Source organism: Dactylosporangium cerinum (assembly GCF_042653625.1).
Taxonomy (GTDB): Bacteria; Actinomycetota; Actinomycetes; order Mycobacteriales; family Micromonosporaceae; genus Dactylosporangium; species Dactylosporangium cerinum.
Genome location: NZ_JBHSIU010000054.1, coordinates 387,397 through 497,199 on the forward strand (window position 1 = coordinate 387,397; position 109,803 = coordinate 497,199).

At 73.0% G+C, this 109,803-nt stretch carries 113 protein-coding genes and 1 pseudogene (2 of these 114 cut by a window edge); 56 read left to right on the forward strand and 58 right to left on the reverse strand.

All coding sequences use genetic code 11. The features are described 5' to 3' along the window. Window positions 1-568 carry the 3' portion of a class I SAM-dependent methyltransferase gene (locus tag ACFPIJ_RS39850; RefSeq protein ID WP_380123391.1) on the forward strand. The gene continues 212 nt to the left of window position 1, outside the view, so 568 of the gene's 780 nt are visible here — the last part of the coding sequence; its start codon lies off the left edge, out of view; the stop codon is at window positions 566-568. Between the two features lie 61 nt (window positions 569-629). Here the strand turns inward: ACFPIJ_RS39850 and ACFPIJ_RS39855 are convergent, their stop codons facing one another. The 9 genes from ACFPIJ_RS39855 to ACFPIJ_RS39895 all read right to left on the reverse strand — a co-directional run bounded on the left by ACFPIJ_RS39855 (window position 630) and on the right by ACFPIJ_RS39895 (window position 11,036). Then, the gene (locus ACFPIJ_RS39855; RefSeq protein ID WP_380123393.1) at window positions 630-1,277 is read right to left on the reverse strand and encodes an SIMPL domain-containing protein; all 648 of its coding nucleotides are present in this window, start codon (window positions 1,275-1,277) and stop codon (window positions 630-632) included. Window positions 1,278-1,360: 83 nt separating this feature from the next. After that, window positions 1,361-3,445, reverse strand: a complete 2,085-nt coding sequence (locus tag ACFPIJ_RS39860) for a glycoside hydrolase family 2 protein (protein ID WP_380123394.1) — start codon at window positions 3,443-3,445, stop codon at window positions 1,361-1,363. A gap of 70 nt (window positions 3,446-3,515) precedes the next feature. After that, window positions 3,516-4,841: a mannitol dehydrogenase family protein gene (locus tag ACFPIJ_RS39865; protein WP_380123727.1), complete on the reverse strand. Its 1,326-nt coding sequence runs from the start codon at window positions 4,839-4,841 to the stop codon at window positions 3,516-3,518. Continuing rightward, window positions 4,838-6,046 carry a D-mannonate dehydratase ManD gene (gene manD / locus ACFPIJ_RS39870; protein ID WP_380123396.1) on the reverse strand — a complete coding sequence of 403 codons (1,209 nt, stop codon included), beginning with the start codon at window positions 6,044-6,046 and terminating at the stop codon, window positions 4,838-4,840. The genes ACFPIJ_RS39865 and manD overlap by 4 nt, the downstream gene beginning before the upstream one ends. After that, window positions 6,043-6,864: an ABC transporter permease gene (locus ACFPIJ_RS39875; protein WP_380123398.1), complete on the reverse strand. Its 822-nt coding sequence runs from the start codon at window positions 6,862-6,864 to the stop codon at window positions 6,043-6,045. Before ACFPIJ_RS39875 ends, manD begins: the two co-directional genes overlap by 4 nt. Next, the gene (locus ACFPIJ_RS39880) at window positions 6,861-7,754 is read right to left on the reverse strand and encodes an ABC transporter permease (RefSeq protein WP_380123400.1); all 894 of its coding nucleotides are present in this window, start codon (window positions 7,752-7,754) and stop codon (window positions 6,861-6,863) included. The genes ACFPIJ_RS39875 and ACFPIJ_RS39880 overlap by 4 nt, the downstream gene beginning before the upstream one ends. After that, window positions 7,754-8,809: an ABC transporter ATP-binding protein gene (locus tag ACFPIJ_RS39885; protein ID WP_380123402.1), complete on the reverse strand. Its 1,056-nt coding sequence runs from the start codon at window positions 8,807-8,809 to the stop codon at window positions 7,754-7,756. The genes ACFPIJ_RS39880 and ACFPIJ_RS39885 overlap by 1 nt, the downstream gene beginning before the upstream one ends. Beyond that, on the reverse strand, window positions 8,806-10,020 hold the full coding sequence (locus tag ACFPIJ_RS39890; protein ID WP_380123404.1) for an extracellular solute-binding protein: 1,215 nt from the start codon (window positions 10,018-10,020) through the stop codon (window positions 8,806-8,808). Before ACFPIJ_RS39890 ends, ACFPIJ_RS39885 begins: the two co-directional genes overlap by 4 nt. 26 nt (window positions 10,021-10,046) lie before the next feature. Then, window positions 10,047-11,036, reverse strand: coding sequence for a LacI family DNA-binding transcriptional regulator (locus ACFPIJ_RS39895; protein WP_380123406.1), 990 nt, complete (start codon window positions 11,034-11,036; stop codon window positions 10,047-10,049). 154 nt (window positions 11,037-11,190) lie between these two features. Between ACFPIJ_RS39895 and uxaC the strand changes: the two genes are divergently transcribed. Together uxaC and ACFPIJ_RS39905 are read left to right on the forward strand one after the other, a co-directional pair. After that, entirely contained in the window at window positions 11,191-12,597 is a 1,407-nt protein-coding gene (uxaC, locus tag ACFPIJ_RS39900; RefSeq protein ID WP_380123408.1) for a glucuronate isomerase, read from the forward strand. Between the two features lie 60 nt (window positions 12,598-12,657). Continuing rightward, on the forward strand, window positions 12,658-13,245 hold the full coding sequence (locus tag ACFPIJ_RS39905) for a GIY-YIG nuclease family protein (RefSeq protein ID WP_380123410.1): 588 nt from the start codon (window positions 12,658-12,660) through the stop codon (window positions 13,243-13,245). A gap of 3 nt (window positions 13,246-13,248) precedes the next feature. On the opposite strand, the gene ACFPIJ_RS39910 is transcribed toward ACFPIJ_RS39905, so the two are convergent. Continuing rightward, the gene (locus ACFPIJ_RS39910; protein ID WP_380123412.1) at window positions 13,249-13,707 is read right to left on the reverse strand and encodes a GNAT family N-acetyltransferase; all 459 of its coding nucleotides are present in this window, start codon (window positions 13,705-13,707) and stop codon (window positions 13,249-13,251) included. Between the two features lie 190 nt (window positions 13,708-13,897). On the opposite strand from ACFPIJ_RS39910, the gene ACFPIJ_RS39915 reads away from it, so the two are divergent. After that, entirely contained in the window at window positions 13,898-15,331 is a 1,434-nt protein-coding gene (locus ACFPIJ_RS39915; RefSeq protein ID WP_380123414.1) for a hypothetical protein, read from the forward strand. 7 nt (window positions 15,332-15,338) lie between these two features. Here ACFPIJ_RS39915 and ACFPIJ_RS39920 read toward each other — a convergent pair whose 3' ends face one another. Beyond that, window positions 15,339-15,743 (reverse strand): hypothetical protein, encoded by a 405-nt coding sequence (locus tag ACFPIJ_RS39920; RefSeq protein WP_380123416.1) that lies wholly within the window; start codon window positions 15,741-15,743, stop codon window positions 15,339-15,341. 76 nt (window positions 15,744-15,819) lie between these two features. Between ACFPIJ_RS39920 and ACFPIJ_RS39925 the strand changes: the two genes are divergently transcribed. After that, the gene (locus ACFPIJ_RS39925) at window positions 15,820-16,425 is read left to right on the forward strand and encodes a TetR family transcriptional regulator (RefSeq protein ID WP_380123418.1); all 606 of its coding nucleotides are present in this window, start codon (window positions 15,820-15,822) and stop codon (window positions 16,423-16,425) included. 27 nt (window positions 16,426-16,452) lie between these two features. Here ACFPIJ_RS39925 and ACFPIJ_RS39930 read toward each other — a convergent pair whose 3' ends face one another. Genes ACFPIJ_RS39930 through ACFPIJ_RS39955 form a run of 6 tightly spaced genes read right to left on the reverse strand, consistent with a single transcriptional unit; the run spans window position 16,453 to window position 22,300 of the window. After that, on the reverse strand, window positions 16,453-17,436 hold the full coding sequence (locus tag ACFPIJ_RS39930) for an SMP-30/gluconolactonase/LRE family protein (protein WP_380123419.1): 984 nt from the start codon (window positions 17,434-17,436) through the stop codon (window positions 16,453-16,455). Window positions 17,437-17,453: 17 nt separating this feature from the next. Then, window positions 17,454-18,527, reverse strand: a complete 1,074-nt coding sequence (locus tag ACFPIJ_RS39935; RefSeq protein ID WP_380123421.1) for a vWA domain-containing protein — start codon at window positions 18,525-18,527, stop codon at window positions 17,454-17,456. Next, entirely contained in the window at window positions 18,527-19,486 is a 960-nt protein-coding gene (locus tag ACFPIJ_RS39940) for a VWA domain-containing protein (RefSeq protein ID WP_380123423.1), read from the reverse strand. Before ACFPIJ_RS39940 ends, ACFPIJ_RS39935 begins: the two co-directional genes overlap by 1 nt. Then, complete coding sequence (locus tag ACFPIJ_RS39945) at window positions 19,483-20,379, reverse strand: DUF58 domain-containing protein (RefSeq protein ID WP_380123425.1); 897 nt, start codon at window positions 20,377-20,379, stop codon at window positions 19,483-19,485. The genes ACFPIJ_RS39940 and ACFPIJ_RS39945 overlap by 4 nt, the downstream gene beginning before the upstream one ends. Window positions 20,380-20,381: 2 nt before the next feature. Then, window positions 20,382-21,374: an AAA family ATPase gene (locus ACFPIJ_RS39950; protein WP_380123427.1), complete on the reverse strand. Its 993-nt coding sequence runs from the start codon at window positions 21,372-21,374 to the stop codon at window positions 20,382-20,384. A 29-nt stretch (window positions 21,375-21,403) separates the two neighbouring features. Continuing rightward, entirely contained in the window at window positions 21,404-22,300 is an 897-nt protein-coding gene (locus tag ACFPIJ_RS39955) for a S1C family serine protease (RefSeq protein ID WP_380123429.1), read from the reverse strand. A gap of 172 nt (window positions 22,301-22,472) precedes the next feature. Between ACFPIJ_RS39955 and ACFPIJ_RS39960 the strand changes: the two genes are divergently transcribed. From ACFPIJ_RS39960 to ACFPIJ_RS39990, 7 genes are all read left to right on the forward strand, one after another. After that, a complete protein-coding gene (locus ACFPIJ_RS39960) occupies window positions 22,473-23,390 on the forward strand; it encodes an ABC transporter ATP-binding protein (RefSeq protein WP_380123431.1) in 918 nt (305 codons plus the stop codon). Beyond that, window positions 23,387-24,223 (forward strand): ABC-2 transporter permease, encoded by an 837-nt coding sequence (locus ACFPIJ_RS39965; RefSeq protein WP_380123432.1) that lies wholly within the window; start codon window positions 23,387-23,389, stop codon window positions 24,221-24,223. The genes ACFPIJ_RS39960 and ACFPIJ_RS39965 overlap by 4 nt, the downstream gene beginning before the upstream one ends. A gap of 44 nt (window positions 24,224-24,267) precedes the next feature. Then, entirely contained in the window at window positions 24,268-25,512 is a 1,245-nt protein-coding gene (locus ACFPIJ_RS39970) for a sensor histidine kinase (RefSeq protein WP_380123434.1), read from the forward strand. After that, entirely contained in the window at window positions 25,509-26,165 is a 657-nt protein-coding gene (locus tag ACFPIJ_RS39975) for a response regulator (protein WP_380123436.1), read from the forward strand. The genes ACFPIJ_RS39970 and ACFPIJ_RS39975 overlap by 4 nt, the downstream gene beginning before the upstream one ends. A gap of 88 nt (window positions 26,166-26,253) precedes the next feature. Continuing rightward, entirely contained in the window at window positions 26,254-26,601 is a 348-nt protein-coding gene (locus ACFPIJ_RS39980; protein ID WP_203853420.1) for a YciI family protein, read from the forward strand. Beyond that, window positions 26,598-27,821, forward strand: a complete 1,224-nt coding sequence (locus ACFPIJ_RS39985) for an RNA polymerase sigma factor (RefSeq protein WP_380123438.1) — start codon at window positions 26,598-26,600, stop codon at window positions 27,819-27,821. The genes ACFPIJ_RS39980 and ACFPIJ_RS39985 overlap by 4 nt, the downstream gene beginning before the upstream one ends. Window position 27,822: 1 nt before the next feature. Further along, on the forward strand, window positions 27,823-28,107 hold the full coding sequence (locus tag ACFPIJ_RS39990) for a hypothetical protein (RefSeq protein WP_380123440.1): 285 nt from the start codon (window positions 27,823-27,825) through the stop codon (window positions 28,105-28,107). A 117-nt stretch (window positions 28,108-28,224) separates the two neighbouring features. On the opposite strand, the gene ACFPIJ_RS39995 is transcribed toward ACFPIJ_RS39990, so the two are convergent. Together ACFPIJ_RS39995 and ACFPIJ_RS40000 are read right to left on the reverse strand one after the other, a co-directional pair. After that, on the reverse strand, window positions 28,225-28,866 hold the full coding sequence (locus tag ACFPIJ_RS39995) for a glycerophosphodiester phosphodiesterase (RefSeq protein WP_380123441.1): 642 nt from the start codon (window positions 28,864-28,866) through the stop codon (window positions 28,225-28,227). 39 nt (window positions 28,867-28,905) lie between these two features. Further along, entirely contained in the window at window positions 28,906-30,390 is a 1,485-nt protein-coding gene (locus ACFPIJ_RS40000) for an MFS transporter (RefSeq protein WP_380123443.1), read from the reverse strand. A gap of 157 nt (window positions 30,391-30,547) precedes the next feature. Between ACFPIJ_RS40000 and ACFPIJ_RS40005 the strand changes: the two genes are divergently transcribed. Together ACFPIJ_RS40005 and ACFPIJ_RS40010 are read left to right on the forward strand one after the other, a co-directional pair. Next, complete coding sequence (locus ACFPIJ_RS40005; RefSeq protein WP_380123445.1) at window positions 30,548-30,913, forward strand: hypothetical protein; 366 nt, start codon at window positions 30,548-30,550, stop codon at window positions 30,911-30,913. Between the two features lie 84 nt (window positions 30,914-30,997). Continuing rightward, window positions 30,998-32,152: a hypothetical protein gene (locus ACFPIJ_RS40010; protein ID WP_380123447.1), complete on the forward strand. Its 1,155-nt coding sequence runs from the start codon at window positions 30,998-31,000 to the stop codon at window positions 32,150-32,152. On the opposite strand, the gene ACFPIJ_RS40015 is transcribed toward ACFPIJ_RS40010, so the two are convergent. The 5 genes from ACFPIJ_RS40015 to ACFPIJ_RS40035 all read right to left on the reverse strand — a co-directional run bounded on the left by ACFPIJ_RS40015 (window position 32,100) and on the right by ACFPIJ_RS40035 (window position 36,938). Continuing rightward, window positions 32,100-33,254, reverse strand: coding sequence for a hypothetical protein (locus ACFPIJ_RS40015; protein WP_380123449.1), 1,155 nt, complete (start codon window positions 33,252-33,254; stop codon window positions 32,100-32,102). The genes ACFPIJ_RS40010 and ACFPIJ_RS40015 overlap by 53 nt on opposite strands. Window position 33,255: 1 nt before the next feature. Then, window positions 33,256-33,783 carry a SigE family RNA polymerase sigma factor gene (locus ACFPIJ_RS40020; RefSeq protein ID WP_380123450.1) on the reverse strand — a complete coding sequence of 176 codons (528 nt, stop codon included), beginning with the start codon at window positions 33,781-33,783 and terminating at the stop codon, window positions 33,256-33,258. 68 nt (window positions 33,784-33,851) lie between these two features. Further along, the gene (locus ACFPIJ_RS40025; RefSeq protein WP_380123452.1) at window positions 33,852-34,619 is read right to left on the reverse strand and encodes a SanA/YdcF family protein; all 768 of its coding nucleotides are present in this window, start codon (window positions 34,617-34,619) and stop codon (window positions 33,852-33,854) included. Between the two features lie 36 nt (window positions 34,620-34,655). Continuing rightward, window positions 34,656-35,483: a hypothetical protein gene (locus tag ACFPIJ_RS40030; RefSeq protein ID WP_380123454.1), complete on the reverse strand. Its 828-nt coding sequence runs from the start codon at window positions 35,481-35,483 to the stop codon at window positions 34,656-34,658. Between the two features lie 66 nt (window positions 35,484-35,549). Further along, window positions 35,550-36,938, reverse strand: coding sequence for an MFS transporter (locus ACFPIJ_RS40035; RefSeq protein ID WP_380123456.1), 1,389 nt, complete (start codon window positions 36,936-36,938; stop codon window positions 35,550-35,552). A gap of 76 nt (window positions 36,939-37,014) precedes the next feature. Here ACFPIJ_RS40035 and ACFPIJ_RS40040 point away from each other — a divergent pair, with 76 nt between their 5' ends. Beyond that, on the forward strand, window positions 37,015-37,512 hold the full coding sequence (locus ACFPIJ_RS40040) for a YcxB family protein (protein WP_380123458.1): 498 nt from the start codon (window positions 37,015-37,017) through the stop codon (window positions 37,510-37,512). Window positions 37,513-37,516: 4 nt separating this feature from the next. Here ACFPIJ_RS40040 and ACFPIJ_RS40045 read toward each other — a convergent pair whose 3' ends face one another. After that, window positions 37,517-38,527, reverse strand: coding sequence for a hypothetical protein (locus tag ACFPIJ_RS40045; protein WP_380123459.1), 1,011 nt, complete (start codon window positions 38,525-38,527; stop codon window positions 37,517-37,519). Window positions 38,528-38,611: 84 nt separating this feature from the next. After that, window positions 38,612-39,472 carry a phosphotransferase gene (locus ACFPIJ_RS40050; RefSeq protein WP_380123461.1) on the reverse strand — a complete coding sequence of 287 codons (861 nt, stop codon included), beginning with the start codon at window positions 39,470-39,472 and terminating at the stop codon, window positions 38,612-38,614. Window positions 39,473-39,593: 121 nt separating this feature from the next. Between ACFPIJ_RS40050 and ACFPIJ_RS40055 the strand changes: the two genes are divergently transcribed. Beyond that, a complete protein-coding gene (locus ACFPIJ_RS40055) occupies window positions 39,594-40,028 on the forward strand; it encodes a MarR family winged helix-turn-helix transcriptional regulator (RefSeq protein WP_380123463.1) in 435 nt (144 codons plus the stop codon). Further along, window positions 40,025-40,387 carry a VOC family protein gene (locus ACFPIJ_RS40060; RefSeq protein ID WP_380123465.1) on the forward strand — a complete coding sequence of 121 codons (363 nt, stop codon included), beginning with the start codon at window positions 40,025-40,027 and terminating at the stop codon, window positions 40,385-40,387. Before ACFPIJ_RS40055 ends, ACFPIJ_RS40060 begins: the two co-directional genes overlap by 4 nt. Before the next feature lie 311 nt (window positions 40,388-40,698). On the opposite strand, the gene ACFPIJ_RS40065 is transcribed toward ACFPIJ_RS40060, so the two are convergent. Beyond that, a complete protein-coding gene (locus ACFPIJ_RS40065) occupies window positions 40,699-41,358 on the reverse strand; it encodes a response regulator (protein WP_380123467.1) in 660 nt (219 codons plus the stop codon). A 55-nt stretch (window positions 41,359-41,413) separates the two neighbouring features. Next, on the reverse strand, window positions 41,414-42,580 hold the full coding sequence (locus ACFPIJ_RS40070; protein ID WP_380123469.1) for a sensor histidine kinase: 1,167 nt from the start codon (window positions 42,578-42,580) through the stop codon (window positions 41,414-41,416). Window positions 42,581-42,759: 179 nt separating this feature from the next. Here ACFPIJ_RS40070 and ACFPIJ_RS40075 point away from each other — a divergent pair, with 179 nt between their 5' ends. Together ACFPIJ_RS40075 and ACFPIJ_RS40080 are read left to right on the forward strand one after the other, a co-directional pair. Further along, complete coding sequence (locus ACFPIJ_RS40075) at window positions 42,760-43,512, forward strand: ABC transporter ATP-binding protein (RefSeq protein WP_380123471.1); 753 nt, start codon at window positions 42,760-42,762, stop codon at window positions 43,510-43,512. Window positions 43,513-43,559: 47 nt separating this feature from the next. Beyond that, complete coding sequence (locus ACFPIJ_RS40080; RefSeq protein WP_380123472.1) at window positions 43,560-46,148, forward strand: ABC transporter permease; 2,589 nt, start codon at window positions 43,560-43,562, stop codon at window positions 46,146-46,148. 186 nt (window positions 46,149-46,334) lie between these two features. Here ACFPIJ_RS40080 and ACFPIJ_RS40085 read toward each other — a convergent pair whose 3' ends face one another. Then, window positions 46,335-46,943, reverse strand: a complete 609-nt coding sequence (locus tag ACFPIJ_RS40085; RefSeq protein ID WP_380123474.1) for an HAD-IA family hydrolase — start codon at window positions 46,941-46,943, stop codon at window positions 46,335-46,337. After that, on the reverse strand, window positions 46,940-47,206 hold the full coding sequence (locus tag ACFPIJ_RS40090) for a SemiSWEET family sugar transporter (RefSeq protein ID WP_380123476.1): 267 nt from the start codon (window positions 47,204-47,206) through the stop codon (window positions 46,940-46,942). The genes ACFPIJ_RS40085 and ACFPIJ_RS40090 overlap by 4 nt, the downstream gene beginning before the upstream one ends. Before the next feature lie 44 nt (window positions 47,207-47,250). Here ACFPIJ_RS40090 and ACFPIJ_RS40095 point away from each other — a divergent pair, with 44 nt between their 5' ends. From ACFPIJ_RS40095 to ACFPIJ_RS40130, 8 genes are all read left to right on the forward strand, one after another. Further along, entirely contained in the window at window positions 47,251-48,390 is a 1,140-nt protein-coding gene (locus tag ACFPIJ_RS40095; protein WP_380123478.1) for an ROK family protein, read from the forward strand. A gap of 166 nt (window positions 48,391-48,556) precedes the next feature. Continuing rightward, a complete protein-coding gene (locus ACFPIJ_RS40100) occupies window positions 48,557-48,901 on the forward strand; it encodes an ArsR/SmtB family transcription factor (RefSeq protein ID WP_380123480.1) in 345 nt (114 codons plus the stop codon). Continuing rightward, window positions 48,901-49,185 (forward strand): hypothetical protein, encoded by a 285-nt coding sequence (locus tag ACFPIJ_RS40105; RefSeq protein ID WP_380123481.1) that lies wholly within the window; start codon window positions 48,901-48,903, stop codon window positions 49,183-49,185. The genes ACFPIJ_RS40100 and ACFPIJ_RS40105 overlap by 1 nt, the downstream gene beginning before the upstream one ends. Then, the gene (locus ACFPIJ_RS40110; RefSeq protein ID WP_380123483.1) at window positions 49,182-51,218 is read left to right on the forward strand and encodes an MMPL family transporter; all 2,037 of its coding nucleotides are present in this window, start codon (window positions 49,182-49,184) and stop codon (window positions 51,216-51,218) included. Before ACFPIJ_RS40105 ends, ACFPIJ_RS40110 begins: the two co-directional genes overlap by 4 nt. A gap of 212 nt (window positions 51,219-51,430) precedes the next feature. Next, window positions 51,431-51,919, forward strand: coding sequence for a hypothetical protein (locus tag ACFPIJ_RS40115; RefSeq protein ID WP_380123485.1), 489 nt, complete (start codon window positions 51,431-51,433; stop codon window positions 51,917-51,919). A gap of 78 nt (window positions 51,920-51,997) precedes the next feature. Further along, on the forward strand, window positions 51,998-52,822 hold the full coding sequence (locus ACFPIJ_RS40120; protein ID WP_380123487.1) for an alpha/beta fold hydrolase: 825 nt from the start codon (window positions 51,998-52,000) through the stop codon (window positions 52,820-52,822). Window positions 52,823-52,828: 6 nt separating this feature from the next. After that, on the forward strand, window positions 52,829-53,788 hold the full coding sequence (locus ACFPIJ_RS40125; protein WP_380123489.1) for a hypothetical protein: 960 nt from the start codon (window positions 52,829-52,831) through the stop codon (window positions 53,786-53,788). After that, on the forward strand, window positions 53,785-54,171 hold the full coding sequence (locus ACFPIJ_RS40130; protein ID WP_380123491.1) for a PPOX class F420-dependent oxidoreductase: 387 nt from the start codon (window positions 53,785-53,787) through the stop codon (window positions 54,169-54,171). The genes ACFPIJ_RS40125 and ACFPIJ_RS40130 overlap by 4 nt, the downstream gene beginning before the upstream one ends. An 8-nt stretch (window positions 54,172-54,179) precedes the next feature. Here the strand turns inward: ACFPIJ_RS40130 and ACFPIJ_RS40135 are convergent, their stop codons facing one another. Genes ACFPIJ_RS40135 through ACFPIJ_RS40145 form a run of 3 tightly spaced genes read right to left on the reverse strand, consistent with a single transcriptional unit; the run spans window position 54,180 to window position 56,818 of the window. Continuing rightward, window positions 54,180-54,914, reverse strand: coding sequence for a YqjF family protein (locus tag ACFPIJ_RS40135; RefSeq protein WP_380123493.1), 735 nt, complete (start codon window positions 54,912-54,914; stop codon window positions 54,180-54,182). Window positions 54,915-54,971: 57 nt separating this feature from the next. Further along, entirely contained in the window at window positions 54,972-56,288 is a 1,317-nt protein-coding gene (locus ACFPIJ_RS40140) for a hypothetical protein (RefSeq protein WP_380123495.1), read from the reverse strand. Next, window positions 56,285-56,818 (reverse strand): SigE family RNA polymerase sigma factor, encoded by a 534-nt coding sequence (locus ACFPIJ_RS40145; protein ID WP_380123497.1) that lies wholly within the window; start codon window positions 56,816-56,818, stop codon window positions 56,285-56,287. The genes ACFPIJ_RS40140 and ACFPIJ_RS40145 overlap by 4 nt, the downstream gene beginning before the upstream one ends. 93 nt (window positions 56,819-56,911) lie before the next feature. On the opposite strand from ACFPIJ_RS40145, the gene ACFPIJ_RS40150 reads away from it, so the two are divergent. Beyond that, window positions 56,912-57,040, forward strand: a complete 129-nt coding sequence (locus ACFPIJ_RS40150; RefSeq protein WP_380123499.1) for a hypothetical protein — start codon at window positions 56,912-56,914, stop codon at window positions 57,038-57,040. On the opposite strand, the gene ACFPIJ_RS40155 is transcribed toward ACFPIJ_RS40150, so the two are convergent. Further along, window positions 57,033-57,215 (reverse strand): hypothetical protein, encoded by a 183-nt coding sequence (locus tag ACFPIJ_RS40155; RefSeq protein ID WP_380123501.1) that lies wholly within the window; start codon window positions 57,213-57,215, stop codon window positions 57,033-57,035. The genes ACFPIJ_RS40150 and ACFPIJ_RS40155 overlap by 8 nt on opposite strands. Window positions 57,216-57,297: 82 nt before the next feature. On the opposite strand from ACFPIJ_RS40155, the gene ACFPIJ_RS40160 reads away from it, so the two are divergent. Then, window positions 57,298-57,654, forward strand: coding sequence for a hypothetical protein (locus ACFPIJ_RS40160; RefSeq protein ID WP_380123503.1), 357 nt, complete (start codon window positions 57,298-57,300; stop codon window positions 57,652-57,654). Here the strand turns inward: ACFPIJ_RS40160 and ACFPIJ_RS40165 are convergent. After that, a complete protein-coding gene (locus tag ACFPIJ_RS40165) occupies window positions 57,641-59,098 on the reverse strand; it encodes a tetratricopeptide repeat protein (RefSeq protein WP_380123504.1) in 1,458 nt (485 codons plus the stop codon). The genes ACFPIJ_RS40160 and ACFPIJ_RS40165 overlap by 14 nt on opposite strands. A 77-nt stretch (window positions 59,099-59,175) precedes the next feature. Between ACFPIJ_RS40165 and ACFPIJ_RS40170 the strand changes: the two genes are divergently transcribed. After that, window positions 59,176-59,622 carry a GntR family transcriptional regulator gene (locus tag ACFPIJ_RS40170; protein WP_380123506.1) on the forward strand — a complete coding sequence of 149 codons (447 nt, stop codon included), beginning with the start codon at window positions 59,176-59,178 and terminating at the stop codon, window positions 59,620-59,622. 67 nt (window positions 59,623-59,689) lie between these two features. On the opposite strand, the gene ACFPIJ_RS40175 is transcribed toward ACFPIJ_RS40170, so the two are convergent. Both ACFPIJ_RS40175 and ACFPIJ_RS40180 read right to left on the reverse strand, forming a co-directional pair. Then, a complete protein-coding gene (locus ACFPIJ_RS40175) occupies window positions 59,690-60,829 on the reverse strand; it encodes an epoxide hydrolase family protein (RefSeq protein WP_380123729.1) in 1,140 nt (379 codons plus the stop codon). A gap of 10 nt (window positions 60,830-60,839) precedes the next feature. Continuing rightward, window positions 60,840-61,175: a hypothetical protein gene (locus ACFPIJ_RS40180; RefSeq protein ID WP_380123508.1), complete on the reverse strand. Its 336-nt coding sequence runs from the start codon at window positions 61,173-61,175 to the stop codon at window positions 60,840-60,842. A 261-nt stretch (window positions 61,176-61,436) separates the two neighbouring features. On the opposite strand from ACFPIJ_RS40180, the gene ACFPIJ_RS40185 reads away from it, so the two are divergent. Further along, complete coding sequence (locus ACFPIJ_RS40185) at window positions 61,437-64,565, forward strand: GH92 family glycosyl hydrolase (protein ID WP_380123510.1); 3,129 nt, start codon at window positions 61,437-61,439, stop codon at window positions 64,563-64,565. A 55-nt stretch (window positions 64,566-64,620) separates the two neighbouring features. Here ACFPIJ_RS40185 and ACFPIJ_RS40190 read toward each other — a convergent pair whose 3' ends face one another. After that, complete coding sequence (locus tag ACFPIJ_RS40190; protein ID WP_380123512.1) at window positions 64,621-65,172, reverse strand: TetR/AcrR family transcriptional regulator; 552 nt, start codon at window positions 65,170-65,172, stop codon at window positions 64,621-64,623. An 85-nt stretch (window positions 65,173-65,257) separates the two neighbouring features. On the opposite strand from ACFPIJ_RS40190, the gene ACFPIJ_RS40195 reads away from it, so the two are divergent. The 3 genes and pseudogenes from ACFPIJ_RS40195 (at window position 65,258) to ACFPIJ_RS40205 (ending at window position 67,424) form a co-directional block, all read left to right on the forward strand. Continuing rightward, on the forward strand, window positions 65,258-66,133 hold the full coding sequence (locus ACFPIJ_RS40195) for an NmrA/HSCARG family protein (protein WP_380123513.1): 876 nt from the start codon (window positions 65,258-65,260) through the stop codon (window positions 66,131-66,133). Between the two features lie 219 nt (window positions 66,134-66,352). After that, window positions 66,353-66,889, forward strand: a pseudogene (locus ACFPIJ_RS40200) (GAF domain-containing protein); the annotation flags it as partial. A 199-nt stretch (window positions 66,890-67,088) separates the two neighbouring features. Continuing rightward, complete coding sequence (locus tag ACFPIJ_RS40205; RefSeq protein WP_380123515.1) at window positions 67,089-67,424, forward strand: sensor histidine kinase; 336 nt, start codon at window positions 67,089-67,091, stop codon at window positions 67,422-67,424. Here ACFPIJ_RS40205 and ACFPIJ_RS40210 read toward each other — a convergent pair. The 7 genes from ACFPIJ_RS40210 to ACFPIJ_RS40240 form a co-directional block, all read right to left on the reverse strand. After that, window positions 67,421-68,059: a response regulator transcription factor gene (locus ACFPIJ_RS40210; RefSeq protein ID WP_380123517.1), complete on the reverse strand. Its 639-nt coding sequence runs from the start codon at window positions 68,057-68,059 to the stop codon at window positions 67,421-67,423. The two genes, ACFPIJ_RS40205 and ACFPIJ_RS40210, sit on opposite strands and share 4 nt — an antisense overlap. Continuing rightward, window positions 68,044-70,389 (reverse strand): sensor histidine kinase, encoded by a 2,346-nt coding sequence (locus ACFPIJ_RS40215; RefSeq protein ID WP_380123519.1) that lies wholly within the window; start codon window positions 70,387-70,389, stop codon window positions 68,044-68,046. Before ACFPIJ_RS40215 ends, ACFPIJ_RS40210 begins: the two co-directional genes overlap by 16 nt. Before the next feature lie 151 nt (window positions 70,390-70,540). After that, on the reverse strand, window positions 70,541-70,939 hold the full coding sequence (locus tag ACFPIJ_RS40220) for a hypothetical protein (RefSeq protein WP_380123521.1): 399 nt from the start codon (window positions 70,937-70,939) through the stop codon (window positions 70,541-70,543). Between the two features lie 10 nt (window positions 70,940-70,949). Continuing rightward, entirely contained in the window at window positions 70,950-71,666 is a 717-nt protein-coding gene (locus tag ACFPIJ_RS40225) for a response regulator (RefSeq protein ID WP_380123522.1), read from the reverse strand. Further along, the gene (locus tag ACFPIJ_RS40230; RefSeq protein WP_380123524.1) at window positions 71,663-74,200 is read right to left on the reverse strand and encodes a sensor histidine kinase; all 2,538 of its coding nucleotides are present in this window, start codon (window positions 74,198-74,200) and stop codon (window positions 71,663-71,665) included. Before ACFPIJ_RS40230 ends, ACFPIJ_RS40225 begins: the two co-directional genes overlap by 4 nt. Before the next feature lie 56 nt (window positions 74,201-74,256). Further along, window positions 74,257-74,745: a hypothetical protein gene (locus tag ACFPIJ_RS40235; RefSeq protein WP_380123526.1), complete on the reverse strand. Its 489-nt coding sequence runs from the start codon at window positions 74,743-74,745 to the stop codon at window positions 74,257-74,259. Window positions 74,746-74,968: 223 nt separating this feature from the next. Next, window positions 74,969-75,442: a MarR family winged helix-turn-helix transcriptional regulator gene (locus ACFPIJ_RS40240; RefSeq protein ID WP_380123528.1), complete on the reverse strand. Its 474-nt coding sequence runs from the start codon at window positions 75,440-75,442 to the stop codon at window positions 74,969-74,971. A gap of 80 nt (window positions 75,443-75,522) precedes the next feature. Between ACFPIJ_RS40240 and ACFPIJ_RS40245 the strand changes: the two genes are divergently transcribed. Then, window positions 75,523-75,957, forward strand: a complete 435-nt coding sequence (locus ACFPIJ_RS40245; protein ID WP_380123529.1) for a redoxin domain-containing protein — start codon at window positions 75,523-75,525, stop codon at window positions 75,955-75,957. Between the two features lie 5 nt (window positions 75,958-75,962). On the opposite strand, the gene ACFPIJ_RS40250 is transcribed toward ACFPIJ_RS40245, so the two are convergent. Together ACFPIJ_RS40250 and ACFPIJ_RS40255 are read right to left on the reverse strand one after the other, a co-directional pair. After that, window positions 75,963-77,120 carry a cytochrome P450 gene (locus ACFPIJ_RS40250; RefSeq protein ID WP_380123732.1) on the reverse strand — a complete coding sequence of 386 codons (1,158 nt, stop codon included), beginning with the start codon at window positions 77,118-77,120 and terminating at the stop codon, window positions 75,963-75,965. Window positions 77,121-77,333: 213 nt separating this feature from the next. Then, window positions 77,334-80,861, reverse strand: a complete 3,528-nt coding sequence (locus ACFPIJ_RS40255) for an AfsR/SARP family transcriptional regulator (protein WP_380123531.1) — start codon at window positions 80,859-80,861, stop codon at window positions 77,334-77,336. Window positions 80,862-80,958: 97 nt separating this feature from the next. Between ACFPIJ_RS40255 and ACFPIJ_RS40260 the strand changes: the two genes are divergently transcribed. The 3 genes from ACFPIJ_RS40260 (at window position 80,959) to ACFPIJ_RS40270 (ending at window position 84,917) form a co-directional block, all read left to right on the forward strand. After that, window positions 80,959-82,497 (forward strand): AMP-binding protein, encoded by a 1,539-nt coding sequence (locus ACFPIJ_RS40260; protein ID WP_380123533.1) that lies wholly within the window; start codon window positions 80,959-80,961, stop codon window positions 82,495-82,497. Next, window positions 82,494-83,753, forward strand: a complete 1,260-nt coding sequence (gene gntF, locus ACFPIJ_RS40265) for a guanitoxin biosynthesis pre-guanitoxin forming N-methyltransferase GntF (RefSeq protein ID WP_380123534.1) — start codon at window positions 82,494-82,496, stop codon at window positions 83,751-83,753. Before ACFPIJ_RS40260 ends, gntF begins: the two co-directional genes overlap by 4 nt. A gap of 69 nt (window positions 83,754-83,822) precedes the next feature. After that, window positions 83,823-84,917: a ricin-type beta-trefoil lectin domain protein gene (locus ACFPIJ_RS40270; protein ID WP_380123536.1), complete on the forward strand. Its 1,095-nt coding sequence runs from the start codon at window positions 83,823-83,825 to the stop codon at window positions 84,915-84,917. A 70-nt stretch (window positions 84,918-84,987) separates the two neighbouring features. On the opposite strand, the gene ACFPIJ_RS40275 is transcribed toward ACFPIJ_RS40270, so the two are convergent. Both ACFPIJ_RS40275 and ACFPIJ_RS40280 read right to left on the reverse strand, forming a co-directional pair. Then, the gene (locus ACFPIJ_RS40275) at window positions 84,988-85,377 is read right to left on the reverse strand and encodes a hypothetical protein (protein WP_380123538.1); all 390 of its coding nucleotides are present in this window, start codon (window positions 85,375-85,377) and stop codon (window positions 84,988-84,990) included. Between the two features lie 136 nt (window positions 85,378-85,513). Then, window positions 85,514-86,065, reverse strand: coding sequence for a TetR/AcrR family transcriptional regulator (locus ACFPIJ_RS40280; RefSeq protein WP_380123539.1), 552 nt, complete (start codon window positions 86,063-86,065; stop codon window positions 85,514-85,516). A gap of 52 nt (window positions 86,066-86,117) precedes the next feature. Here ACFPIJ_RS40280 and ACFPIJ_RS40285 point away from each other — a divergent pair, with 52 nt between their 5' ends. Together ACFPIJ_RS40285 and ACFPIJ_RS40290 are read left to right on the forward strand one after the other, a co-directional pair. Then, a complete protein-coding gene (locus ACFPIJ_RS40285; RefSeq protein WP_380123541.1) occupies window positions 86,118-87,758 on the forward strand; it encodes an FAD-binding protein in 1,641 nt (546 codons plus the stop codon). Between the two features lie 138 nt (window positions 87,759-87,896). Beyond that, entirely contained in the window at window positions 87,897-89,426 is a 1,530-nt protein-coding gene (locus ACFPIJ_RS40290) for a DHA2 family efflux MFS transporter permease subunit (RefSeq protein WP_380123543.1), read from the forward strand. Between the two features lie 184 nt (window positions 89,427-89,610). Here ACFPIJ_RS40290 and ACFPIJ_RS40295 read toward each other — a convergent pair whose 3' ends face one another. Further along, complete coding sequence (locus ACFPIJ_RS40295; protein ID WP_380123545.1) at window positions 89,611-90,372, reverse strand: SDR family NAD(P)-dependent oxidoreductase; 762 nt, start codon at window positions 90,370-90,372, stop codon at window positions 89,611-89,613. A gap of 71 nt (window positions 90,373-90,443) precedes the next feature. On the opposite strand from ACFPIJ_RS40295, the gene ACFPIJ_RS40300 reads away from it, so the two are divergent. Next, window positions 90,444-91,004 carry a hypothetical protein gene (locus ACFPIJ_RS40300; protein ID WP_380123547.1) on the forward strand — a complete coding sequence of 187 codons (561 nt, stop codon included), beginning with the start codon at window positions 90,444-90,446 and terminating at the stop codon, window positions 91,002-91,004. A gap of 276 nt (window positions 91,005-91,280) precedes the next feature. Here the strand turns inward: ACFPIJ_RS40300 and ACFPIJ_RS40305 are convergent, their stop codons facing one another. Together ACFPIJ_RS40305 and ACFPIJ_RS40310 are read right to left on the reverse strand one after the other, a co-directional pair. Beyond that, window positions 91,281-92,189 carry an NAD(P)-dependent oxidoreductase gene (locus ACFPIJ_RS40305; protein WP_380123549.1) on the reverse strand — a complete coding sequence of 303 codons (909 nt, stop codon included), beginning with the start codon at window positions 92,187-92,189 and terminating at the stop codon, window positions 91,281-91,283. After that, on the reverse strand, window positions 92,186-93,055 hold the full coding sequence (locus ACFPIJ_RS40310) for an NAD(P)-dependent oxidoreductase (RefSeq protein ID WP_380123551.1): 870 nt from the start codon (window positions 93,053-93,055) through the stop codon (window positions 92,186-92,188). The genes ACFPIJ_RS40305 and ACFPIJ_RS40310 overlap by 4 nt, the downstream gene beginning before the upstream one ends. Before the next feature lie 138 nt (window positions 93,056-93,193). Between ACFPIJ_RS40310 and ACFPIJ_RS40315 the strand changes: the two genes are divergently transcribed. Beyond that, complete coding sequence (locus ACFPIJ_RS40315; RefSeq protein ID WP_380123553.1) at window positions 93,194-93,553, forward strand: winged helix-turn-helix transcriptional regulator; 360 nt, start codon at window positions 93,194-93,196, stop codon at window positions 93,551-93,553. A gap of 63 nt (window positions 93,554-93,616) precedes the next feature. Here ACFPIJ_RS40315 and ACFPIJ_RS40320 read toward each other — a convergent pair whose 3' ends face one another. Beyond that, window positions 93,617-94,102 (reverse strand): MarR family winged helix-turn-helix transcriptional regulator, encoded by a 486-nt coding sequence (locus ACFPIJ_RS40320; RefSeq protein WP_380123554.1) that lies wholly within the window; start codon window positions 94,100-94,102, stop codon window positions 93,617-93,619. A 135-nt stretch (window positions 94,103-94,237) separates the two neighbouring features. Here ACFPIJ_RS40320 and ACFPIJ_RS40325 point away from each other — a divergent pair, with 135 nt between their 5' ends. From ACFPIJ_RS40325 to ACFPIJ_RS40355, 7 genes are all read left to right on the forward strand, one after another. Then, window positions 94,238-94,885, forward strand: coding sequence for a nitroreductase family protein (locus tag ACFPIJ_RS40325; RefSeq protein WP_380123556.1), 648 nt, complete (start codon window positions 94,238-94,240; stop codon window positions 94,883-94,885). A 111-nt stretch (window positions 94,886-94,996) separates the two neighbouring features. Then, complete coding sequence (locus ACFPIJ_RS40330) at window positions 94,997-95,650, forward strand: cupin domain-containing protein (RefSeq protein ID WP_380123558.1); 654 nt, start codon at window positions 94,997-94,999, stop codon at window positions 95,648-95,650. After that, on the forward strand, window positions 95,647-96,663 hold the full coding sequence (locus ACFPIJ_RS40335; protein WP_380123560.1) for a hypothetical protein: 1,017 nt from the start codon (window positions 95,647-95,649) through the stop codon (window positions 96,661-96,663). Before ACFPIJ_RS40330 ends, ACFPIJ_RS40335 begins: the two co-directional genes overlap by 4 nt. After that, a complete protein-coding gene (locus ACFPIJ_RS40340) occupies window positions 96,660-97,499 on the forward strand; it encodes a hypothetical protein (RefSeq protein ID WP_380123563.1) in 840 nt (279 codons plus the stop codon). Before ACFPIJ_RS40335 ends, ACFPIJ_RS40340 begins: the two co-directional genes overlap by 4 nt. A 10-nt stretch (window positions 97,500-97,509) precedes the next feature. Further along, window positions 97,510-98,019 carry a hypothetical protein gene (locus ACFPIJ_RS40345; RefSeq protein WP_380123565.1) on the forward strand — a complete coding sequence of 170 codons (510 nt, stop codon included), beginning with the start codon at window positions 97,510-97,512 and terminating at the stop codon, window positions 98,017-98,019. A 27-nt stretch (window positions 98,020-98,046) separates the two neighbouring features. Then, the gene (locus tag ACFPIJ_RS40350; protein ID WP_380123567.1) at window positions 98,047-99,765 is read left to right on the forward strand and encodes an asparagine synthetase B family protein; all 1,719 of its coding nucleotides are present in this window, start codon (window positions 98,047-98,049) and stop codon (window positions 99,763-99,765) included. Beyond that, window positions 99,762-101,108, forward strand: coding sequence for an aldehyde dehydrogenase family protein (locus ACFPIJ_RS40355; protein ID WP_380123569.1), 1,347 nt, complete (start codon window positions 99,762-99,764; stop codon window positions 101,106-101,108). The genes ACFPIJ_RS40350 and ACFPIJ_RS40355 overlap by 4 nt, the downstream gene beginning before the upstream one ends. Here ACFPIJ_RS40355 and ACFPIJ_RS40360 read toward each other — a convergent pair. Beyond that, window positions 101,105-101,827 carry a class I SAM-dependent methyltransferase gene (locus tag ACFPIJ_RS40360; RefSeq protein ID WP_380123572.1) on the reverse strand — a complete coding sequence of 241 codons (723 nt, stop codon included), beginning with the start codon at window positions 101,825-101,827 and terminating at the stop codon, window positions 101,105-101,107. The two genes, ACFPIJ_RS40355 and ACFPIJ_RS40360, sit on opposite strands and share 4 nt — an antisense overlap. A gap of 94 nt (window positions 101,828-101,921) precedes the next feature. On the opposite strand from ACFPIJ_RS40360, the gene ACFPIJ_RS40365 reads away from it, so the two are divergent. The 4 genes from ACFPIJ_RS40365 (at window position 101,922) to ACFPIJ_RS40380 (ending at window position 104,758) form a co-directional block, all read left to right on the forward strand. Continuing rightward, window positions 101,922-102,365 (forward strand): helix-turn-helix transcriptional regulator, encoded by a 444-nt coding sequence (locus tag ACFPIJ_RS40365; protein ID WP_380123574.1) that lies wholly within the window; start codon window positions 101,922-101,924, stop codon window positions 102,363-102,365. A gap of 5 nt (window positions 102,366-102,370) precedes the next feature. Then, entirely contained in the window at window positions 102,371-102,784 is a 414-nt protein-coding gene (locus tag ACFPIJ_RS40370) for a VOC family protein (RefSeq protein WP_380123576.1), read from the forward strand. A 77-nt stretch (window positions 102,785-102,861) separates the two neighbouring features. Further along, a complete protein-coding gene (locus tag ACFPIJ_RS40375) occupies window positions 102,862-103,512 on the forward strand; it encodes a class I SAM-dependent methyltransferase (RefSeq protein WP_380123733.1) in 651 nt (216 codons plus the stop codon). A gap of 61 nt (window positions 103,513-103,573) precedes the next feature. Then, window positions 103,574-104,758, forward strand: coding sequence for an MFS transporter (locus tag ACFPIJ_RS40380; RefSeq protein WP_380123578.1), 1,185 nt, complete (start codon window positions 103,574-103,576; stop codon window positions 104,756-104,758). Between the two features lie 89 nt (window positions 104,759-104,847). Here ACFPIJ_RS40380 and ACFPIJ_RS40385 read toward each other — a convergent pair whose 3' ends face one another. Then, window positions 104,848-105,318, reverse strand: a complete 471-nt coding sequence (locus tag ACFPIJ_RS40385) for an ATP-binding protein (protein ID WP_380123580.1) — start codon at window positions 105,316-105,318, stop codon at window positions 104,848-104,850. Window positions 105,319-105,494: 176 nt separating this feature from the next. On the opposite strand from ACFPIJ_RS40385, the gene ACFPIJ_RS40390 reads away from it, so the two are divergent. Together ACFPIJ_RS40390 and ACFPIJ_RS40395 are read left to right on the forward strand one after the other, a co-directional pair. Further along, a complete protein-coding gene (locus ACFPIJ_RS40390) occupies window positions 105,495-106,124 on the forward strand; it encodes a DUF1275 family protein (protein ID WP_380123582.1) in 630 nt (209 codons plus the stop codon). 108 nt (window positions 106,125-106,232) lie between these two features. Further along, on the forward strand, window positions 106,233-107,111 hold the full coding sequence (locus tag ACFPIJ_RS40395) for an NAD(+)/NADH kinase (RefSeq protein WP_380123583.1): 879 nt from the start codon (window positions 106,233-106,235) through the stop codon (window positions 107,109-107,111). Window positions 107,112-107,118: 7 nt separating this feature from the next. Here ACFPIJ_RS40395 and ACFPIJ_RS40400 read toward each other — a convergent pair whose 3' ends face one another. The 3 genes from ACFPIJ_RS40400 to ACFPIJ_RS40410 all read right to left on the reverse strand — a co-directional run bounded on the left by ACFPIJ_RS40400 (window position 107,119) and on the right by ACFPIJ_RS40410 (window position 109,572). Further along, window positions 107,119-107,901, reverse strand: a complete 783-nt coding sequence (locus ACFPIJ_RS40400) for a maleylpyruvate isomerase family mycothiol-dependent enzyme (protein WP_380123585.1) — start codon at window positions 107,899-107,901, stop codon at window positions 107,119-107,121. A 33-nt stretch (window positions 107,902-107,934) separates the two neighbouring features. Further along, window positions 107,935-109,209: a condensation domain-containing protein gene (locus ACFPIJ_RS40405; RefSeq protein WP_380123587.1), complete on the reverse strand. Its 1,275-nt coding sequence runs from the start codon at window positions 109,207-109,209 to the stop codon at window positions 107,935-107,937. 72 nt (window positions 109,210-109,281) lie between these two features. After that, window positions 109,282-109,572, reverse strand: coding sequence for a UBP-type zinc finger domain-containing protein (locus tag ACFPIJ_RS40410; protein WP_380123590.1), 291 nt, complete (start codon window positions 109,570-109,572; stop codon window positions 109,282-109,284). Window positions 109,573-109,663: 91 nt separating this feature from the next. Between ACFPIJ_RS40410 and ACFPIJ_RS40415 the strand changes: the two genes are divergently transcribed. Continuing rightward, window positions 109,664-109,803 carry the 5' portion of an NAD(P)/FAD-dependent oxidoreductase gene (locus ACFPIJ_RS40415; protein WP_380123592.1) on the forward strand. The gene runs 1,513 nt beyond the window's last position, so the window shows 140 of its 1,653 coding nt (coding positions 1-140); it begins with the start codon at window positions 109,664-109,666; the stop codon falls past the right edge of the window.

A 109,803-nucleotide genomic window follows, 5' to 3' on the forward strand; every position in this document is an offset into this window, starting at 1 on the left:
GGCCCGCGGCAACGTGCCCGGCGCCGAGGTCGTCGAGGGCCAGCTGCCGGACCTGCCGTTCCCCGACGGTGCGTTCGACGCGGTGGTCGCGAACTTCGTCGTCAACCACGTCATCGATCCGGCCCGCACCGTCGCCGAACTGCTGCGGCTGACCGCGCCGGGCGGGCGGGTCGCGGTCACCGTCTGGCCGCACCCGGCGCCGCCGCTGCAACAGCTGTGGGCGGACGTCATGGCGGCGGTCGGGCTCACCCCGGCGCCGTCGAGCATCCCGCCGGAGCTGAACTTCGCCCGCACCACCGACGGTGTCACCGGCCTGCTCGCCGGTGCCGGCGTCCGGGACGTCGAGTGCCGCACGATCGCCTGGACGCACCAGACGGACGTCGAGTCCTGGTGGGTCGGGCCGAGCAACGGCATGGGCGCACTCGGCGAGGCCCTCGCCGGCCAGGACCCGGCGACCGTCGCGGCCGCCCGGCGCGAATACGAGCGCCAAGCCGCGGCGTACGTCACCGCCGACGGCGTGCTGGCCCTGCCGACCGCCGCACTGCTGGCCGGCGGCGCACGGCCGTGATCCGGAAGACCTCGTGCACCCCTGGGTACACAAGGTCTTCCGGATCACGGAAGGCGGTGGGTCACTCGTGGCTGATGGCGAAGCCCAGCGTCACGGCTGCGTTGACGATGACGTGGCCGGGGGCGAGGTCCTGATCGGCCGCAGCGTCGGAGGCGTAGGAGTGGCCGCTCTTGTACCGCTCCTGGCCATGCCCGTCGACGTCGACGTCCTCGATGTGCAGCACCGCGCCGAGGCGGACGCCGGCGGCGTCGGCGTACAGTTCCGCCTTGGCACGGGCGGCCGCGACGGCCTTGCGCCGGGCTTCGGCGCGCAGTTCCCGCTTGGTGGTGACGTCGAAGTCGACGCCTTCGATCTCGTTGGCGCCGGCGGCGACGAGATCGACCAGCAGCTGCTGGACGCCGTCGAGGTCGGTCGACTCGACGGAGAACGCGGCCACGCAGCGGTAACCGGCGAACCGGTGGGCGCCGTCGATGTACTCGGTGCTCGTCGCGAGGTTCAGCCGGGAGGCCTTGACCGCCGAGTCGGCGACGCCCTGGCTGCGCAGCGCGGTCCGCACGGCGCTGACCGCGGCGCTCGCGACGTCGAACGCGGCCGAGGGCGTCTGCTCCCGGTTGACGATCTTGAACCGGACGCGAACCAGGTCGGGCAGCGCCTTCACGCTCGCCGTGCCGTATGCGGTGACACCCCATGGTCGTTCGATCATCTGCATGTACGCAATCCAATCCGTAGCGGGACGCGGTCCGAGCGGAACGACGCCGCGGCGACCCCGGAAGGTTGCCGCGGCGTCGAATTTCAGCTCAACGTCCAGGTCACCGTGTCGGTGACCGGGGTGCCGTTGACGGTCGCGGTCACCTGGACCGTGTTGGCGCCCGCTCGCAGGGTCACGCCGGTCCACTTGAAGATGTGGTCGGTGCTGGTCCTGGAGCCGAGCGAGACACCGTTCAGGGTGGCGGTGACGGTGCCCGCGTTGGAGTACACCTTCAGCTCCGTCGCCGCCGTCGTGCGAGAAGCCCAGCGCCGGCTGGTGATGTACAGGGTCGGGGTCGCGGCCCAGTTGGCCTTGTAGAAGTAGAAGGCGTCCTTGCGGGTGACCCGGTCCCGGGTGACGAGCCCCTTGTCGTTGATGCCCGGCTGGCCACCCTCGTTGCGGCCGTCGGAGGCGAAGTCGAACATGTTCCACACGTAGGTGCCCCAGATGTACTGGCGCGCGTCGAGCTGCTTCCACGACGCCTCGTGCAGCAGCGCCTGGTACTCCTCCGGGTGGTTCTGACCGCCGGGGCTCGGCGGCGACGGGTTGAGGGCGTGCTGGACGGTGCTGGCGCCGGCGCCGTACTCGGACAGGGCTATGCGCCGCGACGGGTTCGCCGCGTGCAGGCTGTCGAGATTGCCGCCGAGGTCGTTGTACGAGCCGTTGTACCAGCCGAAGTACTTGTTGTAGCCGCTGGCCTCGGCGTGGTTGTTGACGGCGCCGGTGTCGCTGACGCAGCAGCTGGCGTAGACCGAGACGCGGTCCGGGTCCTCGGTGTCCACCAGTCCGGCGAGGCTGTCCAGCAGCGTGTTCGTGGCGGTGTTGTCGACGCGCTGTTCGTTGCCGATGCCCCAGAACACGATGGACGGGTGGTTGTAGTTCTGCCGGATGAGCTCGATCAGCTGCTGGCGGGCGTTGGCGGTGAAGGCGGCGGAATTGGTGGTGTCGTTGACCAGCGGGATCTCCGCCCACACGACCAGGCCGCGTTCGTCGGCGAGGTTGTAGTCCTTCTGGTCGTGCTGGTAGTGCGCCATGCGGATGGTGGTGGCGCCGATCTCCTGGATGAGGTCGAAGTCAGCAGTGTGCTGCGCGTCGTTGACGGCCCAGCCGACGCCGGCGCGGTCCTGGTGCAGGTTGACGCCGTGCAGGTCATACGGGTGGCCGTTGAGGCTGAAACCGGTGTTCGGGTCCACGCTGAAGGTGCGCAGGCCGAGCGGCTCGGTGACCACGTCGGTGACCACGCCCGAGGACCGGATCTCGACGTTCGCGTTGTACAGGTAGGGATCGGCGAGCCCGTCCCACCGGTGCGGGTTGGCGATCGTCACCGAGGAAACGACGTCGACCCCGGCGTTGGCGGCCACGGTGCGGGCCGGCAGCGACTGGTCCGCGACGACGGTGCCCGTGGCGTCGGTGATGACGGTCCGGACCACCACCGAGCGGCTGGACGCGTTGTTGTTGAACAGTTTCGTCGTCACGTCGACGGTCGCGGACGCGGCGGTGACCGACCGCTGCCGCAGGTAGACGCCGGGACCGGCGGAGTCCAGCATCCGCACCGCCAGGGGGTCGACGACCTGGAGGCTGACGTTGCGGTAGATGCCGCCGTCGAAGCTGTAGTCGGCGGACAGCGGGGCGATGTCGGCGTTGTTCGCGTTGTTCACCTTGACCGCGATGACGTTGTCCTGCCCGACCTTGAGCGCCGACGTGGCGCCGAAGCGGAAGCGGGAGTAACCGCCGGAGTGCTTGCCGAGGTAGGTGCCGTTGACCCACACGTCGGCGACCTGGTTGGCGCCGGCGAACTGCAGGAACAGCATCTTGCCGGCGAACGCGGCCGGGACGGTGTAGTGCCGGCGGTACCAGCCGACGCCGCGGTAGTAGTTGTTCCCGCCGTCCGCCCCGTCAAGAGCGTTCCAGGTGTGCGGGACGGAGAGTTGCTGCCACGCGCTGTCGTTGAAGGTGGTGGCTTCGGCGCCGGCGACGTCACCCTTGTTGAAGCGCCAGCCGCTGTTGAGGTCGACCCGCTGCCGCAGCGCGGGCGGGGTGTACGTGGCCGCGGACGCGCTGGGCGCCGCGACCACGTTGGCCGCCACGACCATGACGGCCGCGGCGAGCCACGTGAGGATCCTGCGCATTGTTCACTCCCGAACGGGACGTATGGCGGTACGCGCCGCCCCGGGGCGGGACAGCGGTGAGGTGCCGGGTTCAGTTGTGCAGCAGGCGTGCGGTGTGTTCGATGAGCAGCCCGCGCCACGACGGGCCGAGGTCCTCGGGGAAGACGGGCAGGAGCGAGTCGACCAGGTCGGCCGGCTTGGACCGTCCGGCGGTCGCGGCGGCGAGGGTCTCGGCAAGCGGGTCGTCGACGGGTTGGTGGGTCGCGACGTACACCATCCACGCGGCGACGGCGAGCGCTGTCCATTGTGGAGTCGCTCCGGCGACGAGCCGGTCGCGGGCGGTGCCGAGCAGGCGGATCGGCAGTTTCAGCGAGCCGTCGGCCGCGACCTGGGTGGTGCGGTGGCCCAGCGCGGGGTCGGCGAACCGGCGCAGGATCGAGTCCTGGTAGCCGGGCAGGTCGAAGCCGTCGGGCAGGGTCAGGGTCGGCGCGGCGTCCTCGGTCATGAGCCGGTGTGCGGCGTCGGCGAGGACCGGGTCGGTCATCGTGTCGGCGATCGTGTCGTGGCCGGCGAGGGCGCCGGTGTAGGCGAGCAGCGAGTGGGTCGCGTTGAGCAGCCGCAGCTTCGCCGCCTCGTAGGGCGCGACGTCGGTGGTGTACGTGGCGTCCCAGGCCGGCCGGCCGGCGGCGAAGGTGTCCTCGATGACCCATTGGCTGAAAGGTTCGGCGACGACCGCGCCCTCGTCGCACACCCCGAGCGCGGCCGTGACGACCGCCCTGTCCGCGGCGGTGGTCGCGGGCACGATCCGGTCCACCACGCAGGACGGGAACGCCACCGACGTGCCGATCCAGTCGAGCAGGCGGTCACCGTCGGGCAGTCCCGCGCAGTGCTCGGCCACGCGGCCGCGCAGGGTCGCGCCGTTGGCGGTCAGGTTGTCGCACGACAGGACGCTGATCGGCCCGGCGTCCGCGCGGCGGCGCAGCTCCAGGCCGGCGACGAGCCGCCCGACCGCCGGGCTGTCGGGCCGGTATCCCTTCTCCGTGACGGTGAGCGTGACCAGGCGGACGCGCGGGTCGGCGATCCGGGCGGCGGGCCCGCCGTCCTCGTCCTGGGTGCGGATCTCGCGCAGCGCGCCGATCACCCGCGGCGGCGCGGCACCGGCGCCGCGCTCCAGGACGGTGTAGAGCCCGTCCTGCGGCGCGAGCTGGTCCCGGACCGTCGCGGAGCGTTGGGTGTAGCCGCTGATGCCCCAGGTCGGGTCGGCGGCGAGCACGGCGTCGGTGTAGACGGCCTGGTGCGCCCGGTGGAACGCGCCGACGCCGAGGTGCACGATGCCGACGGTGACGTCGCGGAGGTCGTAGGACGGCGCGCGGACGCCGGCCGGCAACGACAGGTCGTGGCGGGAGAGCCGGGTCACCAACTGTGCATCGTCCCGTCTTCGAGGCGGTTCACCGGCAGTGACGCCGGCTTGTAGGGGTACTGCGCGGCGAGTTCCTCGTCGATGTCGACGCCCAGGCCCGGCTCCTCGGACGGGTGCAGGTAGCCGCCCTCGAAGTGGTACCCGTGCGGGAAGACCTCGTCGGTGGCCGAGGTGTGCCGCATGTACTCCTGCAGTCCGAAGTTGGGGATGGCGACGTCGACGTGCAGCGCGGCCGCCATGCAGACCGGGGACAGGTCGGTGGCGCCGTGCGAGCCGGACCGCACGTGGTGCAGCGCCGCCAGGTCGAAGATGCGCCGCAGGTGGGTGATGCCGCCGGCGTGCACGACGGTGGCCCGGATGTAGTCGATGAGCTGCTCGCGGATGAGCTGCTCGCAGTCCCAGACCGTGTTGAACACCTCGCCGACGGCGACGGGGGTGGTGGTGTGCTGGCGGATGAGCCGGAACCCCTCCTGCAGTTCGGCCGGGACGGGGTCCTCGATCCACGTCAACGAAAAGGGTTCGAGCGACTTGCCGAGCCGGGCCGCCTCGATCGGGGTGAGCCGGTGGTGTACGTCGTGCAGCAGCTTCACGTCCGGCCCGAACTCGTCGCGGACCCGGTTGAACACCGTCGGCACGTGGTTGAGGTAGCGCGACGTGGACCAGACGTTCTCCGTGGGGATCGCGGCGTCGGCGGGCTCATAGAAGAGCTTGTCCTTGCTCACCCCGTAGGTGCTGGCCATGCCGGGGATACCGGTCTGCACCCGGATCGCGCGGTAGCCCAGGTCGACGTACCGGGCGACCTCGACGAGCGCGTCCTCGACGGTGTCACCGTTGGCGTGGCCGTAGACGGTGACGCCCTCGCGGGAGCGGCCGCCGATGAGCTTGTAGACGGGCAGCCCGGCGAGCTTGCCGAGGATGTCCCACAGGGCGGTGTCCACGGCGGCGATCGCGGACATCGTGACCGGGCCGCGCCGCCAGTACGCGCCCTTGTACAGGTACTGCCAGGTGTCCTCGATGCGGGTCGGGTCCCGGCCGATGAGCTGCGGCACCACGTGGTCGGTGAGGTAGCTGGCGACGGCGAGCTCGCGGCCGTTGAGGGTGGCGTCGCCGACCCCGGTCACGCCATCGTCGGTGATGATCTTCAGGGTGACGAAGTTGCGGTCCGGGCAGGTGACGATCACCCGGGCCTCAGTGATCCTCATGCGGGGTCCTCTTCCTTGACCCTGGCGACGAGCTGGGTCGGGTTCACCAGGCGCAGTGCCAGGACGAGCAGCACGAGCATCGTGCCGGTGTAGATGACGGCCATGGCGTCGACGGCCTGCTGCGCGCGGATCCCGGCGGCCGACATGGAGTTGTAGAGCGCGACGACGAGCGTCGTGGAGTCGGGTCCGGCGGTGAGGAACGTCAGCTCGAACATGCCGACGGTGCGCACCAGCACGAGGATCGACGCGGCGAGCATGCCGGGGACGAGCAGCGGGGCGAGGATCCGCACGAACACCTGGCGGGTGCCGGCGCCGCACATGCGGGCGGCCCGTTCGATCGCCGGGTCGATCTGCTCGATGAACGGGGTCATGGTGAGGATGACGAACGGCACCGACGGCACCAGGTTGGCCAGGACCACGCCGGTCAGGTGCCCGGCGAACCCGTACTTGTAGAGCACGGTCGCCAGGGGGATGCCGTAGGTGATCGGCGGCATCAGGATCGGCAGGAGGAACAGCAGGTACAGCACCCGCCGGCCGGGGAACGAGCGCCGTGCCAGCACGTAGGAGGCGGGCACCCCCACGAGGACGGAGATCCCGACGACGAGCGCGGACACCTCCAGGGTCGTGATGAGCACGGGCAGCAGGCCGAAGTCGCGCCACGCCTCGCCGTACCACTGGCCGGTGAACCCGGACGGCAGCCAGGTGTCGAACCACTGCGTGCCGAACGAGCTCACGACGACGGACAGCACCAGCCCGGCGAGGTTGATGAAGAAGAACGCAACGACGCCCCACACCACCAAAGCGCCTGGTCGCTTCATCCTTTGCCTCCCGTGGATCCGGTGTACAGCAGCGACCGCCAGCCCAGGACGGCGGCGATGACGACCAGCTCGACCAGGCCCATGACGACCGCGATCGCGGACGCCTTCGGGTAGTCGTACTGCTCGTAGCCGGCGTGCCAGGCCGCGATCGAGATGACCCTGGTCTCCCCCGCCGGGTCGCCGACGAGGACGGCGGACGGGAACACGCTGAACGCGAGCACGAACGTCAGGCAGAAGGTGGTCGCGAGGCCGGGCGCGAGCAGCGGCAGGGTGATCCGCCGGAACCGCTGCGCCCAGCCGGCGCCGAGGGTGGCCGCGGCCTTCTCCAGGGTCGGGTCGATCCCCGACAGGTAGGACAGCACCAGCAGGAACGCGAACGGGAACCCGGTGATGACCAGGGAGAAGAACACGCCCCAGTAGTTGTGGGTGAGCCGGACCGGCTCGTCGATCACGTGCAGCGCCATCAGGGTGCGGTTGAACCAGCCGGTCGGGCCGAGGAAGTTCAGCAACCCCTGCGCCGTGAGGACCGTACCGAGGGTGATCGGCACGACCAGCACCGTGGTGAGCAGCCGCTTGCCCCGGAACCTCCCGCGCATCCGGTACGCGATCGGCACGGACGCGCCCACGTTGAGCAGCGCCACCGGCAGCGACAGCCAGAGCGTGGTGGTGAGCGTGCCGCGCTCGTAGGCGTCGGCGAAGAACGACCGGTACGCCTCGAACGGCCCGCCCTGTTCGGGTTGGAACGACAGCCCGATGCCGTAGAAGAACGGGTAGATGAACAGCGTCACCACGAACAGCAGCGCCGGCCCGAGCAGCAGCAGCTGCCGGTCGATGCCGCGTTCGGCGAGCCGGTGCGTCCACGCCGCCCGGGTCTCGGTCACGGCCGCCATCAGTCCGCTCCCCCGGCCGGGAAGATCAGCAGCGCCGCGGGGTCGACGGCGAGCCGGACCTTGTCGCCGGGTGCCGGGCGGTCCGCGGTCCGCACGTGCAGCCGCCGGCCCGCGTCGGTGACCACCTCGACGGCGACCTCACGCCCCTGATACTCCACGACCTCGACGGTGGCGGGGAAGCCGTCCTCGGCGATCCGCAGCGACTCCGGCCGCACCCCGGCGACGACTTCGTCGCCTGGGTGCACGTCGCCGACCGGGGAGCCCTGCAGCGTCAGCCCGCCGCCCTCGACCACTGTGGACACACCGACGGTGACCACCTTCATGGGCAGCAGGTTGCGGAAGCCCATGAAGTCCGCGACGTGCCGGTTCGCCGGCTGGGTGTGCAACTGCTCGGGGGTGCCGACCTGCTGGACCCGCCCGCCGCGCAGCACGACCAGGCGGTCGGCCATCGACAGCGCCTCCTCCTGGTCGTGCGTCACGTAGACGGTGGTGAGGCCGAGCGCCTGGTGCAGCCGCCGGATCTCGGTGCGCATCTCCAGCCGCAGCTTCGCGTCCAGATTGGACAGTGGCTCGTCCATGAGGACCAGCGACGGCTCGAGCACGACCGCGCGGGCGATCGCGACCCGCTGCTGCTGCCCGCCGGACAGCTGGCCCGGCAGCTTGCGGGCCTGCTCCTCCAGGTGCACCAGGGCGATCGCCTCGTCGGTGCGGCGGCGGATCTCCGCCCCGGGCAGCCGGCGCATCTGCAGCCCGAACGCGATGTTCTTCCACACCGTCAGGTGCGGGAACAGCGCGTAGTTCTGGAACACCATGCCGAAGCCGCGCTTCTCCGGCAGGAGCGTGTCGAGGCGGGTGTCGTCCTGCCAGATGCGGCCCGCGGTGAGCGGCAGCAGCCCGGCGAGGCAGTTCAACGCGGTCGACTTGCCGCAGCCGGACGGGCCGAGCAGGGCGATGAACTCGCCCCGCTCGATCGTCAGGTCGAGGTCCACGAGGGCGTCCTGACCGCCGAACCGGCGGGTGACACCCTCGAGACGCAACTGCTGGAACTTGGTCACTTCTTCACCTTCGCGCCGCCCACCTCGCGGTCCCACTTGTCGAACGCGGCCACGAGAGCCTTGGCGTCGAGCGGGACCTCGAGCGGGTTACCGGAGATGAGCGCGTCGTACTCGGTGCGGCCGAAGTCGGTGATCGCCTTCTGGCTGTCGGCGGGCGCCATCGACAGCGGCACGTCCTTGACCGCCGGGCCCGGGTAGAAGTAGCCCTTGTCGTAGGCCTTCGCCTGCTGTTTCGGGGTCAGCATCTCCTGCAGGAGCAGCAGGATCGCGGACTGCTTGTCGGCCGAGACGCCCTTGGGCACGACGGCGTAGTGGGCGTCGGTGACCCAGTGGAAGCCGTTGAGCGAGCCGATCTTCGCCTCCTTCGGCACCTGGCCGAGGACCCGCGGGTTGATGTCCCAGCCCGTCGTCGTCGCGATGATCTTCGCCGAGCCGTTGGCGAGGGACTTCATCGTCTCGCTGGTCGAGGACGGGTAGAACTCGACGTACTTGTTCAGCTCCGTGAGATACGCCCAGGTCTTCTCCCACCCGTTGATCGGGTCCTTCGGGTCCTTGTCACCCAGCAGATAGGGCAGACCCATCAGGAACGTGCGACCCGGCCCCGAGTTCGCGGGCCGCGCGTACTGCACGGTGTTCGGGTTGGCCTTCGCGAAGTCCAGCAGCTCCTGCGCGCTCTTCGGCGGGTTCGCGACCTTGCCGGGCAGGTATTCGATCAGCGGCCCGGACGGGTAGTAGGTGACGGTGACCCCGAAGTCGCCGGCCAGTTTCTGCATCGCGGCGGCGCCGGGCAGGTAGTCCTTCATACCGGGCAGGCGCGAGGCGTACGCCGGGAGCAACGGCTGCCAGAGTCCCTGGTCGACGCCGGCGGCCAGGCCGTCCACGCCGGTGAGCACGAGGTCGATGTCGACCCGGCCGGCGTTCTGCTGCGCCTTGACCTTCGGCGCGAGCTCCGGCGCGGTCGCCTTGGAGTAGGTGACCTTGCTGATCGTGTCGGCGTGCGCGGCCACGAAGTCGTCGATCATGCCCTGGGTGAGCTGCAGGTTGCCGGCGACGTCGAGGATGTTCAGCGTCACCGCCGAGGCCGGCTTCAGCGGCAGGTCGCCACTGCTGGCCGGGGCCGGGGTCGACTTCGTCGGGGCGCCGCAGCCGGCGACCAGACAGAGGGCTAGCAAGGACGCGGTCGCGGTGAAGTGCCTTCGGGTGAGGGACATGGCGGATTCCCTTCTACGCTCAGATCTCAGTTGGACGGCGCGCGTCCGGTGGAGTGGCGCACCATGAGCTGCGAGGGGAGCTCGCGCCGCGCGGCGGCCGCGCGGTCCGGGTCCTCCAGCAGCTGCAACAGCATGTCGACGCCGGCGCGACCGATCTGCTCCTGCGGTTGGGCGACGGTGGTCAGCGAGGGGCTGACCATCTGGGAGAGCACGATGTCGTCGAAGCCCATCACGCTGATCGCCTCGGGCACCTTGACGCCCCGGGTGGCGAACCAGTTGAGCAGGCCGAGCGCGACGAGGTCGTTGTATGCGATGACGGCGGTGACCCCGGCGGCGAGCACCAGGTCCGCGGCCGCGACACCGCCGGCGAACTGCGGTGCGAAGTTGCCGATCTCGACCAGGTCGATGCCGGCGGCGTTGGTGGTGGTGCGCAGCGCCCGCGCCCGTTCCCGGTTGGACCACGACAGCCGCGGTCCGGCGACGTAGCCGATGCGCCGGTGGCCGAGCGCCGCGAGGTGCGCGACCGCCTGCCGGATGCCGTCGATGTTGTCGATGGTGATGGCCGGGATCTGGCCGACCCGGCGGTTGAGCATGACGACCGGCGTCTCGCCGATGACCGAGCGCAGGTCCTCCTCCGTCATACGGGGTGAGCAGAGCACGATGCCGTCGACCTGCTTGCTCAGTGCCCGGACCAGGCCGGCCTCGGCGCTCGGGTCCTCGTCGGTGTCGGCGAGGAAGACCGAGAAGTCCGATTCGCGGGCGCGGCTCTGCACGCCCTTGACGACTCCCGGGAAGAACGGGTTGGTGAGGTCGGGCACGATCAGCCCGATGTTGCCGGTGCGGCCCGTGATCAGGCCGCGGGCCGCCCGGTTGGGCTGGTAGCCCAGCTCGGCGGCGGCCCGCTCGACCCTGGCCCTGGTCTCGGCCTGGACGAGTGCGGGGGTGGTGAGGGCGCGGCTGACCGTCGACGGCGACACGCCGGCCACACGGGCCACGTCCTTGATCGTCACCGGCATCGGGCACGCTCCCTGTTGTGGGGTGGTGCCGGCAAGCATGAAATCGTTTGTAGGTCGATGTCAAGAGATTCCTCGATCTCGCTCTTGACGCCTTGCTGATGTCGGCACACAGTGATGAGAACGTTTGTGGGATCGACGCAAGGGAGTCATCACGGTGCCGCAGCTCCACCTCGACCCCGACCGGGCCCTGCCGCCGGACCCTGCGACCCGGGAGCTCGCCCGCACCGTCTACGCGCAGACCAGAGCGCTGCCGCTGGTCTGCATGCACGGCCACGTCGACGCGGCCCTGCTCGCCGACGACACCCCGTTCGGCGACCCCGCCGGCATGCTGATCACCCCGGACCACTACGTCACCCGGCTGATCCACGCGGCCGGTGTTCCGCTGGAGGCGCTGGGCGTCGGCGCGGACGCGGCGGACTCCCGGTCGGTCTGGCGGACGTTCTGCGCCAACTGGCGGCTCTTCCGCGGCACCCCGTCGCGCTACTGGCTGACCCACGAGCTGGTCGAGGTGTTCGGCGTGGACACCGCGCCGTCCGCGGCCACCGCCGACCAGCTCTACGACGAGCTCGCCGCGCGCCTCGCCGAGCCGGCGTTCCGCCCCCGCGCGCTGTTCGAGCGCTTCGGCATCGAGGTCCTGGCCACCACCGACTCGCCGCTCGACGACCTCGACGCCCATGCCCGGCTGGCCGCCGACGGCTGGGGGTCACGGGTCATCCCCACGTTCCGCCCCGACGCCCTCGTCCACCTCGCCCGGCCGTCGTGGATCGCCGACGTGGCGGCTCTCGCCAAGCGCGCCGACGTCGCCACCGACGACTACGACGGCTACCTGGCGGCGCTGCGGGCCCGCCGGCAGGCGTTCATCGCCGCGGGCGCGCTCGCCACCGACCACGGCCACGAGTCCGCGGACACCACCCCGCTCAGCGACGCCGACGCCCACCGCATCTACGCCGCCGCCCTCGCCGGGCGGGTCACCCCGGCGGAGGCGGCCGCGTTCGCCGGGCACATGCTGTTTCAGATGGCCGCCATGTCCTGCGAGGACGGGCTCGTCATGCAGCTGCACCCCGGCGTCCTGCGCGACCACAGCGACGAGGCGCACCGGCTCTACGGCCCGGACCGCGGCTTCGACATCCCCGTCGCCATCGAGTTCACCCGCTCGCTGCGCCCGCTGCTGCAGTCCTTCGGCCGCCACCCCGCGCTGCGGCTGATCCTGTTCACCGTCGACGAGACCGTCCACACCCGCGAGCTGGCCCCCCTCGCCGGCGTCTACCCCGCCGTGCGCCTCGGCGCGCCGTGGTGGTTCCTGGACAGCCCGGACGGGCTGCGCCGGTTCCGCGCCGCGGTGACCGAGACGGCGGGCTTCTACAACACCGCCGGCTTTGTCGACGACACCAGGGCGTTCGCCTCCATCCCGGCCCGGCACGACCTCGCCCGCCGCATCGACGCCGGCCACCTGGCCGGTCTCGTCGCCGGTGGCCTGCTGGACCTCGACGAGGCCGTGGAGACCGCCGTCGACCTCGCCTACACCATCCCCCGCGAGGTCTACGCCCGCCCGACCGGCTGACGCGCCTTCGGTGTCCTTGCGGCCCGGCCACGCTCGGCCCGGACGCCTACGATGGTCTCGATGACCATTCCCGGAACGCGACCCGACGACGTCCCCACCAACGGAGCACGGGTCGAGGAGGCCCTGCGGCTGCTCTCCGGCGTGCCGCAGGAGCTCGGTGCCGCCGGCAAGCGACTCAGCCGTGGCGGTGGTGTCTACGCCTGGTGGGCCGCTCCTTCGACGTTTCCCGACCTCGCCGGGCCGCCGAACGGCAGCGACCCGTCGGTGCGGATGCTGTATCTGGGCCGGGCGACCAGCCTGCGGGGCCGGATCCTGCGCAACCATCTGCGGCGGTCGGGCAGCTCGACGCTGCGCCGTACGTTGGCCGGGCTGCTCGTGGCCGAGGGATACCGGACGATCTGGACCGATCGCGTCGTCCTGGTTCCTGAGGACGAGACGCGGCTGACCGCGTGGATGCACGCGCACCTGCGCCTGACCTGGGCGGAGGACCCGGAGCCGGCAACCATCGAGGCCGTGCTCGTCCAGCGCCTGCACCCGCCGCTCAACGTGCACGGCGTCGACCCGGAACACCTCCAGGCGGCCGTGGTCGCCGCCAAGCACGCGTACAACACCAGCAGCCGCCCGGACGATCCCTCGCCGGCGCCGTAACCGCTACGCGCCGGTCCAGGCGAACCGGATGTCGGGGGCCTTCTCCTCGTTGCCGGACCCGTCGGTCGTTTCCACGACGGTGAAGCCGTGGCGAAGGTAGAACCGCTGCGCGGCGGTGTTGGTCGCGAACGTCCACAGCTGGAGCCCCGCCGGCCTGCGCGACTTCGCGAGCTGGATGAGGCGGGACCCCAACCCCATGCCGGTGACGTCCGCCTCGACGTAGAGCTGGTCCACCCAGTCCCCGTCCAGGACCAGCACCCCCAGCGCCCGGCCGTCGGCGTCCTCCGCCAGCCACACCTCTCGTCCGGGAATGACGACGGTGCGGACCCACTCCCGTATCTCGGCGTCCGGGTGGACCGCGGCAGGGATGGCGTCGCCGGCGGCGCGACGGGAGCGGATGAGCACGTCGGCGACCGGCCGGGCGTCCGCAATCACGGCGCGCCGGACTACCACTGCATCCATGCGTCCAGTATGCGATCCCCCGCGAGGTGTATTCCCGGCCCGCCCGGCGGACTCTCTGGTCAGGCGATCTCGATGACCGGTTCATCGGCCTGCCGGAGGAAGTTTCCACATCTCCGGAAACGGCGCAACGCGTCAGGCGATCCGCGCGGTCATCACTGCAAGGTCGCGCGCACTGGGTATGGTGCGGCGCATGTCCGAACTGGTGGGGAGTCTGTCGGCGGTCTTCGCCGGGTACGCCGAGTTCTGGCTCGGGGTGTCGCACCCGGTGCCCGCGTTCCGGGCCGAGGTCGACGGCCCGGACCTGGAGCTCACGGTCGAGGTCGGCGGGGTCGAGCGGCGGGTGGTGGGGCGGCCGTCGGCCTACGCGGTGCTGGCCCACCGGTTCTGGGCCGCGGTGCTGCCGCCGCCGGTCGTCATCCCGTCGCTCATCCGTGAGGGCAACGAGGGCCAGGACTGGCTCCGGTTCGACGACGAGCACGCCGCGGCGCCCCTGCGGGTCGTAGCGGCCTGCCTGGAGGAGGCGGGCGAGCCGGCCGAGGCGGCGCTGATCCACCGGCTCCTGGCGGGCACGGACGGCGACTGGGGTGTCCCGCCGTGGACGAGCGCGGAGGACTACACCGGCTACCACGAGGTCCCGGTGTCGTTGCTGGCGCTGGTCCAGCACCGCAGCCCGGTCGTGGCGCGCATCGCCGGCCGGAAGTCCTGGAACGCCACCAGCACGGTGAAGGCGTTGCAGGCCGGCGCCGGGGTGAGCGAGCCGGTCGACCGGCTGGCCCTGGCCCATCTCAGCGCGCACACGATCAACGAGTGGATGTGGTCGGAAGGACTCAAGCACGACGACGCGCTACGGTTCCTGCTGGCGCTGACGACCGACCAGGACGTTGCCGGCATGGTGGCGCTCGGCGGGGCCGAGGACATGGCGATGGCGTTGGTGCGGCAGCGGGCGTACGCCGAGGCGATCCCGTGGCTGACCGCCTGCATCGACGGCGAGGTGCGGGTGGCCGAGCTGGCCGCGGCCCGGCACGAGTGCCGGCTGGCGGTAGGCGACCCCGCCGCCGACGATGACTGGGCCCTGGTCGAGCGGACCATCCACGCGCCGGACGCGAAGCGGAACCGTGCCGAGGCGTTCGCCGGCGGGCCGTACTGGCACGATGTCCGGTTCGCGGGCAGCCTCGACGCCAGGCGTGCGGCGGGCCTTGCCCGGGCCGCGGAGGCCACGGCGCTGCGAGCCGCCGGTGAGGATCTGTGGCTCGTCGAGCAGGTTCGCCGGTACGGCCACGACACCGCCCGCAAAGGGATCGAGCGGCTGCTGAAACGGCGGGCCTTCACGCCCGGCGACACTTCGGCGCTGCGGACCCGGGCGCAGGAACTGTGCGACGAGGCGGTGCGGGTGGCCGGGCCGGACGCCGCGGACACCACCCCCACCACGGCGGAGGACGGCAAAGACCGGGAGCGGTTCTTCCGCGCCAACGCGCTGTTCGGTTCGGTCGGCCGGGCTCGGGAGGCACTCGGCGATCGCGACGGTGCGCTCGCCGCCTACACCACGGCCCGCGACGTCGCGCTCGCCTCCGGGATCTCCGGCGACTGGTGGGCCGGCGACGTCCAGCGGGTCCAGCACGGCTGACGCCCGCTCATCGCGGTGCACCCTGCATCAGCTGGAGCAGGTATGTGAGGTCGTGTTCGAACGTGAACTCACGCAGGATGGTGGTGGGCCGGCCGTCGACCATGCGCCAGACGAAGGCGTAGAGCACGGGCCGGTCCTCCTTGACGCGCCGCATGACGATCGTGCCGAAATCGCCGAAGGTCGTGGTGGCCGGGAAGGTGGCGTCGTCGGCCGGCTCCAGCGCCAGGCCGCGCGCCTTCATGTCGCTGAAGCGCCGCATGAACTGGTCCTTCGTGATGGGCACGACCTGCCCCGCCAGGTCGATGCGCAGGTTCTGGAAGTCGGTGTCGTAGCAGGCGCCCAGCCGGTCGAGGTCCATCGCGGCACCGGCCTCCAGATAGGTCTGCATGGCGTCGACGAGGGGTTGGTACATGACGTCCTCCGGTCTGTAACGGCGTTATAGGAACCTGTGCCAGGTTAGCTGTAACGGCGTTATAGAGTCAACGGCTATGGCATTGGACACCGCGACGATCACGCAGGCCGCCGTGCAGCTGCTGCGCGAGGAGGGACTCGATGGCGTCACCTTCCGCAAGCTGACGGCCCGGTTGAACGTCAAGGCACCGGCCATCTACTGGCGCTTCGCCGGCAAGCAGGAACTGCTCGAGGCGGTGGCCGAGGCGATCCTCACCGAGCAGTTCGCCGAACTCCCGCCGTACGACGGCGCCCGGCCGTGGCCGGAGTGGTTCGCCGACCTGCTGCACCGGCTGCGCGACGCGATGCTCGCCTACCCCGACGGCGCACGCGTGGTCACCGGCGCCCGCCCCCAGCACACCCAGACCCTCGGGCGCCTCGCCGAGACGGCGCTGGCGGGGGCCGTCGCGTCGGGACTGGCCCTGACCGACGCCGCCGGCCGGGTGTTCACCGCGCTGCACTTCACCTACGGCCGGGTCATCGAGGAGCAGGAGTCCACCGGCGCGAGCCGGATGGACCCGGCCACCGCCGCGGCCTTCGCCGCCCGTTTCCCGACCATCGCCCGGGCCCTCACCGAGTTCAACGAACAGGGCCTCACCGCCCGGCACGCCTTCGACGCCGGCATCCGGCTCATCCTGCGCTGAGGCCGCCCGCCACTTCTGGCCGGTCGATCATCTGCGGGCCGGGGGCTCCAGGACGGCGACGTCGTCGCGGGTGAGGCTGCCGACGACCACGGTGCCGTTGTGTTCGGCGACCGAGGTGACGAAACCGTAGGAGCCGTCGCTGGTGCGCAGGTCGTGGACCAGGCGGCCGTCGAGGTCGAACGCCATGACCCAGGCGATCGGGGTCGCCCTGGGGCGCAGCGCGGCGGGCAGGTTCCAGACCAGGAGCCGCAGGAAGCCGGGCAGCGGCAGGAGCCGGTCCAGCAGCGCGTTGCGCGGGGCGGCGATGGCGACCCACAGCAGGCCGTCGCTGCCGAGGCTCATGTTGTCCGGGAAGCCCGGCAGGTTCTCCGCGAACGGCTCGACGCGTCCGTCCGGCCAGTAGCGCGAGATCCGGTACCCGGAGGTCTCGGCGAACAGCAGGTGCGTGCCGTCGGGGGCGAGGACCAGGCCGTTGGCGAACTTCAGGTCGCCCAGCACGGTGGTGACGGTGCCGTCGGGGTCGCGGCGGATCAGGCGGCCGGTGCAGGTGTGCTCGAACATGTCGCCCAGGTGGTGTTCGACGCTCCACCGGGTCGTCGACGTGGTGAACCAGATGGTCCCGTCGGGTGCCTCGACCACGTTGCTGGCGAAGGTGAGCGGCGACCCGTCGACCTCGTCGACGAGCACCTCGACGGTGCCGTCGGGCGCCACCCGCAGCAGGCCGCGGTCGTGGTCGCAGACCAGGACGCTGCCGTCGGCGCACGGCTGCACGCCCAGGGGGCGCCCGCCGGTGTCGCCGGCGACCGTCTGGCTGCCGCCGGGGCCGAGGCGGAGGATCCGCCCGTCGCCGGTCCCGGTGACCACGTACCCGTACGGATCGAACATGACGTCCTCGGGGCCGTGCCCGCCGGTGTGCAGCAGCCGGGCGACCACCAGCGGGGCGGTCGGGCCGGGATCCGGAACCGCGCGCGGCGGCGCCCAGCGGCGGGGCCTGAGGTGACGACGGGGCACGGTCGCGGAGCGTACTCCTATTGCGGGGAAGAGCGAGGGCGGGCGGGGAGCCGGGTCCGGTTCCACCACTGGGCGAGACCGACGGCCAGCAGTACCAACGCCGCTCCTGCCAAGGCGAACCACGAGGTCAGTTCGGTCTTCTTGCGCTGCAGGGTGACCTGGCTGGGCAGGTCGCGCAGCACGTCGCCGAGCGACTCGGCGTCCTCGGCCTTGAAGTACTTGCCGCCGGTGGTCTCGGCGACCTTGGTCAGCGTGCCCTCGTCCATGTCCTGGAACCGGCCACGGCCGCCGAACTGGCCGCCGGGGCCGCCGCGGAACTGGGTGCCGCCGCTGATCTGGTCGCTGGAGCAGACCATCGGGGACGGGTTCGCGGTGCCGAAGCCGATCGTGTAGACCCGCAGGCGGCGGGCCTCGGCGGCGGCCGCGGCCGTCATCGGGTCGACGCCGTCGGTGTTGCGGCCGTCGGTGAGCACGACGATCGTGTCGGGCTCGTAGTCGCCGGTGGCGGTGCCGTCGTCGGGCACCTCGACGCCGGTCGGTGGGACGTCGGGGTTGATCTCGGCGATCGCGTCGATGGAGGCGAGGATGGCCAGGCCGATCGCGGTGCCACGGGACGTCCGCAGGGCGTCGATCGCGTCCAGGAGCTGTTTTGTGTCGGTTGTCGGGGGTACGACCAGGCCCGCGATGCCGGAGAACGCGACCAGACCGATCTTCTGGTTGCCGTCGTGGTCCTTGATGAACTCGCGGGCCGCCTTCTGCGCGGCGGTCAGCCGGTTCGGCGACACGTCGGTGGAGCACATCGAGCCGGACACGTCCATCGCCAGGATGATCGTCGCGGCGCTGTCGGGCACGACCACCGACGCCTCCGGGCGGGCCGCGGCGGTGCCGGTCACGAGCAGCCCGGCGGCGAACAACCACAGCGGGATGCGGCGCTTCCACGAGGTGCGACCCGGCAGGGCCGCCCGGATCAGCGCGACGCTCGGCAGCCGGACCGCGGCGCGGCGCTTGCGGCGGCGCGTCCACCAGCGCACGGCGAGCAGCAACGGAAACGCCAGCAGCGCGACGAGGGCCCACGGCCAGTGCAGTGACATCAGACGATCCGTCCGAACCAGGTGGTCATCAGTATGCCTCCGATGGTCAGCAGCAGCACGGCGATCACGGCGGCGGCACCGGTCAGCTCGACCGGCTTCACCTGGGTGGTGAGCCGCAGGTCCAGCTGCTCGTAGACGTCGTGGAGCGCCTTGGCGTTCTCGGCCCGGTGATACGAGCCGGTCGTGGTCTGCGCGACCTCGGTCAGCAGTTCCTCGTCCAGCGACGTCGCGACCTGGAAGCCGTCGACCTCGACAGTGGCGCCGTCGACGGTGCCGACGCCGACGGTCTCGATGTGCACGCCGGCCTTGGCGGCGAGTTGGGCGGCGGCCACGGCGTCGGGCCCGCCGGTGTCCTCGCCGTCGGACAGGAGCACGATCGTGGCGTTGCCCCAGTACCCGAGGTCCGCGGCCGGCTGCCCCTCTTCCGGCAGTTGCGCCGGTTTGCCGGCGATGACGGTCAGCGAGGCGAGGATCGCCTGGCCGAGGGACGTGCCGCCGTTGATCTGGAGCCGTTTGATCGCGGCGACCGTCGCGGCGTGGTCCTCCGACGGCTGCTGGGTGGTGAGCGCGCCCTGGTCGAACGCGACCACGCCGATGCTGACGCTGTCCGGTTGCGCCTCGGCGAACTCGATCGCGGCCTGCTGGGCCGCGGCGAGCCTGGACGGCGCGACGTCCTCGGCGGCCATGCTGTTGGACACGTCGAAGGCGAGGATGACGGTGCCGGCGGCTCTGGCGACCGGGAGATCGGCCTGGGGCCGGGCGGTGGACAGCAGCAGCAGGGTCAGCGCGGCCAGGAACAGCACCGGCGGCAGGTGCCGCCGGAACCCGTCCCGGTTCGTCGCGAGCCCGGCAGTTTGTAACGCTTGCGCGCGTTGCCGCTGCAGCCACCAATACCCCACCGCCAGGGCGACCGCCACGAGGATGCCAACGACCAGCAGCGCCGGATGCTGAAAGCTCATGCCCGCCGCCGCTTCGACCAGCGCACCATCTCGACGAGGGCGAGCAGCGGGTCCTGGTCGGTGGAGACCAGGTGCGGCGTCACCCTGGCCCGGCGCATCGCGGCGGCCAGCACACCCTCGCGGCCGTCGACCTCCTCGCGCAGCCGCTGCTGGAACATCGGGTCGCTGGTGTCGACGAGGACCTGCTCGCCGGTCTCGGCGTCCTCCACCAGGACCAGGCCCAGGTCGGGCAGGTCCAGCTCCATCGGGTCGACGACCCGGATCGCGACCACCTCGTGCCGGTGGGTGAGCCGCAGCAGTGAGTCCTCCCAGTTCACCTCGTCACCACTCAGGAAGTCCGAGATGACGAAGACCAGGCTGCGCCGGCGGGCCTGGGCGGCGGCCAGCCGCAGCATGCCGTCGACGTCGGTGGCGCTCGTGGTTTTCCGGGACTCGGCGGTCGCCTTGGTGATTTCGTGGGCGAGCCGCAGCACGTGGGTGCGCCCGGTGCGCGGCGGGACGACCCGCTGCAGGTCGTTGTCGTAGAGGACCGCGCCGATCCGGTTGCCGCCCTGGGTGAAGAGCCGGGCCAGGCAGACCGCCAGCTCGGCGAGCACCGAGTCCTTGCCACGCACCGCGCCGCCGAACCGCATCGACGCCGACAGGTCCAGCACCAGCCAGGCGGTGAGCTCGCGGTCCTCGGTGTACTGCCGCACGTACGGCTCGTCCAGCCGCGCCGTCACGTTCCAGTCGATGTGCCGGACATCGTCCTCGTGCGTGTACTCCCGCAGGTCGGCGAAGTCGATGCCGCTGCCGCGGAACACGGTGCGGTAGGCGCCCTGCAGCTGCCCGTCGAGCCGGCGGATCACCTGCCACTCCAGGCGCCGCAGCAGGCGGTCGGGTGCGCTCGCCATTGTCAGCGGCTTCCGCTGCTGACCGGGACCGGCACCGGCAGCGCCGTCAGGACCCGGGTGAGGATCGTGTCGGCGGTGACGTCGTCGGACAGCGCCTCGTAGGACAGCACGAGCCGGTGCCGGAACACGTCGAGGGCCAGCTCGGTGAGGTCGCGCGGGATGACGTAGTCGCGGCCGCGGATGAACGCGAGGGCCCGCGCGGCGAGGACCAGGTTGATCGAGGCGCGGGGGCTGGCGCCGAAGCTGATGTAGCGGGCGAGGTCGCCCTGCCCGACCTCCTCCGGCCGGCGGGTCGCGTTGGCGAGGCGGACGGAGTACTCGATCAGCGACGGATCGACGTAGACCTGCTCGACCTGGCCCTGCATCTCGATCAGCCGGGCCGGGTCGACGATCGCCTGCAGCAGCGGCAGCGGGGAGATGGCCCGCTCGACGATGACGAACTCCTCCGTCGGGCTGGGGTAACCGACGACGACCTTCATCATGAACCGGTCGACCTGCGCCTCGGGCAGCGGATACGTGCCCTCGGACTCGATCGGGTTCTGGGTGGCCATCACCAGGAACGGCCGCGGGATGTGGTGCGTCTCCCGGCCGATGGTCACCTGCTGCTCCTGCATGACCTCCAGCAGCGCGCTCTGCACCTTCGCCGGGGCCCGGTTGATCTCATCGGCCAGCAGCAGGTTGGTGAAGACCGGCCCGAGCGACACCTGGAACTCGCCGCTGAGCTGGTGGTAGACGCGGGTGCCGACGATGTCGGCCGGCACCAGGTCGGGCGTGAACTGGACGCGGTGGAACTGCCCGCCGATGGCCGCGGCGAGGGCCTTCACGGCCAGGGTCTTCGCCAGGCCCGGGACGCCCTCGACGAGGATGTGCCCGCGGGACAGCAGCGCGACCATGAGCCGTTCCAGCAGCGCGTCCTGGCCGACGATGGTCTTCTTGACCTCGTACAGGACCTGTTCGACGGCGCCCGTGATGCCATTTTCGGATGGTGTGTCCACGTATCGTCCTTACGTCTGCGAGCGGGTGTTCACTGCTGTGGTGCCTGGTCTCCGCCGCCCGCGCCGAGGGCGGCACCGATCGGGACGGCGAAGCCCACCCCGACGAACGTGCCGGCGGACGTCGGGTTGGCCAGGGCCACGACGATCGCGATCGTCTCGCCCTTGGCGTTGACGAGCGGCCCGCCGGAGCTGCCGGGGTTCACCGCTGCGTCGAACTGGATGAGGCCGGTGAGCTTGGTGCCGTCGGGGTTCGTCGCGGTGCGGTCCAGGCCGGAGATGACGCCGGCGGTCGCGCTGCTGGTCAGGCCGAGCTGGTTGCCGACGGCGACCACGGTGTTGCCGACGGCGAGCCGGCCGGAGTTGCCCAAGACGGCGGGCACGAGCACGTCGGGCAGGGACTCGGGGGCCAGCGCGGCGATGTCCATCGCCGGGTCGGCCTGGGCGACCTTCGCCGTGGCCTGGGTGCCGTCGGCGAACACGACCCGGATGCCGCCGGCGCCCGCGATCACGTGGTTGGCGGTCAGGATGATCCCTTCGGCGCTGGCGACCACGCCGGTGCCGGTCGCGGCGACCTTGTCGCCGTCGAGGGCCTGGATCGTGACGACCGACGGCGCCACCGACGCGTAGATCTGCGCGATTGTCGGCGGTCCCGACGCGGACGGCGACGGCGATGCCGACGGCCGCGCGGCGGCGGGATCGGAGCCGCTGGAGCCGGCCTGGAAGGCGATGAACGCGGTCAGCACCAGGGCGAGGACCACCGCGATGCCGAGCAGCACGCCGCGCCGGGGCGCCGGCCACTGCGGCAGCTTGGGCCATTGACGCGGCGGCCGGGTCTGGCCGTCGCCGTGAGCCAGCACGTCGCCTTGGGGTTCGAACTCGACCTGCAGGTCGCGTGGTGCCTCCGGGGGCCTCCCGATCGGGCGCATGACCTCAACGTAACCGCGATTTCTGGGAATCACCTTCGAACTTTCTGCCAAAAGCGGTCTGGTACCGCGGTACCACTCCCCTGGCCGGAGATCGGACCGAGGTACCACGGAATACCCCGGTCGCGTGCCTAGCGTTCAAGGCACACGGTTCTTCAAGCACTTGGGGGCGTTGATGATCGAAGCGCGGCGGTTGACGAAACGGTACGGCGACAAGACGGCCGTGGCCGGCGTGGACTTCACGGTCCGGCCCGGCGCGGTGACGGGGTTCCTGGGGCCGAACGGCGCCGGCAAGTCCACCACGATGCGGATGATCGTCGGCCTGGACGCACCGACGTCCGGTTCGGTGACGGTCAACGGCCGCCGGTACGCCCAGCACACCGCGCCCCTGCGCGAAGTCGGCGCGCTGCTGGAGGCCCGCTCGATCCACCCGGGCCGGTCCGCGTTCGACCACCTGATGGTCCTCGCCCACACGCACGGCATCTCCCGCGCCCGGGTGTCGGAGGTGATCGAGCTGACCGGCCTGCAGCCGGTGGCCCGCAAGCGGGCCGGCGCGTTCTCCCTCGGCATGGGCCAGCGGCTCGGCATCGCGGCGGCACTGCTCGGCGACCCGCAGACGATCATGCTCGACGAGCCCGTGAACGGCCTGGACCCCGAGGGTGTCCTGTGGATCCGGCAGCTGCTGACCGGGCTGGCCGCCGAGGGACGCACCGTCTTCCTCTCCTCGCACCTGATGAGCGAGATGGCCCTCGTCGCGGACCACCTCATCATCGTCGGCCGCGGCCGGGTCCTCGCCGACACCACCGTGCAGGACCTCGTCCGCGACGCCGGCGGCGACACCGTCGTCGTCGCCAGCGCCGACCCGGGGCGCCTGCGCCAGGTCCTGGCCGGGCCCGGCGTCGGCATCACCGGCCGGCCCGGGTCGGAGCAGTTGCAGGTGACCGGGCTGCCGGCCCGCGAGATCGGGATCAGGGCCGCCGCGCACGGCATCGCCCTCTACGAGCTCACCGGCAAGGCGGTCTCCCTCGAGGAGGCCTTCATGGAACTGACCAAGGACGCCGTCGAGTACCACACCTCTGTGAGGGCAGCATGACCATCACCGAAACCCGGCCTGCGCAGCCGAGGACCGTCCCGGCCGGGCTCAAGGTCACCGGCCGGCGGGTCGCCCGCGCCGAGTGGGCGAAGCTGTGGTCGCTGCGCTCGACCTGGATCACCCTCGGGATCGCGCTGCTGCTCCTGCTCGCGATCGGCACGATCGCCACGCTGCAGTTCAAGTCCAGCACCGCCTCCGGCAAGCCGCTCGACGACGACCTGGCCGGCGCGACCGCGCACAGCCTCGCCATCTTCGGGGTGCCGTTCGCGCTGATCGCGCTCGGCGTCCTCGGCGTCCTGACGACCTCCGGCGAGTACACCACCGGCATGATCCGCTCCACGCTCGCGGCCGTCCCGCGCCGGCTGCCGGTGCTGTGGGCCAAGGCCGCCGTGTACGGCGCGGTCGCCTTCGCCGTCGGCGTCACCGGCGTGTTCATCACCTTCGCGATCAGCAGCGGCATCCTGTCCGGCACCGACGCCGGGATGAGCTTCTCCGACGACGGCGTCGTGGCGAGCCTGTTCGGCGTCGGGCTGTACCTGGGCCTGGTCGGGGTCATCGGGGTCGCGCTCGGCGCGCTGCTGCGCTCCTCCGCCGGCGGGATCTCCGCGCTGGTCGGCGCGTTCCTGCTGGTGCCGGGCCTGATGTCGCTGCTGCCGAGGGCGTGGCGGACCGAGGTCACGCCGTACCTGCCGGGCAATGCCGGCGAGTCGATCTTCGCGCTGCACCACCCGGCGGGCACGCTGTCGGCGGGCGCCGGGCTGCTGGTCCTGCTCGGCTGGACGGCGCTCGCGCTCGGCGGTGCGGCGTACCGCCTCAAGCGCGCCGACGCCTGATCAACCGGGGCGTTTTTGTCAGTGGGTATCGGGAGAATGGACCCGTGAGCATCCAGGACGTCGGGCACCCGTGGGCGACCACGGTGCTGCGCCTCACCCACCGCGTGCGGCAGTGGGACGCGCGGCACCGCTGGGTGCTGGACGCCGGCGGCGTGCTGCTGCTCTTCCTGGCGTTCGGCGCCCCCGACATCGGCGACCGCCAGGACGGCGACGGCCCTCCGATCTCGTGGACCGATCTCCCCGCGCCGCAGATGCTGCTGCTGCAGGCCGCGCTGCTGCTGCCGCTGTACTGGCGGCGCCGGTCCCCGGTCCTCGCGTTCCATGCCGTGCTGGCGGTCTTCATCGTCCAGTGGGCCGCGGGGATCATGTTCCGGGCCGACGTCGCGGTGCTGGTCGCGTTGTACAACCTCGTGCTGCACGGCTCGCTGCGCCGCCTGCCGTGGGCCGCGCCGATCCTGCTCGTGGCCTACGTGCTGGTCGTGGTCCGGCTGGCGGACGCGATCGGGACCTGGGACGCCATGTTCGGCCTCGCCGTCTTCGGCACCGCCGCCGTCGCCCTGGGTCTCGCGATCCGGCTGCGCCGCGCGCAGCTGGCCACGCTGCGGGAGCGGGCCGTGCAGCTGGAGATCGAGCGCGATCAGCGCAGCCGGCTCGCCGCGGCCACCGAGCGCACCCGCGTCGCGCGCGAGATGCACGACATCGTCGGGCACAGCCTGTCGGTCATCGTCACGCTCGCCGACGGCGGTGCGTATGCCGCCGACACCGCGCCCGCACGCAGCAAGGAGGCGCTGCAGCTGATCGGCGACACCGGCCGCCGGTCCCTCGCCGAGCTGCGCCGCATGCTCGGCGTGCTGCGGGAGCAGGCCGACGAGCCCGACCTGAGCCCGCAGCCCGGCCTGGCCGACCTCGATCCGCTGTGCCAGCAGGTCCGGGCCGCCGGGCCCCGGGTCGAATACCGCAGCAGCGGAAACCTCGACGCGCTCGACACCGGCGTCCAGCTGGCCGCCTACCGGATCGTGCAGGAGGCGCTCACCAACACGCTCAAGCACGCCGGGACGGACACCTCGGTGCGCCTGGACCTGCGGGTCGACGGCGACCGGCTGCGGATCACCGTCCGCGACAACGGCACGCTCCAGACGGACCACGAGCCCGGCCACGGCCTGATCGGGATGCGGGAGCGCGCCGCGATGTATGGCGGGACCGTGACCGCCGGGCCCTCTCCGGGGGGAGGATGGAGCGTCGAGGCCGACCTGGACCTGCGCCCAGCCGTGGAGAGCGACGACCCATGATCACCGTGCTCATCGTGGACGACCAGCCACTGCAGCGGCTGGGCTTCCGCATGCTGCTGGAGAGCAACCCGGACACCGACGTCGTCGGCGAGGCCGGCAACGGCGCCGAGGCGGTGCGCCGCACCACCGACCTGCGTCCCGACGTGGTGCTGATGGACGTGCGAATGCCCGGCATGGACGGCATCGAGGCGACCCGGCGGATCGTGGAGGCCGGCGGGCGCTCCCGCATCCTCATGCTCACCACGTTCGACCTCGACGAATACGCGCACGCGGCGCTGCGGGCCGGCGCCAGCGGCTTCCTGCTCAAGGATGCCCACCCGGAGGAGCTCCTGGCCGGCATCCGCGCGGTCGCCGCGGGTGACGCGGTCATCGCGCCCGCGCTCACCCGCCGGCTCCTCGACGCGTTCGCGCCCCACCTCGGCGGCTCCCCGGCCGGGCCCGATCCGCGCCTGGCGGCACTCACCGAGCGCGAGCGGGAGATCCTCGTCGCCATCGGGCACGGCTGGACCAACGGGGAGATCGCGGAGCGGCTCGTGCTGTCCGAGTCGACGGTCAAGACGCACGTCGGGCGGGTCCTGGCGAAGGTCGGCGCCCGCGACCGGATCCAGGCCGTCATCTTCGCCTACGACCTCGGTCTGACCCGCCCGCGCTGACCTGTCCTTCCTGGCATGTCCTTTTCCCATACCTCCTGTTCGTTCCATGGTTGAGGGGCCACCCCGGCCCCGCGGAAGGAGCGGTCCGATGCCGCAGTATCTCGCCCTGACGTACACCGCCGATGTCGACTGGTGGGCGCCCGAGCAGGCCGCCGAGCTCGCCGAGTATCGCCGGTTCGCGGTCGACCACGCCGGCAGCCTCCGCGCCAGCGCCGTGCTGCACCCCACCGCCACCGCCACGGTGGTCCGGGTCGAGGGCGCCCGCGGCGGCCGCGTCGTCACGACCGACGGCCCCTACGCCGAGACCAAGGAGGCCCTGACCGGTTACTACCTGATCGAGGCCGCCGACCTGGACGAGGCGGTCGCGGTCGCCGCCGAGATCCCGGCGGCGTGGGGCGGGGCCGTCGAGGTCCGCCCGGTCATCGTGGCCAAGTGACGGTTGAGGCGGTCGCCGAGACGGTCCGGGTCGAGGGGGCGCGGATCCTCGCGACCCTGATCCGGACCGTCGGCGACGTGCAGATCGCGGAGGACGCCGTCCAGGAAGCGGTCGTCGCGGCGCTCGCCGCCTGGCCGGTGTCCGGTGTGCCGCCGCAACCGCGCGCCTGGCTCACCGTCACCGCCCGGCGCAAGGCCATCGACATCCTGCGCCGCGAGCAGGCCCGCCGCGGCAAGGAAGAGGAGGGCGGCCGGATGATCGACCTGGCCCGGTCGGACCTGCCGTCCGACGCCGTCGTGCACGACGATCTGCTGCGCCTCATCTTCACCTGCTGCCACCCGACCCTGTCCCCGCCGACCCAGGTCGCCCTCGCGCTGCGCACCCTGTGCGGCCTGTCCCCCGCGCAGATCGCCGGCGTCCTGCTCACCACGGAGGCCGCCACCGAGAAGCGCCTCACCAGGGCCAGGCAGAAGATCGCGGCGGCGCGCATCCCGTACCGGGTGCCGCCGCCGGACGAGTTCCCCGACCGGCTGCCGGCCGTCTGCGCCGTCATCCACAGCCTCTACACCGCCGGCCACGCCCCGGTCGACGGCGGCTCGGCCGTCGACGTCGACGCGTGCGCCGAAGCGGTCCGGCTCGCCGAGCTCCTGCACACCCTGCTCCCGGACCAGCCGACCCCGGCCGGCGTCCTGGCGCTGCTGCTGCTCACCGAGGCCCGCCGCCCGGCCCGTCTGTCGGCCTCCGGCGACGTGGTCACCCTCGACCGCCAGGACCGCAGCCGCTGGTCCGGCGCGACGATCGCCCGTGGGATCGCGCTGCTCAACGCCTCCCTGCACGCCTCGTCCCGGCGCGCGGACGCGTATCAGCTGCAGGCCGCCATCGCCGCGGAGCACGCCCGTGCCGCCTCCTACGACGGCACCGACTGGCCGGAGATCGTCCGGCTGTATGACCTGCTCGTGTCCGTCGCCCCGAGCCCGGCGGTCGGCCTGGCCCGTGCCGTCGCGGTGGCGGAGGCAGACGGCACCGACGCCGGTCTCGCGCTGCTCGCCGACCTGCCGCCGTCGCCACGCTGGCACGCGGTCCGGGGCGACCTGCTCGCCCGCGCCGGCCGCTACGCCGACGCCGTCGCGGCGCTCACCGCGTCGCTCGACGGCCCGGCCACCGACCCGGAGCGCCGCCACCGCGCGCGACGCCTCGCCGAGCTGAGGGAGCTGGTCTGACATGTTCGACTTCGCGCCCCTGCTGGACCTGTTCCCGGACGACGAGGAGGGCCGGATGCTGCACTCCCCGGGCCTGCGGACGGGCGGCCGGTTCTACGCCTTCACCTCGGGCGACGACGTGATCGTGAAGCTTCCGGCGGCGCGGGTGGCCGAGCTGATCGCCTCCGGGGCGGGCCTGCCGTGCTCCCCGCGGCCCGGCCGGCCGATGCGCGAGTGGGTCCGGGTCCCGGCGCAGGACTGCCTGCCGCTGATCCTGGAGGCCCGGGCCTTCGTCACGCGGGCGTGAGGTTCCGCAGCAGCGGGACTCCCTGGCCGGTGGTCCTGAAGGCCCGGCCTTGTCACGCGGGCGTGAGGCTCCGCAGCGGCGGGACTCCCTGGCCGGTGGTCCTGGACCGCGCCTTCGTCACGCGGGCGTGAGGCTCCGCAGCAGCGGCAGGCTCTTGCTGATGATGCCGGACACCCCCACCGCGCGGGCCTGCGCCAGCTCGGCGTCGGTGTCCACCGACCACGCCATGATGAGGTCCGTGTGCCGGTGCAGCTCGGCGACGACGGCCGCGGTGAGCAGGCTCAGCCGGATGGACAGCCCGTCGACCCGCCGGCGCTTGACCAGCTGCCGCACCTGCTCGAGCTGCCGCCGGCTGCCCGCCGAGTAGACCCTCCGGATGTGCGGCTGGTCCTCGAACGCGTCGAGCATCCCCCAGTCGCGCGTGCACACGGTCACCGGCACGCCCGGCGCCGCCTCCCGCAGCACCTCCGCCGTCCGCGGCGCGACGGCCCGCCACGGCCCCTTGAGGTCGAGCATCAGCCGCGAGTCCCCGGCCGCCGTGGTGAGGATCTCCGCCAGCAGCGGCACCGGCACGTCCCGCCGCCGGGTGACGTCGCGCCACGGCTCCCACAGCAGCCGCCGCCCGAGCGCCTTCGCATGTCGCATCTCCAGCGCGCCCCGGTACAGCCTGACATCGGCCTCGACCAGGTCGACGCCGGCGTCAAGCGCGTCCCTCAGGTCCGCCAGCGTATTGCCCGCACGGTGCGCGATCCGGATCACGCAGTCACGATAGCTGCTCAGATACTTCACCCGGGCGAATCATTCCTCCCGTGAACCTGTTGCCGCGGCGGCCGCGCTGCGCGGCTGCGGGAGCGGGGTGCGGGGCAGGAGGACGGCCAGGATCAGGCCGATCACCGCCACGGTGACCAGGACCACCAATGACGCGGCGTACGGGCGGCCACCCGGATGGGTGGCGGACACGATCACCGAGCCGGCCAGGGCGGTGCCGAGGGACGAGCCGAGGTTGGACACGGCGCGGGACAGGCCGGAGATGTCGCTCTGGTCGCGGTCGGGGAATGCGGACTGCACCAGGTTCACCGAGGCGGTCAGCATGGTGCCGAGGCCCAGGCCGGCGAGCAGCAGGCCCGGCACGGTGCGCGCGACGCCGGGTCCACCCTGCACCAGGGCGAGCAGCAGGGCCATGCCGGTGACGGTCATGACGAAGCCGGCGACGATCAGGGTGCGCTGGCTGCGGCGGCGGGCGAAGCGTTCCGCGGCGGCCGAGGAGGCGAGGATGCCGGCGGTGGCGGGGGTGAGCACGATCCCGGTCATGACGGCGTCGTAGCCGCGGGCGTCCTGCAGGTAGACGGCGGTGACGAAGAACGTGCCCTGCATGACCAGCCACTGGACCGCCTGCGTGCCGAGGCCCAGGTTCGCCGCCCGGTTGCCGAACAGGCGCAGGTGCAGCAGCGGCTCGCGGCCGCGGCGTTCGGTGCGGCGCAGGTGCAGTGCGAAGGCGGCCAGCATCAGCGCGCCCAGGGCGAGCGAGAGCCAGACCGGGGAGATGCCGCCCTGTTCGATGACGACGTGCCCGGCGACGGCGAAGTCGGTCCGGGCGGCGCCCCAGCCGTAGGTGGTGGACTGCAGCACGCCGAGCACGACGAGCAGCAGACCGGCGGCGGACAGCAGGGCGCCGATCACGTCGAAGCGCGGGGACGGGCCGGTGCGGGCGGGGTCGGGCAGGCGGCGGACCAGCACGACGATCCACGCGATGACGAGCACCTGCAGCAGGAACGACGCCCGCCAACTGAGCAGACTGGTGATCACCCCGCCGATGAGCGGGCCGGTGGCGGCGCCGAGCGCGCCGGCACCGCTGACGATGCCGAAGTATTTCGCGCGGGTGGCCAGGTCCGGGGACATCACCGTGACGAGGATGTAGATCGGCGGGATCATGAGCGCCGAGCCGACGCCCTCCAGCAGCGCGTTGCCGAGAATCATGACGCCGAGGCCGGGTGCGACCGCGGCGAGCAGCGCGCCGGCGCCGTACAGCACCAGCCCGGCCACCAGGCACCGCTTGCGCCCCCACACGTCGGTGAGCTTGCTGCCCGGGATCATCAGGGCCGCCATGGTCAGCGTGAACAGCGTGATGGCCGTCTGTACGCCGAAGACCGTGGTGCCCAGGTCGTGGGCCATGGGCGCGATGGCGACGTTCATCGCCGTGCCGGCATAGCTGCAGATGAACTGGGCCAGGGCGAGGGGCAGGATCATCGCCCGCGCAACGTCCGGCGGCTGGCGGGTCGGCACCTGTCGATCGTCGGCCGCCCCGGCGGGGCGCCGCATCATCCCCGATGCATGAGTCCTCATCACTGACCGCTGAACGACGACATGGTAGGTTGTTCGAACATATGTTCGAACAACCTACGCGGGTGTAGGTCGCTGGTGCTTGGGAAGGTTGGTGCCGATGCCACTCGAACGCCTCACCGACATCGTCCGCGCGCTGCTGCGGCGCCCTGCCCGCGGGGACGGCTTCGCGGTGCGCCTCGACTGGCCCGGCTACGGGCCGGTGCTGGTGTGCCACGACCTCACCCAGTTCACGCCCAGCCTCGAGCGGGCCCTGAAACGGGTCGCCGGCACCGAGCGGTACTGGGCCCGTAGCCCGCTGCGGCCGCTCGCCGTCACCGTCGTGCCGATCGACTACGCGACCTACCTGGCGCACCCGCGCGAGTGCGCCTCCACCTCCTGCCCCACGACCGCCGCGCTGCTCGGGCTGGGTCCGCACGCCGTGCTCTCGGCACAGGACCGCGAGGGCGGCACCACCCTCGGGTGAGCGGATCCGCCGCCGTCGGGCCCGCCACCGGGATACGCTCACCAGGCCGATGATCATCGGGTCGGGACCGAGTGAGGACGCCTGATGCGCACCCGTCGAACCGTCCTGCTCGGCCTCGCCGCCGGCGCTCTGACGCTCGCGGGCGGCCGGCCGGTGGCGAAGGCCCACGCAGCGGACGCCACGGACGCGACCGGGCCGGCGTACGCGGCGATCCGGATCGTCCGGGCCGCGGCCGGGACGCCGGAGCGGCCCGAGATCACCGTGCCGGCCGGCTACTCGCTGCTGCCCGGGCCGCGGTACGAGGTGGCCAGCCGCGCCGAGTTCACCGCGTTCGTGCAGGGGCCGGTGAGCGCCGCCGTCCCGGTGCTCGTGCGCTGGCCCGGGCAGGCGGTCCGGGCCGTGATCGCCGGTGACCGCCGGCTGCCGCTGACCGATCCGGACGGCGCCGCGGGCACGGTCGCGGTCGACCTGCCGGTCACGGGTGCCTCGCCGGACGCGGAGTCCCCGACGATCCAGGTGTGGAGCCGGCTGTCCGACGCCGGCAGCGGGATCCTCTGGCTCGCCGCCCACAACCACCCGGACCGCGCGGCCGGTTACTGGGCGACCCGGGCCTGGCCGGCCGGCGAGGTGCACGCCGTGGTGTCCTACCTGGCGGCCTGCGACGCCATCCTGCGCGACTCGGGGGCCGCCGCCGAGGCGCGCCGGCGCGGGCACTTCTTCGCCCTGGAGGGCTTCGAGACGAACAACATGCTGCACCAGGACAACCCGCCGCACTGGCACCTGTCGTACTACCCCGGCCCGACGACCCGGGCCACCCCGGCGACGGTGCCGCACTTCTGGGTCGACGAGCGGGGCCGCACGTTCTACAACGGCCAGGACGTCACCGGGCAGGGCCGGTCCAGGTTCTCCGCGGGTCAACCGGCGCCGATCCGCGACGGCGCCGGCACCCTCGTCCTGACCACGGTCATCCGGGCCGACGGCGGGCTCGACGTGATCCCGCCGTACGGCCCGGCGTACAGCATCATCTCGGCGACCGGCGACTACACCGGCCCGGTCGAGGTCCTGCGGGGCGGCGCGAGCTGGCGCATCATCACCACCGACGACCTCGTCCGCGACGGCATCCTGCGCATCGAGAGCGGCGGCGCGACCGTGGAGCACCGGTACGACCCCCTGACCGGCGCCGGGCTCAGCAGTGCCAGATCAGCAGCCGCCGGTCAGTGGACCCCGTCGCACCAGTGATGATCCGGCCGTCATCGCTGATCGACGTGGCCGAGGCGCCCGGGCCGTCGGGCGGCAGCAGCAGGCCCGGGGGCAGCGGGAGCAGCTCCACGGCGCCGTCCGCGGTGATCCTTGTCGGCTGGTTGTAGTCGCCGCCGGTGGTGATCGCCGCGCCGTCGACGGTGCCGTCGGTGGGGTCGTCCGGCGCGCCGGCGAGGATCGTCACCGCGCCGGTCCGCACGTCCCAGCGCACCGCCACGTTGCGGTTCTGGCCGGTGACGTAGGCGTAGCCGTACGCGTGGAAGCCCCGCAGCGCCGTCGCGGCGCCGCGCTCGTGCCCCGGCGGCGGTGCCAGCAGGCTTGCCGCCCCGCCCGGGGACCAGCGGGTGGCCGCGCCGCGGACGACGCCGACCACGGTGCCGTCGTCGGCCACCCCGACCGCCTGCGAGCCGCCGGTGCCGACCTCACCGAACCCGGCCGGCATGGACAGGGCCTGCACGGTGCCGGGCCGGTCCGCCGGCCACAGGACCGGCACGGTGTCGTCGCCGGCGTCGCCCATCGCGGCGCCGACCACGTCACCCCGGGCGTTCACCGCCGTCGGGAACGTGTACGGGTACCCGGCGAGCTTCGCCAGCGTCGTCTTCGTGCCGTCCCGGTACTGCCACGCCAGCTGGTGGCTCGCCTGGTCGACGTCGTCGTACCCGATGATGAGCCCGGCGTCGTTGACGGCGATGACCTGCCCGGTCGCGCCGGCATAGGGCACGGCACGGCCGCCCTCGAAGCGGACTGCGGTGCCGCCGACCGTGCCGACGACGGTCCGCCCGGCGGGGTCCACGGCGATCATCCCGGCCGGACCCATTGCCTGGATGGTCTCGACGGTACAGGCGGCGTACGGCACCCGCGGCGGCCGCTCGGCCTGCACCCCGCGGTCGCCGCCGGGTGACGCGACGCCGGACACGACCGCGGTGCCGCCGGCGACGACCAGGACGGTCGCCGCGCCGGCGAGGGCGGTGCCGCGCCGGGCCTGCCGGCGCCCGGTCGCGATGGCCAGCCCGATGTCCGCGGTCGTCGGTGGCACGTCGACGGCCAGCATCAGGTCACGGAGGTGCTCGTCCTCGTTCATGTCAACGCATTCCAATCGTCTTGGGGTAATCGACGTGCTGAAGGAGCTCGGTCCGCAGCACGGCGAGGCCCCTGGAGGACTGGCTCTTGACGGTGCCCACGGAGCAGCCGAGCGCCTCGGCGACCTCCTCGACCGGCCGGTCGAGCAGGAACCGCAGCACCAGCACCGCCCGCTGCCGCGGTGGCAGTTGCCGCAGCGCCGCGACCACGAGACCCCGGTCGTCGACCGCCGTGTACGGCTCCTCGACCCCCGCCGGTCCGTCCTCGCCGCGGGGCAGCAGCAGCACCCGCGACCAGAACCGCCGCTTCTCGTCGATGAACGTGCGCACGAGCATCCGGTGCACGTACGCGTCGACGTTGTCGGCCCGGCTGGCCCTGCCCCAGCTCCGGTACAACTTCGTGATGGTGACCTGCACGACGTCGTCGGCTCGGTCCTGGTCACCGCCGCACAGCAGGTATGCGGCGCGATGGAGCGCTGTCAGCCGCGCCGACACGTACGTCGTGTAGTCGGCTTCGCTGTCGCTGCGCATCCGGGCTCCTCCCTGTCGCCTTCCACCCATCCGACGGGGGCGGGGCCGGCACAGGTTGAGTGCGAAGTTCAGCCGTCGCGCAGGGCGTCCTCGACGCCGGTCTCGTGCTTGCCGAGGTAGACCGGGTCCCGGCCGGACACGACGTCGTAGACGACCTTGACGCAGGCGGGGTACTCGCGCCGGGCGTTGCTGCGCCACGGGCCCTTGAACCGGCTGACGCTGTCGTCGCCGACCCCGGTCGCGTCCAGGCCGATCCGGCGGCAGAGCATGACGGCGCGGGCGATGTGGTACGACTGCGTCACCACGATCACCTTGCTGACCCCGAAGATGCGCTTGGCGCGCGCGCACGAGTCGTACGTGTCGAAGCCGGCGTAGTCCCGCACGATCCTGCGGTCGGGCACGCCGTGGTCCATCAGCCAGGCGCGCATCGCGGTCGGCTCGTCGTAGTCGTGGTGCATGTTGTCGCCGGAGACCAGCAGCACCTTCACCTTGCCGGTTTCCAGGAGCCGGCGGGCCAGGTCCAGGCGGGCCTCCAGGAACGGCGACGGCGTGCCTCCCTCGTACACCTGCGCGCCGAGGACGAGCGCGACCGGCGCCGCGGGCACCGCCTGCTCGGTGTAGAGGTGACCGTCGGCGCCCGAGCGCACCCAGATCACGCTGCCGGCGACCAGCAGGACCACGCCGAGCACGCCAGCCACGGCGAGGATCGCGAGGCGGCGCACGAGCTTGCGCCGCCACCAGCGCTTCCGCGGCGCATCGGGCGCCTTGTCCTCGGGCGCCTTGTCCTCGGGCGTCTCGTCGGGCGCCTCCTTGTCGGGCGCCTCCTCATCGGGCATGGTCCGAGTCTGGTACCGGCCGTCAAGCCCCCGGTCTCAGCCGGTCCCGGCCGCGATCGGGCGCAGCGCCCGGCGGCGGACGTCGGTCCCCCGGTCCCAGACCAGTTCGTCGAAGCCCGGCCCGGCCCCGGTGACGCCCTCGGCCCGCAGCTCCCGCCGAGCGGCGGTGGCGGCGGACACCCGGTGCCGGAAGTCGTTGAAGACCTGCACCTCACCGTCCGGGGACTCGACCTCGGTGTAGTCCATGCCGCGGAACGCATACCGGCCCAGCTCGTGGACATCCGGCGCGTAGCTGCGCAGATCGTGCGCCGACGCGGCGAACATCAGCAGCCCGCCCACCCGGTCGATCTTCGGCTGCGGCCCCCGCACCGGCACGATCGGCGCGCGCTGGACGCCGGGCGGCCGCTCGTCCCACGGAACCCGTTGCGCCACAACGGGATCGAGCCCATGGGTCTGCCACCGGACGGTGCCGTCCGGCGCGCCCCGCAGCGGCAGCCGGCGCCGCAGCGCCTGCGCCGCCCGCACGCTCAGCGCGGTGAGGTCCGACGGCACGAGCACGATCGGGTCGCCCGGCCGGCCGTCGAACGGGTTCGGGCCGAGGTGCGGCCGGTCGATGAGGACCAGGGTGCCGGGGCGGCGCTGGTACGCCAGTCCCCACAGCAGCCTGCCCAGCAACCGCGCCCCGCGCCAGTCGCTGAGGATGTGCCACGTGTCGTGGTAGAAGTTGGTGCTGAACCGGCAGTCGGTGTCCGGCCGCAGCGTGATGACGGTGAACTCGCGCCCGTCACACCACACCGCCCTGCGGTGCAGCTTCACGCGGTCCCCGACATGACCGGCGCCCGCCGGCCGCTGACGACGATGCACCGTCCACCTCCGGCCCCCAGTGCAGCACCGGAGTCGTTGCCAGGCAACGGATTTACCCGCACCGCCCTACCGCGGCCCGGCCACGTCGGCGTCTTCGTCGGCGGTTTCAGCGGCGGCTTTCGGGGCCGCGGCGGTCCTGAAATGGTGGCTGAGGCGGCGGTACGGGCCGCTGCGCAGCGCGAGCACGCTGGCGACCAGGCCGATGACGCCGGTGAGCACGAAGACGAGTGCCAGGCCGCGGTCGGCGCCGGTGCCGAACCAGCCGCCGATCGCGCGGGCGCCCGCGCCGTCGGTCATGAACGGGATGAAGACGAACTGGGCGATCGGCGCGATCAGGAACGCGGTCAGCGGCGACGCGGCCTGCTCGACGCTCTGCGCGAAACCGAACACGCGGCCCTGCCGCTCGTACGGCACGACCTTCTGCAGAATGGTCTGCTCGGCGGCCTCGGCGTAGGGCACCAGCACCATGTAGATGAGCATGCCGGCGCCGAGCAGGACGATCGAGGAGCGCAGCGGGAACAGCACGGTGACGGTCCACAGCACGACGTTGACGAGGAGGAGCAGCCGGACGGGGTTGCTGCTCAGGCCGGTGCGGGCGACGCACAGGCCACCGACGATGAGGCCGGCGCTGAGCGCGCCCCACAGCAGACCCCACGTCTGCACGCTGACCAGGGACAACCCGTAGGCGTCCATGAGCGCCATGTACACGCCGCCGAGGAAGTTGTTGAACGTGGAGAACAGGATGAGTGCCGTCAGGCCCGGCACCTCCCGTACCACACCGATCGTGCCTCGAAGATCGACGTTGCGCTTCGGGGGTTCGTCCCCGGACGACGCCGCGGCCTGGACGGCGGCGGGGACCACGCGGACGAACGACAGGTGCACCACGGCGGCCGCCAGCACGGCGAGGGCCATGACCAGGACCCAGAACATGCCGCCGATGGCCACGAGGAAGCCGCTGATCACCGACGTGACCAGGAACGACACCCCCGAGGTCGTGCCGACCAGGCCGTTGGCCTTGTCCCTGGTCTCCTCCTCGATGAGGACGGTGACCAGGGTCGGCAGCGCGATGGTGCGGATGTTGCCGACGATGACGCCGAACATGAGCAGCACGATCAGCGCCCACAGCGGCACGCTCGCCGGATCCGTGAACTCCTCCCGCGGCGTGATCTGGTAGACGCCGAACGCGGCCGCGTACAGCAGGAACGACGCGATCGCGGACACCTGCATCATCGTGGTCTTCGAGTGGTGGTCGACGAGGCTGCCGAACCAGATCCCGGTCACGGCCGTCATCACCAGGAAGATGCCCGACACGACGCCGGTCGCGAACACGGAGCGGGTCTCCAGGTACACGTAGAACGTGATCGCGAACCAGACCGTGTAGTTGACGACCGACACCAGCAGCGTGTTGATCAGCAGCTGGTGGAAGGTCCTGCGATCCCCCTTGATGACGGCCATGCTGGTGATCGTATGACCTCAACCGCGCTGGAGGTCCAGCTACCGCTGTTCGCCGGGTACCCCGTAGCATGCGCCGATGCAGATCAGCATGTGGGTGCCGTACGACGAGGCCCGGCTGCGCCGCACGATCACGCTCGTGATGCGGCCGCAGATCCGGATTGTGCGCGTCCTGGGCGGGGTCATCGTCGCGTTGGGCCTGTTCCTGCTCGCGTTCAGTGACTCGGTGCTGTTCGGCGCCCTGTTCACCGTCCTCGGCGTGCTGTTCATGACCGCCCTCGGGCCGTTCACGGCCGCCCGCGCGGTGAGCATGCAGTCGCGGGTCATCAAGGACGGCTTCCAGATGACGATCACCGAGGAGTGGCTGACCGTCGTCTACCCCCTCGCCGAGTCCCGGTTCCGGTGGGCCGGCATCGACAACATCGTCGAGACCCCGGAGGCCTGGTACCTGATGGCCGGCCGGGCGCAGTCGTTCACGATCCCGAAGGACGCGATGACCGACGAGCAGCGGGCCGAGTTCGCGACGTTCCTGACCGCCGAACGCGAGCGGCAGGCGGGGCGGGCGTTCCTGAACTGAGGTTTCAGCAGGGGCGGGCGTAGTCGTACGGGAGGGCCTGCAGCCGCTCGACCGGGATCTCGCCGAGGATGAGGTACTTCTCGACGCCGTCGGGCACGATGTCGTCGGGGTCCATGAGCGCGAAGTACGGGTCGACGCCGCCGTTCGCCGCCATGTACGGGCGCGGGTCCTCGGCGTAGGTGACGAGCGCGCCGGCCTTGTCGGTCATGATCAGGCCGTACTCCTGCATGGCCCGGGCGATCGTGCGGGCGGCCGGGCTGCGCAGCACGCTGACGTCGAACGCCGGGTCGAGCCGGAAGCGCTGGCCCTCGCAGGCGATGTCGGCGCCCTCGGTGTTGCCGTCGTTGCGGGTCGCCGGCCACGAGTTGCAGTCCTTGCGGGTGCGGACGGTGGCGATGTTGACCGCGTGGTCGATCCGGCCCCGGCGCAGTTCGTCGATGCGGATGGTGAACGCGCCCATCGGCAGGCCGGTCGCGGTCGCGCCGAGCGGGTTGGTGAAGATGCCGGGGTTGCGGGAGTAGTGCTCGATCTTCCCGCCCCAGCACGCCGACCAGTGCCCGGCGGCGTCCTTCTCGGCGCGCCAGAAGTCCCAGTACGTGTCGGTCGCCGGCTGGTAGATGGTGATCTGGGCGTCGGTGCCCTTCGACACGATCAGGTCCGCCGGGGTCGGCACGGCGGCGAGGCTGTCCGCGATCACGGGCGCCAGCTCCGGCAGGTTGAGACAGTCCGAGAACGTCCACCGCTGCGTCGGGGTGTTCCGGCCGACGGTGAAGATGGGGGTGGAGTACTCGTCGGTGTTCACCGCCCACGAGCCGTAGTTGTTCACCTTGTCGAGGCGGATGTTCTCCACGACGGCGGCGGAGTTGGCCGCGAGGGGCACGTGCCGTGGCAGCTTGGTGTTCCAGGGGCCCTGCCGCGAGAACCCGTTGGTCGGCCGGGTGTGCGCCTGCGCCGGCTCGGCCATGACCACCGCCGCCGGCACGAGCGCCAGCATCACCAGTACCCGTGTGAACATGCACGGCAGCGTAGAGTGACGCGACTCCGACGCGGCGCGTCCGGGCATCGCGCAGCGTTGCGACCTGGTGGCACCGGGTGAAACTTACAACCGGGTCTCGAGCCAGGCGAGGGCGCCGCGGCCGAGGTGGAGCTTGGCTTCGATGATCGGCGTTGCGCCGGCCGCCAGCCCACCGGCGAGCAGGAAACCCGCGTGGGCGGCCAGGACCTCGGTGACGGCGCCGTCGGTGGGCACGTACGGCTCGGGGTCGACTCCGGCGGCGGCGACGCTGGACAGGAACGTGACCAGGTCGATGACCGGTGCGCCGAGGCGGGCGTGCGGCCAGTCGACGAACACCACCCGTTGCGCGGTCAGCAGGATGTTGTGGGGGTACAGGTCGCCGTGCACCAGTGAGTTCCCGCGGGCGGCTTCGATGCCGTCGCGCTCCAGCTCGACGAGGCGCGGCAGGTCCTCGGCCGCCCACGGCGCGTGCCGCCGCAGCCCGGCCACGCGGGCCGGGTCCGCGGCGAGGTCGGCCCAGCCGCCGAGGCGGGGATGCTCGGCCGGCAGTCTGATGGGCGACGGGATCGCCAGGTTCGCGGCGGCCTCCACGACCCGCCGGATGTCGGCGGGCGTCGGGCCCGGGGCGGCACCATCGACGTCCTCGAAGGCGAGCACGCACCAGCGGCCGTCGTCGTGCCCACCCAGCCAACGCGGCGCCGGCACGCTCTCCGGCAGCGCGGCGCCGACGTTCGCCTCGGTCCGGTAGGCGTCGACCTCGTGCGGCCACGTGCCGGCGTCGATCGCCTTCACGAAGCGGCGCTCGCCGTCGGCGCGGGTGAGCCGCGAGGCGAAGCCGGGCGAGAAGCCGCCGGGGCAGTTCTCCGCATGGACGACGGGTCCGCCGATGAGCTCCTCGACGGCACGGCGGACCTCGGCGGGCAGGTCCTTCCACGTGGGTCTCATGCGCTGCAGTCCTCTCAGGGTTGCGTCTGCGGTCCTCGCGGTTGCCTCTGCGGTCCTCGCGGTTGCCTCCGCGGTCCTCGCGGGTTGCTGATGCGTGCGATTCGCACGTAATATCTGTGCGATGCACACGGAGTTGGGTGGCGGGCCGGCGCTGTTCCGGCTGGTGCGGTTCTGGTCGCGACGATGGGCGGCGGGGATCACCCAGGACGAAGGCGGAGAGGTCGCGCACATCCAGGTCCTGGAGGCGATCGACGCCTCCGGCCGGCCCGCACAGATCGGCGCGGTCGCGGTGGAGCTCGGGCTGGACCGGTCCAACGCCAGCCGGATGCTCGCCGCCTCGGTCGCCGCGGGCCTCGTCACGAAGACGGTGTCGGCGCAGGATGCGCGGCGCACCGACCTGGACCTTACCCCGGCCGGCTCAGATCTGCTCGCCGCCGCGCGGGCGTGGCAGGAGCAGACGTTCGCGCGCATGGTCGCGGACTGGCCGGCCCGCGACGCCCGCCGCTTCGCCGCCTATCTCGTGCGACTCGCCGCCTCCGAAGGGACCTCACCGTGATCGTCCTCAACCACACCATCGTCCCGGTCGGCGACCGCCACCGTGGTGCGCGGCTGCTCGCCGGGCTGCTCGGCCTCGAAGTGGGCGCTCCGGCCGGTCCCTTCACGCCGGTACAGGTCAACGCCGACCTCACCCTCGACTTCGACGACCGCTCCGGCGCGCGACCGGGCCACTACGCGTTCCTCGTCGACGACGGTGTCTTCGACGCCGCGCTCGCGTTCGCCGCACAGTCCGGCCTGCAGTGGGGCTCGGCGCCGCGCCTGGTCGACCACCAGATCAACCACCTCGGCGGCGGCCGCGGCGTCTACATCCTCGACCCGGACGGCATCGCCTACGAGTTCTTCACCGCAGTGCCGTAGTCCACCCGGCCCTTACGCCCGTGCCGGCCTGCCCCTCACGTCCGTGCCGCACCGCGCCGCGCCCGTACCTCCGTGCCAGCACGCCCTACCTCCGTCCCGGACAGGGCCGTGCTCGTACGCCCGTGCCGGCACGCCCCTCACGTCCGTGCCGCACCGCGCCGTGCCCGTACCTCCGTGCCGGCACGCCCTTACCTCCGTCCCGGACAACGCCGTGCCCGTACGCCCGTGCCGGCCTGTGGAAGGGCACGTTCGAGGCCGGCAACGCACGGCCGCCGTCTGCCGGGCGACCTTCACGAGGCCCGTTCGTCCGGCTAAGCGACGGTCACGAGGCCCGTCTCGTACGCGACGATGACCAGCTGCGCGCGGTCCCTCACCTCCAGCTTCGCCAGCAGCCGGCTGACGTGCGTCTTGACGGTGGCAAGGCTCAAATTCAGCTGCCCGGCGATCTCCACATTGGACGACCCCCGCGCGATCAGCGTCAGGACCTCCCGCTCCCGTCCGGTGATCCCGTCGAGCCGCCGATGCAGCGGCGCCGCCGCCGCGGGCCGCCGCGCGAACTCGCCGATCAGCCGCCGCGTCACCGACGGGGCGAGCAGCCCGTCCCCTGCGGCGACGACCCGGACGGCGGTGAGCAGCTCCGCCGGCGGGGTGTCCTTGAGCAGGAACCCGCTCGCCCCGGCGCGCAACGCCCCGTAGACGTACTCATCGAGGTCGAACGTGGTCAGGATCAACACCCGCGTGGCCGCCGTCGCCGGGTCCGCGCAGATGCGACGGGTGGCCTCGATCCCGTCCATCAGCGGCATGCGGACGTCCATCAACACGACATCGGGCCGATGCACGCCGGCAAGCGCAACCGCCTCGACGCCGTTGCCCGCCTCGGCAACGGTCGTGCAGTCCTCGCTCAGGTCGACCAGCACCCGGAAGCTGCCCCGCAGCAACGCCTGGTCGTCGGCGATCAGCACCCGGATCACGCGACCACCCAGCCACGCCCGCCGTCGCCCGCAACGGTGCCGGTCTGGAGGCCGGTCATGCGGTGACCTCGATCGGCGCGCACGGCAGGCGGGCCGACACGGCGAACCCACCGCCGTCGCGGGGCCCGGCCGTGAAGTCGCCGCCGTGCGACGCGACCCGCTCCCGCATCCCGATCAGCCCGTGGCCGGTGCCCGGCGCGCGGGCGGACCGGCGGCCGTCGTCGGTGACGTCGACCCGCACGTCGGCGGGCCCGATCGTGACCGTCACGCGGCAGGTTGCCGGCGCGGCGTGCTTCACCACGTTGGTCAGCGCTTCCTGGACGATGCGGTACACCGCCAGGCCCACCGACTCCGGCACCGCCTCCCGCGGCACCGGCCCGCCGACCTCCAGGTGCACGTCCACCTCCCCATAGGACGACTGACCGGCGAGGGCTTCCAGGTCGGCGAGACCCGGCGCCGGTGCGTAGGGCGTGTCGTCGCGCAGCATGCCCAGCGCCCGCCGCATCTCCAGCAGCGCGCCGCGTCCGGTCGCCTCGATCACCCGCAGCGCGTCGCGGGCCTCCTGCGGGCTCGCCTCGGCGACGTGGTTGCCGACGGCGGCCTTCACCACGATGAGGCTCATCGTGTGGGCGACGATGTCGTGCAGCTCCCGGGCGATCCGTAACCGCTCCTCGGCGACCGCCTGCCGGGTCGACTGCTCGCTCTGCCGCGCGGCCAGGGCCCGCCGCTCACGGACCGTCCAGCCGATCAGCCAGCCGGGCCCGGTCATGAGCATCCCATACGCCACGGCGCCGGTCGCGGTCCACAGATCCCCGCCGGTCACGGCGAGGGCGGACACGACCGCGGCCAGGCAGGCGGCCGCGGTGGGCAGCGACCATCGCAGCGGGGTCGCGACCGCCAGGGTGTAGAAGGCGAGAGCGAGCGACACCGACGGCCCGGCGGCCGCATAGTTGGGGATCACGGCGGTGGCCAGCGCGACCGTGGTGGCGAGGCTGACCGTGACCGCGACCCCGACGGGGAAGCGGCGCCGCACCGCGACCGGCAGCCCGATGACCGCGCCGGTCAGCACCGACACCCACACCGGTTCGACGACGCTGCCGTCCAGCGGTGACTCCAGCGCCGCGTAGGCGCACAGCGCCGCCCCGGCCACGAGGGCGAGGACGGCGTCGACCGCGTAGAGGTCCACCGGTCGGAGTCGTCGGGTCAGCAGCAGTTCGGTCACGCGGTCGACGCTAGTCGCAGGTCCGATGGCACCGCGTCCTACTTAGGTCGGCCCCGCCGGGTCATCCTTGAGAACGACGAATCGGGTTCGGGGCGCTGGACGTACACCTCAAGGAGGACCCAAGCGAGCGACCTGGGTCTGACGCGCCCGGCCTGCGACCAGGAGCAGTGTCTGGGGTCATGACGACACCGACGGTGCTTCTCGACGACGTCCGGGCCGTGTACGGCGCCGGCACCCGGCAAGTGACAGCCCTGGCGGGGGTGACGGTCGGGTTCGACCGGGCGACGTTCACGGCGGTGATGGGGCCGTCCGGGTCCGGCAAGTCGACACTGCTGCACTGCGCGGCGGGTCTGGACCGGCCCGCCGCGGGCACGGTGACGGTCGACGGCACCCGGCTCGACGACCTGGACGAGGATGCGCTGACCCGGCTGCGACGCGACCGGATCGGCTTCGTGTTCCAGGCGTTCAACCTGGTCTCGACACTCACCGCCGCGCAGAACGTGGCACTGCCGCAGCGCCTGGCGGGGCGGCGACCGGCCGACGACGACGTGGCGGCGGCGCTCACCGCGGTCGGGCTCGGCGACCGGGCCGACCACCGGCCGAGCGAGCTGTCCGGGGGCGAGCAGCAGCGGGTCGCGCTCGCCCGGGCGCTGATCAGCCGGCCGGCCGTCGTGTTCGCCGACGAGCCGACCGGCGCCCTGGACAGCGCCACGTCCCGGCAGGTGCTGGGGCTGCTGCGAGCCCTCGTGGACGAGCATGCACAGACGGTGGTGATGGTGACGCACGACCCGGTCGCCGCGGCCTGGGCGGACCGGGTGGTGATCCTCGCCGACGGCCGCATCGTCGACGAGCTCGACGGCGTGATCACCGCCGAGACTGTCGCCGCCCGGACCGCCGCGGTCGAGGCCGGCGTTGCGGGGCCGGCGTGCTGAGCGCCCGGCGCCGCGGTCCGGGCCGTGCCGGCGCCGGCGGTTCGCTCGTGCGGACGGTGCGGCGGTTCACGGGTGCGTTCGTCGCGGTCGCGGTCGGGATCGCGCTGGTCACCGCCGCCACGTTACTGTTCGCGTCGGGACGGCCGCTCGGGCCGGATCGGCTGGCGGACGCGGCCGTCATCGTCCGCAGCCCCGAGGCGACATCGCCGGCCGATCCGTTCACGGCGCCGGTGCCGTGGTCGTCGGACGCGGCGACGGCCCTCGCCGGGCGGCTCTCCGCGCTGCCCGGGGTCGCGGCCGCGGTGCCGGACCGCACGTTCTACGCGCAGGCGATCGTCGGCGGCCGTCCGTATTCCGCCGACGGCGACCGGCAGGACGCCCGCGAAGGGCACGGCTGGTCCAGCGCCCGGCTCGGCGGGCTGCGCCTGACCGCGGGCGCCGCACCGGTCCGCGCCGGTGAGGTTGTCGTCGACCGGGGGCTCGGCCTGTCGCCCGGCGACCCGGTCACGTTGCTGACCGCTGCGGGGCCCGCGCCGTACACGGTGAGCGGGACCGTCGACGCGCCCGGCTTCCATGTCTCGGACCAGGTCGCCGCGTCCCTCGCCCCGGGTGTCGAGACGATCGGCCTGGTGCTGCACCCGGGCGCGGACCGGGCCGCCGTCGCCGCCGGGGCCCGTGCGGTCACCGGCACCACCGGCCGGGTGCTGACCGGCGCCGACCGGGCGGCACTGGAGCCGCGCGATGACGCCCGCACCCGCTGGATCGGCATGCAGGTGCTGACCGCCGTCGCGGCCCTCGCCGGGTTCGTCACCGTGTTCGTGGTCGCGTCGACGTTCGCTTTCGCGGTCGCGCAGCGGCGGCGGGAGTTCGGGCTGCTGCGCGCCGTCGGCGCCACCCCGCGCCAGATCCGGCGCATGGTGCAGGGCGAGGCCCTCGCGGTCGGTGCCGCCGGCGCGGTCGTCGGATCGCTGGTGGGTGCGGCCTGCGCAACGCCGCTGGGCTGGGCGCTCGTCGACGCCGGGTTCGAGCCGGCGACGTTCACGGTGCGGTTCGTGCTGTGGCCGTTCGTCGTGGCGCTCACCGCCGGTCCGCTCGTCGCGCTGCTCGGGGCGTGGTCGGCGGCCCGCCGCGCGGCCCGGGTGCGTCCCGTCGAGGCGTTGCGGGAGGCGGCGGTCGAGCAGCGGCCGATGGGGCGGGCCCGCTTGATCGCCGGGCTGCTGCTGGTCACGGCCGGCGTCGCGCTCGCCGTGGGGACGGCGACGTCGGGCAGCGCGCAGGATTCCGCGACGTTCGCGCTGTACAGCGCCATGGCCCTCGTCACCGGTGTCACGGTCCTCGCACCCGCGGTCGTCCGCCCGCTGGCCCTGCTGCTGCGCTCGCCGTTGCCGTCGCAGGGCGGCGCGATCGGCATGCTGGTGCGGGGCAGCGCTATGACCGCCGCGCGGCGCACCGCGTCGACGGCCGCGCCGGTGTTGTTGACGGTCGCGTTCGCGGCGCTGGTGTCGGGCATGGTCCGCACGTCGACCGGCGCCTACGCGGCAGGCCGGTCCGCGCGGGTCGACGCCGGCTGGGTCGTCGCCCCGGATCGGGCGCCCGGCCTGTCCGACGCGGCGGCCGCGGCGGTGCCGGGTGCGGCGATCCTGCCGACGACGGTGTTCACGCCCGCGGCGTCCGGGGGCAAGCCGCGGGCGCGGGTCGCGATCGGCGTGGAGCCGGCGGTGTTCGTCGCGGTGAACCGGCGCCTGGAGGTGCTGAGCGGCGCGGTCACCGACCTGCGCGGCGAGGACACCGTCGTGCTGACCCGCTCCGAGGCCAGGGCTGCGGTGGCGTCCACGACAGCGCCCGAGGGGGCACCTGCGGCGTCCACGACAGCGCCCGAGGGGGCACCTGCGGCGTCCACGACAGCGCCCGAGGGGGCACCTGCGGCGTCCGCAACTGCGTCCGAGGGGGCAGCTGCGGCGGAAGGGCCCGGCGGGGGTCCGGCGGGGTATCCCGCGGTGTACACGGTGACGTTCGCCGACGGGACGGCGGTGCCGCTGCGGGTCGTCGCCGTGATCGCCGACGGGTCGGTGCCCGGGGACATGATCCTGCCGCGTGCCGCCGTCCGTGCCCATGACCCGTCGGCGCTGACGTCGGCGGTGTTCGTCCGCGACCGCGTCGAGGCGCCGGCCGGATCAGGCGCGCGGGTCGTCGACGTCGGCACGTGGGCGGCGGAGCAGGACGCGGCGGAGGACCGGCTGGTGTGGCTGTTCACGGTGCTGCTGATCGCGGTGTCCGCCGGGTACGGGGCGATCGCGGTCGCCAACACGCTGCTCATGGCTGCCGTGGGCCGGGCCGTGGACCTGCGAGCGGTGCGGCTGGCCGGGGCGACCCGCAGGCAGGTGCTGCGGCTCGTGACCGCGGAGTCGGCGCTGGTCGTGCTGATCGGAGCGGTGCTCGGCGGCGGCGTCGCCCTCGGGGCGCTGCTGAGCATCCGGGCGGGGCTCAGCGAGCAGGTCGGCGCGCCGGTCGACCTGATCGTGCCGTGGGACGTCGTGAGCGGGGCGGTGGCGCTGTGCCTGCTGCTCGCGGTCGTGGCAAGCGCCGTGCCGACGATGCGGTTGCTGCGCTCCGGCCCGGTCCGCGAGCCGGGCTGACGCCGGGGGCGGCGCGACCTCATGCCGGGAGGACGACTAGGCCGCGCAACCAACGGGCCGGAAGGACGGCTGAGGCCGCACCCACTGGCCGGGGCGCAGCTGGACCGCAACCAACGGTCGGGCGGGAGATCGCTGTTTCGACGCTGGCACTCCACGCTGCCGACGCGCCGGGGAGCCTTCGGCTCGTTACGGGATGAGTTGGTCGGCGAGGTCGTTCAGGTCGCGGATCGGCACGTCACCGGACAGGCCCCGCAGTGCCGCGACCCGCATCCCCGCGGCATGGCCGGCGTCGATGCCGGGCTGGGCGTCCTCCACCACGAGGCAGTCCTTCGGGTCGACGCCGAGCAGCGCCGCCCCCGCCAGGTACGGCGCCGGGTCGGGCTTGCCCCGCGGGGTGTCCTCGACCGTGACGAGGTGGCGGGCGGGCAGTCCGGCGGCGGCGAGGCGGACCGTGGCGAGGCGGCGGTCGGCGCTGGTCACCACCGCCCACGGCAGCCCCAGCTCGTCCAGCGTCCGCAGCAGCCGCGCCGCGCCGGGCGTGGCCACCACGTCGGACAGGTCGTCGTACTGCAACTCCAGGTTGCGCTGCGCGGCGACGGCAACGGCGGCGTCGGGCAGGTCGGGGCGGACCACGCGGATCGTCGTGGCGGCCGGGTTGCCGTGCAGGATCGGGGCCAGGACGGAAACCGGGACGTCGTGCTCGGTGGCCCAGCGGTGCCAGGCGCGCTCGACGGCGGCATCGGAGTCGACGAGGGTGCCGTCCATGTCGAGCAGCACGGCCTTCACAGGAATCATGCCGGGTTCTCCTCCAGACGCCGGTAGCGGGCCTTCATGACCGTGAGGGTGATCAGGGCCGCGCCGGTCGCCGCGTTGGTGAGCACGATCGGCAGGTCGCCCTGGGCGGCGCCATACACCACCCAGAGAACGACACCGGCAGCCAGCGCCAGCAGGTACACCCACGAGATGTCGCCGACGGACCTGGTCCGCCACGACCGGACGAGTTGGGGCAGCCAGCACCCCGTCGTCAGGATTCCGGCCAGCACGCCCAACACCGACATGGCCGCCTCCTTTTAAACTCGTTCCGCGAGGATATTATACGCACATGGACCATCGCGCGGAGACGCTGCGGGTGCAGGGGACGCTCGCGATGTTGCGGTGCGCGCACCGGTTCCCGGGGATCACCCGGGCCGAGGCGGCGGCGCGGCTGGGGCTCAGCAGCGGCTCGGCGGCCGACATCATGAGCCGGCTGCGGCAGGCGCGACTGCTCGCGGAGGCACCGGCCCCGCAGACCGGTGGCCGCGGCCGGCCGACGACGGCGCTCGTCCCCCACCCCGAGGGTCCGCTCGTCGCCGTGGTCGACATCAGCCACGCGACCTGGACGGTGACGACCGCGGCGATCGGTGGCACGCTCGCCCCCGCGGCCGCCCACCGGCACCTGGGGTTGCCCGCCGAGACGGTGCTTCCGTCGATACGAGACGCGCTCGCCGCCCTGCACGGCCCCCGCCTCCGCGCGGTTGCCGTGGCGATTCCCGGCACCGTGCACGGGCACACCCTGGTCGAGGCGACGAACCTGCGCTGGCGCGGGGTGGACCTGCGCACCCTGACCGACCTGCCGCTCGCCGTCGGCAACGACGCGTCCCTGGCCGGGGTCGCCGAGGCGCGGCGCGGCGCGGCCCGCGACGCGAGCGTGGCGCTGCACCTGACGGTCGAGGTCGGCGTCGGCGGGGTGCTCATCGTCGACGGGCGGCCGGTCCTCGGCGCGGCCGGCGCCGGTGGCGAGTTCGGCCACCTGCCGTTCGGCGATCCTGCCCGGCACTGCCCGTGCGGTGCGTGGGGCTGCTGGGACCTGGAGGTCGACGGCCGGGCGATGGCCCGGCACGCGGGTCGGCGCGCCCCGGCGGATCCCAGGGCATATGCGGAGCGGACCATCGCCGCCGCCCGGTCCGGGGACCCGGACGCGGCCGCGGCCTGCCAGGCCACCGCGACGGCCCTCGGGCGCGGGGTCGGGGCCCTGCTCAACGCCGTCGACCCGGCCGTGGTCACCCTCGGCGGCCTGGGCGCCGAGCTGTTGTCCGTGGCCGGCCCGGCCCTGCACGCCGGGGTCCGCCGCGGGGCGATGGCGTGGCGCCGCGACGACCTGCCGCCGGTGCTGCCCGCCGCGCTCGGCTCGTCCGGCCCGGCGATCGGCGCCGCGGAGAGCGCCATGGCCCTCGTCCTGACCGAGCAGACCGTCAAGGTCTGACAAACGCGCCGCCGAACGGCGGCGTCCAGCACCGCCCCGCCATGAGCGCGCGGGCGGAATCGCCGTGCGCCCTGAGGCGAAATCAGGGAAAGCCCTGACTCCTCGCCAGGCACCCCGGGTGCTAACGTTTCACGTGTAAGAAAATTCTTACATGTGAAGGAGCATCATGACAGCGAGTCCGCCCACCGGCGACGACCTGGTCGAGATGCTGGCGGCCCTCTCCAACCCGCTGCGACTGCGCATCGTCGCGAAGCTTGCCGGCGGCCGTGACTACGTGAGCCGACTCGCCCGGGAGATCGGCGTCAGCCGACCCCTGCTGCACATGCACCTCCAGCGGCTCGAGGCCGCCGGCCTGATCGTCGGCAGCCTGGAGCTCTCGGAGGACGGCAAGGCGATGAAGTACTACGAGGTCGCGGACTTCGACCTGCACCTCACCGCCGCGACCCTCGCCGCGGCAGCCGAATCCCTCACGAACCCCGACAAGGGTCCCACCCGCAAGGAGCGGTCCTGATGTATCTGAGCGCGGAAGACGTGATCACCTGGCCGGAGAGCGTGGCCTTCCTCGGGCTGCTGCTGGCCGTGCTGTTCCTGTTCGGGTTCAGCATCGCCAGCTGGCTGGAGTACCGCAAACTCAAGGTCACCGGCATCCAGCAGGAGGACCTGCGCCAGCTGGTCAGCCGCTACGAGAAGCTCGCGGAGAGCTCGATGGACGCCCAGCAGCGCATCGCCACCGACGTGGCGGACCTGCGCACCCGCACCGCGTCGATCGAGACGATCCTGCGGACCGTCGAATGAGACGGGCGGTCGCGGTCCTTGCTCTGTGGCTCGTGGCGGGGTTCTTCCTCCTGCCGCTGGCCGGGAAGCTCAACGACGTCAGCTCGACCGACCCGGCGCTGGTGCTGCCCAAGAGCGCCGAGGTGACCCGCGAACTGCTGCGGGAGCGGGAGGCGTTCCCTGGTGCGGACGAGCCGGAGGCGGTGGTCGTCTACGTCCGCGACGGCGGGATCACCGACGCCGACCGGGCCGCCGTGGAGGTTGACCGGGCCGCGTTCGAGGCGGCCGGTCACGTGGTCGGGCCGGTGACGGCGAGCCGGGACGGGCAGGCGCTGCTGCTGTCGTTCCCGGTCCCCGGCAAGGAGGCCGTGCAGCAGGTCAAGGCCGTGCTCGCGGACTCACCTGCCGGGCTGCGCACCGCGGTCACCGGCGAGGCCGGAGCGCTCGCCGACATGGACGAGATCGGCGAGGGGGTCGACACCACACTGTTCCTCGCGGCCGCCGGGATCGTGGCGGTGCTGTTGCTGCTGACGTACCGCAGCCCGGTGCTGTGGATCATCCCGCTGCTGTCGGCGGTCGCGGCCAGCCAGTTCACCTCCGCGATCGTGTACCTCATGGGCCGGCACCTGGACGTGACGGTGACCCCGGACATCACGACGATGATGACGGTGCTGGTCTTCGGCGCCGGCACCGACTACGCGTTGCTGCTCATCGCCCGTTACCGGGAGGAGCTGCACCGCCACGAGGACCGCACGGCGGCGATGGCGGTCGCGGTGCGCAGGTCGTTCCCGGCGATCCTCGCCTCGGCGGCGACGGTGACGATCGGGGTGCTGTGCCTGCTGGCCGCGCAGATGAATGACATGCGCGGCTTCGGCCCGATCGCCGCGAGCGGCATCATCGTGTCCCTCGCGGTGATGACGACGCTGCTGCCGGCGCTGCTGGTGCTGCTGGGCCGGTGGGTCTTCTGGCCGTTCGTGCCCCGCTTCGGCGACGCGGTGCGGGTCAGGACCTCAGGCTGGCACCGGGTCGCGGACCTCGTCGGCCGCCGGCCGCGGCTGCTGTGGACGGCCACCGCGGTCGGGCTCGTCCTGCTCGGGCTGGGCGTGTCCGGGCTGCGGCTGGGGCAGAACACGGCACAGATGTACACCGGTGAGGTCGGCTCGGTCGTCGGCCAGCAGCTCATCGAGCGGCACTACTCCGGCGGCGCCTCGTCCCCGGCGGTCATCGTCGCGGCGGCGGCCGGCGTGGACGACGTGGTGGCGGCGGCGAAGGACGTCGACGGGGTGGCGGACGCGAGCGCCACGGGCCGCTCCGCGGACGGCCGCTGGGTGCGCATCGCCGCGACGCTGACCGACGCGCCGGACTCCGACGCGGCGGAGGCGACGATCGACCGGCTGCGGGCGGCGGTGCACGCGGTGCCCGGCGCGGACGCACTCGTGGGCGGGCAGACCGCGACGCTCGTCGACGTCGGCCGGGCCTCGGAGCGCGACAACCTGGTCGTCATGCCGCTCATCCTGCTCGTGGTGTTCGTCGTGCTGGTCCTGCTGCTGCGGGCCCTGGTGGCGCCGCTGCTGCTGGCGGCGAGCGTGGCGGTCTCCTACGTCGCGGCGATGGGCCTGTCCGGCCTGATCTTCACCGCGATCGGGCATCCGCACATCGTGCAGGGGATGCCGCTGTACGCCTGGCTGTTCCTGGTCACCCTCGGCGTCGACTACACGATCTTCCTGATGACCCGGGCACGGGAGGAGGTGGCGACCCGCGGCAACCGCGACGGGATGCTCACCGCGCTCACCACCACCGGCGGCGTGATCACCAGCGCGGGGCTGGTCCTGGCGGGGACGTTCGGCGTGCTGGTGGTGCTGCCGTTCGTCGCGGCGATCCAGATGGGCGTGATCGTCGCGGTCGGGGTGCTGCTGGACACGTTCGTCGTGCGCACGCTGCTGGTGCCGGCCCTAGCGATCGACGTCGGCCCGCGGCTGTGGTGGCCGGGCCGCCCGATCCTTCAGCCGGCCGCACCGCCACCCACCCGGGTGACGGCCGACCTGGCCGGCTGACAGCCGATCTGGCCGGGTGAGGACGACGTCGCGGTGCCGGACCCCGGTGCCGCGACGCGGCCGTTGCGGTCCGGTCCGCGACGGCCCGCAGTGGCCGGCGCACGCGCCACCGCACCCCGCCCCCGGCCCTCCCCGCGCGGCGAGATCGACTCCCATGAAATTTGACGCGCGTCGGCACCACGGACCGTCGCCACGCCGCTACGATGACGCCCGTGCGGAAGTGGGGCATTGCATTGACGATCGCCGCGGTCTGCGTGGCCGGCGTGCTCATCGTCGTGAACCGGGTGACGGCCTCCCTCGACGGCGACGAGCAGGACTGCCTGTCGCAGTTGCAGCTGGACGAGGCAGCGGTCCGCACCGGCCGCGACTGGACCTCCGAGCACATCCCCGGCGTCGGGGACTACGTCGACATCCACTGGCAGGCCGAGGCGCTCGGCAACCCGTGCTCGCGGGCGCCCGGCCCGACCGACTGGGTGTACGAGGGCGTCCTGCGGCTGCGGGACACCGACACCTCCGCCTTCGCCGCCTGGCCGGCCGCCCCGCCCGGCCTGCCACCCGTCCGGGACGCGCTGCAGGCGTTCGTCCCGGCCGGCGTGCGATGGCGGCACGACGGGCAGTTCCCGCAACGCGTCCAGAAGCACAACGTCGACCTGTACGTCGACCCGGACCTCGCCGTGGCCTGGTTCACCATCAGCGACTGAGGCGGCCGACGGCGAACGACGGCAGCCGACGGCCCCGCCGGGCAGCGCACCGGCGCCGCACGGCCTAGGTTTGATCACATGACTGAGACGATGCTGCACGTCAACGGGGTCGAGCTGTGCGTCGAGACGTTCGGTGACCCGGCCGACCCGGCGGTCCTGCTCATCGACGGCGCCGCCGCGTCGATGCTCTGGTGGGACGCCGGCCTCTGCCGCCTGATCGCGGCCGGCGGCCGGTTCGTGATCCGCTACGACCAGCGCGACACCGGCCGCTCCACCGCCTACCCGCCCGGCAGACCCGGCTACTCCAACACCGACCTGGCCCGCGACGCGGTCGGCATCCTCGACGCACTCGACGTCCAGTGGGCCCACGTCGTGTGCCGGTCGATGTCCGGCGGGCTCGGCCTCATCCTCGGCGTCGATCACCCGGCGCGGGTGGCGACACTCACGTTCGTGAGCACCTCGACCGGCGCCGGCGGGCTGCCGCCGTCCACAGTGGAGCATCTGGAGCCGACCGGTGACGCGGTCGCCGACACCGTCGCGGCGGTGCGCGCCTACGCCGGCGGTTCCCCGTACTTCGACGAGGCCGCCACCCGCGACCTCGCGCGGCGCGACGCGGAGCGGGCCCGGGACATCACCACCGCCGCGAACCACTACGCGATGCGGTTCGACCCGCCGGTGAACGGCGGCTTCGAGGACCTGAAGGTGCCGGCGCTGGTCGTGCACGGGGGTCTGGATCCGCTCCTGCCACTGCCGCACGGGCAGGCGGTCTGCGACGCGATCCCCGGGGCCCGGTTGGTGGTGCTGCCCGGCGCCGGGCACGACCTGCCGCCGCAGCTGTGGGACACGTTCACCACCGAATTGCTGCGACACACCGGGAACCGGCCCGCCACCGCCGGCGTCTGACCAATCATGACGGACGATGGACGCAGGCGTTGGCCGGTGGTGGCCGCGGCGGGGATCGGCACGTTGGTGGCGTTGGTGGCGGTGGTGCTGGTGGTGAACCGCCCGGCGGACACCCCCGAGGAGGCGCCACCACCGGTCGCGACCGGTCAGGCGGACCAGGCGGCGCTGGTCGTCGACGACGGCGACACGGTCGAGGCAAGCGGTCAGGTCATCGTCACCCCCGGCAAACCGGCCCGGTTCTGCGCGCCGGCCCCGGTCCCGGCGATCGGCCGCGCGCCCGGCGAGAAGCCGACCTGCTCGATCGGCGTGGACGTCACCGGCGTCGACCCGGCAAAGCTGACCGAGGCGGGCGTCGTCAACGGCGTCACCGTCGGACGGGCGAAGCTCACCGGCGTGTGGAACGCCGGCACGCTGCGGGTCACCGCGCAGGGCGCCCCGGCCAACCAGGCCCAGCCGATGCTGGCGGACGACGGGGTGCCGTGCCCGACACCAAAAGGCGGCTGGAAACGCGACGGCGGTGACCCCGACCGCAACACCATGCACGGCTACATCTACGACCAGCACCCGGACCGGTTCCGGCCGATGCGGGTCGGCTGGCCCGAGGGCTTCCCCACCGGCGCCACCGACGGACCGCAGCCGCCGCAGGTCATCGTGGTCGAGGTGGTCTCCGGCGACGCCGCCGCGGAGGAGCGGCAGCTGCGCACGCTGTTCGACGGCAACCTGTGCGTGGTCGCCGCGCCCGGCAAGCCCAGCATCGCCCGCCAGCAGCAGCTGCGCGACCAGGTGAGCGCCGGCATCACCCCGCTGATGAAGGACCCCTCCTACGGCATCTACGCCATGGGCGGCGACGACCTGTTCACCGTCGAGTTCGTGATGCTCACCCCCGCGCTGCACGAGAAGCTCCGCGCCGTCGGACTGGACCTGCTGCGGCTGGAGCCGTGGCTGCGGCCTACCGTGGAGCGATGAGCGACAGCAGCCTCGACATCCTCGGCCGGCGCAAGCAGGTCAGCCTCACCACGTTCCGCAAGGACGGCCGGCCCGTCGCGACCCCCGTGTGGCACGCGATCGACGACGGGCAGGTCGTGATCGTCACCGAACCCGGCTCCGGGAAGGTGAAGCGCCTGCGCAACAGCGGCCGGGTCCAGCTCGCCCCGAGCGACATCCGCGGGCGGGTCCCGGCCGGGGCGCCGACGTTCGAGGGGACCGCCCGCCTCGTCGAGGACCCCGAGGGCATCGCCCGGATCCGCGCGGCGATCGCCCGGCGATACGTGTCGGCCCGCATCGGCTACCTGATCAACCGGCTGCTGCGCCGCCCACAGCAGAGCATCGGCGTCATCGTCACCCTGTAGGACGGCACTCAGCGCAGCGTGGACGGGGGGCCGAAGCGGACCGGGACGCCGGGTGAGAACAGCACACTGGCCGGCGGGCCGGCCGGGGCCGGCAGACCCGCCGCGGTGATCAGGGTGTCGTCGAGGTCGAGCAGGTCGGCGCGGTGCAGCGGCCACCGCGGGTGCTCGTTCGGCAGGTGCAGGGTGCGGCCCCACGCGCGGGTGTGCAGCCCCCAGCGGGCGGTGACGAAGTGCTCGAGCGGCGTCGGCGCGGCGATCGGCGGGCCGACCCGCACGGCCATGGCGTTCACCGCGGGGCGGGGACCGGGCCAGCGGCGGCGGCTGGTGTACCGCACCACGTCGCCGTCCTTCTCCAGCCGCATCCGCGCCCACTTGTACGGCAGCCGCAGCGATGCGTGCGCGGTGAGCACCGGCACCAGCCGTTCGGCCTCCAGCGACAGGAACACCACGGCGCGGCGGCCGGCGGGGTCGACGCTGTACAGCCGCACGTTGGTCTCGCAGAACGTGCCGAGGTACGGCAGGCCCGGGCCGTTGAACAGGCCGAGGCGCACCATCCGGAACCCGATCAGGCCCACGTAGGTGACCCCGTCGAGGGTGTCGGGGACGGTCCCGGCCGGCAGGAACGGCGCGACGGTCCGCGGCGGCACCGCCCAGTGCAGGAACGCCAGGTCGTGCCAGCGTTGCACGAGCACGGACCGGCGCACCGGCCGCGGCGTCTGCGGGGTGACGTCCTCGACTGGCATGGGCACCATGATGCGGCACGGGCCCCGACACCCGCCGGTGGCCCGTGCCGCGGTGGCTCAGCTCGGCCGGATCACGGTGCGGGTCCAGCGCAGCCCGTCCGCCGACTGGTACAACGCGCCGTCGTCGAAGGCCAGGTACGCGCCCGGTCCGGCGACGATGACCCGCGCGCCGTTCTTGTGCAGCAGGCTGGTGCCCAGGCCGGGCTGGCTGACCGGTCGGTAGCTGTTGCCCCCGTCGTCGCTGGCGTACCAACGAAACGGCGGATCGTTGCTGGCCAGCACGACGTGGCTGCCGTCGGCGGCGACGTAGGAGTCGCCGTCCTGGTAGTACCGGCGGGGCAGCGTCTGGCGGGGGTGCACGCGTTGCCAGGTCTTGCCGGCGTCGACCGTGCGGAAGACGAGCGTCTGCATCCCGGCCGTCGCCGCGCTCGTCGGACCCGTCCCGGTGGTGTCGGAAGGGTCCTCGACGGGCATGATCGCGTATCCGGTGACGCCGTCGACGCTGGCCGGCCGCACGAACGTGAACATGCTCGAGGGTGCCTCGCCCGTCTCGGCGCGGGTGAACACGTGCGTCGCCCAGGTGCGGCCGCCGTCGCGGCTGACGGCGATGGCCGGCCGGTGCTCGCCGTCACGCTCCCGGCCGGTGACCCAGAACCCGCCCGTCGTGGGCACGTCGACGGGCCCGTTGACGAAGAAGTCGGGCTGGGTGGCCAGCGGCGCCGAACGGGCGTTGACCGGGTCGACCCCGATCAGGACGCAGGGGTCGTCGAGGCGCCACGGGTCCGCGCACTGCAGCCAGCCACCCGCAGGGACCTCCGGCACCGTGCCCTTCTCGGCGCGGACCTCGGCCCAGGTGCGCCCGCCGTCCCGGCTGACCCACGGCACGTGCAGCAGTTTCGGGTTGCCCGACGGGTCGTCGTTGTCCTTCTCCAGCACCCGCAGCAACGACCCCGGGGCGGGCGCGTACAGGTCGCCGCTGAGATCCCGCAGCCGCACCGTCCAGGTCCGCCCCCCGTCGTCGGAGCCGACCAGGTTGCGCGTGCACCCGTTACCGTCGCTGCCGGGGCAGCTGTAGACCCCGGCGTACTGGTGCTCGGCGTCCGCCGCCGCGACCGTGACGATCTGGCCGTCCCGGGTCCGCGGCGGCCCGGGCTCGGGCGTCTGGGCCGGCGCCGGGGTCGCCGACGGCGGACGCAGCACACCGGCGCCGAGGGCGACGACGAGCGCACCGGCCACGATCCCGCACACCGTCCACGCCAGCGCCTTGCGGCGCCGCCGCTGGAACGCCGCGGCGTAGACCGCGTCGGCGGACAGCCGGCTGGGTGGCGCGGCGGCGGCGGCGACTTCGTCGAACCGTTCCCGCATCTGACTCATCGCAGCCCCTCCATCATCGTCAGCTCCCCGTCGGCCTCGAGCAGCTCCCGCAGCCGGGCCAGCCCACGCGCGGTCTGGCTCTTCACCGTCCCCTGCGAACACCCCAGCGCCGCCGCGGTCGCCGCGACGTCCAGGTCCTGGTAGTACCGGCACACCAGCGCCGCGCGCTGCCGGGGCGGCAGCCGGCGCAACGCGGCCGCGAACGCCATGCGCCGCGGCGCCGCCTCGGACGCGCCCGCGTGCCCGAACACGTCCGGTGGCTCCGCGACGCTGCGTTCCCGCCGCCGCCACACCCGGCGCACGTCGGCGAGGTACGCCCGCACCAGGCAGGTCCGCACGTACCCGTCCAGGGCCTCCCGGTCCCGGACCTTCCGCCAGCTCACCGCGAGGCGCATGAACGCCGTCTGGGCCAGGTCGTCGGCCCAGTGCCAGTCGCCGCACAACAGGTACGCGGTCCGGCGCACCGCGTCCCGGCGTGCCGTGAAGTACTCGCGGAACTGGCGCTGCTCTTCGGTCTCTCCGCTTGGCATCGCACCTCCTCGCCACTAGGTGCGCACCGGCGACCCGTTCGGTTGCACGGCAGCCTGCACAATAGAGAGCCTTCACTGGATCGGGGGGAGCTCGTGACGCGTGCGGACCCGGCCCGGTCGGTGGCGATCCTCATCGGCACCACCAACCACACCCAGGAGCCGCCGTTCCCGTTGCAGGACCTGCCCGCGGTCCGCAACAACGTCACCCAGCTGTTCAACTGACCGGGACCGGGATCTCCACCTGGATCGTCGCGGCGCTGCCGCTCGCGGGAGCCGTCGCCGTCCTCGCGGGGAACTCGGCACTGGGCGACCTGCGGGCGCGCCGGGCCGCGCCGGCCGCCGACGCACCCGGCAGCTGGCGGTCGCCGACCTCGGCCGGGGTCGCGATCGGGCTCATCGCCGGCGGCATCGGGTACCTCGGGTTCGCGACCCTCGCCCTGGCCGGCCTCACGTTCTGGGTCTTCGGTCGCCTGCTGGGCGTGCGGGTCGCCGACTGCTTCCGGACCTACGCCGCCCTGAGACGCCCGCTGACGCTGAAGTTCAGCCGGGACGGCATGGCCATCCGCCGGCCCGCCCACGACCGGTTCATCCGCTGGCACGACCTGGACCGGGTCTTCGTCGCCGGCAACATCCTCGCGATCGCCTTCAAACGCGACTACCCGGAGTCGGCCAAACCGCAGGAAATGCCGTTCTCCCTGGCACTGAACGGTTTCCGGGTCGCCGACATCCGGCACTTCCCGCACAGCCGGCAGGACATCCTGCAGACCCTGTCCCACCACGCCGGCGCGACCATGCACCCGACCGAGCTGTCATTCAACGACTTCACTGACCTTTGAGCCGGTGCCGGAACTCCGCGAGCGCGGACTGGACCACCCCGTGGAGCCGTTCGAGCTCGTCCTGGGTCGGTTCCCGGCGCAGGTGTACGTCGATCTTGAAGTCGTCGTCGGCGATCGTCACGTCGAAGCGCTCCAGCAGGTCCTGCGGCAGCCGGCGCACGACGAACTCGCGGAACGCCTCCGCGACCACCCGCGGGGTGTCCCCGCAGCCGCAGGTGCGGCCCTCCTGCACCGCGCCGAGGTGGCCGCGACCGGCGATCGCGTCCGGGTGCACCGGCGCCAGCGCCGCCAGCGCGTCCTCCAGCGCCTTGCGCGCCTCCGGCAGCCGCGACTGGTGCTGCAGGAAGATGCCGAGGGCGACGCCGGCCCGGCCGAGGATCTCGAAGTCGGCGCCGCGCTGCGCCTGCGTCACCGCGTCGGTGAGGCACCGCTCGGCCGCGGCCGGCTGCCCCGCCTCGCTCAGCGCCAGGCCCCAGTTGCGCAGCACCAGGCTGATCAGCTCGGGACGGCCGATGCGCTGCGCCCGGCCGTACGCCGTCTCGTAGGTGCGCAGCGCCGCCTTCTCCTCGCCGGTGTCGCTGAGCGCCAGCGCCAGCCCGAGTTCGGCGCTCAGCGCGTCCTCGGCCCGCCCCTGCCGGTCGTGGGAGGCCAGCACCTGCCGGATCGCGTCGATGCGGCCGGACTGGTCGCCGAGGTCACGGCCGGTGTTGGCCAGGGTGGCGAGCACGTTGAGGGTGGCGGGGTGGTCGGGGCCGAGCCGGGTCTGCAGGACGGCGGCGAGCGTGGCGACGACGGCCCGGTGCGCGGCCGGGTCGGCCAGGTCCTGCCGGAGCAGGACCGCGTCCGCCAGCCGGGCCACGGCGTCGGCCGGCAGCTGCTCCACGCCGTGGAACAGCGGCTCGCCGGCGCCCGCGGCGTGCACGACCTCGGCCCGCACCGCCAGCGCCGCCGCGACGTGGTCGTGCCCGTTCTGCCAGAGGTTGCGCACCGCCTCCTCGATCACCGCCCGCGCCTCGCTCACGTTGCCGCGCTGCAGCAGCACGTCGGCGAGCGGCTCCAGGCCGAACGCGTATCCGGCGTGCTCCCGGCCGTAGAACCCCCGGCGCTCCTCGGCGCCGCGCCGCAGCTCCGCCTCGGCCTCCTCCAGCCGGCCGGCCATCCGCAACGCCAGACCCAGATTGAGCCGGTAGGTCAGGTGCTCCTTGCGGTCGTGCGCGGGCACCGACGTCGCCTGGCGGTAACACTCGATCGCCCGGTCGAGCTGGTCGCAGTTGAGCAGGATGTTGCCGAGGTCGCACTGCGCCGACGCCCAGGCGGCGCTGCCGTGGCCGTGCCGGACGGTGGCGGCGCGCACCTCGCGCTGCATGACGGCTTCGGCGTCGCCGAACCTGCCCTCACGCATGAGGGAGACGGCGATGTCGATCGGGGCAGCGGAGGCGGTCACGGCGCCGGAGTCTAGTGCGCCACCGCCGGCCTTTACATGGTGTTGCCGTATGGCCACAAAGTTGTAGAGTGGGGGCCGTGAATGTGCAGCGACACGTGCCGGCCGTCTACCACCAGATCGCGGACCTCCTGCGCGAGGAGGTCATCCGCGGCGTCTACCCGGCCGGCGAGCCTTTGCCGAGCGAACGCGAGCTCCGCGAGCGGTACACGGTCAGCCTCACCACCATCCGCCGCGCCGTGGCGATCCTGCGCGAGGAGGGCCTCATCACGTCCCGCCGCGGCGCGCCCTCGACGGTGCGGGAACGCCCCACCCGCTCCACGGTGGTGATGGGCCGCGGCAGCAAGCTCACCTGCCGCATGCCCACCACCACGGAACGCTTCGCCATGGGCATCGACCGGGGCGTGCCACTGGTCGAGGTCCGCGACAGGTCCGGACGGGTCGAGGTGTTCCTCGCCGACCGGGTCGAGGTCCTCAACCCCGAAGGCCTCGCCAGCGCCGCGACCAAAGTCATGGACGTCGCCTGAGCACGTGTCGTCCCCGGCCTGAGGCCGACCCCCTGACGGCCGCGACCCAGGTCGGCCGCTGTGATCCTCAGCGGAGCGGGCGGAAGAAGGCGCGAATGTCGTCGACGAGCAGGGCGGGCTGTTCCATGGCAGCGAAATGGCCGCCGCGGTCGAACTCGCGCCAGTGGACGATGTGGTTGTCCCGTTCGGCCAGCCGCCGCACGGGAAGCACAGCGTCGTAGGGGAAGACAGCGACCCCGGTCGGCGTGCCTGACCGGCGGCTGGTCGAGGGTGTGGCGGGGTGGTAGGTCTCGTAGTACAGGTTGGCCGAGGAACCGGCGGTGCCGGTGAGCCAGTACAGCATCACGTTGGTCAGCAGCTGGTCGCGATCGACGGCGTCGCCGGGTAACCGCTTCGAGTCGGTCCACTCCTGGAACTTCTCGACGATCCAGGCGAGCTGGCCGACCGGGGAGTCGGTCAGCCCGTATGCCAGGGTCTGCGGCCGGGTGCCCTGGATCTTCGCGTAGCCGGACAGCTCCGGCTCCACCCGGGAGAACTGCTCCAGCCGGACCCGGTCCTCATCGCCCAGCGTCGCTGCCTCGCCGGGATCACCCGAGGGCAGGGTCAGCACGGTGTTGAGGTGCACCCCGACGACCCGGTCGCTGTCGATGATCCCCAGCTCCCGGGTGATGGCGTGTCCCCAGTCGCCGCCCTGCCCGCCGTACCGGTGATAGCCCAGCCGCCGCATCAGTTCGGCCCAGGCACGGGCGATCCGCGGCACGTCCCACCCTGGCTCGCGGACGGGTCCGGACAGCCCGAAGCCGGGGATGGACGGCGCGACGACGTGGAAGGCGTCGGCCGGGTCACCGCCGTGCCGGCGAGGATCGGTGAGTGGGCCGATGAGGTCGAGGAACTCCACCACCGAGCCCGGCCACCCGTGGGTGATGATCAGCGGCAACGCGTCCGGTTCGGGCGAACGTGCGTGCAGAAGGTGCACGTCGACTGCGTCGACAGCGGTGGTGTACTGCGGGATCTGGTTGAGCCGGGCCTCGTGCGCCCGCCAGTCGTACCCGGTGCGCCAGTAGTCGACCAACTCCTTCAGGTATTCCACCGGCACGCCGCGGCTCCAGCCGGTGCCGGGCAGTTGCTGCGCCCAGCGGGTCCGCGCCAGCCGGTCCCGCAGATCCGCCAGATCCGCCTCCGGCACCTCCAGCCGGAATGGACGCAGGGCCGTGTCGTCACTCATCGGGGTCCTCCTGCTCTTCCAGCCACCGGAGGTGGCTCTCCCACGCGGACTGCTTGCTGGTGCCCATCGCGGCGCCGATCTGCGACCACGAGGCACCGGTGGCGCGGGCCGTGCGCACCGTGAGCTGCCGCCCATAGCCGGCCTTGCGGATCAGCACCTCAGCCAGCGCGAGCAGCTCCAGCGCCTCGTCCCGGGTCAACGGCACCGCCTGCGGGTCCGGGTCCTCCGAGCCGGGCGGCGCCAGCGCGTCCCGGCGGCGCAGCTCGTCGAACCGCGCCGCCGCAGTCAGCAACGTGAACCGCCGCTCCGCCTCGTCCGGTGTGGCCACGCGTCCAGTCTTCCGTCAGGTCAACCTGACGTCAAGTTGATCTGACGGATCTCGTCGGATGCCCGGGCATGGCGGCTGAGCCCGGCCGGATCACCGCGCCGAGCCGCGGCGCGCCGGTCCGGACCGCACATTTCTGACCACGATCGACAGCAACTCAACGACCTGCGCAGTTCTGCCAAATCTTGACGGAACGTTGATCAGCGACTATGAATGCATCGAGAGCGCTCTCCCGTCCTCACCGCCACGAACGGGAGACCACCCATGTCCCGATCACGCACGGTCCGACTGCTCGCCGGCGCCGGTGCAGCCCTGCTGGGCAGCGCCTTCGTCGCGCTCGCGCAGGCACCACCAGCACAGGCCGCCGACCTCAACCTGACCCAATACGTCAACCCGCTGATCGGCACCGACGACAGCAACTCCCCCAACCCTGTCGGCGGCGGCGCCGGTGGCAGCACGTTCCCCGGCGCCACCGTGCCCTTCGGCATGACCCAGTTCAGCCCCGACACCCCGACCGCGTCGCCGTCCGGCTACCGCGACCGGGACCGCACCATCGAAGAGTTCAGCCTCACCCACTTCAACGGGGCCGGCTGCTCCAACAACGAAGACCTCGGCCTGCTGCCGATCACCGGCGCCCTCGGCTCGTCCCCGGGCACCGCCTGGACCAGCTACGCATCGGCGTACACGAAGACCAACGAGGCCGCGTCCGCCGGCTACTACAAGAACCGGCTCGACAAGTACGGCGTCGACGCGGAACTGTCCGCCACCACGCGCACCGGCGCGCTGCGGCTCACCTACCCCAACACCACGACCGCCCGGCTGCTCATCAACACCAGCCGGTCCGCCACCGGCAACCGCAGCGGCTCGGTCAGCATCTCCGGCAGCAACGTCACCGGCAGCGTCACCGCCGGCGGGTTCTGCGGCTCGTCCAAGACGTACCAGATCTACTACTCGATCCGCTTCGACCGGGCCCCGTCATCGGTCGGCACCTGGAACGGCGGCACGATCAGCAACGGCTCGACCAGCACCAGCGGCGTCAACACCGGTGCCGTGATCACCTGGGACACGAGCAGCAACCGCACCGTCAACGCCACCGTCGCCCTGTCGTTCGTGAGCGTCGCCAACGCCACCGCGAACCTCAACGCCGAGACCGGCGCCTTCGACACGATCCGCAGCAACGCCGACGCCGCCTGGAACACCGCCCTCAACCGGGTCCAGGCCACCGGCGGCAGCGCCACGGAGCAGCAGAAGTTCTACACCGCGCTCTACCATGTGATGCAGAACCCCAACGTCGCCAGCGACGTCAACGGCCAGTACCGCGGCTTCGACAACGCCGTGCACTCCGCCACGCATCCCGTCTACCAGAACTACTCCGGCTGGGACATCTACCGCTCGTGGGCCGCGCTCATCGCGTTCATCGCCCCCGACGTCGCCAGCGACATCATGAAGTCCATGGTCCTGGACGGCCAGCAGGGCGGCCTGCTGCCCAAGTGGTCCCAGCAGATCAACGAGGACTTCGTCATGACCGGCGACCCCGGCCCGATCATCGTGTCCAGCGCCTACGCGTTCGGCGCCCGCGCCTTCGACACCGCCGCCGCGCTGCAGCTCATGAAGAACGCCATCGCCGGCGGCACCACGCAGGGCTCGCCGATCCGCGGCCGCCAGTCGGAGTACGCGTCCAAGACGTACATCCCCGGCGCGCCCTCGGACTCGATGGAGTACTCGGCCTCGGACTTCGCCGTCGCCAAGTTCGCCCAGTCCCTCGGTGACACCGCCACCTACAACTCGGCGATGACCCGCGCCCAGTACTGGCGCAACACCTTCAACACCGAGTCCGGCTACATCCACCCGCGCAACAGCGACGGCTCGTGGCCGTGGCCGCTCAACCCCGCGCAGGAGAGCCCCTTCACCGAGGGCAACGCCTCGCAGTACACCTGGATGGTCCCCTACAACCTGGGCGGGCTCATCAACCTCATGGGCGGCCCCACCACCGCGGTGCAGCGCCTCGACCACCACTTCACCGAGCTCAACGGCGGCCTGTCCCGGCCGTACTTCTACATCGGCAACGAACCCGAGCACAACGTGCCGTGGGCGTACAACTTCGCGCAGCGCCCGGCCAAGACCGCCAGTGCCGTCCGCCGCGTCATGACCGAGTCGTTCACCACCGGCGCCGGCGGCCTGCCCGGCAACGACGACCTCGGCGCCACCTCCGCCTGGTACGTGTGGTCCGCGATGGGCATGTACCCGGTCACCCCCGGCGCGGACACCCTCGCCATCCACGGCCCCACGTTCCCGTCGGTGCTCATCCAGCGCTCCGCCGGCAACATCCAGATCAACGGCGGCAGCTCCGCCAACGCCTACGTCCAGAGCCTCACCCTCAACGGCTCAGCCGTGTCGAACAACTACCTGCGCTACCCCGACCTCGCCGCCGGCGGCACCCTGCAGTACACGATGGGCGGCGCCGAATCGAGCTGGGGCACGGGCGCCGGCAACGTCCCGCCGTCCTTCACCGACGGCGCCACCCAGCCGCCGACCCCGGCCAACCTCGGCACCAACCTGGCCCTGAACAAGACCGCGACCGGCTCCGCCGCCTGCGGCACCACCGAGACCGCCGCGAAGGCCGTCGACGGCAGCCTCGCCAACAACAGCAAGTTCTGCTCCAGCACCGCTCCGCGCTTCCTGCAGGTCGACCTCGGCTCCAACCAGACCGTCAGCTCGTTCGTGCTCAAGCACGCGGGCCTCGGCGGCGAGTCGACCGGCTGGAACACCGGCGCGTTCACCATCTCCACCTCCACCGACGGCACCACCTGGACCCAGGTGGTCTCGGTGACCGGCAACCGTTCCAGCCGCACCCTGCACCAGATCACGGCGCGCACGGCACGCTACGTGAAGGTCGACATCGGTACCCCCGCCAACGACGGCAACGCGGCCGCCCGCATCTACGAATTCGAGGTGTACGGCGGCGGCACCCCGAGCGGCAACCTCGCCCTCGGCCGCCCGGCGACCGCCGACTCGTCCTGCGCCACGACCGAAGGCCCCGACAAGGCGGTCAACGGCAGCGTCTCCGGCGGCAACGCCGACAAGTGGTGCTCGCTCGGCACGAACAAGTTCCTGCAGGTCGACCTCGGCAGCACCGTCCACATCGGATCGCTGGTGGTCCGGCATGCCGGCGCCGGCGGCGAGGACGCGGCCTGGAACACCCGCGACTACGACCTGCAGACCTCCACCGACGGCAGCACCTGGACGACCGCCGCTCAGGTCCGCGCCAACACCGCCAACGTCACCACCACGGCGACCAACGTCAACGCCCGCTACATCCGGATGAACATCATCACCCCGACCCAGAACACCAACACCGCCGCCCGTATCTACGAGTTCGAGGCGTACAGCTAACCCGTTCCTGACCTTGGAGACTTTGTCCGGTCTGGGGCGGACAAAGTCTCCAAGGTCAACTGACCAGCCCCCGCCCCGCAATCACCAGCAGCTGCCGCACCGTCCCCACCGGATCCGCCGACTGCTCCCCCGCCCAGGCGAGCCCGGCGGCGAGGGCGAGCAACTGCGCCGCGGTGACATCGCCCCGCACCTCCCCCGCCTCCTGCGCCCGCTGCAGCAGCTGCCCACCCGCGGCCCGCATGCCCGCACACGACGCGTGCAGCTCGGACTCCTCGTCCCGCAGCGCCGCCATCACCGACTCCGGCAGCCCGCGCACCGTCACCGACCCGGCGGCCAGCTCCCCGAGCCACTCCAGCAACGCCTCCCCCGGTGCCGCGGTCGCGGACAGCTCCTCCGCCCGGTCCCGCAGCGCGTCGAACCGGCTCGCCAGCAACGCCTCCAGCAGCGCCTCCCGGGTCGGGAAGTGCCGGTACAGCGTGCCGATCCCGACGCCCGCCTGCCGCGCGATGTCCCGCAGCGAGGCATCGGTGCCATGCGTGACGAACGCCTCCCGGGCGGCCGCGAGCAGCAGGTCACGGTTGCGGCGCGCGTCGACCCGAACGGTCATGCGCCCTCCTTCGGTTGACAATACGGAGCACCGCTCCGTATTTTCGGAGCAGCGCTCCGGAAGTCAGCATACAAGGGAGAAGACCATGCCCGACCGCATCATCGTCGTCACCGGCGCCACCGGACTGCAGGGCGGCGCCACGCTCCGGCACCTCCTGGCCGACGGACGCTGGCACGTGCGCGCCCTCGTCCGCGATCCCGCAAAGGCCTCCGCAGTCCAGGAGGCCGGCGCCGAACTCGTCACCGGCGACATGGGCGACCGCGCCTCCCTCGACGCCGCCTTCGCCGGCGCGTACGGCGTGTTCAGCGTGCAACCGGCGTACGACGCGCCGCACTTCGACACCGACGAGGTCCGCTACGGCGTGAACGTCGCCGACGCCGCGCACGCCGCCGGCGTCCGGCACCTCGTCTACACCTCGGTCGGCGGCGTCGAGCGCGGCAGCGGCATCAGCCACTGGAACACCAAATGGGAGATCGAGCAGCACATCCGGGCCCTCGGCCTGCCGGCCACCTTCCTGCGACCGGTCATGTTCATGGAGAACCACGCCTCGGAGAAGTACGGCGTGACCAGCCCGACCGCCCTCCTGCGGATGATCGGGCCCGGCGCCCGGGTCCAGCTGATCGCGGTCGACGACATCGGGGCCTTCGCCGCGCTCGCGTTCGCCGACCCGGACACCTACCTCGGCCTAGCCCTGGAGCTCGCCGGCGACGAGGTGACCCGCGAGGAACTCGTCGCCGCGATCAGCCGCGCCACGGGGCTGGACCTCAGCACCGCGCCGGTCGCGCCGGAGATCCTCGCCGCGCAGGGCATCAACCTCGACAACGTGCGCCGCGGCGGCTCGTTCGGCGGCTGGCAGGCCGACATCCCGGCACTGCGGAAGCTGCATCCGGGCCTGATGGACCTCGAAGCCTGGCTCGGCCGCACCGGTGCGGCGCTGTTCACATCGCGTACACCGTCCTAGGAAACTAGTCCAGCGCGATTCGGCAGCCCAGGGCCGCTGCGGATGCGATGATCCACATGAGGTCGACCGCGAGGAGCCGTGATGCATCCGCTGACCGTGGATGACGAGCCGCAACGCCTCGCCGCCCTGCGGGAGACCGGGATCCTCGACACCCGGGCGGAGACCGACTTCGACGACATCGCCGCGCTCGCCGCGGACATCTGCGACGCGCCGATCGCGATGGTGTCGATGGTCGACGCGCACCGGCAGTGGTTCAAGGCCCGCGTCGGCTGGGACCCCGAGCAGAGCGCCCGCGACGACTCGTTCTGCACCCACGTGGTGCGGGACCGGCAGCTGCTCGAGATCGACGACACCGTCGCCGACCCGCGCTTCGCCACCAACCCGGCGATCGCCGAGCACGGCGTCCGGTTCTACGCCGGCGCACCGATGCTGCTGCAGGACGGGCACGCGGCCGGCACCGTGTGCGTCATGGACCGCAAGCCGCGGCACCTGACCCTGCAGCAGCGCCGGGCGCTGCGGTCACTGGCCCGGCACGCGGCCGCCCACCTCGAACTGCGCCGCTACGCCCGCACCGTCGGGCACACCGCCGACCGGTTGCGCGAGCTCGACCGGCTCAAGGATTCGTTCCTGGCCAGCGTCAGCCACGAACTGTGCACGCCGCTGTCGTCGGTGCGCGGCTACATCGAGGTGCTGCTGGACGAGGACGACGCCGCCAACGACCCGGAGACGGTCCGCCGCTTCCTGGCCGTCATGCAACGCAACGCCGACCGGCTCCTGCGCCTCATCGACGACCTGCTCCTCGTCGCCCGCCTGCACGAGACCGGCCTGCGGCTCGACGTCGTCGAGGTCGACCTCACCGAGCTCGCGTTCCAGGCGACGCTGACGTCCCGCCCGATCGCCGAGCACAAGCGGCTCACCCTCACCACCCACACCGACGGCCCGGTGCCCACCACCGGTGACCCCGAACGCCTCGCCCAGGCGCTCAACCCATCTGCTGTTCAACGCGATCAAGTTCACCCCGGCGGGCGGGCACGTCACCGTCACCACGACCGCGACGCCGCGCCCGTCACTGTCGATCGTCGACACCGGCGTCGGCGTCCCGGCCGAGGACCTCCCGCACGTCTTCGACCGGTTCCACCGCAGCAGCACCGCCGACCACCTCGCCGCACAGGGCGCCGGCCTCGGCCTCACCATCGTCAAGGCCATCATCGACGCGCACCACGGCGACATCACCGTCACCAGCGCACCCGGCGAGGGCACCACCGTCTGCCTGACCCTGCCCAGCCCTTAGGAGGCCAGGTACGCCAGCACCGCGAGGACCCGCCGGTGGTCGTCTCCGCCGTCCGCGATCCGCAGCCGCTGGAAGATGCTGCGCATGTGCGTCTCGACGGTCCGCTCGGCGAGCCGGAGCCGGGCCGCGACCGCCGCGTTCGAGCGGCCCTCCGCGACCAGTGCGAGGACCTCCCGCTCGCGGTCGGTGAGCAGGCCGAGGGCGCCGGCGTGCGCCTCCGGCCGCAGCAGGGCGGCGACGACCTCCGGGTCCAGCGCCGAGCCGCCGGCGGCGACCCGGCGGACCGCGTCGAGGAAGTCGTCGACCCGCAGGACCCGGTCCTTCAGCAGGTACCCGAACCCGCCCGCCGACACGAGCCGCACCGCGTGGCGGATCTCGATGTGCTGCGACAGCAGCAGCACCGGCAGCTCCGGCCGGGTCTCGCGCAGCCGCCGGGCGGCCTGGGCGCCGTCGTCGCGCATCCCCGGCGGCATGCGCACGTCGATGACGGCCAGGTCGGGCGCATGAACGGCGACGGCCTCCTCCAGGCCCGCCACGTCACCGACCGCGGCCACCACCTCGTGCCCGTCCTCGCCGAGGAACCGGACCAGGCCCTCCCGGAACAGCACCGAGTCGTCGGCTACGACGATCCGCACGGCACCGTCACCTCCAGCCGGGTCCCGCCACCGGGTGGGCTGTGCACGACCACCGTCCCGCCGACCGCCACCACCCGGTCCCGGACCGAGGCCGGGCCGTCCGGGGCGGCGCCGCCCACCCCGTCGTCCACGACCAGCACGCGCACCGCGCCGGCCCCGTCGGGCCCGACCTCGACGCAGACCGTGCCGGCACGGGCGTGTTTGAGGGCGTTGGCATATGCCTCGGCAACCACGAAGTACACCGTCGTCGCCACCACCTCCGGCAGCTCGGCGTCCTGCACCGACAGCCGCACCGGTATCGGGGCGCCGGCGACGAGGGCGTGCAGCGCCGCGGAGACGCCGTCGTCGAGCCGGCCGGGACGCACGCCGTTGGCCAGCCGGCGCAGCTCCGCGACGGTCGCCTCGAGGGCCGCCACGGCCAGGTCGAGGTCGTCCTGCTCCGGGGTGTGCGGCGGCAGCCGCCGCTGCAGCGAGCGCAGCCGCATGCCGACGGCGACGAGTTGCTGCTGGGCGCCGTCGTGCAGGTCGCGCTCGAGCCGCCGCCGCTCGCCGGCGGTGGCCTCGACCAGGCGGGCGCGGCTGTCGCGAACGTCGCGCAGTGCGGTGCGCAGCTCCAGCCGCAGGCGGCTGACCTCGATCGGGAGCCGGACGTGTCGGGCCGCCTCCCGGGCCAGCCGCAGCCGGCGGGGCGACGCGGCCCCGAGCACGATCAGACCGGCGTCGGCACCACCCGCCGTCAACGCGATCACCGCCCGCCCTGCCACCGCCGAACCGCCGCCGCCGACCACCGGCACCGCCACCGAATCGCCCGCGCCACCCGCCGCCGGCACGCCCACCGCACCACCAACGCCCGCCACCGCACCGCCCGCGCCACCCGCCACCGACACCCCCGCCGGCACGCCCACCGCACCACCAACGCCCGCCACCGCACCACCGGCCGCCGGCGCGCCGACCGCACCACCAACGCCCACCGCGCCGCCAACGCCCGCCACCGCACCGCCCGCACCACCCGCCACCGACACCCCCACCGCACCACCAACGCCCACCGCGCCGGCAACGTCGACCGACACCGGCGCACCGGCGAGATCGACGAGCCCATCGGCCCCGGGCAGGTGCAGCAGCAGCCGCAGCCCCGGGTCCCCGAGCGCGTCCCGCAGCACCGCCTCAGTCTCCTCAGGCTCCGCATCCCCGTCGCGGACCTCGCGGACGAACCGCAGCAACCGCGCGGTCAACACGTGCCGCTCCCGATCCACGACCCGCCCGACCACCACGTTGAGCCGCCGCTGCAACGGCAACAGCAGCAACGCCGTGATCAGCGCCGCGCCCGCCACACCCACCCGGCTGCCACGGCCGAGGACGGTCCCGGCGGACGTCGTCACCGCCGCGAACACCACCGCCGAGATCGCCGACGTCAGCAGCCAGGCCAACGACGCGCCCAGCAGCCGGTCGACGTCGAACAGCTCGTGGCGCAGCACCGCGACGGCGACCGAGGCCGGCACCGCGACCAGCATCACGACGATGAAGGCGGTATACGCCACCGCGACGCTCGCCCCGGCGGCCTCCGCCACCCAGCCCGCGGCGAGCAGCACCGGCACCGACCCGGCGCCGAGCACCAACCAGTGCAACTGCCGGCGGACCCGCTCGTCGCCGCGGCGCCAGCGCACCACCAGCGACGCGACGGTGGCCAGCAACGCAGCGAGGAACGTGCCGAACCCGGCGATCTCCAGCACCGTCTGTTGCCAGCCGGGCAGCGTGCTCAGGTCACCGTGCCGGCCGAAGCCGGCCAGGACATGCATGCCGGCGGCGCTGAGGCCGACGCACCACGCGATGACCCGCCACCGCCGGCCCGGCAGCAGCCCGTCCGGGAAGACCAGACACAGCGCGGCGAAGCCGACGACCAGCCACACCCAGGCGCCGAGCTCGACCAGTGCGACGGCGGGCGCGGCCGGCCACGGGTGCCGCTGCGCGGTGTCGGCCCACCGCTCCAGCGTGAACACGACCGCCGGCGCGGCGCCCACCCACGTCACCGCCGGGCCGACCGGCACCGCGGCCGCCCGCAGGCTCACCAGCAGCCCGATCGCCACCGGCACCGCGGGGAGCAGCACGGTCAGCAGCAGCGTCGCCGCAGGCTCCGGCGAGTCGCCGGCCGCCACGACCGCCACCTGCACCGCGGCGGCGACGGCGAACACGGCGACGGGCAGCCAGGCAGCGGATCGCAGTGCCCTCACGCGCACCATCTTGACGGACCCGCCGCGCCGCCACATCAGTGCCAGCACGCAGCGGCCCGCCCGGATGTGCGCGCCGCGGCCGCGGCCCACGATGCATGGCATGGAACTCATCGTGATGGTGCTGGCACCGTTCCCCCTCGGCTTCTTCGTCCGGCAACGGGTCGTCGCCTACCTGGCCTACGTCGGCCTGCACTCGTTCGTCTTCACCTTCCAGACCACAACCCTGCTGAAGGCCTGGGTCGGCGGTGACACGTCAGGGTTCACGAAGGACCCCACCGCGGTCGACTGGCCGTACGCCATCGTCAACCTGGTCATCTACGGTGCCGGGCTGGGCCTCGTGGCGCTGGGGCACCGCCTCGGCGAGCGCCGCCGGAACCGGACCCCGGCCGCCGTCGACCTGGCCGGGTGAGACGCGGCGGGCCAGCGCCCGCACCCCGATGACGACCCCGAGCCCGGCGGCGAGGGCGACCTTGAAGACGGTCTTGCTCCACAGGACACCCTTCACGGCCGCCCACGCCAGCACCGGCCACGGCCGGTCCTCGTGCTGCCACCACAGCAGTGCCCCCAGCACCAGCAGGGTCACCGCCGTCGCGGCACCGATCAGGGCCGCCGGCGCGGCGATGGAGCGGAGGCGCTGCCATGTCGTTCGCATACCCCCGAAGCTATGGCCGGCCGAGGCCGGGTTCGTCGGGCCGCGGGCGGATTCCGGGCCCCACCCCAGGTTGTAGGCCGGGGCGGGCCAGACCGGCGTCGTAGGCAAAGATCGTCGCCTGGACCCGGTCGCGCAGGTCCAGCTTGGCGAGGATCGCGTTCATGTGGGCCTTGACCGTCGCCGGCCGGACGCCGAGCTCGGCGCCGATCTCCGCGTTGGTCAGCCCCCGGGCGACCCGCCGCAGGATCTCGACCTCGCGGGCGGTCAGCCTGGCGACGCCGGCCGCGACCGCGGGATCGAGGGCCGGCGCACCGACGTACGCGTCGATGAGCTGCCGGGTCAGCGACGGGTCGATGAGCGAGTCGCCGGCCGCGACGACCCGCACCGCGTCGACGACCCGCTGCGGGTCCGCGTCCTTGAGCAGAAACCCGGACGCGCCGGCCCGCAGCGCCGCGTACACGTCCTCGTCGAGGCCGAACGTGGTCAGCACCAGCACCCGCAACGGATCGGGGCCGCTGGTCAGCCGCTCGGTGGCGGTGAGCCCGTCCATGCCGGGCATGCGGATGTCCATGAGCACCACGTCGGGGCGCAGCCGCCGCGCGGCCGTGACCGCCTCGGCGCCGTCGGCGGCGACCGCGACCACGGACAGGTCCGGCTCGGCGTCCACCACGGCGGCGATGCCGGCGCGCACCATCGGCTGGTCGTCGACGACCATCACGGTGATCACGTCGGCACGGCCTCCGCCATCGGCAGGGACGCGTCCAGCTGCCAGCCACCGCCGCCGGGCCGCGTCGTCGTGAGCGATCCTCCCACCGCGTCGACGCGTTCGCGCAGGGCGGCCAGGACCGGCCGCGGGACCGGCGCGGCGAGCCGCTGCACACTGAGCCGGAGGGCGTCGGGGCCGTGCTCGATCCGTACCCCGGCCGCACCGATCGGCAGGACGGCCGCCACGACCCGGAACGCGCACAACTCGACCTCCAGTGGCACCGGCCCCGCGCCGTGCACCTCCAGGGCCACGCCCGCGTCGCACAGGTCGGCCAGGCCCGCCAGGGTCGGCTGGGGGGCGCGGGGTGCCGGCGGGCTGACCCGGAGCACGGTGAGCAGTTCCCGCATGGCAGCCAGGGCCGCCCTGGCATGTCCGAGCGCCGCTGTGATGTCGTTTTCGCCAGGTGTACGCCCAGCAGCGACCGCCACGAGCAACTCCGACGTGTGCGAGAGCACCTGCCCGCGAAGGCCCTCGGCGATCCGGGCCCGCTCCTCGCGAGCGGCACGGACGGCCCGGTCGGCGACTTCGCGCAGGGCGACCCGGTCCCGCCGGTCGGCCCGGGCGTGCTGCCGCGCGACGAGGAGACCGGCCAGCCACCACGGCAGCGCCAGCAGCCCGAGCCCCGCGGCGGACCCGGCGGCGATGACCGCCACCCCGGCCGGCACCAGCTGCACCGGGTTGCCGGCGCCGGCCAGGTCGCCCGGGGGCAGGAACCGGATGATGAGCGCCGCGGCGGTGCCGGCGCCCGCCCCGATCGCGGTCAGCCAGGTGAGCCCGGGGTGGCGCGGGTCGTACCGGCCGGCCGCGTACACGGGCACCACGACCCCGGCGAGCGCGACCGGCGCGACGATCCCGAACCCCGTCGCGCCCGCCTCGACCCGGCCCAGCACCGCCGCGGCCACCCCGACGGCCAGCATCGCCCCGAGCACCGCCGCCGGCGCCCGGCGCCGCCACCACAACGGTCCACAGTAGACAACGAGGAACAGCGCCGTCATGACCGCGTCGGCGGCACCGGCGAAGAGCGGTCCGTGGCCCTCTTCGGCGCGACCGGCGGCCCCGAGGAACAGTGGCAGCCCGGCGACAAGCACGATCAGCAGCCCGTCGAGGACCCGCCCGCCCTTCGCCGTGGTGGCGGCTGTGTCCCTCGCGGCCGGGGCTTCCCTTGCGACCAGGGCTTCCCTTGCGACCAGGGCTTCCCTTGCGACCAGGGTGACCGGGGCCGGGCCGGGTGCCGTTGGCAGGACGACGCGCACGGCCCAGCCGCCGCCGGGGCGGGGTCCGGCGGTGAGCGCGCCGCGGAGGCGGGCGGCGCGGGCCCGCAGGCCGGGAATCCCCGCACCGGACCCGAGGTCGAAGCCGGCCGCCCCGCCGCCGGTGTCCTCGACGGTGACGGTCACCGTGTCGCCGGCCCGGGTGAGGGTGACCGTGACGGTGGCGCCGGGGGCGTACCGCAGGACGTTCGTCAGCGCCTCCTGCACGATCAGGTGGACGACCTCGGCCACCTCGGGATGCAGCCACCCGCTCACGGCATCGCCGTCGCGCCGGCCCTCGGGCCCACCGTCGGGCCGGTCGTCACACGGGAGCTCGGCGCCCACCTCGGCGGGCCTGCGCCCGGCGCTCAGGTCGGTGGGCCGGCGCTCGGCCGGCTGATGCTCGTGCAGGTTGATGCGCAGGCCGAGGCGGGTGAAGCCGGCGACCACGTCGGGGATGCCGGCCGGGGACGGGGGCTCGGCGCGGCCGGCGAGCGCGGCGAGCCGGTGCAGGGAGCTGGCCGCCGACCGGCCCGACGTCCGCGCCACGTCGAGGGCCTGCGCGGTCATCGCCGGGTCGCGGAGGCGCTGGGCGGCGGCGAGCTGGACGACGACCGCGGTCAGGTGGTGCGCGGACACGTCGTGCAGCTCCTGGCTGAGCCGTTCGCGTTCGTGGGCCGCCGCGGCGCGTTCATGGTCGGCGGCGCGGGCCACGTGGACGCGGACCGCCTCCTGCCGAGCGGTCCGGCGGCGGAGGGAGCGGCCGAAGACGACCACGGCGGCGTACACGACGGCGGACAGCGCGGCGTCAGCACCGGCGGTCAGCGCGAACGACCCGGCGACCGGGTCGGCTTCGGTGAGGACGTCGGCGACCAGTGTCGACACGAGCGTGGCCGCGGCCGCGCACAGCACGCTCACCCGGAGCGTGCGGCGGGCGGCCACGGTGTACAGCGCGATGAGGTCGGCGAACGGCACCACCAGCGCCTGATCCTGCAACCCGAACGGCTCGGTGCAGCTCACCGCGGCCAGGATCACCGCCCACACCGCGACCGGCGCCGCCGCGCGCACGCTCAGCGCCACGCCGACCACGAGGGTGATCGCGGTGAGCTGCCCGGCCGGGACGGGGTCGACCGGCGCGCCGAACGCGAGCGGGCCGAGCGGCCACGCGGCGAGCTGCGCGGCGGTGAACGCGGCCGGCAGCCGGACCTTCCGGCCCCACCCGATCCGCTCGGCGCCGTCGTCCATGGCGTGAGGCTATCGCCCGGCGGCGGGGTCCAGGTCATCCCGCCGGCGGAGGCCGCCTACACCCTGGGTTGGTGCTGCGGCGTGAGGTCACCGACGGCGTCGGCGTAGTAGGTGCTGCCGAGGTGGAACGCCACCTGCCGCAGCGTCCACGCGTCGCCCTCGGCCCGGTCGAGCCGTTCGGCGTCCAGGGAGTGCAGGCGCAGCGACCAGATCCGGGCCAGCCGGGTCAGCCGGCTGACCGCCTCGTCGAGATCGGCGGCGGTGAACGCGGCGAGGTCGGCGGGGGTGGTGACGGCGGAGGCGTGCCAGTGGTCGGGTGGCGGGGCCTGTCCGGCGACGCGCGCCTCCAACTCGGCGAGATGGTCCACGAGGTGGTCACCGAGGCGGCGGATCGCCTTGTGCGGGGTGTACACCCGGTCCCCGGCGGGAATCGGCCGGCCGTCCCACGCCGGCCAGGTCCGCGCCAGCCGAAGGGCGTGGGCGACGGCGCTCTCGATGACGAGGGCGGGGTCACGGCCGTCGGTGGCGGGGCTGTCGTCAGTCATGCGCCGAGGCTAAGCCGCGCACTGTTCGGCCCCGGCCGAACCGGGTTTCCCCACAACCCGATGGATCCCGGCGCTCAACACCCGTCCGGGCGGTAGGTGGCGGCACGGACCTTCGGCAACCCGAGGACCCCGCGAAAGATGTTGAGGGGGTGTGGGTGGAGCGAAGCTCCCCCACTGGGGAGCAGGCGGAGCCTGCGCGGAACCCAGGCAGCCTGCGCGGAACTCAGGCGAACCGGATGTGGACCGGGCTCACCGGGGCGGTCTGGGGGGCGAACGCGAACGCGGCCAGGGCGCCGCGCACCACGTCGACGGTGTCCTCGCCGACGAGGTCGATCCAGGCCCGCTCGGCGGCGACGCCGGCGGCGCGCATCGCCTCGACGGCGCGGCGGCCCTCGGCGGTGAGCTCGAGATGGCGGACCCGTGCGTCACCGGCGCTGGCCTGGCGGCCGAGCAGGCCCTCGGTGTGCAGGGTCGCGCAGATCTTGCTGATCGCCTGGGTGGTCATGCCGAGCCGCTCGGCGAGCTGGGTGACGGTGTCGAAGCCGTCGGCGATGAACAGCACGGTGAGCGACTGCGACGGGGTGAGGTGCCCATAGCCGGCGGAGGCGAGTTCGCCGAGCAGGTTGCGCACGATGCGCTCGCAGCAGGCGGCCAGCAGCATGCCCAGATCATGCTCGGCGCGGTCGACCTGACTCATGCCGAAAACCGTACCGGACTTGACTCGGTAACTCGGATACGTATCTAATTTTGGTAACTCAGTTACCCAGAGGGGGAGCCATGCCAGTCGAGACCGAACGGATCGTGTTCGCGGACGCCACCGGCGCCGTGGTGACGATGGACGACCTGCGCGGCGGGGCGCGGGGCGTCGCGCTGTTCTTCATGCGGGCAGCGAACTGCGCGATCTGCGTGCGGCACGCGCGCGCCCTGGCCGCGCTGCGGCTCACCGACCGCGACGTCGCCCCGGTCGTCGTCGTGCCGGGTGGTGCCGCCGAGGTGGCCCGGGTCCGCCGCGCCGCCGGCGACGTGCGGGTGGTGTCGTCCACCGGCGCCGAGGCGCACCACGCGGTCGGCCTGACCAGGACCATGCTGCTGCAGCACAGCGGCACGCTGCTCGTCGACGCCGCGGGCAAGGTCCGCTACCGGCTCGCCACGGCCCTGCCGATGGGCGCCTTCGACGCCGCGGCGCTCACCACGGCCGTCGACGGCCTCTGAGCCCGTCAGCCGGTGTGCACCGGCAGGCTCGTGAACCCCTTCAGACTCAGGCTGTCCCGCCGCTGCCCCTCCCCCGCGAGCGTGAGGGACGGGAAGCGGCGGGCGAGGGCGGGCAGCGCGATCTGTGCCTCCAGCCGCGCGAGGGGCGCGCCCAGGCAGTAGTGGATGCCACCGCCGAAGGACAGCGGCGCGTTGTCGGAGCGGTCGAGCCGCAGCCGGGACGGATCGGCGAAGCGCGCCGGGTCGTGGTTGCCCGCGCCGAGGTACGCCACGACCCGCTCACCCTCGGCGACCCCGACCCCGCCGAGCTCGATCGGCGCCGTCACCACCCGGCTGCTGAGCTGCACCGGGCTGTCGAAGCGCAGCAACTCCTCGACCGCCGACTGGGCCAGCTCCGGCCGGCGGCCGAGCAGCGCGTACTGCGACGGGTCGCCGAGCAGCGCGACGACGCCGTTGGCGAGCAGGTTGGTGGTCGTCTCGAAGCCGGCGGCGAACAGCAGCGCGGCGTTGCTGAGGATCTCCTCGTCGGTGAGCCGGTCGTCCGCCGCCTGCGCCTGGACCAGCGCGCTGAGCAGGTCGTCGCCCGGGTGGCGGCGGCGCTCCTCGACGAGCCCGGCGAGGTGCTCGCGGATCGCGGTGGCGGCCGGGTCCGCCCTGGCCAGCACGTCCGGGGTGATCACCTCGAGGACCTGGGTCCAGTCGCGCACCAGGGACTGGAAGCCGCCGCGCTGCTCCGCCGGCACCCCGAGCAGCTCGCCGATGACGTTGACCGGCAACGGGAACGCGAACGCGGCGACGAAGTCCACGTCGCCGTCCAGGCCGTCCAGGAGGTCCTGCACCATCCGTTCGATCGCGGGCCGCAGCGCCTCCACCCGCCGGGGCGTGAACGCGGAGCTCACCAGCCGCCGCAGCCGGGTGTGGTCCGGCGGGTTGAGGGTGAGCATGCTGGTGAAGAGCTGGTGCAGCGCCGGATGGTCGCGCCAGTCGGGGAAGCCGACGAAGGCCAGCACGTCCGCCGGCGGGTGCTGCAGGCGCGGGTCACGCACGACGGTCGCGCAGTCGCCGTAGCCGGTCACGACCAGGGCGCCGTCCTCGGCGCGCACGATCGGGGAGATCTCCCGGAGGCGGGCATAGCGGGGGTACGGGTCGGCCCGCCCCGGCATCCTCGTCAGCTCGTCCAGCAGTCGCAGCACTTCCGGGGTCTGCACGATGTCCGGCATCCGTCCACCATAGGCGGCGTCACGAGCACAGCCGGGCCGCGCGGACGGCCTCGGGCGGCGTCACACGCGCAGCCGGGCGGCCTCGGGCGGCGTCACACGCGCAGCCGGGCGGCGCGGGCGGCCGTCACACGCGCAGCCGGGCGGCCTCGGGCGGCGTCACACGCGCAGCCGGGCGGCGCGGGCGGCCTCGGGCGGCATCCGGAGCCGTTCGGCGTCCCGGGCGGCGCCGGCCCAGACCCGCTGGGCGGCGCGCACCCGGCCGCGCAGCGCGAGATGCCGGCCGAGCACAATCCGCGCGCGGGGCCGGGCCATCGGATACGTCCGTGCGTAGCGGCGCAACCGGCGCACGGCCGCGGCCTCGACCGCACGCACCTCCGCCGCACGCACCTCGACCGCACGCACCTCGTCGGCACGCACCTCGTCCGCCTCGGGGGGATGCCCGGCTCCGGCGGCCGGGTCGAGCAGGGCCTGGCAGATCTCGGCGACGCCGGCGTGCGCCTCGAGGCCGTACTGGGCAAGGGCGGGCCGCGCGCCGATGAGCCGGTCGGCGGTCCGGGCCGCCCGCCACGCCTCGGTCCGGCGGCCGGCGGCGAGGTGCAGCCGCGCGGCGGCGACGTGGAAGCGGGCGGCGTCGATCCTCGACGCGTCCGGCAGCAGCGGCGCCGCCTCCTGGATCCATGCGTCGAGCTGCTCCCGTGCCTCGAGGGACGGGGCGCCGGGGCCGGCGGGCAGGGTCGTCTCGATGAGCACCAGCAGGCTCCACAGGTGCACGACCGGGTCGCGGCGGTCCCGGCCGGACAGCAGGCACCGGGCCGCCGACGCGACCGCTTCGTCGTGCCGGCCGGTGAGGTGCTGGGCGACGCCGGCGATCAGCCGCGCCTCGTCCTCCCACCGGTGCTGCGGCGCGACCGGCCGCTGCGGGGTGGCCCGGTGCCGCGGCCCGACCCTCGCGGCGGCGGCGTCGGCCGCGGCCCAGTCGGCGACCCCGATCCAGTGCAGCCCGCCGACGATTGCGACCCAGCAGGCGGTGAGCGGGTCGTCCGTGCGTTCGGCGGTGGCGACGGCCACGGCGAGGTGCCGGCGGGCGAGGCGGTGCAGGCCGAGGCTGCCGGTGATCATGCCGAGGCCGGCCCGGGCCCGGGCGATCAGGTCCGGGTCGCCGGCGCGTTCGACGTCGTTGAGGGCGTGCAGCGCCACCGGCAGCATCAGCCGGTGCTCGTCGAGCACCCAGTACACCTCGTTGATCGAGAAGTAGGTGGCGGCGCGTTCCTGGTGCAGGTCGCGGTGCTGCCGGCAGCGGGCGACCGGGGTGCCGGGCCGCAGCCGGCGCAGGGCCCGGCGGGCGAGCTGGCCGGCGAGCATCCCGGGTCGGCCGGCCGTGGGCACGGGACCGCCGAGCGCGGCCAGGGCAAGTTCCAGCTGGTCGCGGGCGGCGGCGGCCGCGCCGAGCTGCTGGTGCGCCTCGCCGAGCAGCCGGTGCCAGCGGCCGCGGTGCAGGCCCGGCACCCCGGACCGGCGCAGCGCCGCGCCGAGGACGGCCTGGGCTTCGCGGAACCAGCCGTTGCGCCGGTACAGCGTCCAGATCCGCTGCAGGTGGCCGTCGAGCACGTCGGAGTCGGCGGCGGCGATGAACCACTCGGTGGCGGCACGCAGGTTGGCGGCGTCCTGAAACGTGTCCTGAAACGTGTCCTGACCGGCGTCCTGAAGCGTCGGGTCGGCGGTGAGCAGCGCGTCGTAGTGGGCGGCGTGACGGCGCCGGGTCTCGGCCTCCTCCGCGGGGTTCTCGGCGAGCCGTTGGGCGGCGTACTGGCGCAGCAGCTCGTGCATGGCGTAGCGACCGTCCGGGCCGGCGGTCACCAGTGACTGGTCGACGAGGCCGGCGAGCAGCGGCAGGCCCGCGCCGGCCACGGCCTCGGCGGCGGCCAGGTCGAACCCGTGGTGCACCGACAGCCGGCGCAGGGCGCGGCGCTCCTCGCCGGTGAGCAGCCGCACCGAGGCGTCCAGCACGGAGCGGATGCTGCGGTGCCGGGGCTCCACGTCGGGCGCGGTCGTCTCGAGCAGTTCGAGGCCGCGGGCGAGCCGGTCGGCGATGGCGGCCGGCGCGGCGGAGCGCACCCAGCGGGCGGCCAGCTCGATCGCGAGGGGCAGGCCCCCGACCAGCCGGCAGATCCGGGCGGCACCCTCGACGTCGGTCTCGACACCGGGGCGCAGCAGCCTGGCCCGTTCCTGGAAGAGTTGCACCGCCGCGGAACCGGCGGCCTCGGCGGCGCCGGTGCCGGCCGGCGGGAACGGCAGGCCGGGCACCTCGACGAGCCACTCCACGCCGAGGCCGAGCGGGCGCCGGGAGGTCACCAGCAGCTGGACGCCGGGGGCCCGGCGCAGCAGCTCGGCGAGCGGGCCGGCCGCGCCGGGCAGGTGCTCCAGGTTGTCCAGCACGAGCAGCAGCTCGCGGCCGCTGAGGTGCTCGACGAGCAGTTCCAGCGGGTCGCGGGGCACGGTGAGCGCCACCCCGAACGCCCGGGCGAGGTCGGCGACAACCAGGTCGGCGGTGTCACCCGCCGCGGCGGCGGTGTCGGCCACGGCGTCGCGGCGGCCGGCGCCGGTGCCGGCGAACGACACGAACACCGCCCGGCGCGCCCCGGCGACCTCGACGGCGAGGCGGGTCTTGCCGATGCCGCCGGGACCGACGAGGGTCACCAGCCGGCACGCGGGGTCGTCCAGGAGATCGTGCAGCCGGGCCAGTTCGGCCGCCCGGCCGACCAGGGCGGTGAGCGGCCGGGGCGGCCCGGGCACCGGCGGGGGCGGCCCGGGCACCGGCACGGGCGGCGGGCCGGAAAACATCGGCGCACCGGCGATCTCGTCGCGCAGGGCGGTCGTCGCCGCCGACGGCGCCAGCCCGAGCTCCTGGTCGAGCAGGTAACGGCAGGTCTCGTACTGGGCGAGCGCGGCGCTGCGCTGTCCCCCGGCGGCGAGGAACCACATCAGGGCCCGGTGCGCCTCCTCATGCAGGCCCTCGACTTCGAGCATGCGCCGCGCGGCGTCGACGCCGGCCGCCGGGTCGCGCCGGTCGCGGGCCTGCCCCACGGCGCGTTCCAGCAGCGCCAGCATGTCGGCCCGGGCCGCGGCCCGGCGGGTGGCCACCCAGTCGTCGAACACGGCGGCCCCGGGCACGTCGAAGCCGTGCAGGAACTCGCCCCGGCACAACTCGACCGCGGCCGGGTCCACCACGGCGGCGGACCCGGCGGAGGCCGACCCAGGCGACGCGGACCCGTAGGAAGCAAACCCGGGCGAAGCAGACCCAGGGGAAGCGGCCCCGGGCGAAGCGGACGTAGCGGAAGCGGACGCGGCCGCGGCGACCTCGACGGCGTCGACCCAGACCGGCGCGCCCGCGGTGAGTGCGACCACCCGCCGGGTCACGTCGAGGTGCGCCGGCACCACCCGGCGCAGCTTCGTCAGCACGAGCCGCAGGTTGGCCCGGGCCGCCGCCTCGGGCAGGTCGCTCCAGAGCAGCCCGGCCAGCGCCGAACGGCTGTGCCCGGTGCCGGTCACCGCCAGGTAGATCAGCAGCGCCGCTGCCTTGGCCGAGGCAAGGTCCACCAGCGGCCGCCCGCCGAGCGCGAGGTCTGCGCGGCCGAGCACATGGACCGTGAGCCGCTGATCCGTCATCGCCACCACCGTCGTCACGAGCACACTATCGGCCACGCACACGATCGGGAAACGGTTCACACACGCTGCCCGGCCTACCTTCTCGTCACCCAGAACCCGACGCGAAGGAGCCGTCATGACCGCCGTCCACCCCGTATATGCAGCGCTTCCCGACGTGGAGGTCGGGGGCTTGGCCGTACACCACCTCGTGCTGCAACACGCGGCGCGCCTCGGCGACAAGGCGGCGCTGCTCGACGCCACCACCGGGCGCACGGTCACCTACCGGGAGCTCGCGCGCGGGATCGAGCGGGTCGCCGCCGGCCTGGCCGCCCGCGGTTTCACGGCCGGTGACGTCCTGGCCGTGCACAGCCCGAACCTGCCCGACTACGCCCTGGCGGTGTACGGGGCGATGGCCGCCGGCGGCACCGTCACCGGGGCCGACCCGTCGCTGACCGCCGGGGAGCTGGCCGGTCAGCTCGCCGAGGCCGGGGCGCGGCTGCTGGTCACCGCGCCGCCGTTGCTGGAGGTGGCCACCGAGGCGGCGCGGCGGGCCGGAGTGGCGGAGGTCCTGGTCTTCGGCGGGTCGTTCGACGCGCTGGTGGGGCACGACCTTCCGGCGGGGGCGGCCGTCGTCGACCCGGACCGGGACGTCGCCGCGCTGCCGTTCTCCAGCGGCACCACCGGCCTGCCGAAGGGGGTGGAGCTCACCCACGCCGCGCTGGTCACCAATGTGCGGCAGGCGCTCGCGGTGCTCGGCTTCGCCGAGGACGACGTCATCCTGGCGGTCGCGCCGTTCTGCCACGTCATCGGGCTCAACCTGCTGCTGGCGGGGGGTCTCGCCGCCGGGGCGACCGTCGTGACGCTGCCCCGCTTCGACCTCGAGGCGTTCCTGCGCACGATCCAGGACCACCGGGTGACGCTGACCGTCGTGGTGCCGCCGGTGGTCCGGGCCCTGGCCGCGCACCCGCTCGTCGACCGGTTCGACCTGTCGTCGCTGCGCGCGCTCGGCGTGGGCGCGGCGCCCCTGGACGCGGCGACCGAGCAGCGCTGCGCCGAGCGGCTCGGCTGCGCCGTCAGTCAGGGGCTGGGCATGACGGAGACCGGGGCGCTGATCGCCGTCGGTGACCCGCACACGTCGCGCCGCGGGTCGGTCGGGCGGTTGCTGCCCAACACCGAGGCCCGCATCGTCGACCCGGGCAGCGGCGCGGATCTGGGCGCCGGGCGCACCGGCGAGCTGTGGGTGCGCGGCCCGCAGCTGATGCGCGGCTACCGCGGGCGCCCCGAGGAGACCGCCGCGACGGTCGACGCCGACGGGTGGCTGCACACCGGCGACCTGTGCCATTTCGACGAGGACGGTCACCTGTACGTCGTCGACCGGCTCAAGGAACTCATCAAGTTCCGTGGACACCAGGTCCCGCCGGCCGAACTCGAGGCGCTGCTGTGCCTGCACCCGGCGGTCGCCGACGCGGCCGTGGTGCCCCGGCCGGACCCGGACGCCGGCGAGGTCCCGGTGGCGCACGTGGTGCTGCGGGCGCCGGCGAGTGCCGAGGAGCTGCTGGAGTACGTGGCCGAGCGGGTCGCGCCGTTCAAGCGGCTCGCGGCGGTCACGTTCGCCACGAGCATCCCCCGGTCCCCGACCGGCAAGGTGCTTCGCCGAATGCTCGCCGGGCAATGACCGGCGGCCTGCGGGCGTGGGCGGTCAGCGTCGCCGCGACGGCGGTGTCCGCCTACGCCCTCGACGCGACCGCGACGGCGGCCGGGGTGGCACTCGTCGCCTCCGGCCTGCTCGGCGGCGACGGGAACCACCGGTGGGCGCTGGCGCTGCTGGTGGCCAGCTACGCGGTGTGGGCGTGGGGGCTGCGGGCCAACCTGCGGGCCAACCAGTCCCTGCTCACCGCGACCGGCACCAGCACCAACGTGCTGTCGAAGGCGGCGCACGACCTGACCCGGCGGCACACCGCGAGCCCCCGCGCGGCGCAGCTGGCGGCGGCGGCCGGATACACGGTGACCGAGGTCGCCAAGGAGGTGCCGTACTACGCGGGCGCGTTCGGCGCGGCGGTGCTCACCGACTCGGTGACCGCGACCGGTGCCCTGGTGTTCCTGGCCGGGGCGAACCTCGGCGCGGCCGGCTACGAGTACGGCCTCGCTCGTCTCACCACGGCGTTCCTGCGGCGGCGCCGGTACGCCTCGTTCGACACCGACTGGGAGCCGGCCGCGTACCTGGACGGCTACTACCGCACGGTCGAGCCGGACGAGGTCGCCACCATCGCGTTCTTCGTCGACGCGTTGCGCGGCGCCGAGCGGGACCGGCCGGTGCTGTTCTTCGGGGTCGGGCCGACGCTGCATCACGTGTTCGCGGCCGCCGAGGTCGCCTCCGAGATCCACCTCGGCGACTACCTGCCGGCGAACCTGGCGGAGATCCGGCGGTGGCTGGACCGCGACCCCGCCGCCCACGACTGGCGCCCGTTCGTGCGGCACACGCTGCGGTGCGAGGGCAACGCCGAGCCGACCGACGACGAGGTGACCGCCCGGGAGGACCTCACCCGCAAGAAGGTCACCGACCTGGTCGAGGTCGACGCCCGGCACCCGCGCCCGGTGGACCGGTGCTACCCGACCGTGGTCAGCGCCTACTGCGCCGACTCGGCGACCGCGGACCGGGCGACGTGGGCGCTGTTCATGCGGCACATCACCGGGCTGGTCGAGCCGGGTGGGCTGTTCGTGACCTCAGCGCTGCGCCGGTGCCGCGGCTATACGGTGGCGGGCCGGTCGTTCCCGAGCGCCGACGTCGACGAGCACGACCTGCGTGCGGTGCTGCGGCCGGGCTTCGGGCCGCCGTCGATCGAGGTCAGGCGGGTGCCGCAGGAAGCGGCCCACGGCTACGGCGGCATCGTGCTGGCCGCCGCCCGTCGCACCGAGAGTTCCCATTCCTAACCTTCCGACACTCGATACTGCAATCTCGATGCAGAATATGCAATCCTCTGTGCATCGAAGGGAGCAACTATGTCGAGAACTGGGAGATTGATCATCGCCTTGGCGCTCGGGCTCGCCGTCGGCGGCGTCGGCGGCGTCGGCACGCCGGCGGCGGCGGAGAGCAACGGCGGGATCCGGGTGCTGCCCCTGGGCGACTCGATCACCGACGGCGGCACCGCGAACCCCGGCGCCTACCGCATCGAGCTGTGGCGCCGGCTGACGGCCGGCGGCTACACCGTCGACTTCGTCGGCTCCAAGGCCAACGGTCCGGCCGAGCTGGGCGACCACGACCACGAGGGGCACCCCGGCTACCGCATCGACCAGATCCAGGCCGGCATCGTCGGCTGGGTGCAGGCCACCAACCCGCAGACGGTGCTGCTGCACCTCGGCACCAACGACATCGGGCAGAACTGGGACCTTCCCAACGCTCCGGCCCGCCTCGGCAACCTCGTCGACACGATCATCCAGCTGGCGCCGGCGGCGGAGATCTTCGTGGCCGGCGTCGCCCCGGTGGCCTTCGCCGATCGCGAGGCGAAGACACAGACCTACAACGCCGCCATCCCCGGACTCGTGCAGCAGCGGGCCGCGGCCGGCAAGCACGTGCACTTCGTGGACATGCACGCCGCGCTCACCACCGCCGACCTCACCGCCGACGGCGTGCACCCCACCGCCGCCGGCTACGCGAAGATGGGCGCCACCTGGTACGCGGCACTGCGGACGGTGCCCACGTCCATCGGCCCGGGCACCGGCCTGGAGCACCGCGCCTCCGGCCTGTGCCTGGACGTCGCCGGGCGGACCGCCACCGCCGGCGCCCACGCCGTCATCGCCACCTGTGACGGCGGCCCGAGCCAGCGCTGGGTCACCGGCGCGGTCGGTGAGCTGCGGGTGTTCGGCACCATGTGCCTGGACGTCGTCGGCGCCGCCACCGCCCACGGGTCCGACGTCATCATCTGGACCTGCACCGGGCAGTCCAACCAGCGGTGGACGCTGCGCGCCAACGGCTCGCTCGTCGGGGCGGCCTCCGGCCGCTGCCTCAAGTCGACCTACGGCGGCACCACCCCGGGCACGATCCTGCGGATCGCCGACTGCGACGGCACCGCCGTCCAGTTGTGGTCCCGCCGATGAGAACGATCATGCCTGACCGTCGCACCGGGACCGCCTGCCGTTCACGGCCGGTCCCGGTGTACGGGGCACCTCAGCGCCGCCGGTCGTGCCGACCGTGCTCGCTGAACACCCGCTGGACCTGCTCGGTCCAGAACGCGTGCGGCTCGGAGAAGCGGTAGCCGAGCGTGCGGGCCTCGCTGTAGAAGCTCTGCGCGGGCTCCTGGTCGCTGTACTGGTAGGTCACGATCGCGGTCAGCGCGGGACCGCCAGCGTCGTACTCGTCCTCGAACACGCCGCCGAGCAGTTCCTGCATCAGCGGCGAGGCCGGGTCGACCTGGATCACCCTGACCTGGGCGGCGACCTCACCGTAGGAGGTCAGGCGCCGGTCGTGCGCGGCGCCGACGATCGCGTCCCGGACCTCGTGCTTCGCGGTGGTCCACTGATCCTCGCGCAGGCCGACCTGCGATGCGGTGCGCCTCATGCGGTTTCCATCCCAACCCACCTGATGGCGGCTCGACGTCGCCCGAGCCGGGCCCGGACTGCTGCAGTCTGCCCTGTCCGCACCGCGACGGTAAGGGTCCGTACAGCTCATTCGCCCGCCGCGGCGGCCCGGTCCGCTATCCGGTGATCGCCGGCCGGAGCATGGCCCAGGCGCGGTCGGCGAGCTCGCCGCGCTCCGCCGGCGTCGACTTGGCGAGCAGCCCGGCGATCATGCGGACGGCCAGCAGCAGGTCGTCGGCGGTGACCGCGGCGCGGATCCGGCCGTCCTGCTGCGCGGCCCGCAGCTTGCCCTCGAGGAGGTCCCGGACCCGGTCGACCACGTCGCGGAGCCGGGGGTCCTCGTCGGAGGCGTGCAGCATGTCGATGAACGCGACCGACGCAACGGTCTGCTCCGTGATCAGGGCGAGCAGGTCGTCGAGCGTGCTGGCCGGAGCGGCGGCGAGCGCCTCGAGGGCGCCGACGTTGTCGTCGAAGACCGCCAGGGCCAGGCTCACCCGGTCCGGGAAGTGGCGGTACAGGCTGCCCTGACCGACGCCGGCCTGCCGGGCGATCGCGCTGAGGGACGCGTCGAAGCCCTCGCTGGCGAACTGCTCGCGCGCGGCGCCGATCAGCGCGACCCGGTTGGCGGCGGCGGCGTTGCGCCCCCGGTTCTCTCGACGTGTCCGCATCACGGGTGTAGCTTACCAACCGGACTGGGTCGTCCGGTTGATTGGAGGCGGCATGGCCGTGCAGTGGGACCGTGAGGTTGACGTGCTGGTGGTCGGCACCGGGGCGGCCGGCATGACCGCGGCGATCGCCGCCGCCGACGCGGGCCGGCGGGTCCTGGTCGTGGAGAGCACCGGCAAGTGGGGCGGCACCACGGCGCTGAGCGGCGGCGGGCTGTGGATGCCGACCAACCCGCTGATGGCCGGCTTCGGTCAGGTGGACTCCGTCGACAAGGCCCTCACCTACATGGCGGCGGCGATCGGCGACGCCGGCCCGGCCAGCTCCCCCGAGCGGCGCCGCGCCTTCGTGGAGAGCGTCCCCGAGGTGTTCACGTTCCTGCAGCGCCTCGGCGTACGGTGGACCGCGGCGAAGGAGTACCCGGACTACTACCCGGACCGGCCCGGCGGCATGACCGGCCGCAGCATCGAGGCCGAACCCTTCAACACCCGCAAGCTCGGCCCCTGGTTCGCGACGTTCCGCGGACGCGACAGCATCCCCGCGCCGCTGAAGACCGACGACGTGTGGCTGCTGTCCCGCGCCTGGTCGACCCCGTCCGGCTTCGCGCGCGGCGCCCGGTTCGTATTCCGTACCATCGGCGGCCTGGCACTTGGCAAGCGCCTCTTCGGCATCGGCGGCGGGCTCACCGCGAGCCTGATGAGCATCCTGCTCCGGCAGGGCGTCGAGGTGCTGCTCGACACCCCGCTCACCGACCTGATCCTGGACGACGCGGGCGCGGTCCTCGGTGCCACCGTCACCGGCGCCGACGGCGCGCCGCAACGGATCCGCGCGCTCGGCGGGGTCGTGCTCGGCGCGGGCGGGTTCGCCCAGAACGCCGAGTGGCGCCAGAAGTACCACGGCATCCCCGGCTACAGCTCCGCCGCCGACGGCGACCTCGGCGGGCCCATCGCCATCGCCGAGGCCGCCGGGGCGCAGCTGGCCCTGATGGACGACGCCTGGTGGGGCGCGTCGGTGCCGCTGCCCGACGGACACAGCCAGTTCGTGCTGTCGGAGCGGTCGATGCCGTTCAGCATCGTGGTCGACTCCGCCGGTGACCGGTACACCAACGAGTCGGCCAGCTACATCGACTTCGGGCACGCCATGCTGGAACGGGACCGGACCGTGCCGGCGATCCCGAGCTGGCTCATCCTGGATGTGCGGCACCGCCGCCGCTACCTGTTCAACGCGTTCCTGCAGGGCACCAAGCAGCTGCGGGCCAAGGGCGTCGTGCGCTCCGCCGCCACGATCGAGGAGCTCGCCGCCGGGCTCGGCATGCAGCCCGCCCGGCTGCGCGCCACGGTCGAACGGTTCAACGGCTTCGCCCGCGCCGGCGTCGACGCGGACTTCGGCCGGGGCCGCACCGCGTATGACAACTACTACGGCGACCCGGGCGTGAAACCGAACCCGAACCTCGGCCCGATCGAGAAGGGCCCGTTCACCGCGGTCCAGCTGGTGCCCGGCGACCTCGGCACGAAGGGCGGCCTGCTCACCGACGCCGACGCCCGCGTGCTCAACGTCGACGGCGCGCCCATCCCGGGCCTGTACGCCGCCGGCAACACCACAGCATCCGTCATGGGCCGCACGTATCCCGGCCCGGGCTCGACCATCGCCCCGGCGGTCATCTTCGGCTACCGCGCCGGTCGCGCCGCCGCCGCCTGACCCTTCCCGCCGTACACCGGCGGAAGACGTCGACGGCGGGTGTGATCTGGGGAACAGCACAGCAACGGGCGCTCAACTCCGGCGGCGCGGTCCCGATGCGGTGGGCACACCTGCCTGCCGACCCCCGGGGGACCACCCATGAGCACGACCACCGCCCGTCCCGTCCCAGCCGCCCGGCGGGCCGGTCCTGCGCCGGCGCCGCTGCCGCCACCGACGCCAGTGCAGGACGCGCGGCCCGGTCGCTGGTGGGCCCTGGTCGTCCTCGCGATGGCGCAGCTCATGGTGGTCCTGGACGCGACGATCGTGAACATCGCCCTGCCTACCGCGCAGCGGGACCTCGGGTTCTCCGACGGCGGCCGGCAGTGGGTCGTCACCGGCTACGCCCTGGCGTTCGGCAGCCTGCTGCTGCTCGGCGGGCGGCTGTCGGACCTGTTCGGCCGCAAACGGATGTTCCTCGTCGGCCTGGCCGGGTTCGCCCTCGCCTCGGCGCTCGGCGGCGCCGCGCAGGGTCTGACGATGCTCATCGTGGCCCGCGCCCTGCAGGGTGCCTTCGGCGCCGCGCTCGCCCCGGCCGCGCTGTCGCTGCTGTCGATCACGTTCCCGGACCCGAAGGAGCGCGGCAAGGCCTTCGGCATCTACGGCGCGATCTCCGGCGCCGGCGGCGCGGTGGGCCTGCTGCTCGGCGGGGTGCTCACCGAGTACGCCTCCTGGCGCTGGTGCCTCTACGTCAACCTCGTCATCGCCGCCGTCGCGGTGGTCGGTGGCCTGCTCAAGCTGCGCGACGAGCCCGCCCGGCCCGGGGGCCGCATCGACGTGCCCGGCGCCGTCACCGCCGTCGTGGGTCTCGTTGCGCTGGTGTACGGCCTGGGCAACGCCGAGTCCGACGGCTGGAGCGACCCGATGACGCTCGCCCCGATCGCGGTCGGCGTGCTGGTGCTGCTCGCGTTCGTGGCCATCGAGCGCCGCGTGGCCCACCCCCTGCTGCCGATGCGGGTCGTGCTGGACCGCAACCGGGGCGGCTCCTACGCCGCGGTCGGCATCGCCGGCGCCGGCATGTTCGGCATCTTCCTGTTCCTCACGTACTACATGACCGGCGTCCTGGGCTTCACCCCGATCCAGACCGGCTGCGCGTTCCCGCCGATGCTCGCCGCCATCATGCTGTCCGCGACGACCGCCGGCTCCGTGCTGACACCCCGTGTCGGCCCCCGCCCGCTCGTCCCGCTCGGCGCCCTCATCGCCGCCGGCGGCATGGTGCTCATGACCCGGCTCGACCTGGACTCCACGTACGCCACCGGCGTCCTGCCCGGCCTGCTCGTCATCGGCCTCGGCATGGGCCTGATCTTCGCCCCGACCCAGAACGCCGCCGCCTCCGGCGTCGCCCACACCGACGCCGGCGTCGCCTCCGCAATGATCAACACGACGCAGCAGATCGGCGGCTCGATCGGCACCGCGCTGCTCAGCTCGTTCGCCGCCAGCTCGGCGACCGGCTTCCTGGCCGGCCGCACCTCGACGGCACAACTGGCCGCGCAAGCCGCCATCGAGAGCTACCACACGGTCTTCTGGTGGTCGGCCGGCTTCTTCCTGCTGTGCGCCACCGTGTCCGCCATCCTGTTCCGCACCGGCCCACTCGACGTCGACCCGGACGCCCCGAAGGCGATGGCGCACTGAAGTGCTGCTGTAATGCTGCCGCGCTGTAATGCTGCGGGGGTTCCCACCCGCAGCCCCCATGCGACCGCTCCGCGGCCGCACTCTCTTAACTAGCCCGAGTGAATAAATCGGGCGCTGCGCTTCCATAGGCCGTCGCGGTCACCGTCTCTACCTGGATGGAGTGGGGCGGCTGGGTGCCGGTTGGTCAGCGGGGGGCGGCGCCGCCGTCGATGTCCAGGGTGGTGCCTGTGACGAACGCGGCCTCTGTCGAGGCCAGGTAGACCGCGGCGGCGGCTACCTCGGCGGGCGTCCCGCCGCGGCCCACGGGCAGTGCCGCTGCGGTCGCCTCCCGGCGGGCGGCGGTGCTGAACGTGGCGTGGAAGTCGGTGCCGTCGATGAAGCCGGGCGCCAGTGCGTTGACGGTGATGCCGTCGGGCGCCAGTTCCTTTGCCAGGCCTTTCGTGAGGCCGATGATGCCGGCCTTGGCGGCGGCGTACGCGACCGCGCCCGGACCACCGCCGTTGTGCGCGGCCAGGGACGCCATCGTGATGATGCGGCCGGACCCGGAGGTGCGCAGCGCGGGCAGCGCGGCGCGGATGGTGCGGAACGTCGCGGTGAGGTTCACGTCGGTCACCTGCGCGAAGTGCTCGTCGCTCATCTCGCCGATCGGGACCCGGCCGACCAGGTGCCCGGCGTTGCAGACCAGGATGTCCAGGCCGCCGAGGTGCTCGGTGGCAGCGGCGACGAGCCGGTCCACCTGGGCCGTGTCGGTCACGTCCGCTTGGACGGCCGTCGCCCTTTGCCCCAGACCGGCGATGCGGGCGACCACGCCGGCGGCCCGCTCCGCCGAGTGCCCGTGGTGCACCACGACGTCGGCGCCGTGCTCGGCGAGGGCCAGAGCGATCGCCGCGCCGATGCCGTGCCCGGCGCCGGTGACGAGCGCGTAGCGCCCGGTGAGGTCGAACATGCCGCCGCCTTCCGTCCCGCCGGCGGGAACCCACCGGCTCTGGTGCGATTCTCCACGGTGAGGAGGTGCCGATGAACAGGCTGTCCCGAGTGCCGGGCCCGGCCGCCGTGCTGCTGCTGGCCGCCTGCACCGCAGCACCCGCACCCGCCCCGCCGCCGTCCGCCTCCGTCCCACCGCCGCCGTCCGCCGCCGTCGCGCCGGTACCTGCCTCGACAGGCCCGCAACGCGGCTGTTCCAGCCTCGTCAGCGTGGGGCTCGGGGATGACGCGTGGCGCACGGCGCCGGCGGCTGGGCCGGCGGTGTTCGGCGCGCTGGACTATCGGTGGGGTGACCGGGCCGGCTTCGCGGAGCGGGCGCCCGACGGGCAGGGGTGGCGGTGGTTCAAGGTGGCGATGCGGCTGCGCGGTGGCACCCCGGCCACCGTCAGCATTCCCGAGCCGCAGCGGGCCGTGGCGGCGCTCACGTACCTCAACGGCCTCGACCACACCGTTGCCTTCGCCGCCTGTGGTGCGACGGCGGGCGAGTTCGCCGGTGGGTTCGTCGTGCGGGAGGCGGTCTGCCTGCCTGTCGACGTCACCTCGGGCGGCGCCACGGCCCGGATCGTGCTCGACTTCGGCAACGGCGGATGCTGAAAGTGCGCGATGTTGCATCCGATGCGACAACGGTGCGCCGCACGGGACACGGCCCTTCGGTGTTGACGGCACGGCGAAGCGCGCCCAGCGGGCGCTGCAGACGCCGCTGGACTTCGACGCATGGAGTGCCGGACATCTTCGGGACGGGCGCACGAAGCCGACGCTGCGGGGATATCAGAACGCGATCGTCGACCACCAGTGGTCCGACTGCGGCCAGTTCACCCGCCCGTTGCGCCGTGGCACGTGCGTGCGGTTCGCGCCGGCCCAGTGTATCCGTCAGCTCTCGGCTTTGATCACCTCGTAGAGCGCCGTCCAGTTCTTGGTTGAGTGGCCGGCGGCGATCGCCCGGTCGTAGTGCGACCTGACCGCCTTCGGCAAGGCAACGTCGACGCCGAAGGTCTCGCTGGTCCGCACGATGTGGTCGGCTGTTGCACCCATCATCAGAGCTGTGCTGAGGTCGCCGGGGTGCTCGCCGGCCTCCAGTTGTTGAGCCAGCTGCGCGCCATCGCCGATCATCGCCGGAATGCCCGTGAGGGTGGTCAGCACGCCAGGCAGGAAGTCCGCCGCCGGGACTCCCGCGGCGGTGACAAGGGCCGTGGCGTGCAGGAGGCTCGACAGGGCGGTTAGGAACACGTCGAGGTGGGCCTGGTAGAACAGCTGAGCCAGGCCGGGATCGCCGCCGAGGTACTGAGGCTCGCCGATCACCCTCAGTAATGGTTCATGCGTGTCGAAGGCGTCCTTTGGCCCGCTGTAGAACACGTACGCGCCGCGGTTACCAATTGCGGGAGCAGGCACCATGACTCCGCCGGTGATGAAACTCGCACCGTGTTCTGTCGCCCATGCCGCAGCCCGCCGCGACGCCTCCGGCGTGTCGGAGCTGAGGTTGACCAGAACCTTGCCTCCCAGTGCGGCAGGCCGCCGTTCGTCATCGATCACCGGGGCGAGGATGTCGTACATCGCCTGATAGTCGGTGAGGCTGATGATGGTCAGGCCGCTGGCGGCGATGGCGGCGGCGGGTGTGGGTGCCAGCGTGGCCCCGGCGGAGACAAGGTCGTCGGCACGGCTGGGCGTACGGTTCCACACGGTGACCGGATGCCCGGCCTGCATCAGGGTAGTGCCCATCGCCCGGCCCATCGGGCCGAGGCCGATCACAGTGACCGGGGCCGGCGTGCCGGTGCGGCTCATCGCGCGCCTCTCAGTTCCTCGAAGATGCGGGCGGTGCCGTGGTCGGCAAATCCGGCGGTGATCTGACGCCGCACGATGTCGTGCACCGGCTGAAGCACCTCGACGGCGACGCCTTGTTCGGCGGTGGCCCGCAGTAGCGCGGCCAGCGCCGTTTCGGTGAACTGCAGGCTCTGCTGACCCTCTCCGGTGTAGTCCTTGGCGTCGACCGTCGCGGCGAAGCCAGCCAGCTGGCCGGTCATGGCGGCAAGGAATGGCACCTGCAGCTCGGCGAACCCGGTCGCCGACACGCCCGCGGCGCCGACCATCGCCGCACCGTGCAGAAAGCCGGCAAACATCGTGTACATGCCGGTCAACATCGCCATGTCGTAGAGCGAGGCCATACCTGCGTCCGGCCCGAAGAAGCTGCTGGCACCCCACAGGTCCATCAGCGGCCGGTGCTGTTCGAAGGCGGTGAGCGAGCCGCTGTACAGGATCGCGGAACCCGGACCGCCGATCATCTGCGGGACCGCCATGATCGCACCATCGAGGTAGACGATGCCGCGCTCGGCGGCCCATGCAGCCAGCTCGCGCGACTCGTTCGGCGTCGTGGTCGTCAGATTGATCACCGTACGCCCGGACAGGCCGGCGGCGACCGGATCGAGCACGCTGTGCACGGACCGGTGGTCGAACAGGCAGACGACAATCACTCCGTCGCCCGCCACTGCCTCCTCCACGCTGCCGGCAACGACGGCGTCGCGCCCGCCGAGGACCTGCGCCCGACGTGGGTTGCGGTTCCACACGACCGTGGGTCGGCCGGCGTCGAGGGCCGCTCCGGCGAGGGCACTGCCCATCGCCCCCAATCCCAGGACCGTGGTGCTGGTGGTCATCAGATGTTCCTTCGTTCTGCTCGGTGACATGACGGGCGCGCCGATCACCATCGTCCGCAGGTACCTTCGTGATAGCTAGTACCCACTATTTTGTTCAATACTTACTCTTTGGTAAGTATCCAGGCCAGGGAGAACGCGATGAGTTCGAACGCCAGGCGCGGCCCCTACATCTGCGGCATCGACGCCGCGATGGACGTGGTGTCGGGGAAGTGGAAGTCGCTGATCCTGTGGGAGCTGAACAACTACGGCACCCGCCGCTTCGGCGAACTCAGACGCGGCCTCGCCGGCGTCAGCGAGAAGATGCTCATCCAGCACCTGCGGGAGATGGAGGAGGACGGGCTCATCCATCGCGAGGTCTATCGCGAAGTCCCGCCCAGAGTGGAGTATTCCCTCACCGAACATGGCATCTCACTCAACGAGGCCCTCCGCCCGCTGGGCGCATGGGGCACCCAACGACGCGAGCGCCTGGCCGCCGAGCACGACCTCACCTGCGAGTGACCCCGACACGTCGGTACCTGCCGCACCCGTCGGAATTCGCGGCAGCCCTCCGGCTGAGCCGGGTCAGCGGATTTCTAGGAGCTTGCCGAGTATTGCGGTGAGCTGCCTGCGCTCTGCCGCGGTGAGGTTGGCGAAGGTGCGGTCGAGGAACTCGGGCATTGCCGTCTCGGCTGCAGCGAGTCGCGTGCGGCCGGCCTCAGTGATGGTGACGGCGTAGGCACGCCGGTCGTTGGGGTTACGTTCGCGTCGTACGAGGCCGGAACGCTCCAGTTCGTCCGCGACGTTGACCATGACGCTCCGGTCAATGCGCAGCTCTTCGCTGAGCGTCTGCTGGGAGCAGGGGCCGACTGCGGCGAGCATCTTGAGCACCAGCTGTTGCCCGACACCAAGGCGCTGCTCGACGGCGTGCTCCTCAGCGGCGCGCGCAACCAACGTCGAGGCTCGGCACAAGGCGATGTCCGGGCGTTCAGCCGCAAGTTGCGCAAAGTAGCTGCTCGGTGCACTGGTGGCCGCCGTTGGCATCCTGTCCCCCTTCACTGCGACCGCCATCCTACCTCAATCATCTGCCGGCAGATGATTTGACGACAGATCAAGCACAATCGTATGCTCACCAATCATTGGTAGACAGATCATCTGCGGCAAGATTGAGCCTGACCCGTACCGAATCCTTTGTGGAGCACTGTCATGCATCTGAACCTGACCGCCGACGACGTGTTGTCCACCACCCGTGCGGTACGCAAACGCCTCGACCTCGACCGTCCCGTGCCCCGGCACCTGATCGAGGAATGCATCGACCTGGCCACCCAGGCCCCGACCGGGCGCAACCGCCAGCGCTGGCACTTCATCGTCGTCACCGACGCCGCGCAGCGCAGCGCCGTCGCCGACCTCTTCCGCGCCGCTGTCGCGATCGGCGGAGGCAAGCCCGTCAACGATCGCGATCTACGCCGGATGTACGCCCACCCGGATTCGATGCGCCGCATCACCGACGGCTTCCAGCACCTCTACGACAACATCCACCGCGTGCCCGCCTTCGTCATCCCAGCCGTGGAAGGCCGCACCGATCGCGCCTCGGTCCTGGACCAGGCCATGACCTGGGGCTCCATCCTGCCCGCAGTGTGGAGTTTCATGCTCGCCGCCCGGGCTCGCGGGCTCGGCACCGTCTGGACCACCGCCCAGGCGCCCCTGGAACGGGAACTCGCCACCATCCTCAACGTCCCCTACCAGGACGTCATGCTCGCCGCCTTCATTCCCCTCGCATACACCCTGGGCACAGAATTCCGACCCGCCCGACGCATCGCACGCGACGAGGTGCTGCACTGGAACCATTGGTAGGCAGCCGGCAAGCCAGGAGTCTTCGCCAATCGGGAACTCGCCGTTCAGGCAGCGGCAACTGCGCGGATGTCCAGGTATGCGGGGGTGCCCGGGTTTCGTACAGTGCGCAGTGTGAAAGGAACCGAGGCGCTGCCGGCCGGCGTCGAGCTGTACTCGCTGACGGCCGACGGCACGGCGCTGCTGACGTCCCGGACCGGCCGTGGCGACCTGCTCGACGCCGGCGCGTTGCTGCCGTTCATCGACCGCGGGCAGCACGCCCGGTATCTGATCGGTGACGCGCTGACCTCGCCGGAGCGGCCCAGCAACGCCACGTACAAGCTCGGCCTGATGCGGGGGCACAGCGCCTTCACCCCGCACGCGCACGGCGGGGAGCATTTCGTGCTGAGCCTCGGCTACGCGGCGTGCGGGCTCTACGACGACGAGCGGCAGGAGGCGGTGACGGTCCGGCTCACCCCCGGCGTCATGATCCGCATCCCGGCGCTGCTGCCGCACTCGTTCGTCAACCGGGGCGCCGGTCGGTTGCTGATCCTGGCCGCGAACACCGGGTTCGGCATCGACCACGAGGACTACGCGATCACCGCCGAGGAGGCGGAGCGCCGAGCGACGGCCGAGCCGTCCGGCGGCGGCGCGGCACTGGACTATCCGGCGCTGGCGAAGGCGTTGCGCGCCGTCGGCTCCGCGCCGTCACCGGGTGTGATGAGCTGGCGGGAGCGGGCGGCGCAGGCCGCCCGCCGTCTCGCCGTGCGCTTGGAGGGATCGGCATGATCTGCCCGCACTGCACCGCCAACCTGACCCGCAAGAGCCGTCCCGGCAAACGCTGCGGCTCCTGCAAGAAGCCGTTCGTGTTCGAGCCGAAGGAGAACCCGCTCGCCCTGCACGACGTCAAGGTGCGCCGGCTCACCGAGAAGCTGTCCGAGGGCGGGCTCTGGTACACCACGACCCAGCTGTACTACGCGTCCGCCCGCAAGACCAACAAGGTCGCCGCGAGCGGCCCCACCGGGTGCGCGATCGTGGTGCCGATCATCGCCGGCCTGGTCCTGGTGGTGCTGGGGACCTTCGGCGGCAATCCCCCGGTGCTTGCCGTCATCGGCGCGGCGCTGCTGGTGTTCAGCGCCGTCATCATCTGGCTGCGGGTGACCGGCGTCATCAAGCGCGCGGTCGTGATGAAGATGTCGTTGCAGCAGTTCCGCCAGGAGATCATCGGCGGCTGGAGCCGGGTGTACGGCAAGCCGCCCGGCGGGATCGTCGACGAGCCGCACGTGAAACCCGGCCGGCAGCCGCAGCAGCCGGCGTTCGCGATCCTCAGCCCGGACCCGTCCGTGCTGGCCTGCCTCCAGGTCAACGACGTCGGGCGCCGGTTCAACGCCGCGCTCGCCGCGAAGGTCGCCGAGCTGCCACCGTCGACGCCGGTCGCGGTCATCCACGACGCCAGCCTCGACGGCGAGATCTTCCTGGCGTCGGCCAAGCACGAGCTGCAGGGCCGGCGGGTCATCGACCTCGGGCTGCGCCCCCGCACCGTCCTCGCCGCGAAGGACCCGTTCAAGCTGCGGACGAAGGACCGGCAGCCGGAGCGGATCGCCTGGCTGAAGGCCAACACGGACCTGACGCCCAAGGAGCTGGAATGGCTCGGCGACGGCTGGTCCTCGCCGGTCGCCGCGCTGCGCCCGGCGCAGCTGCTGGCCCGGGTCGAGAAGGTCGCCGGTCACCTCAGCGGGAAGGACGACCCGGCGCAGAAGGCCGCCGCCGCGATCGGGTTCATGACCTGGCCGACGGCATGAGCATCATCGACCGGGCCCTCAGCGCCGCCGCCGTCCGGGCCGGGCTGCCGGGACGGATCCGGTTCACCCACCGGCAGCTGTACTACGAGGTGTGCCGGGGCCTGCTGCCGCTGCACCGCCTGCCGCGGCGGGTCGGGTTCACGCTGCCCGCGCCGATCGGGTACGACCGGTTCCTCGCCGCCCTGGAGCGCCACGGCCCGGTGCCGGGCCTGCTGCCTGAGCTCAAGAAGCCGGAACCCACGAAAGCGGAACACGCAGACCCGAACGACGACGTGCCGGACCTCTACGACTACGGGCTCCCCCGGCTGCTGGTCTGTCAGGACCCCGCGATCGCGGCGATGCTGCTGGCCAACGAGCTGCACATGGAGTCGGCGTGCCCGGTGTTCGCGCTGCCCGACCTGCCGCTCGACCCGCGCCTGACCGCGGCGCTGCAGCGCACCGGCGACGCCGTCGTCCACGTGCTGCACGACGCGAGCGCCGAAGGCTACGCGGCCGTGGACGAGGTCCGGCAGTGGGCCGGCGACCTGCGGGTCAACCCCCTCGGGCTGCGCCCGGTGCACGCCGCCGCGCTGCACCTGACCACCGGTCCGGCCGGACCGAAAGCCACCACCGGTCCGGCCGGACAGGAAGCCGCGGTTGACCACCAGCCCGGGCTGGAGGCGTGGGAACTGCGCCGGTTGCGGGCCGGCCGGACGGTCGAGGTGGCCGCGGTCAACCCGGCCCGGCTGCTGCGCACCGTGCACCGCCTGGTCCGGGGCCAGAGCCGGACCCGCCGCAGATCCGCCCGCCTCCGCCAGCTCCAGGCCGCGGGTTTCATGACTTGGCCGGCATCATGACGGGAGTGCTGTGAGCCAGTACCGGGAAATCCACTACACGGACGAGTTGCTCAGCGACCGCAGCGTCCACCGCCGCTTCGCCGACGGCCGCGAGGAGTGGCGCCGCCGCGCCGGTGACCACTACGTCCAGTGGCAGGACAACGCGGGGCGCAGCGGCATCGACGAGGTCCTCGGCGACCGCATCATCAAGCGCCGCTACACCACCGGTCAGGTCGTCTACGGCCGCGACCAGGGCTACGGCCGCACCGCGTGGGGCGACGGGACCATGACGGTCAACCGCACGTCGTTCGGCGGCCGCACCGGCGCGATCCTCGCCGCGGTCGGCGCTGGCGCGCTGCTCGGCGCGATCGTCGCGCCGCCGCTGCTGATGTCGGAGTTCGAGGAGGACGAGCTGCGCCGGCAGGCCCAGCAGCAACAGCAGTCGTCCGGCGACGGTGGCGACGGCGGTGACGGCGGTGACAGCAGCAGCAGCTGGAACGACACCGACGACAGCGGCGGCTCCGACGACGACTTCGGCTGAGCCCGACCGGATCCTGGAGGTTTCCACGTGCCACGCATCGCCGCGATGTCGGGCGGCCGTCCGGCGCTGAGCGACCTGGGCGCCCGGGCGGTCGTCGACGCGGGCGCCGTCGCGCTCGGCTTCGTCGACGCCGAGCCCGGCTTCGCCGAGGGCCCGTTCACCGCCGGTGGCCTGCACGCCCTCGGGGAGGTCGTGCTGCACAACCGGACCGAGCTGTTCGCCGCCCTCGCCACGGCCGGCGCCCCCGCGCCACCGGAGACGCCCGACGGCGAGCTGCTGCTGCGGGTGTACAGCACGCTCGGCGGCACGGGCATCCGCGCTGCTGACGGCATGTTCGTCCTGGTCATCGCCGACGGCACGGACCTCGTCGTGGTGCGCGACCACGTGGGCACCCGCACCGCCTTCCACGCCCGCGCCGCGGGCCGCTGGGCGGTGTCGACCTCCTTGCGGGCGCTGCGCCGATGGCCGTCCCTGGACACCGGGCTGAACCTCGCCGCGGTCCGCTCGTTCCTCACGTTCGCCTACCTGCCCGGCGACGAGACGCTGCTGCGCGGCGTGCACGAGGTGCTGCCGGGCAGGATCGTGCGGCTGCGCGCCGACGGGACCGTCCGCGAGGAGCCGTACTGGGACGCGACCGAGGCCGTCGACGAGGACACCACGACCGCAGGGCACGCCGCGACCCTGCGTGCGCTGCTGGAGCGGGCGACGAGCCTGCGGCTGCCGGCCGCGGAACCGGCCGCGGTCCTGCTGTCCGGCGGTGTCGACAGCAGCCTGGTCACCGCGCTCGCGGCGAAGCTGCACGACCAGGAGGTCCGCACGTACTCCATCAGCTTCGGCCATGAGCTGCCGAACGAGCTGGCGTACTCGGGGCTGGTCGCCGCCCACTGCAACACCCGGCACCAGATCCTCAGCGTCTCCGGTGAGCAGGTCGCCGCCCGGCTCGCGGAGACAGTGGCGCTGCTGGACAGCCCCGTCGGCGACCCGCTGACGGTGCCGAACCTCATGCTCGCCGAGGCCGTCGCCGGCGACGGGATGCGGGTGGTGCTCAACGGCGAGGGCGGCGACCCGGTGTTCGGCGGGCCGAAGAACCTGCCGATGCTGCTGTTCGAGCTGCACCGCGACAACCCTGCACCGGACGCGCGGTCCCTGGCCTACCTGCGGTCCTACCGCAAGTGTTACGGCGACCTGCCCACGCTGCTGACCGCCGACACGCTGCGGGCGCTGGAGAGCGAGCCCGGGCCGGAGCGGTTCGTCGCGCCGTACCTGTCGCCGGGCACGATGCGCGCGCACCTCAACCGGCTGCTGCACTGCAACCTGCGCACCAAGGGCGCCCACCACATCCTGACGAAGGTCGAGCGGCTCACCGCGGCCCGCGGGCTGCAGGGCCGGTCGCCGCTGTTCGACCGGCAGGTCATCGACCACGCGTTCACCGTGCCGCCGCGGCTGAAGCTCGCCGGCACCGAGGAGAAATGGATCCTCAAGGAGGCCGTGCGGGATCTGCTGCCGGCGACCATTGTGGACCGTCCCAAGAGCGGCATGCGGGTGCCGGTGCAGCAGTGGCTGAGCGGCCCGCTGCGGGAGCTCGCCGACGACGTGCTGCTCGGCAGCCGCACCAGCGGCCTGTTCGACCCGGTGACGATCCGGGCGTGGCTGCGCGGCGAGGGCGCGCTGCTGCCCCGGCAGGGCGGCAAGGTGTGGCTGGTGCTGACCCTCGAGCTGTGGCTGCGTGCCTACGATGTGGTGTGAGCACACATGATCTGACCGACCCGCGCACCGGGCGGGTCCGCACCCAGCTGCAGCCCGGCGGCCCGGCCGAGGTGACGGCGGCGGTGACCGCGGCCCGCTCGGCGTTGCGCGGCTGGGCCGGCCTGACCGCCAAGGAACGTTCCCACCGCCTGCTGTCGCTCGTCGCGCTCATCGAGCGGCAGTTGGAGGTGTACGTCCAGCGCGAGGTCGCCGGCACCGGAAAGTCCGATGTGGATGCCCGGGCGGAGGTGCTGCAGTCCGCGGACGTGCTGCGCTTCTACGCCGGGGCGGTCCGCGCCGACCTGACCCCGGCGGCCGGGCACCGCCTGCCGGGCCGGGAGAGCTGGGTGCGGTGGGAGCCGATCGGGGTCGTCGCCGCGATCGTGCCGTGGAACTACCCGCTGCTGATGGCGGCGTGGCGGCTCGGTCCCGCGCTCGCCGCCGGCAACACCGTCGTGCTCAAACCGGCCGAGACGACCCCGGACACCGCCGTGCTGCTCGCCGAGCACGCCGCGGAGACGCTCGGCCCCGGTGTCCTGGTGGCGCTGCCCGGCGACCGCGACACCGGCCGGCTGCTCGTCGGCGCCGACGTCGACGCGGTCGCGTTCACCGGCAGCCAGGCCGGCGGCCTGGACGTCGTCGCCCGTGCCGGGCTGCGCCGGGTCAGCCTGGAGCTCGGCGGCAACTGCGCCGCGGTCGTCCTGCCCGACGCGCCCGCCTATGCCTACGACGCGCTGGTCGGGGCCTGCACGTACAACGCCGGGCAGAGCTGCGCCGCCCCGGCCCGGGTCATCACGCTGCGCTCCCACCTGGAGGAGACCGTCGAGCGGCTCGCCGAGGCGATGGGGGCCCGCCGCGCCGGACCGGACTTCGGCCCGCTGAACAACCCCGCGCAGGTCGCCCGCTTCGACGCGATCGTCGCCGAATCCGGCGCCGGTGTCCGCCGCAGCGGCGAGGTGGCGGTCGGCGACGGCGAGGCCGGCGGGTTCTGGCGGGCCGGGCTGATCCTGGCGGACCTGGCACCGGACGACCCGGCCGTGACCCGGGAGATGTTCGGCCCGGCGCTCACCGTCCAGGCCGCCGACGACCTCGACGGCGTCATCGCCCTGGCGAACTCGGTGCCGCAGGCGCTGGCCGCCAGCGTGTGGGGCACCGCGGTCGGGCCGTCCCTGCATCTCGCCGGGCAGCTGGACTGCGGCGAGGTCTGGGTCAACTGCCACCTGGAGCAGACCGCGGAGCTGCCGCACGGCGGCCGCCGCGGCTCCGGCCACGGCACCGACCTCAGCGTCCTGGCCCTGGCGGAGTATCAGCGCCCGAAGACCGTCACGGTGCGGCTTTCCTAGGCCTTCCGGGCGACGAACACGAATTCCAGGCCCGGCCGGTCGGGCGCGTCCCGGACGTCGAGGACGGTGAACCCGGCATCGACCAGCGACCGTTCGACCTCGGCCCGGTCCCGGAACCGCAGCGTCGAGTCCGAGTGCACGCGATCGCCGCCGGGGAAGGTGTACGTGTGCCGGAACGACACGAACGGCGGCGCCACCTCGGTCACCTCGCGGCGCTGCTCGACCGGGCCGATGCCGGGCACGTCCCGCACGACCGGGCCCGGGTCGGCGGCCCAGCCCTCCCAGGCGCGGCGCTCGGGGCGGCGGGTCTCGAACACGAAGACGCCGCCGTCGCGCAGCGCGTCATGGATGCCCCGCAGGGTGGCAGCCCAGGCCTCGTCGTCGAGGAACACCTGGGCGACGTTGCCGGTCATCGTCGCGAGATCCGCCGCCACCGCACCGACGGTCGTGGCGTCGCCGTGGATCCAGGTGACCGCTTCCGCGCCCGGCTTCGACCGGGCCACGGCCAGCGACGCGCCGGCCGGGTCCACCCCGGTGACCTGCCGGCCGGCGGCCGCCAGGAGGACCGCCAGGCAGCCCGTCCCGCAGCCGACGTCGAGCACGGCCCGCGCCTGGAACTCGTCCGCCACGCCGAGGTAGAGGTCGAGGTCGCCGCGGTCACCGTCGAACACGTCGTATATGACGGCGAGCCGGGAATCGGCGAAGATCGCATCTGGCACGCCGCCACCGTATCCGTCCCGGTGCATGCGGGCGACCCGTTTGCGCCGCCACACCCCACGCCCGCAGCCCCCGGGATGTGGCACGATCGAGGGCATGACCAGCCGGCCCACGCAGCATCTGCGGGACCTGGCTCGGCTGCGCCGGGTCCGGGACCGCATCGACCGGGACTACGCGCTGCCGCTCGACGTCGAGGAGCTCGCCCGCGGCGTGCACATGTCGGCCGGGCACCTCAGCCGCGAGTTCCGGGTCGCCTACGGAGAGTCGCCGTACTCGTACCTGATGACCCGCCGGATCGAACGGGCGATGGCCCTGCTGCGGCGCGGCGACCTCAGCGTCACCGAGGTGTGCTTCGCCGTCGGCTGCTCGTCGCTGGGCACCTTCAGCACCCGCTTCACCGAGCTCGTCGGCATGCCGCCCAGCACCTACCGGACCCGCGCGGCGGGCGCCACCGCCGGGATGCCGCCGTGCCTCGCCAAACGGGTGACCAGACCGGTCAGGAATCGAGATGCTCCCGTCGCGCGCCCCCGCCTAGCGTGAACGGCATGGACATCTCCATCCACTCGGCGTTCCTGCCGCACACCGATCCGGACGAGTCCCTCGCCTTCTACCGCGACGCCCTCGGCTTCGAGGTCCGCAACGACGTCGGCTACGAAGGGCTGCGGTGGATCACCGTCGGCCCCGCCGGCCAGCCCGCCGTGTCCATCGTCCTGGAGCCCATCGCACCGCCCGGCAGCGGCCGGACCGACGACGAGCGCCGCACCATCGAGGCGATGATGGCCAAGGGCACCTACGCCGGCATCAACCTGTCCACCCCAGACCTGGACGCCCTGTTCGACCGGCTGCGGGCCAACGACGCCGAGATCGTCGAGGAGCCCGCCGAACAGCCCTACGGCGTCCGCGACGGCGCCGTGCGGGACCCCGCCGGGAACCTGATCCGCATCCAGGAGCAGGGCTGATCCCGGCCGCCCGCTATGACGGGCACGCGGACTGGTACGACACGACGTTCCGCCGCTACGGCGACGCGTCCGCGGACCTGCTCGCCCGGCTGCTCGGCCCGGCCGACCCGGCCGATCCGGTCTGCCTCGACATCGGCTGCGGCACCGGCCTGCACTTCGCCGCGGTCGCGGCCGGCGGGCACACCGTCATCGGCGTGGACCTGTCCGCGGACCAGCTGCGCGTCGCCGCGGCCCGCAACCCGCGGCTCGTCCGCGCCGACGCCGGGCGGCTGCCGTTCGCCGCCGCCTCGGTGCCGGCCGTGGTCATGACGTACATCCACACCGACGTCGAGGACTTCGCCCGCGTCATCGCCGCGGCGGCCCGGGTCCTGCGCCCCGGCGGGCGGCTCGTCTACCTCGGGCTGCACCCCGCCTACGTCGGTCCGTTCCTGGACCGGCAGGACGAGGTCGAGCGGCACGAGCTGCGCCTCGCCGCCGGATACGGCGACGAGCGCCACGCCGTCGACCCCACCGGCCGGTTCCCGGTGCGCAGCCGGGTCGGGTCGCGGAGCCTGACGCTCGCCACGTTCCTCCGCGCATTCCTGGTCCAGCCCTCGCTGCGGCTGGAGGACGTCGTCGAGGTGGACACCGACATGCGGCCGTGGCAACCGCCGCCGGGCGACGGACGGGTGGTGCCGTGGAACCTCGCGGTGACCGCCCGCACCGCATTTCCGCTCGGGCCGGGCTGAGGGATCGCCCCGGGCGGAAATGCGGTGCGGACAGTGGGCGGCTTCACGTACAACTGCCGGGGTGTTGACACTCTGGGCCGCGGTGCTGGGGCGGCCGTTTGCGAAGGCCCTCGCCGTCACGAACCTGCTGACCCGGCTGTCGGCCGGCGCGGTCACCCTGGCGCTGGTCCTGCTGGTGGAGCACGAACGGGGGTCGTTCGGCGCGGCCGGGATCGTGGCCGGCGTTTTCGCCGTCGGCACGAGCGCCGGCGCGCCCTTCATCGGCCGCCTCGTCGACCGGGCGGGCCAGACCCCGGTGCTGCTCGCCACGGCGGCCGTGCACGGCGCGGCGCTGCTCGGGCTGGCGCTGCGCCCGTCGGCGCCGCTCGGGGTCCTCGTCGCGCTCGCCGCGGTCGCCGGCGCGGCCAGGCCGCCGGTCGCCGCCTGCATGCGCGGCATCTGGATCGCGATGCTGGGCGAGGGACCGCAGCTGCGGGCGTCGTACCGCCTCGAGAGCGCCCTGCTCGAAATCGGTTTCGTGGCCGGTCCGGTGGTCGCCGGCGCCGTGGTCGCGGTCGGGCGGCCCGCCCTCGGGCTGATCCTCACGGCCGGGCTCGCCGCGCTGGCGACCACCGCGTTCGCGCTGCTGCCGCCGGCCCGCGCGTGGCGGCCACCGGCCCGCGCGTCCCGCGGCGTGCTCGGGCCGCTGCGCGCCCCGGCGATCCTGTCGCTGGTCGGGTCGCGCACGGCGCTCGGCGTCGCGATCGGGGCACTGCAGGTCGCGGCCGCCGCCTACGCAACCGCCGGCGGCCGGCCCGGGTTCGCCGGGGTGCTGCTCGGCGGGTTCGCGGCCGGCAGCCTCCTGGGCAGCCTCACCCCGCACCTGTCACCCTCGTCGTTCGGCCTGCTGTCGGCGGCGATGTGCGCGGCCCTCGCCCCGCTGCTGCTGCCCGTCGGGCTGTGGTGGCTGGCGGCGCTGTTCGTGCTGGCCGGGACGCCGCTCGCGCCGTTGAACGCGATCGCCTACGAGCTCACCGACCGGGCCGCGCCCGCCGGGACGGGCACCGAGGCCCGCATGTGGACGGGCACGGCGACGGCGGCGGGCACCGCGCTCGGCAGCGCCCTCGCCGGCGCGGCCGTCGACGGGGCGTCGGCCCGGGCCGCGGTCGCGGTCGCCCTCGGCGGCGCGGCCGTCGCGGCGGTGATCACCTTGCTGAGCCGCCGCGCGGTCACCGTGGCCGCCGCCGCCCCGCTGCCCACCGCCTGACGGCACCGTCGGCGGCGGTGGGGCGCCCTCGCCGCTGCCGACCGGGTCAGCGGCGTTGCCGGCACCGTGGGCCGCGCGAAGCGCGAGGGTCAGCGGCGTTGCCAGATCTCGGCGTCGCTCGTCCAGCGCAGGGTGGTGACGGCCTGCAGGACGAGGCCGCCGGTCTGGCCGGCGGTGAGGTACAGCTCGTCGGCGAGCGCGCGGATGATGTGCAGGCCACGACCGTGTTCGTCGAGGACCGCGAAGTCCAGCGCGGCGAGCTCGCGATCGGACATCTCGGTCGCGAGGACCAGGCGGCCGGGGTCGATCACCGAGCCGTCGTTGACCACATGGATCACGCACCGCAGGTCGCTGACGTCGATGGTGATCTCATAATCGTCGATGTCACGGGCGTGCTCGATGACGTTGGCGCAGGCCTCGGTGAGGATCAGGCCGATGTCGTCGCGGCAGCCGGGCTCCACGCCGAGGGTCCGCAGGGCCTGGTCCAGGAGGCGACGGGCCATCGGCACCGTCGCGGCGTCCCGCGGGAGATGGAGTGCGAGCCGCAGCGCGATCGACACCGTGCCGTCGCCCCCTCTCCCTGGTCGTCTTCAGAAGCCGTCCCGACTTCAGAAGCCTTGTCGCCTTCAGAAGCGACCGTACCCGCAGCACCACCTGTTTCATGTTTGTCACACGACAAACATGCTCATCCGGTGCGGGTGAGGGTGGGTCGCGCGGATCTGGGCACGGGTCACGGATGCGACGAACACAGTGGTTGCTGGCCCTCGCGGCCGGGTACGTCGACGGGATTTGCCTGCTGTTCCTCGGTGGCGTCTTCGGCAGCGTCGTGGTCGGCAACCTGGTCGTCCTGGGCGTATCCGCAGTGCAGCGACTGCCGGAAACGGCACTGCGTGCCGCGGTGTCCGTCGCCGTGTACGGCGGGACCGCGCTGCTCGCCCGGCGGGTCGCGCCGAGCCGCTGCCTGGTCGGGGCCCTGCTCGCGCTGTGCACCCTGTGCGGCGGGTGGATGGTGGCGCACCACGACCCGCGCGGCCTCACCCAGCTGCCGTTGCTCGCCCTCGCCGCCATCGCGACGGGGCTGCAGCACGCCGCCGCCCGCGACCCGATCGACGCGGCCGCGGCGCCGCCGGTCGTGAAGGGCCCGGCGCTGCTGCCGCTGGCGTGCATCCCGGTCGGCGCCGTGGGCGCGGGACTGCTGCTGGAGCGGGTGCCGTGGGCCGGTCCGCTACCCGCCGTCCTGCTCGTCGCCATCGCCCTCGTGGTGGGATCGCTGCGCCCGCCCGCCGTGGCCGCTCCCCAGGCCCGGCACCGCGAACCGGCCCGGCACCACGAACCGGACCTGCACCACGAACCAGTCCGGCCGTAACCAGTCCGGCCGTAACCAGCCCGGCCGTAACCAGCCCGGCCGTAACCAGCCCGGCCGTAACCAGCCGGCTGTGGCCGGCCCAGCGGTGATCGGTCGTACAGTTGCGCCATGGGCATGGTGCACACGGTCGGGCTGGTCCTGCATCCCCGGCGCGACTCGAAGCCGGCGATCGACGCCATCATCGACTGGGCGAGGACCCGCGACGTGACGGTGCTCGGGCTGCCCGACGAGGTCGACCGCATCGACTGCACCGCCGTCGCGGTCAACGCCGACGAGCTGGTGAGCCGGGCGTCCCTGGTCGTGAGCCTCGGCGGCGACGGCACGATGCTGCGCAGCATGCGGCTGCTGTCGGGCAAGCCGACGCCGGTGCTCGGGGTCAACCTCGGCCGGCTCGGGTTCCTCGCCGAGGTCGCGGTGGACGACCTGCCGGCGGCGCTCAGCTCGATCGACGCGCACCGCTACACGGTGGAGCCGCGGATGGCGATCCGCACCCGGTTGCCCGACGGCACCGACGTGACCGCGTTCAACGACATCGCGCTGGTGCGGGTGCCCGGGCAGGGGCTCGCCGCGATCGGCATCTCGATGCAGGGCTACCCGTTCGTGCGATACTCCGCGGACGCACTGATCGTGGCGACGCCGACGGGGTCGACCGCGTACAGCTTCTCCGCCGGCGGCCCGATCGTCTCGCCGAACGTCGAGGGCATCCTGGTCGTGCCGGCGGCGGCACACTCGGCGTTCAACCGGGCGATGGTGCTGTCCCCCGACGAGGATCTCGACCTGGAGCTGCTGCCGTCCAGCGGTCGCCTCGTGATGGAGGTCGACGGGGTCCTCAGCGCCGAGCTGAAGCCCGGCGACCTGCTGACCGTGTCGGCGGCGCCGTCCGCGGCGAAGGTGGTGCGCCTCGGCTACACCACCTTCTACGAGCGGGCCCGCCGCAAGCTGCAGGTCAACGGCAGCCTCGAGGTCGAGGAGCCGCCGACCCCCTGACCCCGGGTCAGCCGAAGGCGACGTGGCCCAGCCAGTGCCGCAGCAGCGCCTCGTCGCCGGTCACCAGCAGACCGTCGGGCGTGCGGCGGCGATACACCATGAGCAGCAGCTGCCGCAGCGGCGCCCGGACCGTCACGGCGGCCGGTCCCACCCCGCGCCGCCAGGTGTTGACCTCACCGGTCAGGTCGACGAACCAACCGGCGGGCACGTCGACGGACCCGCCGTCAGGCAGGTCGTCGGCGAGCAGCGCGACGGTCCGGCCGGGGCCGAGGATCTCCTTCTTCGCCGGGTCGAGCTCGAAGTGGATCGGGTGCGTGTCCAGCTCCATCCACTCGTCCAGGGCGTCGACGGCCACGTCAGTGGCGACCTCGAACGGCGTCCCTGCGGCCAGGGTCGCGTCGGCGCGGTGCACGAGCGTCTCGTGCGCGAAGCGGCGCGCCCAGAACGGCATGCCGCCGGCGTCGACCGGGGTCCACACGGGCTCGTCGGGGCCGGCGTCGAGCAGCGCGGTGGCCAGCTCGTGCGCGCCGTCGAGGAGCCAGCCGGCCGGAACCTCGCCGGTGTCGTCGCCCGCGACGTCCCGGACGATGCCGTCGGGCAGGAAGCCCGTGGCCCTGGTCCGGACGATCCCGGCGGCCCAGCGGTGCCCGCCGCCGATGTGCCGCAGCAGGGCCCCGAGCGTCCAGTCCGGACAGGACGGCACCGGCCGCCCCAGCGGGGCGTGCGGCAGGTCGCTGACGAGCAGTTCGGTCTGGGCGACGATCCACGAACAGTGGTCCTCGAAGCGCATGGTTCCCCATCTCGTGACGCAGCGGTGATGCTGTCACGAGACGGTCGGAGCCACGATCCGTTCCTCGACACGCGCGGCGCCGACCGCGACGCGCTCCATCGCCCACAGGAGGGCCTCGGCGTCCGCCGGCGCGAGGAGGTGGGTGTCGACGTACAGCGTGATCTCCACCGCCTCGTCGGAGCCGTCGACGTTGAGGAACAGCGCGTTCGATGGCTCGTCCTGACGGCCGATCCAGGCGAACTCGCTGCGTTCGGGCCGCGGCACGTCCTGCAGGGCGCCGCCGAGGCGCCGGTCGTTGAGGCTGACGTCGAGGGCGACCTGCGGGCCGCGGTCGGCGATCACGGCCGCTATCACCGCGTTCAGGTCGAGGCGGTTGTAGTACGCGTACTTGTACGCGGCGATCGCGGCACCGCGCGTGCGGTGCAGCACTGCGGGGAAGTCGCCGGCGGCGTGGATCACGCACAGGCCCGGCTGTGACACGGGGGCGACGACACCGCCCAGCCCGGCCCGGAAGCGGTTGCTCGACACCAGCCGCAGCGGTAGCACGGTGACCCCGGTGAGCTGCGCGAACGCGATCGCGAACGCGGCCGGCAGGGCCGGCGCCGGCTCGACGCCCTCCCGCAGCGCCGCCTCGCGCAGCGCCTGCGGCAGCACCGTGGAGCGGAACACGCCGATCCAGTGCCGTGGGGTGTGCACGTCGGTGGACGGGGCGAGCCGCGGGACGGGGAGGGCGCGCAGGTGGGTGTCCCAGTGCCGCAGCGCGGCGGCGTTCTGCCGCACGCCCGCCGGGAGGGCCTGCCGGCGGGCCTGTTCGAGGGCGGAGTGCCCCCCGACGGGAACGGTGGTGCGGGCGTCGGTCTCGGTCATCATGAGCACCGCGCCGGCGCCGTCCATGACGATGTGGGACATGACCAGGACGACGTGGCTGCACACCCCGCCGTCGCGGACGACGGCCATCCTGACCGGCCACTCGTGGGCGTAGTCGAAGGGGGCGTCGCGGAACCGGGCCTCGACCGTGCCCGCGTCCACGTGGTCGAGGACCTCCAGCTCGATCGAACCGGATCCGTGCACGACCTGGCGCGGCGGCCCGTCGCCGTCCGGGACCAGCCGCGTGCGCAGGCACTCGTAGCGGCTCATCAGGAACCGCAGCTCGCCGGCAACGTCATCGAGGGTGGTCCCGGGAGGCAACGGGCGGACCCCGCCCATCGCCATGGCGTGCCCGACCGCGGTCATTTTGAGCCAGATGTCCAGCTGTCCCCACGACAGCGGGCCGCTGCCGGCGCCGCTCCCCTCGAACGTCACCCTCATACGGCTTACTTTAGGCCCCGAAATAACCCCGGATAACTGCCCGAAAGTAGCCGATCGTCTATGCCGGTAGCGCTACGGGTGGGAGCGCTCGGGCAGGCCTTCGACCTTGAGCAGGGCGTCGTCGGCGTAGCACCAGACCCACTCCTCGCCCGGCTCGAACGACTGGACCAGGGGGTGACCGACGCTGTTGTAGTGCGCGGTGGCGTGCTTGGCCGGCGAGGAGTCGCAGCAGCCGACGTGCCCGCAGCTCAGGCAGACCCGCAGATGCACCCAGCGACCGCCGGCGGCGAGGCAGTCCTCGCAACCCTCCGCGCTGGGCTGGACGTCGTTGATGGTGTCGAGGTGCTCACACGGTTTGCTCACGGAGCACACCGTATCCGGTCCCGATCCGCACGGAGAGCGAGACCGCGGGCGGTATTCGTGGAACGCCGGAACGCGTGGTTGGATTGGGACCATGGCCAAGCCAGCGATCTTGACCGTGGACGACGATCCCGCGGTGTCCCGGGCGGTCGCCCGTGACCTCCGCAAGCAATATGCCCAGGACTACCGCATCATCCGCGCCGACTCGGGCCAGGAGGCCCTGGACGCACTCAA

Excerpts from the sequence above, each read along its gene's own strand:
- ACFPIJ_RS40215 (WP_380123519.1), bottom strand. The coding sequence starts at position 70,389 with ATGCCATGCATCGTGGGCCGCGGCCGCGGCGCGCACATCCGGGCGGGC.
- ACFPIJ_RS40085 (WP_380123474.1), bottom strand. The coding sequence starts at position 46,943 with ATGATTCCTGTGAAGGCCGTGCTGCTCGACATGGACGGCACCCTCGTC.
- ACFPIJ_RS40320 (WP_380123554.1), bottom strand. The coding sequence starts at position 94,102 with ATGGCGGTCGCAGTGAAGGGGGACAGGATGCCAACGGCGGCCACCAGT.
- ACFPIJ_RS40155 (WP_380123501.1), bottom strand. The coding sequence starts at position 57,215 with ATGAGCCCGATCGCGACCCCGGCCGAGGTCGGCGACCGCCAGCTGCCG.
- ACFPIJ_RS40110 (WP_380123483.1), top strand. The coding sequence starts at position 49,182 with ATGAGACGGGCGGTCGCGGTCCTTGCTCTGTGGCTCGTGGCGGGGTTC.
- ACFPIJ_RS40020 (WP_380123450.1), bottom strand. The coding sequence starts at position 33,783 with ATGCGCAGCGACAGCGAAGCCGACTACACGACGTACGTGTCGGCGCGG.
- ACFPIJ_RS40295 (WP_380123545.1), bottom strand. The coding sequence starts at position 90,372 with ATGTTCGACCTCACCGGGCGCTACGCGCTCGTCACCGGCGCCGGGCAC.
- ACFPIJ_RS40315 (WP_380123553.1), top strand. The coding sequence starts at position 93,194 with ATGAGTTCGAACGCCAGGCGCGGCCCCTACATCTGCGGCATCGACGCC.
- ACFPIJ_RS40025 (WP_380123452.1), bottom strand. The coding sequence starts at position 34,619 with ATGCCCGATGAGGAGGCGCCCGACAAGGAGGCGCCCGACGAGACGCCC.
- ACFPIJ_RS40270 (WP_380123536.1), top strand. The coding sequence starts at position 83,823 with ATGTCGAGAACTGGGAGATTGATCATCGCCTTGGCGCTCGGGCTCGCC.
- ACFPIJ_RS40390 (WP_380123582.1), top strand. The coding sequence starts at position 105,495 with ATGCGACGAACACAGTGGTTGCTGGCCCTCGCGGCCGGGTACGTCGAC.
- ACFPIJ_RS40220 (WP_380123521.1), bottom strand. The coding sequence starts at position 70,939 with ATGCGAACGACATGGCAGCGCCTCCGCTCCATCGCCGCGCCGGCGGCC.
- ACFPIJ_RS39910 (WP_380123412.1), bottom strand. The coding sequence starts at position 13,707 with ATGGATGCAGTGGTAGTCCGGCGCGCCGTGATTGCGGACGCCCGGCCG.
- ACFPIJ_RS40095 (WP_380123478.1), top strand. The coding sequence starts at position 47,251 with ATGGACCATCGCGCGGAGACGCTGCGGGTGCAGGGGACGCTCGCGATG.
- ACFPIJ_RS40005 (WP_380123445.1), top strand. The coding sequence starts at position 30,548 with ATGCCACTCGAACGCCTCACCGACATCGTCCGCGCGCTGCTGCGGCGC.
- ACFPIJ_RS40365 (WP_380123574.1), top strand. The coding sequence starts at position 101,922 with ATGACCAGCCGGCCCACGCAGCATCTGCGGGACCTGGCTCGGCTGCGC.
- ACFPIJ_RS39955 (WP_380123429.1), bottom strand. The coding sequence starts at position 22,300 with ATGCGCCCGATCGGGAGGCCCCCGGAGGCACCACGCGACCTGCAGGTC.
- ACFPIJ_RS40335 (WP_380123560.1), top strand. The coding sequence starts at position 95,647 with ATGATCTGCCCGCACTGCACCGCCAACCTGACCCGCAAGAGCCGTCCC.
- ACFPIJ_RS39880 (WP_380123400.1), bottom strand. The coding sequence starts at position 7,754 with ATGGCGGCCGTGACCGAGACCCGGGCGGCGTGGACGCACCGGCTCGCC.
- ACFPIJ_RS39860 (WP_380123394.1), bottom strand. The coding sequence starts at position 3,445 with ATGCGCAGGATCCTCACGTGGCTCGCCGCGGCCGTCATGGTCGTGGCG.
- ACFPIJ_RS40185 (WP_380123510.1), top strand. The coding sequence starts at position 61,437 with ATGTCCCGATCACGCACGGTCCGACTGCTCGCCGGCGCCGGTGCAGCC.
- ACFPIJ_RS40285 (WP_380123541.1), top strand. The coding sequence starts at position 86,118 with ATGGCCGTGCAGTGGGACCGTGAGGTTGACGTGCTGGTGGTCGGCACC.
- ACFPIJ_RS40100 (WP_380123480.1), top strand. The coding sequence starts at position 48,557 with ATGACAGCGAGTCCGCCCACCGGCGACGACCTGGTCGAGATGCTGGCG.
- ACFPIJ_RS40310 (WP_380123551.1), bottom strand. The coding sequence starts at position 93,055 with ATGACCACCAGCACCACGGTCCTGGGATTGGGGGCGATGGGCAGTGCC.
- ACFPIJ_RS40245 (WP_380123529.1), top strand. The coding sequence starts at position 75,523 with ATGCCAGTCGAGACCGAACGGATCGTGTTCGCGGACGCCACCGGCGCC.
- ACFPIJ_RS39855 (WP_380123393.1), bottom strand. The coding sequence starts at position 1,277 with ATGCAGATGATCGAACGACCATGGGGTGTCACCGCATACGGCACGGCG.
- ACFPIJ_RS40075 (WP_380123471.1), top strand. The coding sequence starts at position 42,760 with ATGACGACACCGACGGTGCTTCTCGACGACGTCCGGGCCGTGTACGGC.
- ACFPIJ_RS40040 (WP_380123458.1), top strand. The coding sequence starts at position 37,015 with ATGCAGATCAGCATGTGGGTGCCGTACGACGAGGCCCGGCTGCGCCGC.
- ACFPIJ_RS39915 (WP_380123414.1), top strand. The coding sequence starts at position 13,898 with ATGTCCGAACTGGTGGGGAGTCTGTCGGCGGTCTTCGCCGGGTACGCC.
- ACFPIJ_RS39965 (WP_380123432.1), top strand. The coding sequence starts at position 23,387 with ATGACCATCACCGAAACCCGGCCTGCGCAGCCGAGGACCGTCCCGGCC.
- ACFPIJ_RS40015 (WP_380123449.1), bottom strand. The coding sequence starts at position 33,254 with ATGAACGAGGACGAGCACCTCCGTGACCTGATGCTGGCCGTCGACGTG.
- ACFPIJ_RS40370 (WP_380123576.1), top strand. The coding sequence starts at position 102,371 with ATGGACATCTCCATCCACTCGGCGTTCCTGCCGCACACCGATCCGGAC.
- ACFPIJ_RS39940 (WP_380123423.1), bottom strand. The coding sequence starts at position 19,486 with ATGAGCTTTCAGCATCCGGCGCTGCTGGTCGTTGGCATCCTCGTGGCG.
- ACFPIJ_RS40235 (WP_380123526.1), bottom strand. The coding sequence starts at position 74,745 with ATGACTGACGACAGCCCCGCCACCGACGGCCGTGACCCCGCCCTCGTC.
- ACFPIJ_RS40055 (WP_380123463.1), top strand. The coding sequence starts at position 39,594 with ATGCACACGGAGTTGGGTGGCGGGCCGGCGCTGTTCCGGCTGGTGCGG.
- ACFPIJ_RS40035 (WP_380123456.1), bottom strand. The coding sequence starts at position 36,938 with ATGGCCGTCATCAAGGGGGATCGCAGGACCTTCCACCAGCTGCTGATC.
- ACFPIJ_RS39920 (WP_380123416.1), bottom strand. The coding sequence starts at position 15,743 with ATGTACCAACCCCTCGTCGACGCCATGCAGACCTATCTGGAGGCCGGT.
- ACFPIJ_RS40280 (WP_380123539.1), bottom strand. The coding sequence starts at position 86,065 with ATGCGGACACGTCGAGAGAACCGGGGGCGCAACGCCGCCGCCGCCAAC.
- ACFPIJ_RS40395 (WP_380123583.1), top strand. The coding sequence starts at position 106,233 with ATGGGCATGGTGCACACGGTCGGGCTGGTCCTGCATCCCCGGCGCGAC.
- ACFPIJ_RS40050 (WP_380123461.1), bottom strand. The coding sequence starts at position 39,472 with ATGAGACCCACGTGGAAGGACCTGCCCGCCGAGGTCCGCCGTGCCGTC.
- ACFPIJ_RS39945 (WP_380123425.1), bottom strand. The coding sequence starts at position 20,379 with ATGGCGAGCGCACCCGACCGCCTGCTGCGGCGCCTGGAGTGGCAGGTG.
- ACFPIJ_RS40190 (WP_380123512.1), bottom strand. The coding sequence starts at position 65,172 with ATGACCGTTCGGGTCGACGCGCGCCGCAACCGTGACCTGCTGCTCGCG.
- ACFPIJ_RS40400 (WP_380123585.1), bottom strand. The coding sequence starts at position 107,901 with ATGCGCTTCGAGGACCACTGTTCGTGGATCGTCGCCCAGACCGAACTG.
- ACFPIJ_RS39975 (WP_380123436.1), top strand. The coding sequence starts at position 25,509 with ATGATCACCGTGCTCATCGTGGACGACCAGCCACTGCAGCGGCTGGGC.
- ACFPIJ_RS39895 (WP_380123406.1), bottom strand. The coding sequence starts at position 11,036 with ATGCCGGTGACGATCAAGGACGTGGCCCGTGTGGCCGGCGTGTCGCCG.
- ACFPIJ_RS40240 (WP_380123528.1), bottom strand. The coding sequence starts at position 75,442 with ATGAGTCAGGTCGACCGCGCCGAGCATGATCTGGGCATGCTGCTGGCC.
- ACFPIJ_RS40290 (WP_380123543.1), top strand. The coding sequence starts at position 87,897 with ATGAGCACGACCACCGCCCGTCCCGTCCCAGCCGCCCGGCGGGCCGGT.
- manD (WP_380123396.1), bottom strand. The coding sequence starts at position 6,046 with ATGAGGATCACTGAGGCCCGGGTGATCGTCACCTGCCCGGACCGCAAC.
- ACFPIJ_RS40125 (WP_380123489.1), top strand. The coding sequence starts at position 52,829 with ATGACGGACGATGGACGCAGGCGTTGGCCGGTGGTGGCCGCGGCGGGG.
- ACFPIJ_RS40090 (WP_380123476.1), bottom strand. The coding sequence starts at position 47,206 with ATGTCGGTGTTGGGCGTGCTGGCCGGAATCCTGACGACGGGGTGCTGG.
- ACFPIJ_RS40140 (WP_380123495.1), bottom strand. The coding sequence starts at position 56,288 with ATGAGTCAGATGCGGGAACGGTTCGACGAAGTCGCCGCCGCCGCCGCG.
- ACFPIJ_RS40130 (WP_380123491.1), top strand. The coding sequence starts at position 53,785 with ATGAGCGACAGCAGCCTCGACATCCTCGGCCGGCGCAAGCAGGTCAGC.
- ACFPIJ_RS40105 (WP_380123481.1), top strand. The coding sequence starts at position 48,901 with ATGTATCTGAGCGCGGAAGACGTGATCACCTGGCCGGAGAGCGTGGCC.
- ACFPIJ_RS39980 (WP_203853420.1), top strand. The coding sequence starts at position 26,254 with ATGCCGCAGTATCTCGCCCTGACGTACACCGCCGATGTCGACTGGTGG.
- ACFPIJ_RS39875 (WP_380123398.1), bottom strand. The coding sequence starts at position 6,864 with ATGAAGCGACCAGGCGCTTTGGTGGTGTGGGGCGTCGTTGCGTTCTTC.
- ACFPIJ_RS40260 (WP_380123533.1), top strand. The coding sequence starts at position 80,959 with ATGACCGCCGTCCACCCCGTATATGCAGCGCTTCCCGACGTGGAGGTC.
- ACFPIJ_RS40275 (WP_380123538.1), bottom strand. The coding sequence starts at position 85,377 with ATGAGGCGCACCGCATCGCAGGTCGGCCTGCGCGAGGATCAGTGGACC.
- ACFPIJ_RS40120 (WP_380123487.1), top strand. The coding sequence starts at position 51,998 with ATGACTGAGACGATGCTGCACGTCAACGGGGTCGAGCTGTGCGTCGAG.
- ACFPIJ_RS39935 (WP_380123421.1), bottom strand. The coding sequence starts at position 18,527 with ATGTCACTGCACTGGCCGTGGGCCCTCGTCGCGCTGCTGGCGTTTCCG.
- ACFPIJ_RS40045 (WP_380123459.1), bottom strand. The coding sequence starts at position 38,527 with ATGTTCACACGGGTACTGGTGATGCTGGCGCTCGTGCCGGCGGCGGTG.
- gntF (WP_380123534.1), top strand. The coding sequence starts at position 82,494 with ATGACCGGCGGCCTGCGGGCGTGGGCGGTCAGCGTCGCCGCGACGGCG.
- ACFPIJ_RS40325 (WP_380123556.1), top strand. The coding sequence starts at position 94,238 with ATGCATCTGAACCTGACCGCCGACGACGTGTTGTCCACCACCCGTGCG.
- ACFPIJ_RS40250 (WP_380123732.1), bottom strand. The coding sequence starts at position 77,120 with ATGCCGGGGCGGGCCGACCCGTACCCCCGCTATGCCCGCCTCCGGGAG.
- ACFPIJ_RS40405 (WP_380123587.1), bottom strand. The coding sequence starts at position 109,209 with ATGAGGGTGACGTTCGAGGGGAGCGGCGCCGGCAGCGGCCCGCTGTCG.
- ACFPIJ_RS40135 (WP_380123493.1), bottom strand. The coding sequence starts at position 54,914 with ATGCCAGTCGAGGACGTCACCCCGCAGACGCCGCGGCCGGTGCGCCGG.
- ACFPIJ_RS40305 (WP_380123549.1), bottom strand. The coding sequence starts at position 92,189 with ATGAGCCGCACCGGCACGCCGGCCCCGGTCACTGTGATCGGCCTCGGC.
- ACFPIJ_RS40145 (WP_380123497.1), bottom strand. The coding sequence starts at position 56,818 with ATGCCAAGCGGAGAGACCGAAGAGCAGCGCCAGTTCCGCGAGTACTTC.
- ACFPIJ_RS40340 (WP_380123563.1), top strand. The coding sequence starts at position 96,660 with ATGAGCATCATCGACCGGGCCCTCAGCGCCGCCGCCGTCCGGGCCGGG.
- ACFPIJ_RS40195 (WP_380123513.1), top strand. The coding sequence starts at position 65,258 with ATGCCCGACCGCATCATCGTCGTCACCGGCGCCACCGGACTGCAGGGC.
- ACFPIJ_RS40300 (WP_380123547.1), top strand. The coding sequence starts at position 90,444 with ATGAACAGGCTGTCCCGAGTGCCGGGCCCGGCCGCCGTGCTGCTGCTG.
- ACFPIJ_RS39960 (WP_380123431.1), top strand. The coding sequence starts at position 22,473 with ATGATCGAAGCGCGGCGGTTGACGAAACGGTACGGCGACAAGACGGCC.
- ACFPIJ_RS39925 (WP_380123418.1), top strand. The coding sequence starts at position 15,820 with ATGGCATTGGACACCGCGACGATCACGCAGGCCGCCGTGCAGCTGCTG.
- ACFPIJ_RS39990 (WP_380123440.1), top strand. The coding sequence starts at position 27,823 with ATGTTCGACTTCGCGCCCCTGCTGGACCTGTTCCCGGACGACGAGGAG.
- ACFPIJ_RS39890 (WP_380123404.1), bottom strand. The coding sequence starts at position 10,020 with ATGTCCCTCACCCGAAGGCACTTCACCGCGACCGCGTCCTTGCTAGCC.
- ACFPIJ_RS39905 (WP_380123410.1), top strand. The coding sequence starts at position 12,658 with ATGACCATTCCCGGAACGCGACCCGACGACGTCCCCACCAACGGAGCA.
- ACFPIJ_RS40230 (WP_380123524.1), bottom strand. The coding sequence starts at position 74,200 with ATGGACGACGGCGCCGAGCGGATCGGGTGGGGCCGGAAGGTCCGGCTG.
- ACFPIJ_RS40010 (WP_380123447.1), top strand. The coding sequence starts at position 30,998 with ATGCGCACCCGTCGAACCGTCCTGCTCGGCCTCGCCGCCGGCGCTCTG.